The sequence below is a fragment of the Mesorhizobium sp. M0062 genome (assembly GCF_040323125.1).
Taxonomy (GTDB): Bacteria; Pseudomonadota; Alphaproteobacteria; order Rhizobiales; family Rhizobiaceae; genus Mesorhizobium.
Genome location: NZ_JAMYUO010000003.1, coordinates 1 through 112,996, shown reverse-complemented (window position 1 = coordinate 112,996; position 112,996 = coordinate 1). Strand labels below are relative to the sequence as shown.

The following is a 112,996-nucleotide window of genomic DNA, read 5'->3' as shown; positions in this document are numbered from 1 at the left end:
ACGGCGGTCTCGGCCGATGTCGGCCAGGTGGTCGGCGCCGGAACGCCTGTGATGACCGTTGCCGTCGACGGCGAAAAGGAAGTGCTGATCGCGGTTCCCGAAATGGACATCGCCGCCTTCAAGCCGGGAAAGGACGTCAAGGCCAGCTTCTGGTCCGATGACGCGCTGGCGCTCTCCGGCAAAGTGCGTGAAGTCGCCGGCAGCGCCGACCAGCAGTCGCGCACCTTTGCCGTCCGCGTCTCGCTGCCCGACGACCCGCGCGTGCTGCTTGGCATGACCGCCAACATCGAGGCCTCGGTGGCCAAGAAGCAGGAGATGGTGTCGATCCCGCTCAGCGCGCTTGCGGAAAAGGATGGTCGCAAGATTGTCTGGACCGTCGACCGCGCCGGCGAGACGGTGCACGAGCGCCTGGTCAAGGTTGCGGAGTTCACCGCCGACGGCGTCAGCGTCGCCGACGGGCTCAAGCCGGGGGATGTCGTCGTTGCCGCCGGCACCCAGTTCATGACCGAGAATCTCAAGGTCAAGCTGACCGGCGATGCGGTCCAGGCCGCCTCTGCGGAAGGCGATGCCGCAAAGGCCCTGCGCTGACCGCAGGCATGAAGCCGGCTTGATCGTCGCTTCGGCGAAAGGGCTGGGCAAGCGAATTCAGGGTTTCCGGGCGGCGAGCGCCCGATGGTCGAGACGCCAAGATCGAGTTCCCCCGCATCGATCCGCGCGTCCCACCGCGATGAGTGTCTCTCCGCTCGGAAAGCCTCGCCGCCCGGAAGCCAGCATCGGAATATCCTAGCTGCATGCAAAGCGTATGCGCGCACGATCAACGAATTGGACTGACGCCGATGACCGCCACCGACAGCACTGAAAAGCAGCCTTTCAATCTTTCGCGCTGGGCCATCGGCCATCCCTCGATCGCGCGCTTCCTGTTCGGTCTGATCATCATTGCCGGCGCGCTCGGCCTGATGCGCATGGGCCAGAAGGAAGACCCCGATTTCACTTTCCGCGTCATGGTCGTCCAGGCGATCTGGCCGGGCTCCTCGATCCAGGAGATGGAAGACCAGGTCGTCAACAAGATCGAGCGCAAGCTGCAGGAAACGCCGCACCTCGACTTCGTCCGTTCCTACACCCGCGCCGGCAGCGCCATCATCACCGTCCAGATCAAGGGCGACACCAATGCAGAGGAGGTGAAGGACGCCTTCTACCAGGTGCGCAAGAAGGTTGGCGACATCTCCGGCGACCTGCCGCAAGGCCTGCTCGGGCCCTATTTCAACGACGAGTTCGGCGACACCTTCATCACCCTGCACTCGATCGGCGGCGATGGCTACAGCTATCCGGAGCTGAAGAAATTCGCCACCCAGGCTCGCGACATGCTGCTGACGACGCCGGGCGTCGAGAAGGCCGTCATCATCGGCGACCAGCCGGAGAAGCTTTATATCGACGTCTCGTCCAAGGCCTTGGCCGAACGCGGCCTGACGCTGACCGACCTGCAGAACGCCATCAAGGGCCAGAACAATGTCGATCCGGCGGGCTCCGTCGACACCGGCCTGCGCTCGGTGCGCATCTCGGTCGAGGGCGATGTCACCAGGGCTGCCGACATCAGGGAATTGCGCCTGCGCGCCGGTGGTCAGGTGACACGTCTTGGCGATATTGCCACCGTGAGTTCCGGTCTCGAAGATCCCTATCAGCGCAAGTACCGCTTCAACGGCCACGAAAGCGTCCAGGTCGGCGTCGTCATGGCCAAGGGTTTCAACGTCAGGGACGTCGGCACGGATGTCGAGGCGACCTACAAGCGCTTCGAGGAAGCGCTGCCCTACGGCGTTGCGGTTGACCAGATCTCCAACCAGCCCGAGGTTGTCAAGGACGCCGTCAACGAGTTCATGGAGGCGCTCGGCGAGGCGCTGCTGATCGTGCTTGCTGTCTCGCTGCTGTCGATCGGCTGGCGTTCCGGCCTGGTCATCGCCATCGCCATTCCGCTGGTGCTGGCCGCCACCTTCGCCATCATGTACGAGCTCGGCATCGATCTGCAGCGCATTTCGCTCGGCGCCCTGATCATCGCGCTCGGGCTGTTGGTCGACGACGCCATGATCGTCGTCGAGATGATGGAGCGCAAGCTGGAGGAGGGGCTGGTCAAGATCGAGGCGGCGAGCTTCGCCTATTCCTCGACCGCCTTCCCGATGCTGAGCGGCACGCTGATCACCATCGCCGGCTTCATCCCGGTCGGCTTCGCCGCCTCGACCGCAGGCGAATATGTGCGCACGCTGTTCTATGTCGTCGGCATCGCGCTCGTCGTGTCGTGGTTCGTCGCCGTCTATTTCACGCCGTGGCTGGGCTACATGATCCTCAAGCAGCGCAAGCATGCCGGCAACCATCATGACGCCTTCGACACCGGCTTCTACCGGCGGCTGCGCGCCACGGTCGGCTGGGCGGTGCGCCACCGCATCATCGTTCTGGTGATGACGCTGGTCACCTTCGCCACCAGCCTGTGGGCGTTCCAGTTCATCCCACAAAACTTCTTCCCGCAATCCTCGCGGCCGGAAATCCTCGTCGATCTCTGGTTGCCTGAGGGAACCTCGATCAAGGAGGTCGAGACGCAGGCCAAGGCGCTGGAAGCCCGGATGATGGACGACAAGGACAAGCGCTTCATCGCCACCTATATCGGCGAAGGCGCGCCGCGCTTCTTCCTGCCGCTCGACCAGCAATTGCGCAATCCGAACTATGCGCAGCTTCTGGTGATGGCCAATGACGAGCCGGCACGTGAGCGGCTGATCCTCAAGCTGCGCTCAGTCCTGGCGCAGGATTTCCCCTCGATCCGTTCCAAGGTCGACCGTCTGTTCCTCGGCCCGCCGACCGGCTGGCCGGTGCAGATGCGCATCATGGGTCCGGACCGCCAGGAGGTGCGCCGCATCGCCGACCAGGTGAAGGCGAAATTCGCCGAAAATCCGCTGCTCGGCGCCGTCCATGACGACTGGCTGGAGCCGGTACCGGCGATGAAGCTGGTCATCGACCAGGACCGCGCCCGTGCGCTTGGCGTCACCTCGCAACGCATCCGCCAGATGCTGCAGGCAGCGATGTCCGGCGCGCCGCTCGATGACTTCCGTGATGGCGAGGAGACGGTTTCCATCGTCGCCCGCGAACCGGACGCCAGCCGCAGCCTGCTGTCCTCGGTCGACTCGGTCTATATCCCGACCGATTTCGGCGGCTTCGTGCCGCTGTCGCAGGTGGCCAAGGTGGTGCCGGTGCTCGAGCAGGGCGTCGAATGGCGGCGCGACCGCCTGCCGACCATCTCGGTGCGCGCCACGCTGCCGGATGGCGTGCAGTCGAACGATGTCGTCACCAAGCTCTACAATGACATGCAGGGCATGCGCGCCGGCCTGGCGCCCGGCTACAAGATCGAGATCCAGGGCGGTGCGGAAGATTCCGCCGAAAGCCAGGCCTCGATTGCCGCCAAGGCGCCGATCATGCTGGCCGTCATCGTCGTGCTCCTGATGATCCAGCTGCAGCATTTCGGCAAGGCGATGCTCGTGCTGGCCACCGGTCCGCTCGGCATCATCGGTGCGGCGGCGGCTCTGTTGATCAGCGGCGCGCCGTTCGGCTTCGTCGCCATCCTTGGTGTCATCGCGCTGCTCGGAATCATCATGCGCAACTCGATCATCCTGGTCGACCAGATCGATCAGGACATCGCCAGGGGGATGGACCGATCGGAGGCCATCATCGGCTCGGCCGTGCGCCGTTTCCGGCCGATCGTGCTGACGGCGATGACGGCGGTGCTGGCGCTGATCCCGATCTCGCGTGCGGTGTTCTGGGGACCGCTCGCCTACGCCATGATGGGCGGCATCCTCGTCGCCACCGTACTCACCATCCTGGTGCTGCCGGCAGGCTACGCGCTGTTCTTCGGCCGCGAGCCGAAGAAAGGCAGGAAGCCGGCTGATGAGGCCGTGCAGGACAATGACAGGCCGCCACTGGCGCTGGCCGCCGAGTAGGCGCTGCTGGGGCACAGGATCTTCCTTGGAAAATGCTGGAACGCCGTACGCTTGACGTGCGGCGTTCTGGCTTTCTCCTTGCCGGTGGCACCGAGCACCCAGGCAAGTATCTCAACACCAGGCGGGTTCATCAAAATAGGTTGAACGGCCACCTGTATGAAAATGCTTCGCGGCGCCGGTTTTGCAAAACAGAATTCCTTCCCAGGACGGCAAAGCCGTCCGATCCTGCTTACATATCGGAGCGGCAACCCTCGTTCGCATCAGGTGATCATCCCATGGTAGACAATAAGCAATTGCGGCTCGGCGCCTTCATGCGTCCGGTCAGTCTTCACACCGGGGCCTGGCGCTATCCCGGCTCATATCCCGATGCCAACTTCAACTTCGCCCATCTGAAGCGCTTTGCGCAGACGCTTGAGGCGGCGAAGTTCGACGCCTTCTTCATGGCCGACCATCTGGCCGTTCTCAACATGCCGATCGAGGCGCTACGGCGCAGCCACACGGTGACCTCGTTCGAGCCGTTCACGCTGCTGTCGGCGCTCGCCGCCGTCACTGATCATATCGGCCTTGTCGCCACCGCATCGACGACCTTCGACGCGCCCTATCACATTGCCCGTCGCTTCGCCTCGCTCGACCATATCAGCGGCGGCCGCGCCGGCTGGAACATCGTCACCACATCCAATCCCGACGCCGCGCTGAACTTCGGCCTCGACGAGCATGTCGAGCACGACGAGCGCTATCACAATGCGCGGGAATTCTACGATGTGGTGACCGGCCTCTGGGACAGCTTTGCCGACGACGCCTTCATCCGCGACGCCGAGAGCGGGCTCTATTTCGATCCCGCGAAGCTGCATGTGCTCGACCATAAGGGCGAGCATCTCTCGGTGCGCGGCCCGCTCAACATTGCGCGGCCGGTGCAGGGCTGGCCGGTCATCGTCCAGGCCGGCGCATCTGAGGCCGGGCGGCAGCTGGCAGCCGAAACGGCGGAGGTGATCTTCGCCGCCCATTCCGATCTGGCGTCCGGGCAGCGCTTCTTTGCCGATGTCAAAAGCCGGGCCGAGAAGCTCGGCCGTTCGCGCGACGACATCAAGATCCTGCCCGGCGCCTTCGTCATCGTCGGCGACAGCGTCGAGGAAGCACAGGCCAAACGCGCCAAGCTCGACAGCCTGGTCTATTACGAGAGCGGCATTGCCTCGCTGTCGATCGCGCTGGGGCACGACGCATCCGGCTTCGATCCCGACGCGCCCTTGCCCGAAATCCCCGAGACCAATGCCTCCAAGAGCGGCCGTGAGCGCGTCATCGAGCTGGCGCGCCGAGAGACTTTGACCGTCCGCCAGCTGGCGCAGCGGCTCGGCGGCTATTCCGGCCTTGCTTTCGTCGGCACGCCGAAAACCATCGCCGATTCGATGGAGGAATGGCTGTTTGCCGAAGGGTCAGACGGCTTCAACGTCATGTTCCCATATCTGCCAGCCGGGCTCGACGACTTCGCCGAGAAGGTGGTGCCCGAGCTGCAGCGGCGAAAGCTCTTCCGGCGCGAGTATGAGGGCACCACCTTGCGCGAGAATCTCGGCCTGAAGCGGCCGCCGAACCGGTTCTTCGAAGGCTCCGAAGGGGCCATTCGCAAGGCCGGCTGACGTCCTGCCATAAAAAGAAACAGGCGCGCCGAAGCGCGCCCATTCTTTTCAAGCCATCACTTTCAGATGACGAAGTACCAGTTGGCGAGCAGCATCACCACCACGCCGGCGACCAGCGTCAGGTAGGGCAGCATGCCTGCCTTTTTGACCGAGAGGTCTGCGCCCGCCATGCCGAGGTCGGCCAGCATGTGGTCGGGGAACTTGCCCTTGTCTTGGACGTAGTGCCGGTAGCAGAACACCGGGATGATCAAGGCGGCTGTGATCAGGCCGGCCCAGAGCGCCATCGGGTTCCACACCTTGGCGCCGGCGCCCATGAAGATGGCGTTTACATAGGCGAAGATGGCGCCGAGGCCGAGCAGCCAGCTCGGCGCCTTCCAAGGCCGGTTGATGTGGCCGTTGTCGATGCGGTGGATCCAGCCGGCATTGAGGTTGAGGAAGTTGAAGATGATGTAGCCGCAGTTCGACACGGCGAGGATGAAGAAGAAGCTCGTCGCGTCGGCCGAGGCGATGGCCAGCACGATCAGGTTGAAGACGAGATCGGTCCACATGGCGCGCGTCGGCGCGCCATGCTCGTTGACGTGGCTGAGATAGCGCGGCAGCCAGCCATCGACCGAGCCCTGGTAGAGCGTGCGCGACGAGCCGGCCATTGCCGTCATGATGCACAGCACCAGCGCCAGGATCATCAGCATCACCAAGAGGCTGTGGATCAATGCGCCACCCCCGACCATGCCGGCCAGTGCATCGGCGACACCCGAGCCGTCGACGATCGGCGTCGCCAGCATGCCGTTGAGGCCCAGCACGCCCTGGAAGGTGAAGGGCACCAGGATGAACAGAAGCATGCAGAGCAGGCCGGAATAGAAAATCGCCTTGAACGTGTCGGTGCCCGGGTTCTTGAACTCCGATGTGTAGCAGACGGCGGTCTCAAAACCATAGGTCGACCATGCGGCGATGAACATGCCGCCCAGCACCAGCGTCCAGCCGGCAATGTTCCACGAGCCGGGCTCCGGCGCGTAAGCCGCCGCCAGCGGCACCAGCGGCGAAAAGTTCGCCCAGTTGATCTGGCCGGTGACGATCGGCACGACACCGACGATCAGCATCGGGATGATGACCAGGAGGCCGATATACTTCTGCACATTGGCGGTGCCGAGAATGCCGCGATGCTGGATCGAGAAGATGATCAGCATCAGCACCGCGCCGATGAAGAAAGTGGCATTGAGGGTGAAGGAGACAGGACCTAGCGTGTGGCTGAACAGCGTCCAGTTGCGGATCGCCGGCGTGGCCGCCGCGGTCACCGCGGCGATGGCGTCGGCAGGCACCGTTCCGGCATGCGCCGCGATATAGGCGACGACGTCCGGCGACGCCTCGGTGAACAGCGGCACCGGCGCCAGCGCGTTGAGAATATAGGCGGCGGCGATCGAGCAGCCCAGCGACAGCACCGGCGACCAGGCGAACCAGTTGCACCACACCGACAGCGGCGCGATGAACTTGGAATAACGCAGCCAGGCGGTGGCGCCGTAGATCGAGGCGCCGCCCGACTTGTTCGGGAACAGGCCGGCGATCTCGGCATAGGTGAAGGATTGCAGGAAGCCCATGATCATGGAAGCGATCCAGATCCCGAAGGCCAGCGTTCCCGTCGTTCCGGCAATGCCGCCGATCGAAAACAGGACAAGGGCAGGAACGCCGCTCGCCACCCAGAAGGCGCCGCGCCAGTCGATGTTGCGGAGCAGCTTGCCTTCAGCGGGCTGCTCCAGGGCAGTGGTAATCGTGCTCATCTGTCTGAATTCCCCATTTTGTGTTCCCGGCCGGTGATGCCTCGGCTTCGCGAAGCTTGTTCCCCGGTACATGACCGCACGACTCCAGTGTTTCCACTCAGTCGTATTTTTTTCTTAACAGTGAAGATTGATCCGGCGCGCTTTCACGTCAAGTGATTTGTGGCGTCGTGCACATCACGGTTGCGAAACGCTCGCTTTGTCCTTCTCCCCTTGTGGGGTGAGAAGCGGTCCGCGGTAGCGGACGGAAAGCCAATTGCTTTCGAGCTTCGAACGCCCTGAGCCTGCGAAGGGCCGGGGGTGCAACCCTCAGGATCGCGGCCTGGTCTTTTGCGGATCGTAGTGGGCGAAGGCCACGACGCGCGCCGGCAGCCGCTTGGCATGACCGTCGAGCTTGCCGATCTCCACCTCTGTGCCGATTGCCGCGTGGGTGACGTCAAGCCTCGCCAGAGCGATGTTTTTGTTCAGCACCGGCGAGCGCATGCCCGAGGTGACGACACCGATCTGGGCGCGGCCGATATGGACGCAATCCCCATGGCCGACGGCGACATTGCTGTCGATGTCAAGGCCAACGAGCTTGTGCTGCGGATGTTCCTTGCGCCTTATCAGAGCCTCGCGGCCGATGAAATCGTCGGTCTTGGCCTTCAACGGTACGGTGAAGCCAATGCCCGCCTCGAACGGGTCGGTCTGGTCGGAGAATTCGTAACCGGCGAAGATCAGCCCGGCTTCGATGCGCACCATGTCGAGTGCCTGCAGGCCCATCGGCTTCAGCCCGTGCGGCTGGCCGGCCTCCCAGATGGCATCGAACACTTTTTCGGCGTCGCGTGGGTGGCACCAGATTTCGTAGCCGAGCTCGCCGGTATAACCGGTGCGCGACACCACGACCGGAATGCCATTGCCGCCGCCGATGCGCGCGACAGCGAAGCGGAACCATTCGAGTTCGTCGATCGACGGTTGCAGCGGCGAGGTCCAGACCACCTCTCGCAAAATGTCACGGCTCTTCGGCCCTTGGACAGCGACATTGTGCATCTGATCGGTGGAGGAACGCACCAGCACGTTGAGGCCAAGCTTTTTCGCGGTGTCGCGCAGCCATTCGCCGGACAGGTCGTCGCCGCCGACCCAACGGAAATTGTCCTTGCCGAGCCGCAGCAGCGTGCCGTCGTCGATCATGCCGCCATGCTCGTAGCACATGGCGGAATAGACGACCTGGCCGACGCCGAGCTTCTTGACGTCGCGGGTCAGCGTGTATTGCAGCAGCGCCTCGGAATCCGGGCCGGTGACCTCGAACTTGCGCAACGGCGACAGGTCCATGATCACGGCATCCTGCCGGCAGGCCCAGTATTCGGCGATGGCGCCTTCCTTGGCGAAGGAATTGGCCAGCCAATAACCCCGGTATTCCACGAAGTTGCGGGTGTGCTTGGCGAAGCTTGAATGGAAGGCGGTCTCGCGGGTCATTTTCGGTTCCGAATCGGGCGTCATGCGTCTGGCGATCGCTCGCGAGAATTTGTGTTGGCCGGAATAGGTTCGCACATGGATGTCGGTCGGGTTCCAGCCATTGGCCGGTGTCGTGTCGTCGGGACAGGCGGAGGAGACGCAGACGATGTCGGTGAGCGCCCTGAGCAGGACATAGTCGCCGGCGCGCGACCACGGCTCATCCGACACCATGACGCCATGGGCGTCGATCGCCGTGTTGAAGAAGAAGTTGATCGCCATCCAGCCGGCACGTGGGGTGACACCCTTGTCGGCCAGCGCGCGGTTGAAATTCTCCGAGCAGTTGGTGTGGCCGGGATAGCCGATGTCGTCGTAATATTTGGCGGCACACGCCAGCGCGAACGCGTCATGCCGGCCGCATGTGTCCTGGATAACCTCGACCAACGGCTCCATGTCCTGGTCGTAATATTTCGAGTGAAGGCCGGGCATCGGGTAGCTCGACCCCATCAGCGTGCGCGTGGTCGTTACGTCGAGCGGATGGTCCAGCCCCTTGTCCAGCTTGCGCGCCGAGAAGCACTGGAAATCGGTGCACTGGCGGCCGTCGACATCGATGATCTGCAGGTAGTCGCCCGCCTTGACGAAATAGGGTTCGGCTGTCGCCGAATGGACGCGCAGATCGAGCACCGGATCGGCAAGCGGATCGGCCAGCTGCGACTTTGTCTTCAGGCGCACGGTGGCGCGGCGCACCATGACGGTGAGCGGCGTTGCCGTGTCGTGGCCGTCGACCAGCATCGGCCCGCTAGGCGCTGCAATCAGCAAGCCGCCATCGCGCGCGACGGTGAAGGCCTGCTCGGTGCCTGCCGGCGTGGCGCCGCCGAAGACGCGCACCGCCTTGGCCTGGTCAAGCTGCACCTGGCGGCGCTCGAGTCCGCGGCGCACGGAAGCGAGGCTATCGTCGCCCTCGGCCAATAGCGCCTTGATCCCGGCGGCATTGCTATTGGACTTTTCGCCGAAGATGGCGGGGTCGGTGGCGCCTGACTTGTCCCAGGCCAAAAGCTCGCAGGCCTGGCCGCCCTCGACATTGCGGATGGCAAATATATCGCCGGCCTCGATATCGATCAGCACCGCGCCGTTACCGGGGGCCGCATACCGCTCCATGCCCGGCGGCAGCGCGATCTGGCCGGGCCGCAGGATGAGGCTTGGCCGGGGCGGCCCGGCTGTCACTGAAGGGTAGGGCGACTGGCTCATCTCAGCCTTGCGGTTCGAGAAACAAGTTTGCCTGTGTGTAAAATTACTTTAGCTGCAAGAATAGCAGCGCAGTTGCGTTTGGCAAGGCTGGCTCCCCCTTCTCCCTCTGTGGGAGAAGGTGTCGCCGCAGGCGACGGATGAGGGGTGTTCCAGCGGTGAGACGTTGGCGTACCCTGGAACACCCCTCATCCGTCTCGGCACTAACGCGCCGATCTTCCTTCTCCCACAAGGGGAGAAGGAAGAAGCGCACAAGCGCTACGCCAAATCCTCGGAATGCCCGATCTCGACACCATACTCCGCCGCCGAATCCAGCATCGTGTGCCACAGACTTTCAGCAAATGTCGCAAACATCAGCACGTTGAATACCGCCTGCCCATCCGGCCGGTCATTCCCGCGCCAGAGCGTGACGCTGGCGTGATCCATCGAGGTCGCGGCAGCCGCCCCAACCAGAAATGCATCGGGATGCAGATCGATCGACGACAGCTTGCCCAGCATCGCCCGCGCCTTGGTACCGGAGATACTGATCAGCACTCGCGCATGCGACTGGTCCGATAGCGAAGCGGAAGACGCGAACGTCTGGGCGAGTGCTTCAGTCCCATGCTTGCCGCCCTTCAACAGCACGAAGAACTGGTCCGGTCCCGACCAGATCAGCGTCGCATCCGAAGTCTGCACCGCCTTGGGTGTCTCAGGAGCCGCAACACCGAAGCTTGCCTTCGCAGCGTTGGCCAAATCTCCCGCCTTGCCGCGCCGCGCCATCACCTGGATCAGGTCGAAATTGCGGATTTCGGTCAGCAACACGCCGACATTGCCGTTCGCGCCGTAAGGCCCGACAACAAGTGCCCGCTCGAGCGGGCTACGAACATCCCAGGAAAAATCAGCCACGCTGGCGCCCTCCATCGGGATCGTAGAAGACGGGATTGCAGAGCTCGACATCATAGTCTTCACCGCGCAGCGGATCATGCGCGTGGACGATCTCGCCGATGCGTTCGCGGCCGCGCTCGACAAGGCCGAGACCGATCCACTGGTCGAGCGTCGGCGAGAAGCAGACCGAGGTGACGTAGCCTTGGTCGTTATCAGGCCCGGGCGTCTGGCCCTTCGGGATGATGTGCGCGCCGGAGCGCAGGCGGCGCGCCTTGTCGATCGGCTTGATGCCGACCACGACCTGCCGGTCCGGCGCCACCAGCGCCTCGCGGCCGGCCATGACGCGACCGATGAAATCCTTCTTGGTCGACATCATCTTGCCGAGGCCGAGATCGGCGGCGGTCGTCATGCCGCTCAGTTCCGGTCCGGCGACATGGCCCTTTTCAACGCGCATGACGCCGAGGGCTTCTGTGCCATACGGCGTCACGCCGAACGGTTTTCCCGCCAGCATCAAATTGCGTGCCATCGCTTCACCGTAACGCGCCGGCACCGAAATCTCGAACGCCATCTCGCCGGAGAAGGAGATGCGGAACAGCCGCGCCTTGATGCCGCCGCGCAAAGCGACTTCGCGCACGCCCATGAAGGGAAAACCTTCGTTCGAAAGGTCCTCGGCAGGGTCGACGATTTCCTTCAACAGGTCTCGCGTCCTTGGCCCGGCAATCGAGAACTGCGCCCACTGGTCGGAGACCGAGGTCAGTTGCACGTCGAGTTCGGGGAATAGCACCTGCCGGCAGAATTCGAGATGCTGCATCACCAGCCCGGCCTTCGCCGTGGTCGTGGTGAGGAAATAATGGTCCTCGGCCAGCCGCGAGGTCGTGCCGTCATCATAGACGAGGCCGTCCTCGCGCAGCATCAGCCCGTAGCGGGCTTTTCCCACGGCAAGGTTTGAGAAGGTGTTGATGTAGACGCGGTCGAGGAAGGCGCCGGCATCGGGGCCGTGCACATCGATCTTGCCCAGCGTCGAGACATCGCAGAAGCCGACGCCCGAGCGCACCGCCTTGACCTCGCGGGTGACCGATTCCAGCCAGTCCTTCTCGCCCGCGCGCGGATACCATTGCGCGCGCTTCCACAGGCCGGTGTCGACAAAGATCGCGCCTTGTTCGGCCGCCCAGTGATGCGACGGCGTCAGCCGCGTCGCATGGAAATTTTCGTCGCGATGGTGGCCGGCAAAGGCGCCGATGGCGACCGGCACGTACGGCGGGCGATAGATGGTCGTGCCGGTCTCGGGAATGGATTTGCCCGACACCGCCGCCATGATGGCGAGGCCGGCGACATTGGACGTCTTGCCCTGGTCGGTCGCCATGCCGAGCGTGGTGTAGCGCTTCAGATGCTCGACCGATTCAAAACCCTCGCGCTGCGCCAGCTCGATGTCGGACGCGGTGACGTCATGCTGCTGGTCTACAAAGGCCTTGCCTTTGCCGGCGACGTGCCAGAGCGGGGTCAGTGAGAAGGACTCGTCGCCGGCAACAGCTGCAGAGCCCGGATTGCCATTGCGTCCCGCGTCCCGCGCCGCTGCGGCGCCGGCCTCGAAACCTGCGCGCAGGCAGGCGCCTAGCCCGAAGTCGCCGTTAGCCGCACCTGCGGCGACCATCCCGGGCGGCGCGCCGTCCGGCACGAAAGCTGAGATGTCGTCGCGCCATTTCGGCCGGCCGCGATGGTATGAGGTCAGCCCGACCGCCGGATTCCAGCCGCCGGAAACGGCAAGCCCGTCGGCCTCGACCTCGGCGCGCGCGCCGCCGGTCAGCGACACCGCTATTTTTCTTACGCCGTCCTTGCCGCCGTCGACGCCGCTGACCGAACCATGCAGCACGGTGAAGCCGTTCCTGGAAGCGAGAGAACGATGGGCAGGCGTGACGTCAGCCCGCGCGTCGACCACCGCCGCGATCTGCAGCCCGGCGCCGAGTGCCGTCTCGACCGTGCGCCAGCCATCCTCATTGTTGGTGAACAGCGCGATCCGCTTTGCCGGCGTCGCCGCATAACGTGTGACGTAGGTGCGGATGGCGGACGCCATCATCACGCCGGGCGTGTCATTGCCGGCAAAGACGATGGGACGCTCAATCGCGCCGGCGGCGACGACGCAGCGCTTGGCCACGATGCGCCACAGGCGCTGGCGCACCTGATGCTCGGGCGGCACCGGCAGATGATCGTTGACCCGCTCGATCGCGCCATAGGTACCGCCGTCATAGACGCCGAACAGGGTCGTGCGGGTCATGATGCGGACATCCGGCATCGAGCTGAGCTCGGCCAGTGTGCGCGACAGCCACTCCGCGGCCGGCAGACCGTCGATCGTGCCGCCATCCGACAACAGACGGCCGCCGGGCGCAAAATCTTCTTCGCACAGGATGACGCGCGCACCGCTGCGGCCTGCAGCGAGTGCGGCGGCGAGACCGGCCGGACCGGAGCCGGCGATCACCACATCGCAATGCGCCCAGGCCTTGTCGTAGTGATCCGGATCGGGGGTGACCGCCGCGCGACCCAGACCCGCGGCGCGTCGGATCGCCGGCTCGTAGACCATTTCCCAGAATTTTGCGGGCCACATGAAGGTTTTGTAGTAGAAGCCGGCGACGAAGATCGGTGCGAACAGCTGGTTCACCGACATCACATCGTGGCGCAGCGACGGCCAGCGGTTCTGGCTGGCCGCTTCGAGGCCTTCATAGAGTTCGGCCGTCGTGGCCTTGGTGTTGGCCTCGCGCCGTGCGCCGGTGCGCAGTTCGACCAGCGCGTTGGGTTCTTCCGAGCCCGCAGTCAGAATGCCGCGCGGACGATGGTATTTGAACGAGCGGCCGACCAGCTTGACGCCATTGGCGACCAGCGCCGACGCCAGCGTGTCGCCCTGGAAGCCGGAAAATGTCGTGCCGTCGAAGCGGAAGGTGAGGGGGGTGGAACGGTCGATGAGACCGCCGGATGAGAGACGATGAGAGGTCACGATGTCCAGCCTCTGATCCATATGGTGTCATGGCGAAGGATGGCGCCGCCCCTTACCCTCCCCGTTGTGGGGAGGGTCGCTGCGCAGCAGCGGGGTGGGGGTGCGGCACCGACCCCCCCCCCCGCGCCGCGGGCGCCCGCCCCCCCCACGCCGGGGGGGGGGGTGGGGCGGGTGGGGGTGGGGGGGGGGGGGGGCCGCGGCACCGACCCCCACCCGGACCTGCGGTCCGACCTCCCCACAAGGGGGAGGTAGGGGGCTGGCGCTTTTCGCGACGGCTGTGGTCTCGACAGAATAGCTCATGTCTCCACCTGGCTCGCACCAGCCCCCGCCGCCGGTTCCACCGCCGAAATCTCGTGCGTCAGCGTGTTGCGGGTGACCTTCAGCCAGGCCCGGCAGCCACCGCCGTGATACCAGTTCTCCGCCATCACGCCGGCGATGTTGTCGCGCAGATAGACATAGTCGTAGACGGCATCTTCGCCGGCATCCGCCGCCGGCCGTACAGGCTTGGCATCGCCGAGATAGCTGAACTCGCCGAGTTCGCGTTCGCCGCAGAAAGGACAGGTGATACGCATCTTGTTCCGGCCGCCTCAATGCAGGTTCGGTTGGGCGCCTTGGCCCTTTTCGTCGATCATGGCGCCGCGCTGGAAGCGGTCGAGCCGAAACAGCGCCGCCTCCTTGTGCGTTTCGTCACGCGCCAGAAGATGGGCAAAGACGAAGCCGGAACCGGGCGTCGCCTTGAAGCCGCCATAACACCAGCCGGCGTTGAGGTAGAGCCCGTCGACCGGTGTCTTGTCGATGATCGGCGAGCCATCCATCGACATGTCCATGATGCCGCCCCACTGGCGCAGAAGCCGCACGCGGCCGATCATCGGGATCAGCGCCATGCCGCCTTCGCAGACATCTTCCATGACAGGCAAATTGCCGCGCTGGGCGTAGGAATTGTAGCCATCGATGTCGCCGCCGAAGACCAGCCCGCCCTTGTCGGACTGGCTGACATAGAAATGCCCGGCGCCGAAGGTCATGACGCCGGGGATGAGCGGCTTGATCGCCTCCGAGACGAAAGCCTGCAGCACATGGCTTTCGATCGGCAGGCGCAGGCCCGCCATCGCGGCGACGCGCGAGGAGGACCCGGCGACCGCCATGCCGACCTTGCCGGCGCCAATTTTTCCACGCGACGTCTCGACGCCAGTCACCTTGCCGTTGCCGTCCCGGACAAAGCCGGTGACCTCGCAGTTCTGGATGATGTCGACGCCGAGTTCGCTCGCCGCATGGGCATAGCCCCAGACCACCGCGTCATGCCGCGCGGTGCCGCCGCGGCGCTGCAGGAGGCCGCCCTGCACGGGAAAGCGCGCATGGTCGAAATTCAGGAACGGCAGCATCTTCTTCAGCGCCGCCTGGTCGAGCAGTTCGGCATCGATGCCATTGATGCGCATGGTGTTGCCGCGCCGCGCATAAGCGTCGCGCTGCGCGTCGGAATGATAGAGGTTGAGGACGCCGCGCTGGCTGACCATGGCGTTATAGTTGAGGTCCTGCTCCATCCGCTCCCAAAGCTTCATCGAAAGCTCGTAGAAGCCGGTATTGCCGGGCAGGCCGTAATTGGAACGGATGATGGTGGTGTTGCGGCCGGCATTGCCGGAGCCGATCCAGCCCTTTTCCAGCACGGCGACGTTTCTGATGCCGAACTCGCTGGCGAGGAACCAGGCGGTGGCGAGCCCATGGCCGCCGCCGCCGATGATCACCACATCGTAGTGGTCCTTGGGCGCCGCATCGCGCCAGGTGCGCTGCCAATTCTTGTGGCCGGAAAGGGCAGCACGGGCGAGCGAGAAGATCGAATATTTCATCAGGTCATTCCGAGGTCGCTCGCACAGCTGGGACGATTATATGTCCAGCGTGTGGTCGCGCTCCCATTGCGTGAAGTGCGAAGCATAGGAATTCCATTCCTGGTGCTTCAGCTTTAGATAAGCCGACGAGAATTCCTCACCCAGCGCCGCCTTGAGCGATTTGTCCTTGTCGTATTCGCGAAGCGCGTCGAGCAGATTGAGCGGCAGCTTCGGCGCGCCTTTCACCGTGTGGCCGTTCTGGTACATGTCGATGTCGTAGCGCTTGCCGGGATCGGCCTTGGAGCGGATGCCGTCGAGACCAGCGGCAATGATGACGGCCTGCAGCAGATAAGGGTTTGCGGCGCCATCCGGCAGCCGCAGCTCGAAGCGGCCGGGGCCGGGCACGCGCACCATGTGGGTGCGGTTGTTTCCGGTCCAGGTCACCGTGTTCGGCGCCCAGGTGGCGCCCGAAATGGTGCGCGGCGCGTTGATGCGTTTGTAGGAGTTCACCGTCGGGTTGGTGATGGCGGCCAGCGCCGAGGCATGTTTCATGATGCCGCCGAGGAAATTCTTGCCCTTGGCCGACAGGCCGAGCTCCATCGCATTATCGGCAAAGACGTTGACCTTGCCGGCCTTGTCCCACACCGAAATATGGGCGTGGCAGCCATTGCCGGTCAGGCCCTGGAAGGGCTTTGGCATGAAGGTCGCGCGCAGGCCGTGTTTCTCGGCCACCGACTTGACCATGAACTTGAAGAAGGAGTGCTTGTCGGCGGTGGCGAGCACATCGTCGAAGGCCCAGTTCATCTCGAACTGGCCGTTGGCGTCCTCATGGTCGTTCTGGTAGGGGCTCCAGCCCAGCGCCAGCATGTGGTCGCAGATCTCGGCGATGACATCGTAGCGGCGCATCACTGCTTGCTGGTCGTAGCAGGGTTTTGAAGCCGTGTCGTATTTGTCGGAGATGACGCTGCCGTCCGGCGAGATCAGGAAGAACTCAGCCTCGACGCCGGTCTTGACATGCATGCCGTCAGTGGCGGCTTCCGCGATCAGCCGGCGCAGCGTGTTGCGTGGCGCCTGCTCGACTTCCTTGTCGTCCATGATGCAGTTGGCGGCGACCCAGGCGACATCGCGCTTCCACGGCAGCTGGATCACCGAATCCGGATCCGGCACCGCCAGCATATCAGGATGCGCCGGCGTCAGGTCGAGCCAAGTGGCGAAACCGGCGAAGCCGGCGCCGTCCTTCTGCATGTCGGCGATCGCCTGCGCCGGCACCAGCTTGGCGCGCTGGCCGCCGAACAGGTCGGTGTAGGAAATCATGAAATATTTGACGCCGTTCTCTTTGGCGAATGCGGCGAGATCGTTCCCCATTATAGCTCCTCGCTTATTTTGATGTGATTTTGTTAGAAGCCGTTTTTCCCCGGTATCCAGTTGGTGCCGGCCAGCGGCACGCCTGCCATGGCGGCGGCTTCGATGGTGAGGGCTACGAGATCCTCGGGCTCGAGATTGTGCAGGCTGTTCTTGCCGCAGGCACGCGCAATGGTCTGCGCCTCCAGCGTCATCACCTTGAGGTAGTTCGCCAGCCGCCGTCCCGCGGCGACCGGATCAACCCGCTTCATCAGTTCGGGGTCCTGCGTGGTGATGCCCGCGGGGTCGCGGCCCTCGTGCCAGTCGTCATAGGCGCCGGCGGTGGTGCCGAGTGCATTGTACTCCGCTTCCCAGCGCGGATCATTGTCGCCGAGTGCGACCAGCGCTGCCGTGCCGATCGACACCGCGTCCACGCCGAGCGCCAGCGCCTTGGCGACGTCGGCGCCGTTGCGAATGCCTCCGGAGACGATCAGCTGCACCTTACGGTGCATGCCGAGATCCTGCAGCGCCTGCACCGCCGGCCTGATGCAGGCAAGCGTCGGCTGGCCGACATTTTCGATGAATACTTCCTGGGTGGCCGCCGTGCCGCCCTGCATGCCGTCGACGACGACGACATCGGCGCCGGCCTTCACCGCAAGTGCTGTGTCGTAATAGGGGCGGGCGCCGCCGACCTTGACGTAGATCGGCTTTTCCCAGTCGGTGATCTCGCGCAGCTCGAGGATCTTGATCTCGAGATCGTCCGGCCCGGTCCAGTCGGGATGGCGTGAGGCCGAGCGCTGGTCGATGCCCTTCGGCAGCGTGCGCATTTCGGCGACGCGGTCGGAAATCTTTTGTCCCAACAGCATGCCGCCGCCGCCGGGCTTGGCGCCCTGGCCGACAACGACTTCGATGGCGTCGGCACGGCGCAAATCCCTGGGGTTCATGCCGTAGCGTGACGGCAGGTACTGGTAGACCAGTTGCTTGGAATGGCCGCGCTCTTCCTCGGTCATGCCGCCGTCGCCCGTGGTGGTCGACGTGCCTGAGAGCGTAGCGCCACGGCCGAGCGCTTCCTTGGCCGGGCCGGACAGCGACCCGAAGCTCATGCCGGCAACGGTGATCGGGATTTTCAGCTCGATCGGCTTCTTGGCATAGCGCGAGCCCAGCACGACCGACGTGTCGCACCGCTCGCGATAGCCTTCCAGCGGATAGCGCGAGATCGAGGCGCCGAGGAACAAAAGGTCGTCGAAATGCGGCAGCTTGCGCTTGGCCCCGGCGCCCCTGATGTCATAGATGCCGGTCGCCGCGGCGCGGCGGATTTCGGAAAGCGTGTAGTCGTCGAAGGTCGCGGATTTGCGCGGCGTCGTCGGCGGGTTCTTGTAGGTCATGCTGCCTCAATACGCGTCGGCGTTGTCGATATTGAAATTGTAGAGCGTGCGCGCCGAGCCGTAGCGCTTGAATTCCGACGGCTTGACGCCGGTGACGCCGGCGCGGTCGAGCAGTCCCTGCAGCAGTTCGATATGCTCGGGCCGCATCTCCTTGGCGATGCAGTCGGCGCCCAGGCTTTCGACCTTGCCGCGCACGAACAGCCGCGCTTCGTAGATGGAATCGCCAAGTGCGTCGCCGGCATCGCCCAGCACCACCAGATTGCCGGACTGCGCCATGAAGGCCGACATGTGGCCGATATTGCCGTGCACGACGATGTCGATGCCCTTCATCGAGATGCCGCAGCGCGACGAGGCGTTGCCCTCGATGACGAGCAGCCCGCCCTTGCCGGTGGCGCCGGCATACTGGCTGGCGTCGCCCTTGATGACGATCGAGCCCGACATCATGTTTTCGCCGACGCCAGGTCCGGCCGAGCCGTGCACGGTGATGGCAGCGCCGTCATTCATCCCGGCGCAGTAGTAGCCGACGCTGCCGCGCACATCGATGCTGACAGGCTGGTCGACGCCGACCGCAACCGAATGGCTGCCCTTCGGGTGCAGCACTTCCCACGCCGTTTCGTTGGAGCCGGGCGTCAGATTGTGAAGCGCCTGGTTGAGCTCGCGCAGCGACGACACATCAAGATCGAAGACCCGGGACGCCTGGTCTTGCGCCGCCTTCGAAAGTTTGGTTGCCGGCATGGGCTCAATGCTCCCAGAAATAGACGGTTGCGGGTTCCGGCTCCCAGACCCTCGCATTGTCTATGCCGGGCAGCTTGGTCAGCGCCCGATATTCCGAGCCAAAGGCGACATACTGGTCGGTCTCGGCCATGACGGCGGGCTTGCAGGCGATCGGATCGCGCACCACGCCGAAACCGTTCTTGGTGCCGACGACGAAGGTGAAGAAGCCGTCGAGGTCGGACAGCGTGCCTTCCAGCGCCTCGCCGAGGTTCTTGCCATGCGCCATCTGCGAGGAGAGATAGGCGGCGGCGACCTCGGTGTCGTTCTCGGTCTCGAATTTCATGCCCTCCCGCACCAGCTCACGCCGCACATTGTTGTGGTTGGACAGCGAGCCATTGTGCACCAGGCACTGGTCGGCGCCGGTCGAGAACGGATGCGCGCCCATAGTGGTGACGGCCGATTCCGTCGCCATGCGGGTATGGCCGATGCCATGCGTGCCGGTCATCGAGCGGACGTCGAAGCGGTCGACGACCGCTTCCGGCAGACCGACTTCCTTGTAGATTTCCACCGCTTCGCCGGCGCCCATGATGCGCACGTCGGGGCGGATTGACTGCAGCGCTTCGCGCGCGGCATCGACCTTGTCGGGCGCGGTTCTCAACACTGCATGGGTGGACTTCACCGCTATGCTCACCGGCGCGCCGATGGCCTTCGCGAGTTCGGCGTCGAGGCCGCGGAAATCGCGCTCGGGCTTCGCGGACTGGATGGTGATCTTGGCTTCATTCCTGGAAGGCGCGCCATAGATGGCAATGCCGGCGCTGTCGGGGCCGCGATCGCTGAGCGATATCAGCATCTGCGACAGCATCGAGCCGAGCTGCGGCTCAAGCGACTTGTCTTTCAGAAAAAGTCCGACGATTCCACACATGTCAGCCTCCCGACGTTACCACTAGACGATGATGTATCGAATGCGTCGTGCGAATTCAATCGTATGAAAAAAATATTCCTGTAGTTACGTATCCGGCTCGATGCGGCCTTGTGAACTATCGCCGCCGTCGCGGGCGCTGTGAATCCATGTGGCGGTGCGGATGCGGGCTATTCTGTAGGCATCGAGGATCGACAGCGCATAGATCAGGAAGCCGCCGGCGTGGCGGCCGACGAAGCTGGCATCGGCCGGCGCGATCTTGGCCGTCACCCAGGCGAGGATCACCATGAAGAACAGGAACTGCAGGCCGCGCACGGGCACGCCCAGAATGACGTGGCCGCTGGCCGGTAAGACGATGGCAGCGCCGAGCACCAGATACGGGTTTGTCGGTGCGGGTGCGCTCATGCGACCTGCCTTTCCTGTCGGTTGATGGCATCGCGCAGCACTGAGGCCGAGGTCAGCAGTCTCTCGACCAGCGTTGGATCCAGCCTTGCGCCGCCGAATGCGGCCTGCCGGAACACGCCGTAGCGCGCCCGCTCGGCCTCGGCCAGCAGCCAGACGATGCGCACGCCGTCCGGGGTGATCAAGAGTTCCTTGGCGCGGCCTTCGGCAAAGATGTCGAGATGGCTGGCGATCAGGTTCTGCGGAAAGCGCGCCGCCCTGAGGTCGGTTCGCAGCACGGCTTCAGCCGGAAATCCCGGAGCCTTCGGCAGCGTATGCTGAAGATGATCGAAATTGGAGAAGGTCGTCGGCGAGCCCGGCCGCATCATCATGTCGAAGGTCGCCGGCACCGCAACCGGCTCTGTGATCGTGACACTCAACCATCGCGCCGGCAGCTTTCGCGTTGCCAGCGTGTCGACGATGGTGCGCAGCTGCACGCGCTGTCCGTTCCATGTGCCGGCCCAGGTGACAACGCCGGCTGTGCCATCGGAGACATCAACGGCATCTGTGATGACGGTCCGGATGCTGGCTGCCTCGGCTGCAAGATCAGCCTTGGCCTTTTTGCGGCTGGCGCGCGTATGCCAGGCGAGGTGCAGGACGAGAGCCACGGCGACCGCCCCGGCCAGCAATGCTGTCGTCACGTCAGACACCTCGTCACGCCATGCCCGCCCAGACCGGCAGGCCCTCTCCTGTCAATAGCCCTGCGGCTTCGGCCACGGCATGGTGAACTGGTCGCCGCGGCGCACATAGCGGTAACGGTAGAAGTGGAACCACAGCGAGATCAGGAAGTAGAAGGCGACCATGGCGATCAGCTGCGTGCCGTAGCCGAGGAAGATCGCAAAGAAGGTCACCACGCAGAGGCAAAACAGCACGATCGCCGGGATCGGGTGGAACGGGTGCGTATAGCCGCGGCGGATCGTGCCCAGCGGCCACTTTTTGCGGAACATCATGATGTTTATGCTCATGAAGGTGTATTGCAGCACGCCCGACAGGATTGAGAAGGTGATCGCCTGGTTGAGGTCGGCGATGAAGGCGAAGGCGAGCGCGATCGGCAACAGGAACAGGATCGAGCGATAGGGCGTGCGGTATTTCGGGTGCACGGCCGAGAACCATGTCGGCAGATAGCGGTCGCGTCCAAGCGAGAACCACGCGCGGGCCGCATCGTTGATACAGCCATTGGCCGACGCCAGTGCCGCGAGCAGCGTGGCGACGAACAACAGGTTTTCCAGCAGCGGGCTGCCGGTCAGCTTGCCGGCGTCCCACAAGGGATAATAGGTGATACCGAGGTACTCCCAGGGCATCAGCGAGGCGCAGACATACCAGGTCATGGCGGCGGCGATCAAAAGCGTGATCATGCCGGCCATGGTGCCGTAAGGCAGCGAACGCGCCGGCGAGCGCACTTCCTCGGCGGCCTGCGTGGTGCCTTCGATGCCGAGATAGTACCAGATGCCGAACTGGAAGGCCGCGATGACGCCGATCCAGCCATAGGGCAGCGCATTGCCGGGGGTGACCAGTTCGTTGAGCTTCAGCACAGCACCCTGCGTCCAGGGGCTGACCGAGAAGAACAGGATAACGATCGAGACATAGGCTATCGCCGTGATGACGAAGTTGACGTTGAGCGTCATCAGCACGCCGCGATAGTTCAGCCATGCCAGCACGACGATGGTGGCGGCAATGAAGGAGTTGTGGGTGAGCCCTTCGACGCCGGCCTTGGCGACGATGGTGTCGCCGAGCAGGATGGCGTCCGAAACCTCCAGCATGGTGTAGGCAAAGACCAGGAACAGCGCGACGTTGAAGGCCATCAGCGGCCCGACAATGTGCTTGGCCTGCGCGTATTGGCCGCCGGCGGCGGCAACCGTCGATGTCACCTCGGAGTCGATCATGGCGACCGAAGTATACAAGAGCCCGACCACCCAGCAGACGATCAGCGCCGCCAGTGCGCCGCCCTTGTCGGCCGAGAAATTCCAGCCGGTGAATTCGCCGACCAGCACGATGCCGACGCCAAGCGCCCAGACATGGGCCGGGCCGAGCACGCGTAGCAGTGAAACCCTGTCGCCGTGTATTGCCGGTTCAAGCGTGATCGTCATTGTTCAATCCCCACTCAGATCCGGTGTTTTTCGGAAGCGGCTTCAAGCTCGCCTTCGCGCGAGGAAGTCAGCACCTCCTCGGAATAGGTCGTGTCGATCTTGAACCAGTCGTAGAGCATCCACAGCGCAAGCACGACCGAGATGCCCCACGATGCGTAAGAGAGTGCGACCCACATGAGCGTGCTTCCCCAAAATCTCTGGCGTTACTTGTCGTCGAACTTTTCGTTGATGACGTCGCGATATTCGCGGTCGGAGGCGCGGAACAGGAAGACGAAATAGCCGATCAGCACCGCCGCCATGATGATCAGCGTCGGCCAGTCGATGATGTAGTGGAAGCGGTTCTGGATGATGTCGTGCGCGGTCTCCGGCGTATAGCCGAGCTTTTCCCAGATCGAGGCCATGGTCGGGTTCTGTCCCAACGCTTCCCAGGTTTTGGCATCGAGCGCGTCGATGGATTTCGCCGCACCCGCCAGGCCGAGTTTCAATGGCAGCCACAGCGCCACGAAAATGGCGACCACGACGACCACGATATCGAAAATCTGCCCGGCCTTGCCTTGTTCCGGCGGCGTGTAGCGCGACATGACTTCTACCCCTCAGGACGTTCTGTTTTCAGGACTTGCGGTTGCGGGCCGCGTCGGCGTTCTTGATGTCGAGACCGTAGATGAAGTCCTTGTCTTCCTTGTAGTGATTGACCATCGCCAGGATGGCGGCCGTATTGAAGATCAGCACGGCGGCGGCAGCGATAGCGACGACGATCTTGATCCCGGTGTCCGGGATGTAGGGCCATGTCATGACAAGCACGAAGAGGATCGTCGCCCAAAGGCAGATGATCAGGAGCGCGGATCCGCGCAGGTCGGAACGGTACAGCGCTTCGATGCGCTGCTGCAGGTCTGACATCGGTTTCCCCTTTTCCAGCGCCCGACCCCGAATTGGCCGCCCGCTGCCCTCTTTCAACAGAGTGAAATTTTTTTCATAAATTCGGGCCGAATCCAGCAATTGTCAAGCCGATTTTACGTTGGGTTAACCGTTTGTCCCCAGTCGCGAATTTTGCCTGACAATGAAATTATTTGCTTCCGGGTATTGCGACATCAGGACGTTTGCGATCAATATTCGACCAAATGCTCCCGCCTCGCGCAGGGAGCCGGGAACACAATAGAATTTTCGAACGGAGGATTTGCGGATGACGGCATCCTGGAGATTTTCGACCCTGGCGGATCGCCATCGCGCGTTAGGCTCGAAGCTCGAAGACTGGAGCGGCATGGGCACCGCCTGGACCTACGACAAGGACGCCGACGAGGAATACACCGCCATCCGCACCAGGGCCGGGCTGATGGATGTGTCGGGCCTGAAGAAGGTTCACATCACCGGGCCGCACGCCTCACACCTCATCGACCTGGCAACGACGCGCGACGTGGAGAAGATCTATCCCGGCAAGTCGGCCTATGCCTGCATGCTGAACGAGGCCGGCAAATTCACCGACGACTGCATCCTCTACCGCACCGGGCCGAACGCCTGGATGGTGGTGCACGGCTCCGGCACCGGCCATGAGGAATTGCAGCGCGCTTCCGTCGGCCGCGACGTATCGCTGCGCTTCGACGACAATCTGCACGATCTGTCGCTGCAGGGGCCGACCGCGGTCGACTATCTCTCAAAGCATGTGCCTGGCATTCGCGACCTCAACTATTTCCATCATATGCAGACGCAGCTGTTCGGCTTTCCCGTCATGATCTCGCGCACCGGCTATACCGGCGAGCGCGGCTACGAGATATTCTGCCGCGGTCAGGACGCCGGCACGATCTGGGACAGGATTCTCGACGAGGGCAAGAGCGCCGGCATCATTCCCTGCCGCTTCACCACGCTCGATATGCTGCGCGTCGAGAGTTATTTGCTGTTCTATCCCTATGACAACTCGCAGAAATATCCGTTCGAGAACGAAGGCCCCGGCGACACGCTGTGGGAGCTCGGCCTCGACTTCACCGTCAGCCCCGGCAAGACCGGCTTTCGTGGCGCCGAAGAGCATTACCGCCTCAAGGGCAAGGAGCGCTTCAAGATCTACGGCGTTCTGCTCGACGGCAAGGAACCGGCCGACGAAGGCGCACCGGTCTATCACGACGGCAAACAGGTCGGCGTGGTGACCTGCGCTATGTATTCGCCGCTGGTCGAGAAATCGATGGGCATCGCCCGCCTCGACGTCGACTGCGCGGTCAAGGACACCAGGCTCGAGATCCGCAACAAGAGCGGTTCGATCAGGGCGACGGCGCAGCCTCTGCCCTTCGACGATCCCAAAAAGACCAAGCGCACGGCGAAAGGCTGAGGCACAATCGACAGCGAGGGGTTTCGAGGTACGAAGTAGAGAATGGCAGCCAAAACGATCATCAGCCGGCCCATTTACGGAACCCTGTCCCCGCAGCCCGGCAAGCATCATCTTTTCGTGGCGGATGCGGAAGGCGCGCTGGCGATCGTCGATATGGCAAGGACGGCGCCCCCCGGCTTCTTCGACGGCGCCGAAATCGTCTTCATTCCCGGGGCCGACGGCAAGCACGTTGCCGCTCTTGAGGCACTGAAGTCCGCGCAATTTCATGTCGCGCCAACCTTCGCCAGCCTGCTGCCCCGGCTGAAGCAGACGCTTGCCAACGCGCATATGGGCCTGCGCCTCTATCTCGCCGGCACCGAAGGGCTGATCGGCCAGGCCATGCAGGTGGCGCTCGAAGCCGGCATCGATCATACCTCCATGCAGACCGAGCATCGCGGCTCATTGGCGCGGCGCATGCAGTGCGTGCATTGCAAAGGCATCACCGAAAATGTGACGACGCAGCCGGCCACCTGCGCGCATTGCGGCCTGCTGCTTCTGGTGCGCGATCATTATTCGCGACGGCTGGCAGCATTCCAGGGCGTCTGCATAAATGCCGAGGATCGCTCGGAGATTCCTCCCATCGAGGAGGTCTTCCCATGAGCACCGGCACCACCAAGCTCGATGTCGTCGTCAGCGACGTCGTCCCGGTCAACGAACTGGTGACGCGCTTCCATTTCCGCCGCCGTGACGGTGAGCTTTTGCCGACCTTTTCCGGCGGCGCCCATGTCGTGGTCGAGATGCGCGATGGCGACCGCACAAGGCTCAATCCCTATTCGCTGATGGGATCGCCGCTCCACACCCGCGAATACACCATCTCGGTGCGCCGCGACGATGTCGGCCGCGGCGGCTCGTTGTTCATGCACCGGAGCGTCAAGCCCGGCCTGGAGATGGTGGTCAGCTACCCCGTCAATCTGTTCTCGCTCGACCTCAGGGCAAAGAAGCATCTGATGCTTGCCGGCGGCATCGGTATCACGCCGTTCATGGCGCAGACCGCGCAGCTCGCCGGGTCCGGCGGCAATTTCGAGCTGCACTACACCTGCCGCACCGCCTCGCTCGGCACCTATGCCGATGTGCTGCAGGAGCGCTATGGCCGTCGCGTCCGGCTCTATCACGACGACCGCGACGAGCGCATCGAACTCGACCGTCTCTTGTCCTCGCAGCCGCTCGGCACCCATCTCTATGTCTGCGGCCCGGCCGGCATGATCAACTGGGTGCGCGAGCGCGCCACGGCTCTCGGCTGGCCGGCGGAGACCGTGCATTACGAGCATTTCGCGGCACCCCAGCCCGGCCTGCCGTTCGACGTCACACTTGCCGTCAGCGCCAAGTCCATCCGCGTCGGCGAGCAGCAGAGCCTGCTCGAAGCCATCGAGGCCGCCGGCGTCGATCCGCCCTATCTCTGCCGCGGCGGTGTCTGCGGCCAGTGCGAGACCAATGTCATCTCGCATGACGGCAAGTTCATCCACAACGACCACTGGCTCAGCGAGGAAGACCACCGTTCCGGCTGCAAGATCATGCCGTGCGTGTCGCGCTTCGAAGGCAAGTCGCTGGTCCTGGAAAGATAGGAGGCGAGCTTGGGCATCACCTTTCGCAAGGAAACGTTTCGCGACGATTTCACCTTCAGGAACAGCCCGGAGCACATCAGGCGGTTTCCGTTCCCGTTCCACGAAGACGCCTACATGTATGCCGTCAACATCGAGCCGCATGTCGTCGGTCCCAAGGGCAGCGTGCTGGAAAACCTGATAGACGTCGACGAGCACTATGTCGCCGAGATGCAGGACCGCGCTTTGGTGCTGGCCGAGGATCCGCTGCGCTGCCAGTCGTTGCCGCACATGACGCTGGCCGGCTGGGACCTGCTCGAACTTTTGATGGAGCAACAGGCACTTGGCTATCCCGAGCATTTCACCCTGACCCGCGACGGCGACCGCTGGCGCTGGATCAACCGGCCGCTCGGTATCGACGACACCTTCACCTTCGGCGACACCTCGACACTGCCTTACGGGCCGATGGAGTACATCACCCGCCAGAGCCAGGGCGATTTCTGCATCCTCGATCAGCGCGACGGCAATCTGTGGATGGACGCCGGCATGGTCACCACCCAGGCCGACTGGTCGCTCGATTTCGACATCGGCATGAATTTCTTCGAATGGCACGCGCCGGTGCCGCTGGCGCATGAGAAGGGGATTTTCGTCAGGGCGCTGAAGTTCCTCACCAACATCCAGCAGGGCAAGCCGGCGCGGCGTCTCAACTGGACGATGACCATCAACCCGCGCCTCGACACCAGCCCGGAGAATTACCACAAATGGGGCCTGGACCGCGCGACGGTGACGCCCGAAAATGTCGGCGACAAGGTGCATCTGCGCGTCGAACTGCAAAGCTTCTGGCGCCTGCCGCGCTCGAACGGCATCGTCTTCCCGATCCGCTGCTATCTCATCAAGATGGACGAACTGGTGACACAGCCGAAATGGGCAAGACGACTGCACCGGGTGATCCGGGATTTGCCGGAAGAGCTGGCCACCTACAAGGGCCTGACGCGGTATCGGCCGACATTGGTGGAATGGCTGTCGAAGCTGGATGATGGCAGTGCGACGTCACCGGGGTTCGGGCCGGACTAAAGATGCCCACAAAGCTGCTGATCTCCCCCCAAGAGGGGGAGATGCCCGGCAGGGCAGAGGGGGGCGCCGTAGAGTGCCGGCCCTTGCCCAATGTCCATCCCAGCGCTTCGGCGAAGCTCACGGCGCGCCGCTCAGCCCAGCCACAATCACGACATGCTGGCAGACATTGTCGATATCGCGAATGACATCGTCGTTCCAGAAGCGCAGGACCGTCCAGCCCAGAGCTTCAAACTTGGCGGTTCTTGCGGCGTCCGATTCCGACGTTTCGGCTTGGCCATGCTGGGAACCATCAAGCTCGATGATCAGCTTTTTGTCCGGGCACGCAAAATCGACGATATGGCCATCGATAGGCATCTGGCGCCGAAACTTCAGTCCCATCAGCCTGTGTGCCCTGATCTCGTTCCAAAGCTTGAGTTCGGCATCGGTCATCACCTTGCGCATCCTGCGGGCATTGCGGCGGTTGTTGGCGGAAACCAGATTATGCGTCATCGCGGTTCGCCCCCCTCTGTCCTGCCGGACATCTCCCCCTCAAGTGGGGAGATCGGATGTCACGTGGGCTTTCGCCGATCGCCGATGTTGCAAAGGGGGGGCCGTCGCGGAACTACTGATCTCCGCACGAGAGGATCAAGGGAAGATCGAACTCCTACCCCGCGCTCTGCGGATAGCAAATAATCGACAGATACCGCATCGGAAGTTTCGTCAGTTGCTCCGGCCCGTGCGGCGCATCGGCGTCGAAGAACAGGCTGTCGCCCGGCTTCATCGGATAGAGGTTGCTGCCGTGCCGGTACACCACCTCGCCCTCCAGCATATAGAGGAATTCCATGCCCTCATGCTGGAAGGTCGGGAACACATCCGAATCCTCGGTCAGCGTAATCAGATACGGCTCGACGACGACGCCGCTGGTGTTGGAGCCGATATGGCCGAGCAGATTGTATTGATGGCCGGCGCGGGTGCCGCGGCGTTCGACATCTAGCCCTTCGCCGGCCTTGACGAAGACGGCGCTGCGCTCTTCCTCGAATCGGCGGAAGAAGGCGGTGACGGGAACGCCGAGCGCCCTCGACAGCGCCTGCAGTGTGGTCAGCGACGGCGAGGTGATGCCGTTCTCGATCTTCGACAGCATGCCCAGCGAAATATCGGTGGCGACGGCGAGATCGGCGACGGTGATGCCGAGCTTCTTGCGGAAGGCGCGCACCTCGCGCCCGATCGCCACCTCCAGCACTTTTTCGCGGGTGTCGCGAATGGCATGCGGGTTCTGCGTCAGCGGCGCGCGGATGGTTTTTCCGTCCACGGAGGCCTTTGCCGGTGGCTTTGCCCTTGTCGAAGCAGTCTTGGAGTCGGAACTTGTCTTCGCCATCTCGCCTCCGAATCCCCCTGATTATTTCACTCCAGGTGAACATATTCGGTGCCGATACAGAAACGCAACCGCGCAGCAAGCCCCTTAAGTCGAATGGTGTCCGAACAGGATTTACGCCGTCATCCGTTTTTCCGGAAATCCGCTGGGGCGAAACGCGGTTTCTCCACAAGGCCTGTTGACAGCATCCAAGAGGCAATTACTGTCCTGTGAGTGAAATTTGTTTCGTAAGAGCAATTCCAAAAATCGAATGACACCGGGAGGCCTGCCATGAAAACGCGCGTTGCCGTCATTGGAGCGGGGCCATCCGGTCTGGCCCAGCTCAGGGCCTTCAAGTCGGCTGCCGACAAGGGCGCCGAGATCCCCGAAATCGTCTGCTTCGAAAAGCAGTCGGACTGGGGCGGCCTGTGGAACTACACCTGGCGCACCGGCCTCGACGAGCATGGCGACCCCGTCCACGGCTCGATGTACCGCTACCTCTGGTCGAACGGACCGAAGGAATGCCTGGAATTCGCCGACTATACGTTCGAGGAGCATTTCGGCCGCCCGATCGGATCCTACCCGCCGCGCGCCGTTTTGTGGGATTACATCAAGGGTCGCGTCGAGAAATCAGGCCTGCGCAAATGGGTGCGCTTCAACAGCCCGGTGCGCATGGTCACCTTCTCGGACGAGAGCAGGAAATTCACTGTCACCGCGCATGACCGCACCAACGACGTCACCTACTCCGAAGAGTTCGACAATGTCGTCGTCGCTTCCGGGCATTTCTCGGTTCCCAACGTTCCCTATTTCGAAGGCTTTTCGACCTTCAACGGCCGTATCCTGCACAGCCATGATTTTCGCGACGCCATGGAGTTCAAGGGCAAGGACATACTGATCATCGGCCGCTCCTATTCTGCCGAGGACATCGGCTCGCAATGCTACAAATACGGCGCCAGATCGATCACCTCCAGCTACCGCTCCAAGCCGATGGGGTTCAAATGGCCGGAGAACTGGAAGGAAGTGCCGCTGCTGCAGAAGGTCGTCGGCAAGACGGCGCACTTCAAGGACGGCACCACAAAAGATGTCGACGCCATCATCCTGTGCACCGGCTATCTGCATTCCTTCCCGTTCCTCACGGAAGAGCTGAAGCTGAAGACCGCCAACCGCATGTGGCCGGACGGGCTCTATGAGGGCGTCGTGTGGGAGAAGAACCCGAAACTGTCCTATATCGGCATGCAGGACCAGTTCTACACTTTCAACATGTTCGACGCCCAGGCCTGGTTCGCCCGTGACGTCATCATGGGCCGCATCAAGCTGCCGTCGGGACAGGCGATGGCCGAGCACGGCGCCAAGTGGCGGGCACGCGAAGAGACGCTGGAAGACGCCGAGCAGATGATCTGGTTCCAGGGCGACTACACCAAGGAACTGATGGACCAGACCGACTATCCCGGCTTCGACGTCGAGGCGGTCAACCAAACCTTCATGGAATGGGAGCACCACAAGGCGGAAGACATTATGAGCTTTCGCGACCACGCCTACCGCTCGCTGATGACCGGCACCATGGCGCCATTGCACCATACGCCCTGGCTGCAGGCGCTGGACGACTCGATGGAAAGCTATCTCCAGGTGAAGGGCGTGGCGGCGGAATAGGTCGGCGTGATGCAAAACAATGCGCCGGCACCGGCCCAGTTTCAATTCAGAGGGTAGTCGGGAGCCGCATCGGTCTCCGTCACCTTGACCCACACCAATTCGCTATAATAGGCACCCTCCGGGCCGGTGCCGTACATAGACAGCCTGTCAGCCATCAGCAGATGTGTCATGTCGTTGAGTGCCCGGCCGGTCGGCTCCTCGGGCCAGGCGAAGACGCCGTCGGTTTTGGCGCCGAACCTCACATCGGTGCATCCGAAATCGATCTCGACCTTCCACGACAGCAACGGCCTGATATCGCTGAGCGGCGGGCGCGGCGGATCGGGCTGCTCGAAGTGATGGTCGACCGAGACTCTCGTCGGCACTGCCGGCGTGATGCCTTTGGCTTTGAAGGAGGCGATGGCGTCGTCGCCAAATCGTGCGAGCAGGCCAGCGTGCCATAACCGGTAGGTCGCGCGGAAAAAGCCGCTGACCCGGATAGATTTGCCATCGTTGTTGAAGACGTTCACAGCGGCGTAGAAACGGCGCAGTCGTGGCGCCAGCGCCCGCCAGTCGCATTCGGCCGGTGTCCCCGGCGTCGCGATGAAATCGTCAAGCAGATCGCTGCCGCGCACATTGGCGTTCAGCACCGTGCAATCCTCACCATGGATATGCCAGTGCCGCCGGAGCTCGGCTGCTGCGATGCCAGGCTTGCGCAGCTCTTCCACCGAGGCGCGAACCCGAGCAATCGCGTAGGACGTAGCCGCATCCAACGTCTCAAACCCCGAAACCACATGCTCGCCGGTTTTGGCCATGTCGAAGACGACGACAGTAAAAGGCGGTTTGCGCTGATCGGGCATTCGGCAGCAAGCTCAGGCTGGTCGAGGATGAAGCAGCTTTCCGCGCGAAAATGCGTCAAAGTCAAGAGCTGGAGCGCGGCCTGCCATTTCCAGAAGAGGCGAACTCCAGAAGAGGCGAAACCGTCTATCCGAGCCGTGCTTGAGCTTTCGCGGCTCAGGGGTCGAAGACCGACCGCGATGATGTCGATGGCAGGTTGTTGCCAGCCCGCGACAATGCCGCGACTTTGGACAGTGCGACCAACACTTCCTGGCCGAGATCGCGTGTGCCGGCCACGGGGCAGGTGATGATCATCACTTCAATCCAGCGGATAGTCGGGAGGCGCCTCCGTCTCGGTCACCTTGGCGGTTAGTATCTCGCAGTCGTTGGCCCAGTCGGGGCCATCGCCGCGCATGGCCATCATGTCGGCCATCAGCAGGAACTGCATGGTTCTGAGCGCCCAGTCGGTGGGCTCTTGCGGCCAGGCGAAGATTCCGGCGGCGTCGCCGCCGAACTTCACGTCATGGCAGACAAAACCGACCTCGACCTTCCAGGATCGCAGCGTCACGCCTGGCGGCGGGTAGGGCGGGTCGGGAAGCTCGAAGTAATTGGCGACCATGAGCTTCGTCGGCTCCGCCGGCTCGATCCCCTTGGCCTTGAAGGCGGCAATGGCGTCGTCGCCAAAGCGCTCGAGGAGGCCGTCTCGCGTCAGCCTGTAGGTCGAGCGAAAGAAGCCGCCCGCCCAGACGGATTCGTTGTTGCCGTTGGAGATCAGCAGCGAGGCGCGGAAGCGGCGCAGCCTTGGCGCGAGAACTTGCCAGTTGCATTCGGCCGGCATCGACGGCGTCGCAATGAAATCGTCGAGTAGATCGCTGCCGCGCACTCCGGCGTTCAGCACCGAACAGTCTTCGCCATAGAGGTGCCAGAGCTGGCGAAGCTCAGCAGTGGCGATGCCGGGCTTGCGCAACTCCTCCACCGAGGCGCGAACCCGCGCAATGGCGTAGGACGTCGCCGCCTCCAGCGTCTCAAACCCCGAAACTACGTGCTCCCCGTCCGGCTCGCCGGTCTTGGCCATGTCGAAGACGAGTACGGCAAAAGGCGGTTCGCCGGGATTGGACATTCAACAATTATCCTAGTCTTGCCCGCGCCTTCGCCGTCCAGGCATTGAACAGCCGGTCTGCGACGATGCCGATGAAAGCGATGGCGAGACCCGCGACAATGCCGCGTCCGGAATCGGCCTTGGACAGCGCGATGAAGACTTCCTGGCCGAGGTCGCGTGTGCCGACCATGGCGCAGATGATGATCATCGCCAGCGCCATCAGGATCGTCTGGTTGACGCCCAGCATGATTTCGGGAAGCGCCAGCGGCAATTGCACGCGAAAGAAGGTCTGGCGCGGCGTGCAGCCGGAAACCTTCGCCGCCTCGATCAGCGCCGGCGGCACTTGCCGGATGCCGTGATTGGTGTAGCGGATCGCTGGCACCACGGCGAACGCGACCGTTGCGATCATGGCGGTGACGTCGCCGACCCGGAACAGCATCACCACGGGAATGATGAAGCAGAAGGACGGCAGCACCTGCAGCGTGTCGATGATGGGCGTGACGATCTTTTCGAAGCGGTCGCTGCGCGCGGCCATCAGGCCAATCGGGATGCCGATCAGGCAAGCGATGAAGGCCGAGATGCCGCAGAGATAAACCGTCGCCATGGTCTTTTCCCACAGGCCGGTGACGGCGCAGAATGCGGTCAGCGCCGCGACGAAGGCGGCGAGACGCAGGCCACCGAGCTGGTAGCCGGCGAGGCCGAGCAGGGCCACCGCGCCGAGCCACGGAAAGCCTTCGCAGAAGGCGCGCAGCGGGTTCAGTACATTGAGGATGAGCGCCACGCGAAACGCTTCGATCACGTCGAAGAAGTTGATCGTCACCCAGCTCACCGCCGCCTTCCACAATGGCGCGGTGGTGAAGGTGATCGCCTTCGGCACCGCCGCGAAGGCCGGTACGAACAGGCCGAGCAGCGTCGTCACGACCAGGATGGCGATGGCCAGCGACAGATTGGGATAGCGCCGCCAAACGCTCTGGTTCGCCTGCCGTTGAACGTGGCCTTTTGCCTGCTTATGCGCGATCGCCTGGCTCAGCCGGTCGAGCGCGATTGCGAGCGCCACAATGGCGAGCCCGGCTTCCATCGCTTCGCCGACCTTCAGCGCACGCAGCGCCAGCAGCACGTCGTAGCCGAGGCCGCCGGCGCCGATCATCGAGGCGATGATCACCATGTTCAGCGCCAGCATGATCACCTGGTTGACGCCGATCATCAGTGTCGGCCGCGCCGACGGCAGCAGCACGCGCCACAATTTCTGCCGCGCCGTGCAGCCGGCCATCTCTGAGAAATCGTCGATCTCTGACGGCACCCGCGACAGGCCGAGCATCGTCGCCCGCACCATGGGCGGCGTGGCGAAGATGGCGGTGGCGATCATCGCCGAGACCGGGCTGTTGCCGAACAGGAGCAGCATCGGGATGAGATAGGCGAAGGTCGGGATGGTCTGCATCAAATCGAGGGCAGGTGAGATGATCAGCCGCTCGGCCCATGGCTTGCGCCACGCCCAGATGCCGGCGAACAGGCCGGTGACGATGCAGAACGGCACCGCGATGGAAATCAGTGCCAGTGTCAGCATGGCGCTGGTCCATTGGCCGAACAGCGCGGTGTAGAGGAAGCAGCCGCCGACCAGCATGCCGAGTTTTCTACCGCCCACGGCATGCCCGGCGATGAAGGCGGCGGCGCAGACGCCGATCCAGGACAGGCGCGGCAGGACATAGGCATCGGCACCGTGACCAATCTTGAAATTCTTGGCCAGCAGGTCGAGCGCGAAATCGAGGGGAACGCCGAGCACCGCGGTGATCGAGCGGGTCAGCCAGGACAAGTTCGACTTGATCCAGCGCATCAGCGCACTGACCCAGTCGGCGACCGGGATAACCGCCTCGGCCGGATAGTCGACCGCCCATGGCAGCCTCTCCTGCAGCAGGAATACCACCAGCACGGCGGCCAGCGCCAGCGCCCAGACCAGCAGCCAGCGCTGAACCGGCGGCCTCGATTGGCTGGCGCTTGCCGTGACCGTCATGCGCCAGCTCTTTGCTTGTCGATGCCGGCCAGCAGTCCGATCACGGCTTGCGGCGTCACCTCGCCGATCGGCTTGCCGCTGCCGTTGACCACCGCGAACGGTTTTCCCGAAGCGACGATGCTGGCCGAGAAGCTGGCGATCCTGGCGTCGGGCGAAACCGTACCGCCATGTTCGGCGCCATCGCAGGCACGCATCAGGCTGCGCGCCGAAATCACCTTGGCGCGGTCGACATCGCGGGTGAATTCGGCGACATAGTCGGTCGCCGGGTTGACAACCAGCTGTTCCGGCGTGCCGGTCTGGATGACCTCGCCATCCTTCATGATGGCGATGCGGTCGGCAAGCCTTATCGCCTCGTCGAAATCATGGGTGATGAAGACGATGGTCTTGTGCAGCATGGTCTGCAGCCGCATCAGTTCGTCCTGCATCTCGCGGCGGATCAGCGGGTCGAGCGCCGAGAACGGCTCGTCGAGGAACCAGATCTCCGGCTTGGTCGCGAGGCTGCGGGCAATGCCGACGCGCTGCTGCTGGCCGCCGGAGAGTTCGCGCGGATAGAAATGCTCGCGGCCGCGTAAGCCCACGAGATCGATCACCTCCCGCGCTCTCGCTTCGCGCGTCGGCCGGTCTTGGCCCTGGATACTCAGCGGGAAGGCAATGTTCTCCAGCACGTTCAGATGCGGCAGCAGCGCGAAATTCTGGAACACCATGCCCATGCGATGGCGCCGCAGTTCGATCAGCGCCGAATCGGAAATCTTGAGCAGATCGTTGCCTTCGAATTCGACCTTGCCGTGGGTCGGCTCGACCAGCCGCGACATGCAGCGCACCAGCGTCGACTTGCCGGAGCCGGACAGCCCCATAATGATGAAAATCTCGCCCTGGCGGATTTCGAGATCGACGGCGCGCACCGCGCCGACCAGTCCGGCCGCGGCGATGTCGGCCATGCTGGCCTTGCCGTCACGCTCGCGGATGAAGCTGGCCGCGTTCGATCCGAACAGTTTCCAGACATTACGGCAGGCAAGCTTTATCGGCCGCACATCCTCCGGCGTGCCAGTTGCCTGCGGTTCAGTCGCTTCCGTCATCCAATGGTCCTTCTGGAAAATGGAGATAAGACCCGGCCGCTAGGGCCGGGTCTGGCTTCCAGTCAGGCGATCACTGCGCCCAGGCTTTCCAGTCTGCTTCGTGGGCGGCGATCCAGGCGGCGGCGACATCTTCGGGCGTCTTGCCGCCGAGGTCGATCTCGCCGCTCATCTTGTTGAGCTCATCGGTGTCGATCGTGTACGCCTTGGCCACCTTGTAGGCGACCGGCCATTTGTCCTTCATGCCGGACCAGGAGTATTTCCAGATTTCGCCATGCGGTTTGCCGCAATCATATTTGGCATCCGGGTTGGTGCCCCATTTCGGGTCGGTGTAGCACTCGGGCGTATACTCCGGGAATTCGACCCACTCGCCCTTGTACTTGGCCGGCGCCCAATGCGGCGAATAGATCCACAGCATGATCGGCGCCTTGCGCTGATAGGCCGAGTCCAACTCGGCGAACATCGCCGCGTCGGTGCCGGCATGGATGACGGTGAAGGGCAGCTTCAGCGCCTCGACGCGCTCGTCGTCAAAGCCTTCCCAGGTTACCGGGCCGCCGAGATAGCGGCCCTTCGGCGCCGTCTCCGCTGTCGAGAACGCCTCGGCGCATTTCGGGTCCTTCAGCGCTTCCCAATTGGGCAGGCCGGGGCATTTCTCCTTCATATATTCGGGAAACCACCATTCCTCCTTGGCCTTCGGCCCGAGCTTGCCGAGCCGCTCGGTCTGGCCGGTGGCGTCTGAAGCCTTCATCGCTTCGCCGGCCGTCGTGTCCCAGAACTCCAGGCCGACATCGAGGTCGCCATTGGTGAGGCCGGTGGTCAGGCTGGAGAGGTAGTCGGCTGTCGGATATTCGACGGTATAGCCGAGCTTTTCGAGGATACCGCCAAGGATCTTGGCGTTGAGGTTGACGCTGGTCCAGTCGAACAGCGCGATCTTGATCGGGTCGTTGGATTCAGGTGCTGCTGCGTGGACCGGTGATGTAAGCGCACTTGCGGCGGCAAGCGCCAAGGCTCCCATTGATAGGTTCGAAATCACACTGCGAAATGACATGCTTGTTCTCCTGTCAAACCATGTGGAAATTTCTTGATCGTTCCCTTCTTGCGTCTTTTCTTGATTGTGTTGGAAAGGCGGGTCGTTACGCAAGCTCGTTCGCACCAAGCCAGTGCCGCGGCCGCAACTTGCGCAGGCGAAATGGTTGCTCGACTTGGTGTTTATGTGATGCCGGGCGGGCCCGCGTCATGGCATCGGATGGATTGCTGCGTGAGCAATCGTCAACGGATCGATCGCCGCTCCAGCGGCGCTCTCAGACGTGCGAGCCATCAAGGTCCCATGGTCTCGGCCGGCAAGCCCCATCCCCGCCAGGCCGTTTCATGGGATGAAATTATATATACCAACGTTCATGCGGCGCAACGGCTGATGCCCTGTGCACTGCGGAATTTCAGACTGGCGATTGCCAACCGCCAGAGCTGACGTTCACGACATGATCAGGCCGCCATCGACATTGATGGTTTGGCCGGTGATGTAGGTGGCGTCGTCGCTGGCGAGAAAGCTGACCAGGCCGGACACGTCCTCGCCGCTGCCGGCGCGTCCCATCGGGATGTTCTTCACCCATTCGGCCATCAGCTCGCCGGGCTTGTAGTCACCGATCAGCTTGCCCCACGCTGCGTCATTATAGGCCCACATGTCGGTGTCGATGATGCCGGGGCAGATGGCGTTGACGGTGATCTTTTCCTTGGCCACTTCCTTGGCCAGGCTCTGGGTAATGCCGACGACGCCGAACTTCGACGCCGCATAGTGCGGCGTGTAGATGAAACCCTGCCGCGCCTGGCCCGATGCCGTGTTGATCAGCCGGCCGCCGTCGCCATGCTTGCGAATGCGCGCGATCGCTTCCTGGCAGCACAGGAACACGCCCTTGGTGTTGACGGCCATCACCTTGTCCCACTCGGCCTCGGTCATCGCCTCGATCCGGGCGATGGTGATGACGCCGGCATTCTGCACCGAAATGTCGACACGGCCGAATTCCTTCTCGGCGAGGTCGTAAAGCGCGGTGACCTCATACTTCCTGGTAACGTCCATGCGCATCGACGCGACCTTGGCGCCTGCCGCTTTCAGGCCGGCGGCGACGTCCTCGACGCGGGTATCGATGGCGCTGACCACGACCGCGGCACCTTCCTCGGCGAAGCGCTTCGCCATCGCCGCGCCGATGCCACCGCTCGCGCCGGTGATGACCGCAGTCTTGCCTTCAAAACGCTTCTGCATCTTTTCTCCTTACCAGCAGACAAAACCGCCATCGACGATCAGGTCGATGCCGGTGACGTAACTCGCGGCGCGGCTGGCCAGGAACACGGTCGGGCCGACCATCTCTTCCGGCGTCGCCATGCGCCCCATGGGCGTGTCGCGTTCGAAGATCTTGATCTGTTCGGCGACCTCCGGCCGCTTGTTCATCGGCGTCAGCGTGTAGCCTGGGCTCACCACATTGACGCGCAGGCCGCGATCGGCCCATTCCATGGCGAGGCTTTTCGACATGTGGATGACCGCCGCCTTCGACGAATTGTAATGCGCCTGGGTCAGGCCGCGATTGACGATCGAACCCGACATGGAGGCGATGTTGATGATCGAGCCCTTGCGCCGCGTCAGCATGGCGCGCGCTTCGGCCTGGCAGGACAGGAACACGCCGCTGACATTCACGTCGTAGATTTTCTGCCATTTCTCCAGCGACAGCGTCTCGGCGGCCTCGGCTCCTGCAATGCCGGCATTGTTGACGGCGATGGTCAGCGCGCCGAGCTCCTTTTCCGTGCGCTCGACTGCGGTCGCCAGGTCGGCCTCCGACGTCACCGTCCCGGTCAGCACCACCGCCTTGCGGCCAAGCACGGCGATCCTGTGCGCGGTCTCATCCAGCCCGCCTTTCGAGGCATGGCCGAAACAGGCTATGTCGGCGCCGGCTTCGGCGAGCCCGATGGCAATGGCCTGGCCAATGCCGCTGCCGGCGCCTGTTACCAGCGCTACGTCGCCGCTGAGATCGAATAGTTTCATGTTGTTCCCCCTCCTGAAATGAAGGGGCGCTAGTCTTTGCTGGCGCCCCGCGCGGTCCGGTCCTTGGGAGGATACCACCTGCTGCGCTTTGTTCCGACTCCTGTCCTCAGCTCGTGGCGAGTTCCATCACCGCGACATTGCTGGCCTCGCTGCGGCCGAGAATGCCGCGCTGGCGGCCGCGGCTCAGCACCAGCACGCGGTGCGACAGCCCCAGCACCTCCTCGAGGTCGGAGCTCACCACCACCACCGCCATGCCGGAACGGGCGAGGTCGGCGATGACGTCGTAGATCGCAGCGCGCGCACCGACATCGATACCGCGCGTCGGCTCATCGAGGATGAACACCTTCGGCGGGCGTGACACCCATTTGGCGATGATCACCTTCTGCTGGTTGCCGCCGGAAAGCTTGCTGACCGCCTGGCCAGGTTTGCCCTTGACCCCGAGCCTTGCGATGCCGGCTTCGGCGAATTTCTGCACCGCTTTCGGAAACACCCAGCCCTTCGGCGCGACATGGTCGAAATTGCCGAACGCCAAATTCTCGCCGATGGTCTGGTCGAGCACGACGCCTTGCGCCTTGCGGTCTTCCGGCACCAGCACGACGCCGGCCTTGATCGCTGCCGCCGGCCCGCTGAGATGCACCGATTTGCCGGCAACGCGCACCGAGCCCGACGAGATCGGATCGGCGCCGGCGATCGCCCGCACCAGTTCGGTGCGGCCGGCGCCGATCAACCCGGCAATGCCGAGGATCTCGCCTGCTTTGACCGAGAAGGAAACGTTGTTGAAGCTCTTCTCCGGCGAGGACAGGTTGTCGACCTCGAGCAGCGTCTCCTCGCGCGGCGGCGTCAAGTGTGGGAACATCCGCTCGACCGAGCGGCCGACCATCTGCTCCACTACTGTGCGCACGGGAATATCGGCGCGTTCGTGGCGGGCGACGATGCGTCCGTCGCGCATCACAACCACGCGGTCGGCAATCTGCGCGATCTCGTCGAGACGATGGCTGATGTAGATGAAGGACATGCCCTCCGCCTTGAGCTTGCGGATCTGCTGGAACAAAAGCTCCGTTTCCTCGCCGCCAAGCGCTGCGGTCGGTTCGTCGAAGATCAGCAATTCGGCATTGAGCGTCAACGCCTTGGCGATCTCGACCTGTTGCTGGGCGGCGATGCGCAGCGTGCCCACCTTGCGCTCGGGCGAGACGTCGAGGCCAAGCCGCTTCAACTGCGCCGAGGCCTTGGCGTTCATCGCTGCGCGGTCGATGCGGCCGCCGCGCATCGGCAGGCGCCCGACATAGACGTTCTCCGCCACCGACAGATCCGGCAGCAGCTTCAGTTCCTGATGGATCATGCCCACACCGGCATCGATGGCGGCGGCGGGCGAGGCGGGGGAATAGGGCTTCCCCCGCCAGATGATGGTGCCCGCGTCGGGCCGGGTCGAGCCGGCGATGATATTGGACACCGTCGACTTGCCGGCGCCGTTTTCGCCGAGCAGCGCCACAACCTCGCCCGGCCGCACCTCGAAGCTCGCATCGGCCAGGACCTGGACCGGTCCGTAGCTCTTGCAGAGGCCGTTGACGAAAAGCCCGTTGTGCGGGCTTTCGCTGTGGCGAGGATCAGGAGACATCGTGGCGCTCTCTCTAAGCGGTGCCGCAGGTTACGGGTGCTTGGCGATGAACTGCTCGACATTGTCCTTGGTGGTCAGCGTCGCATCCTGCAGCTGCTCGGCCGGAACGCTTTCGCCGGCCACCAGCTTGATCGCCGCATCAACGGCGAGCCGGCCCATGCCTTGCGTCTGCTGCGTCGCGGTGACGTCGAACACGCCGTCCTTCAGCGCCTTGAGTGCGGCCACGTCGCCATCGAAGCCGGCAACCCAGACCTTGTGGCCGGGATTGGCGACCTTGACCGCCTGTGCCGCGCCCAGCGCCAGCGCATCGGCCTGGCCGATGACGATGGAGACATCGGGATGCGACTGCAGCAGGTCCTGCGTCAGCTTGAAGCCTTCGTCCTGGTGCCAGCCTTCGCTCCACAATTCGCCGACCACCTTGATATCGGGATAGGCCTTGAGCGCTTCGCCGCAGCCCTTCGAGCGATCGACTTCCGGCGTGGTGCCCTTCTGGCCGTGGATGATGATCAGTTCGCCTTTGCCGCCGGCCTGCTTGGCGATGTAGTCGCACACCGCCTGCGCCGAGGCGACACTGTTGGTGGCGATGAAGGTGTCGCCGGGCGCGCCGTCGGCGTTGCGGTCGACATTGACGACCGGGATGCCGGCAGCCTTGGCGGTCTTGGTCGGCACGGTGGCGGCTGTGGCGCCGGCCGGAATGTAGATCAGCGCGTCGATGTTCTGCGTGATCAGATCCTGGACCTGGCTGACCTGGGTCGCTGAATCGCCCTTGGCGTCGACGGTGACGATCTCGATGCCCTTCTCCTTGCCGTAGGCTTCGACCGACTGCTTGATCTGGTTGAAGAAGTCGGCCTGCAAATTGGCCACGGCGAGGCCGAGTTTCTTGGCCTCCTTGGCCGAGGCCATGTCGGTCAGCCCGAGCATAGGAATGATGGCGGCAGCGGCGAGCAGCAGTGAACGTTTGGTCAGCATGTTTTTCCTCCGTTGATAGTCAAACTGTCCCGCCAGCGCATCGCGCCCCTTGGAACATCCCAGTTTCGGATCGACCGATCCGTCTATCGCCCGGACGCTCCGGGCGAATTCTCAATTGTGCCCCGTTCTCTATCGCGCCCTGCGCCGCCAGGTATCGCTGGCGACCGCCAGCGCGATCACCACGCCGATCACCACCTGCTGGATGAAGGGCGAGACGCCGAGCAGATTGAGCCCGTTGCGCAGCACGCCGATGATGAGCACGCCGACCGCGGTGCCGCCGATCGAGCCGACGCCGCCCGACAGGCTGGCGCCGCCGATCACCACCGCCGCGATGGTGTCGAGCTCATAGCCGAGGCCGGAACTCGGCTGCACCGAATCCAGCCGCGCGGCAAGCACAATGCCGGCAAGACCCGCAAGCACGCCGCAGATGGCGTAGACCCAGTTGGTCAGCGACTTCACCGGAATGCCGGAGAGCCGCGCCACCTCGGCGCTGCCGCCGATGGCGTAAAGGCTGCGGCCGGTGGCGCGGTAGTTGAGGAAGATGGCGAAGACGATCGCCAGCACCATCATCACCCCGACTGTGACCGACAGGAAGCCGAAATGGCGGATGATCGACAGGCTGGTGAACCAGTCGGGAAAGCCGACGATCTGCGAACCGTCGGTGATCATGTTGGCAAGGCCGCGCGCCACCGACATCATCGCCAGCGTCGCGATGAACGGCGGCAGCCGGGTGACGGTCACCAGCAGGCCGGACACCAGTCCGCAAAGGCCGGCGACGACCAGTGCTGCAACGACGCCGGCGGCAAGGCCGAGATTGAGATAGTCGGGGTGGGCGACGAAGCCCATCACCATGGCGGCCAGCGCCAGCACCGAGCCGACCGAGAGATCGATGCCGCCGATCAGGATCACCAGCGTCATGCCGATTGCCATGATGCCGAGCACGGTGATCTGGTCGAGTACGTTGAGGATGTTGCGCATGGTGAGGAACGTGTCGGTGGTCAACGTCAACGCCAGGCAAAGCAGCAGCAGCCCGATCAGCGGCCCCATGGTTCCGGCAAACAGCGCCGAAAGCTTCGCGGCCGTCGCACCTTGAGTGCCGGGCGCGGCTTTCAACTCGCCAGCCTTCGACTCGCTTGCATCATTACTCACGGCCACTTCGTCTCCTCCGTCAGCGAAACGGCGATGGCCTGCCGTCCGCTCTTGTTCACCAGGCACCTCCCTGTGAACAATTTATCTTTGATATGCAATTTTGTTCAGCTAAACTGTTCATTAGAAAATTGTCAAGAGCCGTTGCGCCATTCGGCGGTGGTTTGCGCCACCGGGCGGTTTGTCCTAGGGAAGGCCAGGGGGTGGCGCTTGCGGAAAGATTTCCGAAATTTGCCGCGGGAGGGCAAAAGATGGCGACCGTCGAAAACGAGAAGGCCTCGCGCTTCCCCGATGCCGAGCTCAAGGCCCGGGCCGCCTGGCATTACTATGTCGAAGGTCTGACGCAAGAGCGCATTTCCGAGATCCTCGGCGTCGGCCGCATCAAGGTGCACCGCATTCTCTCCGCTGCGCGAGAGGAGGGCATCGTGCAGTTCCGCATTCGCGACAGTGTCGTCGAATGCGTGCAGCTCGAGGAGAGCCTGAAGCAGCGTTTCGGGCTCAGCCAGGCGGTCGTGGTGCCATCAGCCGCTGATCGCAGCAACGCGCCGCTGATGATCGGCCACGCGGCTGCCGCCTATCTCGCCGACAATGTGAATGCCGGCGACGTCATTGCGCTGGGCTGGGGCCGCACGCTGAAATTCGCCATCAACGAATTGCCGAGGCGGCCGATCGCCAGGACGACGGTCGTCTCGATGCTCGGCGGCCTCACCCACGCGCAGCCGCTCAACCCGACCGAAAGCGCCTGGGAGTTCGCCGAAAAGATCGGCGCTGAATGTTTCCTGCTGCCGGTGCCGGTCTATGCCGACAAGCCGGAACAGCGCGATGCCTTCATGAGCCAGCGCAGCGTCCAGGATGTCGTCTTCCGCGCGCGCCGCGCCAACATCGCCGTGCTCAGCGTCGGCTCGTTTTCCAAGGACAGCCCGATCGCCAATTACGGCTTCATCAAGCCGAGCGAACTTGAGGAACTGCAGGCCGCCGGCGCGGTCGGAGACCTCTTGTGCCATTTCATCGACGCCGAGGGCCACCCGGTCGACCATGAGGTCAACCGCCGCGTCTGCGCCTATCCGCTGCAGGATTTGTCCGATATTCCGAGCATCATACTGGTTTCAGGTGGTCAGGAGAAGGTCGCTGTGATGCGCGCGGCGCTGGCCAACACCAGGATTTCGGTGCTGATCACCGATGAGGATGCGGCCAAAGGCCTGCTCAATCGTTGAGCGCTGTCCGGCGTCGGTCAGAATTCGCAGGGCTCCGGACGACTGTCGTCCGACCAGTCGGCCAGTGCGATCGGCACGAATTTTCCCGCGACCGGTTTGCCGTCGTCCAGGTCCTTTGAGGCAACGCCTCTGCCGGTGAGAAAATTGATGTCGCAACCGCCCAGCGTCGTCTCGACCGAGCCGTCGGCTTTCTGAACATTCCAGTCCCAGTCGCGACTGTAGCCGGCGACAAGGAATTTACCGCCGCGCCAGACGATGGTCAGCGTTGTATCCCATGATTTGTTGGCGCCGCAGCCGAAGCACGAGGTGACGACAAGCGATCCCTTGCCCTTGCTTTCGAGCCCGAGAATACGGTCCTGCGTCAGCGCCTTTTTGACAAAGTCAGGCTTGCGCGAAGGATCGAGCTTTCCTTCGCCGGCAGCCAGATAGATCGAGAGATCCGCCAGCCCGGTGTCGGAATCCGCCGCGATCGCGGCCCGATCCATCCTGCCGTCATTGTCCATGTCGAGCGTGACCTCGAAGGGCGGCTCGTCCTGCGCACGCGCCGTCATCGGAGCTGCCGCAAGCGCGACAATCCAGGGCAGGGCGGCAAGGTGAAATACTGCTTTCATGAGCCCGATGAGTCTAGCATTGGCCGGGCAGGACGCAAAATCGGCAAGCTGGGCAGGTTGGGCATGGGAGCCTCACGCAGGCAAGCTGCGCTTGAACTCAGATCGCACCGAGCCGCGCGTGGATGTCGCGTGTCGCGTGATAGAGGTCGCGGTAGATCGCCTTGCGCGCCCGGTAAGCCGGCACCAGCGTCATATCCGGATCGACACGCCTGGCCGGCGCCGCCGCCATTGCCTTGGCGGCGTCTTCCGCCGAGGCGAACCAGCCGATCGCCGAAGCAGCCAGCATGGCCGCGCCAAGGGCCGCCGCCTCGTTGACCGGCGACACGAACAGCGGCCGCTCCAGCACGCTGGCCATGATCTTCATCAGCAGCGCCGAATTGGTGCCGCCGCCGGCGGAAATCATCTCTCCCGACTTGCCGCCGCTTTCGGCCTCCATCGCCTCGCTGGCGATGGCCTGCTCCAAAGCGATGCCTTCCAGCGTGGCGCGGAAGAGATGCCTGGGCTCATGGTCGAGCGACAGGCCAACAACGGCGCCGCGCGCCGCGCCATCCCAATAGGGGCTCATGACGCCGGCCCAATAGGGCATGACCAAAAGACCGTCGCCGCCGGCCGCAACATCGACCGCACCCTTCTCCAGTTCTGCCGCGGAAGACGCGCCGGTGGTGCGCACGATCCAGTCGACCAGTTGCATGCCCGAGCGCAGCACGGTTTCCAGCATGAAGCCGGAGCCGGTCGGCGAGACCAGCGTGCGAAACGCATCCGAAGTGGTGACCGTGCCGGAATAGCAGCCGCTGACGACGCCGGAGCCGAGCGAGAGATAGCTCCTGCCGGCACCATAGACGCCCATGCCGAGACCCATGGCCTGGCCATCGCCGGCGCCGGCGACAATTGGCGTGCCCGCTTTGAGGCCAGTCAGCTGGGCAATGCTTTCGGCAAGGCCGCCGCAGATTTCGCCTGGGCCGATCAGCGCCGGCAACTGCCGTGGCTGCAACCCTGCAGCCGAGACAAGCTCAGGGTGCCATTCGCCTGTCGTGACATCGAGCAAGCCGAGCGGGTCGGCACTTGCCGTGCTGGTTACCAGCCGTGCGGTCAGCCGGTGAACGAAGAAGCCATGAACATCGACCAGGGCGGCGGCGTTGGCCAGCACCTGCGGCTGGTGTTCCGCCAGCCAGGCGATGGCATAGAGCGCCGGCGTCGGATCCGGCGGCTTGCCGCTCCAGTTGCGGATCGTCTCGCGGCCAAGCTCGGCCGACAGCCTGGCGACTTGAGGCCGGGCGCGCTCGTCAAGCCACAGGATCGCCGGGATGAGCGGCGTGCCGGCCTGATCGATCAGGGTGAAGGTCTCGCGCTGATGGGCTATGGCAATTGCCGCCACGCGCGCGGCGCCGACCTTGTCGGCAACCTGCTTCAGCGCACTGATGAGGGCTGCCCACCAATGTTCGGCATCCTGCTCGAAATGGCCGGGCTTCGGATTGGCCAGCGGATAGGCCTCGCGCGCCTGGAACAGCTCCGCGCCGTCGCCGGTGAAGGCGATCGCCTTCACCGCCGTCGTCGAGGCATCGATCCCGATAACGACATCGTCCATCACAGGGAGATCCCGAAGGTTCAGGCGGCGTTGGTCACAAACTGTCCATCCGACTGGTCTAGACGGCGGCGGATCTGCGTTATCACCATCGAATCGTCGGGTACACAATTTTCATAGGTAAGGAAGTCGCCGGTCTTGACCGGCTTGACCACCTTGGCGCGTTCGGCAATCCCGAGCGGCAGCGCGCCCTTGGCGCGGGCGTCCTCCCAGGTCATGGCGAAGCCGCGATAGTCGTTCTCGCCGATCATGCCGAGCGATAGGCCCGCGCCGAGATCGCTCTTGGCCACCGCCACCGCTTCGGCGACCGGATGGTCGAGGGGCTCCATGTCGGCGCGTTTGTAGACAACGGCGCGCGCCGCCGACAGTGGCACTTCAAGGCTTGTCAGGTGATAGGGACGGTAGATCGTGAAATAGGGGCCCTTGCCGACCTTGAGGTCGACCATGCGCTCCAGCACGCGCGGATGCCTCGTTTCGATGATGCAGAACACGCCGGGCGCCACGCCCTTGCCGATGGAATAGTCGACCACGCCCTTGCGGTGCAGCACGCCGCCATCCTCGCGCGGGCAAAGCACGCTGGCCAGTTCCTCCAGCGTCGCCGTCGGGCCGTGCATGCCCGGCACGTCGGGCACCAGCCCGGTGGCGTTGGCAATCGCCACCATCTCGATCGCCGTCTTGGAACCGTCGACGAACTCGACCAGCATGCGCGCATTCATGTTCCGCTCGGCCGCCTCCTTCTCGTAGTCGGCGGGCATGGCGTCGATCTTGAGCGGGTTGTTTTTGCCCTTGCCGGCGGCGATGATGTTGAAGCCGAGGCTCTTGGCGAAGCCGATGATCTCCAGCGTGCAGGCGGGTTCGTCGCCGGCCGCACCGGTGTAGACCACGCCAGCCTTGCGCGCTTCCTCCTTGAGGAAGCGGCCGATCGTAATGTCCGCCTCGACATTGAGCATAACGATGTGCTTGCCGTTCTTCATCACTTCGAGCGCAAACAGCGTGCCGATGTTGGGATTGCCTGTCGCGTCGATGATGACATCAATGCGGCCGGCCGCGGCCAGCGCATGCAGATCTTCGGTGACAGCGATCTTGCCGGCCTCGATGGCGCGGTCGATGGCAGAGGCGTTCGCAGCCTGGACGATGTCGGAGCGGTCATGGCCGGCGAGCAGTGCGGCATCGATCGCCGCTTGCGGCCGCACCTCGGAAATGGCACCGATCCGCATGCCCGGCATCAGCGCCACCTGGACGACGATGTCGGTGCCCATCTGCCCGGCGCCGGCGAGTCCGATGGTGATGGGCCCTTGGGCTTCAGCGCGCTGCAGAAGTTCCGCTGCAAATTGCGGATGGGCCATATCGCTTCCTCCAGTCATGACGCGCCGCAGCGTCAAATCATCATTTTGAACATTCCTATTTCCATTTGAAAAATATTTCAACCCGCAAATCGGAGAATGGCTGCAGGACCAAATCTCCCACGGAGGATTCGTGGGGTGACAGGTTCATGCTGCGCTTGATCTCAGCCGATCTCTAGGAAAGGCTTGCCGAGCAGGTCGGGCACGACATCGATGCCGAGGCCGGGCCCGTCGGGAATGCCCATGTGGCTGCCGGTGACCGGTGGGGCGTTGGAGGCCGTGCGCACCGTCACCCACTCATGGAAGGCGATGGCGTGCAGCCGGCGTTCTTCCGGCGTCGACAGCGACAGATGCGCCATCGCCGCCGTGTCGATCTCGGCGCCGCCCGTATCCTCGACGGTGATCATGAAACCGAGATCGACGGCGACGTCGCGGATTTGCCTTGTCCTGGTTACGCCGCCAAGCCGCGAGATCTTCAGCGTCAGCCCGTCGGCGGCGCCCAGGCGGTGGATTTCCACCATCGCCTCGAGCGAGATGACGCTCTCGTCCAGCACCATCGGCTTGTCGAGCATGCGGCGCACCGACATGTTCTCCTCGATCGTCGTGCAGGGCTGCTCGAACGTGTAGTCGATGCCGCGCGTTGCATCGGCGAACTGCCGCGCCTGGTAGGGTGTCCAGCCGGCATTGGCGTCGCAGAAAATCACCGTGCCTTTCGGCACGGCCGAAGCGACTGCGCTCACCCGCTCGATGTCTTCATGCACATTGCCGCCGACCTTGACCTGCAGCCGGCGGCAGCCCTGGGCGATGATCCTTTTGGCCAGTGCCGCCATCTGGTCGAGCGTGCCGTGGGTGACGACGCGGTAGGTCTCCGCCATGTCGCTCTCGCGGCCGCCAAGCATGGTCACCAGCGGCACGTCGGCGGCCCGGGCCGCCAGATCCCAGCAGGCCATGTCGAGCGCCGACTTGATGTAGGGATGGCCCTTGAACACCGTATCCATCAATCGGCCGATGCCGGCGAGGCCACGCGGGTCCTGGCCGATCAGGTGCGGCGCGATCTCGACCACGCCCGCGCGCGTTCCCGCCGGAAAGGCGGCCGAATAGAAATTGCCGAGCGGCGCCATCTCGCCCCAGCCGGTCACGCCGCTGTCGGAGGTGATGGCGACGATCACCGCATCGAAGCAGTCTGCAACCCGCCCCTTTGACATGCGGTAGGGCCCGTCCACGAAGGGCTGCACGACGCGATAGGCCTTGATGGTTTTGATCTGCACTTGTCTGTCCGTTGTCTCTAGGCGTTGAGGAGGGTCAGCCCTTCGATGTTCCGCTGATCGAGGCCACGCGCATAGGCAAGCAGCTCTTCGAAATCGAGGTCGATATGCTCGCGCGCATGGCGCTGGGCAGCGCGCATGTCGGCGCCCTTCAAGAGCCGCACATAGGTTTCGTGGAGATCTTCGGCCGGCACCGGCTCGTTGCGGGCCCGCTGGTGCAGGGCAAAGTACATCTGCAGCCGGCTGGTCAGCCGCTGCCAGGTTTCCAGCAGCACCGAATTGTCAGCCCATTCATAGATCAGCCCGTGCAATTGCAGTGCGGTCTCGATCTGGCGGGTGGTGTCGCGCGCGCGCGTTGCCTGCTTCACCGCTTCGTGGCGGCGGTCGAGTTCATCGAAGAAGCGCTGGTCGCGCAGCTTCCATGTCCGCTCGATGGCGAATTCATCGAGCACCTTGTTCAGCGAGTAGGCGTCGTCAATGTCCTTGGCGGTGACATCGATGACGAAGGTGCCGGCATAGGGAATGCTGGTCAGGATGCCTTCCTGCACCAGCTCGCGCATAGCTTCGCGCAAAGGCGCGCGGCTGACCCGCATCTGCTCGGCGATCCTCAGCTCGCTCAGCTTTTGGCCGGGTTCCAGCTGGCCGATCAGGATCGCCCGCCGCAACAGCGCGACGATCTCGGCCCGGCGTGTCGTATCCGCGATCGGACTGAAGTCCAGCTTGGCCATTCCGTCACTCCAGTGAGAGCCGGAAACCAGACAAGCAGATTGTCGACAATCCTACAAGATGATTGTTCCGGATTCTTGTGCCTTGCGGTTAAAAACGGCGTGCGGCGCTCCATAAAAAAAACGGCGCCCTCGGCGTGGAAGCCGAAGGCGCCGCAGGACCGGGGCTGATGGGGGTTATCAGCTGGCCGGTTTCTCGTGGGGCAACGGCGAGATCGGCATTCCTGGTCCGATTTTCTGCAGATTGCCCGTTATCACCTGGTCGCCTTCGGCAACGCCGCTGAGGACCGCCACAAGGTCGCCGCTGGTCGCGCCAAGCGAGACGATGCGCTGGTCGACCGTGTTGCCCTTGCCGACGACATAGACATATTTGCCGAGCTGGCTCGAACCCAGCGCCACCTGCGGCACCATCAGCGCGTCGGGCAGCTGCTTGATGTGCAGCCGCACGCGGACATACTGGCCCGGCAGCAGCGAGAACTTCGCATTGCCGATGGTGGCGCGCGCCGTAATCGTGCCGGTCGAGTGGTCGACCGTGTTGTCGATGAAGGTGAGTTCGCCCTTCTGGCTGGCTTCGGTCTCGCCGGGCAGCAGCACCTCGACCTCGATCGGGCCGGCGGCGCGGGCCTGTTCGATTTCTGCCAGGTCCGTCTCGCTCGGATTGAAGGTGACGTAGATCGGGTCGAGCTGCACCAACGTGTTCAGCACCGTGCCGGCGACGCTGACCAGCGTGCCGACCGAAGCCTGGTTACGGCCGACGCGGCCGGCAAACGGAGCGTGGATTTCGGCGTAGCTCAAATTGAGCTCGGCCGTCCGCACCGCCGCCTGGTTAACGGCAAGCGACGCTTCGGCCTGGCGCAAGGTGCTCGTGCGCTGGTCGAACCCGTCCTTGGCGAGATAACCGCTCTTGGCGAGTTCGGAGCCGCGGCCGAGATTGGAGCGTGCATAGTCGAGGCTCGCCTGGTCGCGCTGCACTTCGGCCTTGGCCTGGTCGAGAGCCGCCTTGAAGTCGTCGGGCGAGATCTTGTAGAGCAGATCACCCTGGCGCACATCGGCGCCGTCCTCAGCCGTCTGCTCCTGCAGATAGCCGGGCACGCGGGCCTGCAAGGTGACGCTGCGGATCGCCTCGATGCGGGCGGCGTAGTCGAGATAGATCGGGATCGTCTTCTTGACCACGCTCGTCACCGGCACCGGCATAACGAATGCCGCAGGTGCTGCCGTCGCTGCCGCCGTGCCGGCATTGAGGCTGAGATTGCCCATGTCGAGGAAGTGGACGCTTGCCACCGAGATCGCTCCCAGGGCGACGGCCGTTCCCAAAGCTATTTTCCATTTACGCATTTTGGTCTCCAATTCTATTCGGCTGCTTCGGCCAGGCGCATCGGCGCTGGTTCGGCTGTCGGTTCATTATTGTCCTGGTCATGAGCAGCGTTGGGTTCGCTGCGCACGCGGCGTTCGCGCAGCTGTTCGATGACCGCGTAGAAGACTGGCACGAACACCAGCGACAGGATGGTCGCCGCGACCATGCCGCCAAACACGGTGGTGCCGATCGACTGCCGGCTTGCCGCACCCGCACCCGTCGCAAACATCAGCGGCAGCACGCCGAGGATGAAGGCGAAGGCCGTCATCAGGATCGGCCGCAGCCTCAGCCGCGCGGCTTCCATTGCCGCGTCGACAATGCTCAGTCCCTCCTCGCGCCGCCGCCTTGCAAACTCGACGATCAGGATCGCGTTCTTGGCGGCGAGGCCGATCAGCATGACGAAGCCGATCTGCGAGTAGACGTCGATCTGCATGCCGCGCAAGAACAGGGCTGCGAAGGCGCCGAACAGGGCCAGTGGCACCGCCAGCAGCACCATGAACGGCATCGCCCAGCTCTCATACTGCATCGCCAGGATCAGCAAGACGAAGACCATGGCGAGGCCGAAGACGACCGACGCTATCGATCCTGCCTTGAGCTCCTGGAAGGTGATGCCGGTCCATTCGAAACCGAAATCCCTGGGCAAAGCGGTGGCGGCGGCCCGTTCCATCGCGGCAACCGCCTGGCCCGACGAGAAGCCGGGGGCTGCGCCGCCATTGATCGTGGCCGAGGCGTTGTTGTTGTAGTGCGGCACGGTTTCCGGGCCGACGAACGGCACCAGTTTGCCCAGTGTGCTCAGCGGCACCATGCCGCCGGAGGCGTTGCGCACATAGAGCCGCGAAAGGTCGCCTGCGTCGGCACGTGCATCCTTGTCGGCCTGGATGGTCACCCGGAAGGTGCGGCCGAACAGGTTGAAGTCGTTGACGTAGAGCGAGCCGAGATAGATCTGCAGCGTGTTGAAGACGTCGGGCAGGTTGAGGCCGAGCAGTTTGGCCTTGCTGCGGTCGAGGTCGTAGTTGAACTGCGGCGTCGAGGTCGAGAACGGCGAGAACAGCTGCTGCGGATTGATTTCCGGCTGCTTGCGCGCCTCGGCGATCACGGCTTGCGTCGCGTCGTTGAGGGCTGAACTGCCGCGCCCGGTGAGATCCTCGACGACGAATTCGAAGCCGCCCGTGGTGCCGATACCCGGGATCGAAGGCGGATCGAAGGACAGCGCGAAGGCTTCCGGAATCTGCATCAGCTTGCCGCGCACGTCGGCGACGAGCTTCGACGCGCTCTGGTCGGGGCCGCGCTCTTCCCACGGCTTCAGGATGGCGAACTCGACAGCCGAGTTCGACTGCGCGGCACTGGTCAGGAAGTTCAGGCCGCTGATCGAGCCGACAATCTCGACGCCGGGCGTAGCTTGGAGGATGTCGCGCGCCTTCTGGGCCACCGCGTCAGTGCGTTCCAGCGAGGCGCCGTCGGGCAACTGGATGACGACGAAGAAGTAACCCTGGTCCTCGACCGGAAGGAAGGTCGAGGGCAACTTCTGCCAGACGAAGTATGTGGCGACCAGGCCGGCCGCGAACAGACCGAGCATGATCCAGCGCAGCCGGATGAGGATTCGTACGCCATGGGCATAGGCATGCGACAGCCTGTCGAAACCCGTGTTGAACCAGCGGAACGGGGCGAACTGCGTCTCCCCGCGATGGCGCAGGAAGGCGGCGCTCAGCGCGGGGCTGAGCGTCAGCGAGTTGAAGGCGGATATGCCGACCGAAATCGCCACCGTCAGCGCGAACTGATTGTAGAGCTTGCCGGAGACGCCGGGAATGAAGGCGACGGGCACGAAGACGGCCATCAGCACTGCGGTGGTGGCGATGATCGGTCCGGTGACCTCGGCCATCGCGGCCTTGGTCGCCGCCAGCGGTTTGAGGCCCGCCTCCAATTGTCGCTCGACATTTTCGACCACCACGATGGCGTCGTCGACGACGAGGCCGATGGCCAGCACCATGCCGAGCAGGGAGAGCATGTTGAGCGAGAAGCCCATCATTTCCATGACGACCATCGTCGCCACCAGCGACACCGGAATGGCGATGGTCGGGATGATCGTCGTGCGCCAGCTCTGCAGGAAGATGAACACCACGGCCACGACCAGCACCAGCGCTTCGCCAAGCGTGATCAGCACGTCATGCATCGATGCCGACACGAAGCGCGTGGTGTCGTAGTGCATGGCGTAGCTGACGCCCTTGGGGAAACGGGCCGACAGTTCCTGCATCTTGTCCTTGACGTGCTGCTGCAGATCGAGCGCGTTGGAACCGGGCATCTGGTAGACGGCCAGCACCACCGTCGGGTCCTTGCCAAAGAAGGCCGACGACGAATATTGCAGCGCGCCGAGCTCGATGCGGGCGACGTCGCGCAGCCGCACCAGCGAGCCGGTGCCGGTGTTGGCGCGCACGACGATGTCGCCGAACTCCTTGGGGTCGCTCAGGCGGCCGACGGCGTTGACCTGCATCTCGAAGGCGGTGCCGGCGGGCGCCGGCGACTGGCCGATCTTGCCGGCCGCCACCTGGACGTTCTGTTCCGAGATGGCATTCTGGACGTCGACCGCGGTGATGCCAAGATTGGCGAGCTTGTCCGGGTCGAGCCAGACGCGCATCGAGTAGCGGCGCTCGCCGAATATCTGGACGTCGCCGACGCCAGGCAGCCGCTTCAGCGGATCGACGACCTGCAGATAGGCGAGGTTGCTCAGCGCCACCGGATCGACCGAACTGTCGGGCGAGGTCAGGTTGACGATGAGGACGAAATTCGGGTTCTGCTTCTTGATCGTCACGCCGCCCTGGTTGACGATCGCCGGCAGCGAGGAGGCCGCTTGCGAGACGCGGTTCTGAACGTCGACGGCAGCGGTGCTCAAGGAATAGCCGACATCGAAGGTGATGGTGATGGTCGAGGAGCCGTCATTGGAGCTCGACGACGACATGTAGGTCATGCCTTCGACGCCGTTGATCTGCTGCTCCAGCGGCGTCGTCACCGTATCGGCGACCACTTGCGCGCTGGCGCCCGGATAATGCGCGCTGACCACGACCTGCGGCGGCGTGATGTCGGGAAACTGCGAAACCGGCAAAAGGAAATAACAAATCGTCCCGGCGAGCACCATGATGATGGCGATCGCCGAGGCGAAGATCGGACGATGAATGAAAAAATTTACCACGACACGCAAACCTCTTTAGAAGAACCGGCCTCTTTAAAAGAACGGACAGACCGGGACAGCCGCCTGCCGCGCACCGAACCCGGGTCCTGCAAAAAATACGAAGACGGCGCCGCGCCGCTGAGGCCCTGCTCATCGGCCACGGTCCTCAGCATCGCTTCGAAGGCGCGCGGGTTGACGCGGTCCGCTTTCATCACCAGCCGGATCATCGGATCCCGGATGGCTTCATCGATGGTCAAATCCTTGCGCTGCGACATTGGAGCGTCTCCATTCCAGCGGCCCGCATCGGATGATCGCGAACCGGTTTTCATCTCTTCACCGGCCGGAGCCGCATGACCTGCAATTTTCACCCTTTGTGATCTGGCAGGACCAGTTCACGGCCTTGTTATTGACGGAAGGCTACATAGGTGTTACCAGTAAGTAACATTCGGATAGTTACAGACCGGTAACACCCTAGTCAAGAGGTGAACCGAATTTTTAGGGAGACAAGGAGACTGCGATGGCAGACGGCATTACGGATCGCGTGCGTCCCCGGGATCGAATCCTGGAGACGGCGCAGGACATGTTTCACAAACATGGCATCAAGGGCGTCGGCGTAGACGCCATCACGGAAGCCGCCGGCACCAACAAGATGACGCTCTACCGTCATTTTGAGTCGAAGGACGAACTGATCGTCCAGTGCCTGCGCGCGTCGGCGGCTAAAGGCGCCGCGATGTGGGACCAATTCGAGGCTGAGCATCCCGGCGACAAGCTCGCCCAGTTGCATGCCTGGATTCGCATGGCCGCTGCTTGCCTGGTGGCTGACGGTCGCGGCTGCGACATGGCCAATGCCGCCGCCGAATTGACCGAGCCGGACCATCCCGCCAGGAGCGTGATCAAGGAGCTCAAGAGCGCTCAGCGCGATCGCCTCGTTGCGCTGTGCCGGGATGCGGGCATCGGTCAGGCCGAGCTTCTGGCCGATACGCTGTCGCTGCTGTTCGAAGGGGCGCGCGTCAGCGTGCAGACCATGGGCTGCCAGGGCCCCAGCACGCAGTTCGTGCGCATGGCTGAAGGCCTGATCAGCTCTTTCAGGGCGCGCTGAATTCCAGCTTTCGGAGTTGAGGAGTCCCCATCATCCGGCGGGGCTTTTGGCTATTCTCCGAACTTGCCCGTCAACTCTAATTTAGATTCATTTGAGAATGAAAAAAGCCCGCTGCCGGGAGGAGGTGGCAGCGGGCTCGATTTCGAACGAGATGCGGGAGGAGGTGCACCGCGCTCAGCGTCGGCATCGCATCTGGGAGGAGTAGATGGCCGACACCCAGATGAGTACGGGTTGCCCAATGATTCGGCAACAATGAAAGTTGCATGGCTGCTGTGCAGATTTGCGGCATCTACCCCGACTTGTCGTACAAATCGGAGAAACCGCCACGGCGCGACTTCACTGCACCGGCACGTTTTCCTTGAAGATCAGCCGTGGCTCGATGAACTTCTTCGTCAGGTATGGCGCGGCGGATGCGATCGAGCCAAGCAGGCGGATCACAGATTGCTCCGCGATCAGCCGCGCATTCTGGTCGATGACGACATCGGCGAGGTCGTCGACGAGATAGCCGCGCGTTTCCTTGGTCAGGTCGTGGCAGATGAAGACCGGCTTCTTCTTTGGCTTGGCCTCGAGCAGCGCTCTCGCCACACCTGAGCGCCCGGCGCCGACGCAATAGATGCCGAGCAGTTCCGGCTCGTTGTGCAGCGCCTGCATCGTTGCGGTGTAGCTGCCCTCCGGTTCGTCATTGATCTCGACCGCACTCGAGACCGTGAGATTGGGGAATTCCTCTGTCAGCACCGACCGAAAGCCCATTTCTCGCTCCTCGTGCCCGCGATAGGAACGCGAGCCGACGACCATCGCCAGATGACCCTGGCGGCCATTGAGGAAGCGCCCCATCAACAGCGCCGCCGTGCGTCCGGCAACCCGGTTGTCGATGCCGACATAGGCCGAACGCGGGGCGGCTGGAACGTCGGAGACCAGCGTGACAAGGCGGATGCCTGCCTCGACCACATCGCGCAATATGTTGCGCGTTCGCGGATGATCGACGGCAATGACGCCGACGCCATTGGCCTTCAGCGACAGATTTTCAACCGCCGCCTGCAGCGCTGCCGGCGAGATGCCGCCGAGATTGTGGATCCGGCACGAGGCGACCAGCGGCAGGCGCCCCGCATAGTCCTCGATGTGCCCGGCGAGGTCGATCATGAAACCGTTGGCGCCGATCGGCAGGAAGAATTCAAGATGCGCCGGCCGCGACGGCAGCGTCACCTGATCGACCACCGGCAAATAGCCGAGCTGCTTGGCCGCCTCCATCACCCGTTGGCGGTTGGCGGCGCTCGCGCCGGCCCGGTTGTTCAGAACCCGGTCGACCGTCGCGGTCGACAGGCCGCAGCTCCTGGCTATGTCGGCAACGGTGGCTTTCATGGCTGTAGTCATAGAGCATGATCCCGAAAAGTGGGAACCGGTTTTCTCGGACAAACGGGAACCGTTTTGTCAAAAGGTCATGCTCTACAACGAGTTAGAGCGGATGCGTTTCCGTGCCAGACGGCGCGAAGACGGTTCAGCCGTGCGATGGCCCGCCTTCGATGATGGCGTCGCGGATCTCCTTGTCGGACATCCCGGTGATGATGCGTTCGACCTCGGCCACGCTGGTCTTCTTCGGGTCGATGTCGTCGGCCACCACCTTGCCCCGGCGCATGACGACGATGCGGTCAACCACCTGGAAGACATGGTGGATGTTGTGGGCGATGAAGATGCAGGAATGCCCGGAATCGCGCGCGTTGCGCACGAAGCTCAGCACGCCTTGCGTCTCGGCGACGCCGAGATTGTTGGTCGGCTCGTCGAGGATGATCAGGTCGCTGTCGAAGTGCATGGCGCGCGCGATGGCGACGGCCTGCCGCTCGCCGCCGGACAGGGAGCCGATCGGCGTCGTCGGCGGGATGTTCTTGGAGATGCCGACCTGTTTCAACAGGTCGCGGGCGACATTGTTCATCGCCTCCTGGTCCATGCGGTTCAAAAAGCGCGGCGGTTTGATCGGCTCGCGGCCGAGGAACAGGTTGCGCGCGATCGACAGCTGCGTCACCAGTGCCGAATCCTGGTAGATCGTCTCGATGCCGTGCGCGATGGCGTCGCTGGTGCTGCGCAGATTGACCTTCTTGCCGCGGATGAAAATGTCGCCGCTGGTCAGCGGCACCGCCCCCGACAACACCTTGATCAGCGTCGATTTGCCGGCGCCATTGTCGCCGAGCAGGCCGACGATCTCCCTTTCGTTGACATGAAAATTGGCGTCTTCGAGCGCCTGCACGCGCCCGTAGGACTTTTTGATGTTGGACATGCGGATGAGCGGTTCAGCCATGGTTCTAGGTCCCTGCCTGATGCCGGCGTTCCAGCCATGAGTGCAGCGCCATCATGCCGAGGATGATGGCGCCGATGAAGATGTTGTAGGCCAGCCCGGGCACGCCGATCAGCACGATGCCGTTGCGCATGACGCGCAGGATGAGGATGCCGAGCACCGTGCCGATGATGGTGCCGCGCCCACCGGTCAGCGCCGTGCCGCCGATCACCACCATGGCGATGACTTCGAGCTCGTAGCCGGTGCCGCTGTTGGGGTTGGCGGCCGACGTGCGCAGCGACGAGATGACGCCGGCAAGCGAAGCCATCACCGACGACAGCACGAACAGGCCGATCTTGACGCCGCTGACGTTGACGCCGCGCGCCCTTGCGGCGCCTGGATTGCCGCCGGCTGCCTGGATCCAGTTGCCGGTCCGGCTTTGCGTCAGCACGTAGCCCAGTGCGATGGCCGCCGCGATGAACCAGAAGAGCGACATGTAGATGCGGAACGGGCCGATGAAGAAATCACCGACCAGCGCTTCGGCCAGCCAGCTGCCCTCGGCGCTCCACGTCCGCTGCGGAAAGCCGTCGGTGACGAACAGCGCGGTGCCGCGCACCACCAGCAGCATGCCGAGCGTCACCAGGAAGGATGGGATTTTCAGCTGCGTGACGAACCAGCCATTGACCAGGCCGATGAAGGCCGCGATCAGCAGCGCGGCGAGGAAGCCGACCTCCAGCGAGGTCAGGCCGCTGTTGAACAGCGTCCACATCAGCACCGGCGAAAAGCCGAACAGCGAGCCGACCGACAGATCGAATTCACCCGACGTCATCAACAGCGTCATCGCCAGCGCGATCAGCCCGAGCTCGACGGTGAAGGCCAGCGTGTTGGAGATGTTCTGCGGCGACAGGAAATCGTGGTTGATGCTCCAGAACACCGCGATTTCGACGATGAGCAGAACGAAGGGCCCGAATTCCGGCCTCGCGATCAGGCGTTGGATGAGCGAACGGTTTTCCACTGATAACCTGCGACAGGAAGGGGAAGGCTGAGCCCAGCGCGCAACGCGAAGGGCTCGGCGAAAAGACAGTCGCGACCGAGACTGCGGCCGCGACTGTTGAAGGTCTGGGTTATTTGCCGGACAGGATGTCGTCGTAGACCTGCGCGGTGTCCTTTTCATAGAGCGCGCCGGTGATGACGTTGAAGCCCGGAGGAATGCCTGACGCCGCCATGTTGGCCAGCGACAGCGCGACGTAGCTGGTCGCCTGCGGGTCCTGCCACTGGCCGGCATTGACGTAGCCGGTCAGCACTTCCTGGGTGGTGTCGAGCGAGTTGCCCCAGCCGACGACCGGGATTTCGCCCGGCTTGATGCCGGCCTGGTCGAACACCCGCTTGATCGAGCCGGTGACCAGATCGCCGAGGCCGATGATTGCCTTGACCTTGGCCTTGTTGGCGGTGAGATAGTCGACCATGCGGTTGATGGCTTCGGCCTGGTCGAGGGTCGCTTCGGTGATCTCATAGGTGATCCCCAGCGGTTCGAAGACGCTCTTGATGCCTTCCTCTTCCTGGACGCCGTAGGTGGCGCCGGGGATTTCGACCGGCATCCAGACGAAGTCGCCCTTCTTCACCAGGCCCTTGTCGACCAGATATTGCGCCCAGTGCTTGCCGAAGGTGACGTTGTCGCCGCCGACATAGGCGTCGAAGCTTGCCTTGGGATCGGGCGTGTTGAAGTTGATGATCGGGATCTTGGCCGTGTTGGCTTCCTTGGCGATTTCGATCAGGCTGCCCGGATCGGGGCTGGTGGTGACGATGCCGTCGGCCTTGGCCGAGATCGCGGCGCGCACGGCCTCCTGCTGCGAGGCAACGTCGCCATTGTGGAACGAGGTGTTGACGGTGTTGCCGGTGTCCTTCGCCCATTGCTTGGCGCCGGCCAGGAAGTAGGTCCAGACCGGGTCGGCCGGGCCGCCATGCGAAATCCAGTAGAACGTCTTGGCCTGTGCCGCCGCCGGAACGGCCAGCGCCACAATCAAGCCAAGCACGAGTAATCGTAGCCTCGTCAGCATTTGCTTTCCTCCCATGTTGAAAAACGACCTCCACGTCCGGCGATGATCCGGGCCATGCCCTTGATCCTCTCCTCCTGCCAGCGCCGACCCGGATGCGCAGAGCATCTTCTTTTGCGGCCGATGGCAAGCCTCTATCCGCCCAATGGATGGTGGCGCGATGCAACGCGCCATCATCGATCCCATCAGATCGCATCAGTTAGAGGGCAATTCCAGGAAAAGTGTGAAACGGTTTTCCGTCCGGAATTGCGTCAACCAAGAGATAGAGATATTTCCCGGCAAGCAGGCGGGGCTTAAACTCAGGCGCGCGGATTTTCCTGGAAGCGCTCGGCCTGGCGGATGCGCAGCACCTTGTCCAGCCGGTCGAGCGCGAGCGCCAGCACCATCACCGCGCCGATCACGAAGGGGCTCCATGCGGCGTCGATGCCGAACAGGGTCACGCCGCTCAAGATGACCTGGACGATCAGCATGCCGATCACCGCACCGAAGACGGTGCCGCGCCCGCCGGAAAGCGAGGTGCCGCCGATGATCGCCGCGGCAATCGCCATCAGCACGAAACCGCCGCCTTGGTCGACGTCGGTAACGGGAGAGCCAAGCCACAGCGCGCCCGCCAGCCCCGAGACGATGCCCATCAACACCAGCGTCTGCAGCCGCACAGCACCTGTCGGGATGCCGGCATAGAGCGCCGCCTGCGGATTGCTGCCGACGGCCTGGATCCGGTAGCCGAAGCGGCTGCGGTGAAGCACGAGGTGCATCACCACCGCCATTGCGACGAAGACAAAGACAGCCGTCGGCACAAGGCCGAACAGCTTGCCGTGAACGATCTCAAAGAAGTCGCCGCCTGGGCTGGCCGGAGCTGTCGCTTGCATCTTGACGGCCACCGCCGCCAGGCCCCGGAACATTGCAAAGGTGCCCAGCGTAACGACGATGGCCGGCAGTCGCAGCGCCACCACCAGCAGGCCGTTGACGAGGCCGAGCCCGGCGCCGAGCAGCACGCCGGCAAGGGCGGCAAGCCACGGGTCGATGCCGGTGGCCAGAAGGAATGCGGTGAGAAGGGCCGCGAGATGGAATATCCAGCCGACGGAAAGGTCGATCTCGCGGAGTGCGAGCACGAACACCATGCCGATCGCCAGCATGCCGGGATACGCAGCGGTTTCCAGCAACGACAGCACATTGGCCTCATCGAGGAAATCCGGCCGGGCAAAGCCTGTAATCGCCACCAGGACAACGAGCCCGATGAGCGGCCTGAGTTCGACGGGCAGGCGAAGGCTGCGCTTCGGGTGGGCAGCCGAACCGGCAAGCTGTAGCATGGGATCCAATCGTGTCATGCCATGGCTCCCACGAGTTTCTTTTTCGGCCGCTCCGCCTCCGGCATCTCGCCGGTGGTGGTCAGTTGCAGCACTGTCCTTCGCTTCATCTCGGCGCCGGACAGCTCGCCGGCGACCCGGCCGCGGTGGAAGACAAGGACGCGGTTGCTGAGGTTGGTCAGTTCGGACGGCTCGACCGAACGCAGCAAAACGATACAGCCATTGGCCGCCATCTGCCTGATCAGCGCATAGATCTTGCGCTTGGCAGCCGCCTCGATACCGCCAGCCGGATTGTCTAGGAGCAGCACTTGCGGCGCCGTCTCCAGCCATTTGGCGATTACGATCTTCTGCTGATCGCCGGCCAGCAGCGAATTCACCGGCGCGTCCGGCAGGCCCTTGATGCGCAGCGCATCGATCTGCCTTGCGGCGGCGGCGATCGCGGCCTTGGGCGAGTAGCGGCGCGACCCCCAGTTGCGGGCGCCGGTAGCGATGTTGCCTATGTTGAAGGCCAGCGACCGGTCGGGCATCAGGCCGTTGCACAGGCGGTTGGCCGGCACCAGGCCGATGCCGCGCCGCGCCGCTTCGGTCGGATTTCCAGGCAAGCCGTAGCCGTCGGGGAGCCGCACCCTGCCGCTTTGCGCCTCGCGCAGGCCAAACAGCATCTCGAACAGGTCTTCAACGCCCGACCCCTCAAGCCCGGCCAAGCCGAGGATCTCGCCGGAGCGGGCGGTGAAGCTGACGCCGGAAATCCGGCCGCCGCTCAGACCCTCCACCGTGATCCGCGGCCTTATCGTGCTGGCATTGGCCGGCAGTGCAGGCGGGAACAGGCTGTCGCGCTGCTGGCCGATCATGGCGTCGATCACATCGGCTTCGCTCAACGCCGAGCGCTCACTTGTCAGCACGTCACGGCCGTTGCGCATCACGGTGACCTGGTCTGCAATCGCAAACACGTCCTCCAGCCGGCGCGAGACATAGAGCACGCTCGTGCCCTTGGCCTTGAGGTCACTTAGTACGGTGAACAGGTGCTCGGTCTGGCGCCGGTCGAGCGCAGAATTCGGTTCATCGAGGATCAGCAGCCTCGGGCCTTCCAGAATTGCGCGGCCGAGTTCGACATATTGCCGTTCGCCCATGCCGAGTTGTCCCACAGGAGCGTGGACATCGACGTCGAGCTTGAGTTGCCGAAGCAAGGTGCGGCTGCGTGCCTCCATCTCGCGCCTGGAGACGAAGCCATTGCGCAACGGCTCGCGATTGACGAAAAGATTGGCCAGCACCGAGCGGTCGGCAAACAGGCCGAGCCCCTGGTGGACGACGCCGAAGCTGTGCTTGCGTGCAGCGATCGGGCTGTCGACGGTGACCATCTGGTCGCCGACGCGGATGGTGCCGCTGTCGGGCCGGAGCACGCCGGCAAGCACCTTCACCAGCGTCGACTTGCCGGCGCCGCTTTCACCGACGACAGCATGGATCGTCCCCTGTCCGACAGACAGGTTCATATCCCTGAGCGCGACAACGCCGCCATAACGCATGGCGAGATTGCGCACCGATATCATCGGCAAACCGAGCATGCGATTCGGCCCCCACAGACCGCGCCCCGATCTTGGAGCGAATTTCCGATACAGTCACCCGGATTCCGCTAACAAACGGCTTACAGGGACCGGATACGAACGTTTATCGGCTATCCGTTCGTCCCGGCTGCTCCGAAATCAGATCAGCTCGGCCTTGGCGAGGTCCCGCATGAGATGGCTGGCGCCGTAGGTCCAGTGCGGGCAATCGGGCGACAGAAGCACGCGGTTGACCAGCGCGCCGAATTTCTCCGACGAGATGGTGACGATGTCGCCGATCTTGTGGGTGAATCCCTTGCCCTTCTCGCCGCGATCCTTCGACGGCACGAACATGGTGCCGAGATAAAGCGCCAAGCCGTCGGGATACTGGTGGTGCGGCCCCATGGCGGCCGCGACCAGCTCTTCGGGCGAACGGCTGATCTCGGCCATCGAGCTCGCGCCCTCCAGCGAAAACCCGTCCTCGCCCTCGACCTTCAGCCGCACCGTGGCGCGCTTGACATCGTCGATGGAAAAGCTTGCGTCGAACAACCGGATGAAGGGCCCAAGCGAGGCCGAGGCATTGTTGTCCTTGGCCTTGCCGAGCAGCAGCGCCGAGCGTCCCTCGACGTCGCGAAGATTGACGTCGTTGCCGATGGTGGCGCCGACGATCCTGCCGGTGCTGGCGGCGATCATGGCGATCTCCGGCTCGGGGTTGTTCCAGGTGGAGACAGGATGCAGCCCGACATCGGCGCCGAAGCCGACGGACGCCATCGGCTGGCATTTGGTGAAGATCTCGGCATCGGGGCCGATGCCGACTTCCAGATATTGCGACCAGGCGCCGCGCTGGATGAGCTTGGCCTTGATCTCCACCGCTTCGGGTGAGCCGGGCTTCAGCTTCGACAGATCGTGGCCGATCAGCCGGGCAATGTCGGCGCGGATGGCGTCGGCCTTTTCCGCCGAGCCGCGCGCCTGCTCCTCGATGACGCGTTCGAGCAGGCTGACGACGAAGGTGACGCCCGAAGCCTTCACCGCCTGCAGGTCGATGGGCGAGACCAGATAGGGCTTTGCCGGGTCGCGGGTAGCCTGAAAACTGTTGGCGGCGATCGCATCGAGCGAGCCGATCGGTTTGCCCTTGGCAGAGCGCACGTGTCCGGCCGGATCGGCCATCTCGCAAATGTCGCGCACGGTGGGTGCGGTGGTCGAGGTGACGTCGAAAACGATGCCGTCGCGCACGGTGACCACCAGCGGATGCGAGGCATCGCTTGCCCTGGCTCGGCCGATGAAGAGCCCGTCGGCGGGAAGCTGCGTTGGGTTCGTCATGGCTTACGGTCCTTTGATGATCGAGATGGCAGCTGGGCCGCGGCACTTTCACCGGATTCACGCCAAAGGTCTATCCCGTGGCGCAGGCAATTGTCGGTTCTGATATGAGGCCCGCTCTTTCAAAAAAATGAAACTAGCACTAGAATTTTCATTTTCCGCATACTCCAGGTGAAGCCTTGCCCACACCGTTTTCCGTTCCGATCTGGCAGAAGCCGCAGACCGCATCCGCCTTCCAGTCGCTCGTCCCGGCGCCGGTCGACGTTGCCATCATCGGCGGCGGCTTCATGGGCCTGTCGACCGCCTTGCACGCAGCCCGGCTCGGTCTCGGTGTACAGGTGCTGGAGGCCGGCGAGATCGGCCAGGGCGCCTCGGGCCTCAATGGCGGCCAGGTCATTCCCGGCCTGAAATATGATCCCGAATGGCTGCTCGAGCATTTCGGCCCCGAGCGTGGCCAAGCGCTGGTCGATTTCGCCGCCTCGACGGCGGAGACGGTGTTCGATCTCATCCAAGACGAAAAGCTGGCGGTGCCGTTCATGCGCAATGGCTGGATCCAGGCCGCGCATACCGAAACCGCATTGAAAGCGGCGGCGAACAGGGATCTTCAATGGCGGGCGCGTGGCGCCGATGTCCGGCTTCTGAATGAAAGCGAGATCGCCGCTATGACCGGCGCGCAAGGCTATCTCGGCGGCTGGCTCGACCGCCGCGCCGGCGTCATCGATCCGCTCGCCTATACAGTGGAACTGGCGCGCATCGCTGCCGCCGCCGGCGCCAGCATTGCCGAGCGGCAGAAGGTGGTGAAACTCCGCAAGGAGGCCGGCCTTTGGCGTGTTTCAACCGAAAACGGCGCCGAGGTGCGGGCGAAAGCGGTTGTCCTGGCGACGAACGCCTATACCGATGGACTGCTTCCGGGCCTCGCCGAAACGATCGTGCCGCTGCATTCCTTCCAGGTCGCGACCGCGCCGCTGTCGTCCAACCTTGCGGCGACGATCCTGCCGGAAGGGCAGGCGGTGTCCGACTCCAGGCGCATTCTCGTCTACTACCGCAAAGCAGCCGACGGCCATCTGGTGCTTGGCGGCCGCGGCCGCATGGCGCGGCCGAGGAGCGAGGCCGACTGGGCGCATCTGCAGCGCGCGCTGGTGCGGCTCTATCCGGCGCTCTCCGATGTCGTCATCGAGAAGCGCTGGTTCGGCCGCGTGGCGATGACACCGGATCACCTGCCGCACATCCATGAGCCGGAAAAGGGCCTGCTCGCCGTGGTTGGTTGCCAGGGCAGGGGCGTCGGCCTGATGACCGCGCTGGGAAAACGCATGGCGGGCTATTTGGCAAACGGTGAGGCAGCGCAATTGCCGTTCCCGCTGTCGCCGATCCGGCCGATTCCGTTCCACGCCTTCCGCCAGGTCGGCGTCGCCGCGACCATCGCCTGGTACCGGATGCTCGACGCCTTCGAGCGCTGATTGGGCGCCGGTCGCCTAGGCCTCGTGGATTCAGCTTGACAGTTTCACAAATATGAAAAAAGCTAAGCCGATTTCATATTTCCGTTGAGCAGTCCGATGTCGAGCATCGTTGCAACAGAAGCGCCGGCAGGGTCGTCCCGAGGCTTCCGCTTCGCCATGTTGCTGCCGGGCGGGCTGGTCACCTTGTTCCTGATCCTGTTTGCCCTTGGCCTTGTGCTCTTCCTCTCACTTCGCGGCAATGACGGTTCGCTGCTCGGCGCCGGCTTCACCGCAGGCAACTTCATCACCGTGGTCTCCGATCCGCTCTACTGGACGGTGACGCTGCGCTCGCTGGTGATCGCTGGCCTGGTGACGCTGGCAACCGTCGTCACCGCCTATCCCGTCGCCTACTATCTCGCCTTCTATGCCGCCCGCCGCCGCAGCCTGCTTTTGTTTCTGGTGACCCTGCCGTTCTGGACCAGCTATCTCCTGCGCGTCTTCGCCTGGAAGATCGTGCTCGCCTACAACGGCGTCTTGAACTCGGCGCTGATCGAAAGCGGCATCTGGTCGGAGCCGACGCTGGCCTTCCTCAACACGCCGGCGGCGGTGGTCGTCACGCTGGCGCATGCCTATGCGCCCTTCGCCATCCTGCCGATCTATGTGGCGCTGGACACCATCCCGAAATCACTGCTCGAAGCCGCCTCCGATCTCGGCGCCAGACCGTTCACGGCGTTTCGCCGCGTCGTCTTGCCCAATTCGATGCCGGGCGTTCTGGCGGCCGCCCTCGTCGTCTTTGTGCCGACGGTCGGCGACTATGTCACCCCGGCCATGGTCGGCGGTCCCGCCAGCACAATGATCGGCACATTGATCCAGTCGCAGTTCGGCAAGGCCAATGACTGGCCGTTCGGCGCGGCACTTTCAGTCTGCGTGATGCTGGTCATCCTCTGCGTGGTGCTGGTCGCACGCGGCGCCGACCGCAAATTCGGCAGCCGCACATGAGCGCGGCGCGGAGAGATGATGGCCGCGGCTGGCTCGGCGTCTATGTGCTTGCCTATCTCGTCTTCCTCTATCTGCCGGTGCTGTTGATCCCGCTGTTTTCCTTCAACAACTCCATCCAGGCCGCGTTTCCGCTGCAGGGCTTCACGCTCGAATGGTATGCCACGCTCTATGGCAATCCGGCGCTGTCCGGCGCGCTTTTGAACAGTCTCGTCATTGGCGTCGTGGCCGCCGCCGGCGCCACGCTCTGCGGCATCACCGTCTCCTATATGGACCTCTACGGTCGTTCGCCGCTCGCCGCCACCATCAGCGCCATCTCCAGGCTGCCGATCCTGATCCCCGGCGTCATCGTCGGCATATCGTTGCTGATCCTCGTCAATCTCATCGGCCTCGGCCCGTCGCGCATCGCCATCGTTCTCGGCCACATACTGGTGGCGCTGCCGACCACCGTGGTGATCATGCGCAGCCGGTTTGCCGCAATTCCGAAAACCATTCGCGAGGCCGCACTCGATCTCGGCGCTTCCGACTGGACGACCTTCCGGCGGGTGATGTTGCCGCTCTCGCTGCCGGCCATCGTCTCGGCCTTCATGCTGGCCTTTCTGATTTCCTTCGACGAGTTCATCGTCGTCTTCTTCCTCGCCGGCACCGAGCCGACGCTGCCGCTCTACATCTGGAGCCAACTGCGTTTTCCTCGCTCGCTGCCGACCGTGATGGCGCTGGGGACAGCTATCCTTGCTGTGTCCGTCATCATCGCCGGCATCGCCGAAATCCTGCGCCATCGCGGGCTGAGCACAGCCCGTCGGACGGCGCCCACCAGTCCAGCCTGAACCATAACAAAAGAGGAGAACCGAAATGGCATTCGACCCGAAATCAATTACTGGGCTGAAATCGATCACTGGCCCGAAATCGATCACTGCAAAGACAGCCCGCACCGGGCTTGCCGCGCTTGCAATCGTCCTGTCGTCGACTGTCGCCTTCGCCGCCGACAAGCTGCAATATTTCACTTGGTCCGGCTATGAACTGCCAGACTTCAACAAGAGCTTCCTGACGGCCCATCCCGATGGCGTCGAGGCCTCGATCTTCGGCGACGACGACGATGCCTTCACCAAGGTCAAGGCCGGCTTCCGCCCCGATATCGCCCATCCCTGCTACGACAAGGTGGCGCGCTGGAACAAGGAAGGCCTGCTGCAGCCGATCGATACCAAGCGCATCAAGAACTGGGATTCGATCTTCCCGGTGTTCAAGAACCTGCCCGACATCCAGGCCGGCGACGGCAAGGTCTGGATGGTGCCGTGGGACTGGGGCAACACCTCGATCCTCTACCGCACCGATCTGGTGAAGAACCCGGAAGCGAGCTGGAACCTTCTGTGGGACAAGCAATATGCCGGCCGCATGGCGACCATCGATGCCGTGCATGACACGCCGATCGTTGCAGCACTTCTGGCCGGCGTAAACCCCTTCGATATGACGCCGGAGCAGATGGACAAGGTGGCGGAAAAATTGCGCGAGCAGCGTCCGCTGCTCTCCAACTACACCACCGACATGACCTCGGTCGAACAGGCGCTGGCCAGCGGCCAGCTGGTCGCCGCCATGACCTGGAACGCGTCGGCAACCTCGCTGAAGAAGCAGGGCGTGCCGGTCGAGTTCATGAAGCCGAAGGAGGGCATGCTGACCTGGGCCTGCGGCTTCGTCATGCTCAAGGACGCCAAAAACGTCGACCTCGCCTATGACTTCATCAACAGCCGGCTCGACGCCGACTCGGGTAAGTACCTGATCCAAGCCTACGGCTATGGCAGCTCGCTGAGCACCGCCTTCGCCGGCGTGGCGAAGGACGAACTGGACAAGCTGCAATTGCCGGCCGACCCGGAGGTGATGCTGAAGACCACCATCTTCACCGGCCCGATGAAGCAGAACGACGATGTGGCGAAGATGTTCGAGAAAGTGAAGGCGGGGGGGTGAGCAGCGCAGACCTCACCTTCTCCCCTTGTGGGAGAAGGTGGATCGGCGCGATAGCGCCGAGACGGATGAGGGGTGTTCCAGCGGAGTGAGACGTTGGCGTTCCCTGGAACACCCCTCATCCGTCGCCCTCGGCGACACCTTCTCCCACAAGGGGAGAAGGGGAGCTCTTCGACGCCGCGCCGCGCCAACAAAGAGACAAGGACCCACGCATGGACATGCTTGAAGCGAAACCAAAGGCCGACGCCGACATTCGCGTCGGCCGGCGCGTGCGGGCGCTGCGGCTGGAGCGCAATTTGTCGCTGGCCGAGCTGGCAGCAAAAGCCGGCGTCTCCATCGGTGCGCTGAGCCAGATCGAGCGCGGCCTGTCTTCGCTGCGCGTCAAGGTGATCTGGCCGCTTGCGGCCGCGCTCGACATCGAGCCTTCGGCGCTGATCACCGACGGCAACGAAGCCGCCAACGATCTCTATTGCGTGCGCGCCGACAAAAGGCGGCAGCTCCCGGTCAAGTCGGAAGGCATCGCCAAGGCGCTGCTGTCGCCGCCGGGCGCGGCGCTGACCGGCCTCTTGGTGACCGTGGAAGCCGATGGCGGCACGGCGGAAGCCTACGCGCATATCGGTCACGAGTTCGGCTATGTCCTGTCGGGCGAGGTCGAACTGGTGGTGGACTCGACAAAATACGTGCTGAAGAGCGGCGACTCCTTTGCCTTCAAGAGCACGCTTCTGCACGCCTTCCGCAATCCCGGCACCGAGCCTTGCCAGATCCTCTGGGTCAACACCACCAAGCCGTCCGAGGTTCGCGATGGCGCCTGATGCGCTGGTACGCCTGGACACGGTCTCGAAGGTTTTCCCCGGCGGCATTGTCGGGCTCGACGCCGTCGATCTCGACATTATCAGCGGCGAGTTCATCACCCTGCTCGGGCCCTCGGGCTGCGGCAAGACCACCAGCCTGCGCGTCATTGCCGGTTTCGAGAGCCCGTCGAGCGGCAAGGTGCTGCTCGATGGTCGCGACATCACCGCGCTCAGGCCGTTCGACCGTCCCGTCAACACCGTGTTCCAGGATTATGCGCTGTTCCCGCATATGAACGTCGCCGAGAATGTCGGCTTCGGCCTGTCGCTGCGCAAACTGTCCGGCGCCGAGCAGGCAAAGCGCGTCCGCGAAGCCCTCGACATGGTCGGCCTCGCCGACAAGCTCGGCGCCCGCGTTTCCGAACTGTCGGGTGGCCAGCGCCAGCGCGTCGCGCTCGCCCGAGCCATAGTCTGCGAGCCGCGCGTTCTGTTGCTCGATGAACCGCTGTCGGCGCTCGATGCGCATCTGCGCGAACAGATGCAGGTCGAACTGAAGCGGCTGCAGTCGCGGCTCGGCACCACCTTCGTCATGGTCACCCACGACCAGACCGAAGCGCTGTCGATCTCCGACCGCATCGTCGTCATGAACAAGGGCCGCATCGAACAGATCGCGCCGCCGGCTACGCTTTACGACCGGCCGGCGACGAAATTCGTCGCAAGCTTCATCGGCACCATGAACCTCTTGCAATCGCGCTTCATCGGCCGCGACGGCGACCGCCTGCGCTTCGCCGCTGGCGGGCTTTCGCTGGAAGCAACATCTGAAACCGGCGACACACCCGGCGAAGGCACTGAGCGCACCATCGGCGTTCGCCCCGAGGACTTGCTGGCCACCACCGATGCCGCCGCCGGCACCGCGCCGGCGCGCGTCAACTCCATCGTCTTCCACGGCCGCACGCTGCGGCTGCATGCTGAGCTGGGGCAGGGATTGCCGGTGGTGATCGATGCGCCGCGCCAGGCCGAGGGCTTTCAATTCAGCGTCGGCGACGTGGCGCATATCAGCCTGCGCCGTGGTGCCAACTGCCCTATGCTGCCAAGCTGATCCAACCCAATCCCTTCATCGACGGTTGGATTTAACCTGCTGTGAAGATCGCCAAGGTGGAATTAAGTGTGAATTGACTCGCAAAGGAACATATTCCTACTTTGCGGGATGCCCGAACTAAGCACCCGACCGCGCCGAAATGTGCAAACCCTCTGCTTGGCGCATGAAGTCGGGCAGCTAATTCGTGTTCGATGTCGGAACTGCAACATCACTCGACACTATCTGCCTGGCGATCTCGCAAAGCTGGTTGGTGATATCCCCTTTTGGGATGTGGAGCGGCACATGCGGTGCGAGCGCTGCAAAGGTCGTGAGCTCGATGCAGGCATCATTCTGCCAAGCGCTGCTGAACGCCTTAAAATTCGCGTCAGACGTCTTGTCGAAATCCGCATGGTTCGCCGGGTAATCTGGCGAGACGACGATTGAGGAGAGCCGATTTCGGGCTAAAACAGAGACCCTTGGGCCGGGGCCTGTGGTGGGAACTTGATCTGTGTGGCTGGCTTCTCAACGATCACCAACGCGTCGTTGGGCGCCGTCCGCTGCAAACGCCGTGCTTCCGACCATGGCGCCGTCAGCCAAGCCTCGGTTTCCTCCGGCGTGGTGAGGATCACGGGCATAGCCTTCTCATGTATCGGCGCAATGAGAGCATTAGGCTTGGTGGTCATGAAGGCGTATAGCTCGAAGTCGCCGGGACCGTCCTTGACCTTTCGCACGCCCTGCCAAGACGTCCAGAAACCAGCGAAGAAGAACAACGGCCGGCTCTCGCCACGGGCAAACCAGTAATTTCGCTGGATTCCTGTTTCCGGGTCTTTATCGTTCGCCGCAGGGCTGGGCTCGGCAAAGCTGGTCACCGGCACGACACATCTGTGCTCGACGCCCACATATTGCTGCCAGTGCGAATATTGCGGATTGCGAACGTTGGTGGTGCCGTAGTCGGCCTTACCTTTCATGCGCTCGGGCGGCGTTGGCAAACCCCAAAGCAGTTTCGCCAGTTCACGCTCCCCATCCGTCCTGTTGCGAACGACAAGCCCAGGTTGATTGGGATAGACATCAAGCGAAGGTTCGAGGTTGCCGCTGATATCGCGCAATGTGCGGGTCCATTGGCGGACCGCCTCTTGCGTCGTCGTGATGTTGTAGAGGTTGCACATGCACCCAGCATTGCGGAATTGGCTTTTGTCTGCAACCGAAGTCGCTGTCCGACGCCGCCGCAATCGTCGTCACACAGCCGCGCTATATCATCGTCCTGACACACCTTGTCAGCTGTCGTGCGGGTAAAGGTGGCGGGCCGGCAAGAGCTTCCCTACTTCAAACCAGTCTGAACAGGAGGAACACACATGACCATCGCGGATGTTGCCAAGGATTTCACTGAAATGCTCCAGCAGGGGGATCACCTGGGTGCTGGTGAAAAGTACAATGCCGATGATATCGTCAGCCTCGAAGCCATGGAGGGGCCGATGGCCATCGCCCGTGGCAAGGAGGCTCTCAGGCAAAAGGGCGAATGGTGGCAAGAGAACCACGAAGTCCATGGCGGCTCTGTCGAAGGCCCCTATGTCAACGGCGACCAGTTCGCGGTGCGCTTCAAGTTCGACATAACGCCCAAGGCCACCGGCGAACGGGTCACCATGGACGAGGTTGGCCTGTACACGGTCAAGAACGGCAAGATCACCGAAGAGCGCTTCTACTACTGAGCCCGGGTGCCGTAGGGTTCCGGCGCACTTCGCTGCACGACCCAAAAACCAGGCGGCCGGGACAAAGTCCTGGCCGCAGTGGGAAAAGCTCAAATGGTCTTCACATACTGCGCCAACTGATCGGCCACCGTGCCCCAGCCGTCGAAGAACCCCATCTCTTCATGATTGTTGCGGGTAGCCTCGTCGCGATGGATGGCCGTTGCCGTGTAGCGCGTGCCCTTGTCATCCGACTGAAGCGAAATGACTGCGGTGATGAAGGGCTCGCCGGAGGGCCGATAGCCCGGCAGCAGCGCATCGGTCCACACCAGCCGCTCTTTCGGCACGATCTCGAGATAGCAGCAATGGCGGTCGTTGACCTCCTTGCCGTCGGGCGATTGCATGCGCGTCCGGAACAGTCCGCCCGGACGAAGGTCGATCTCGCAATCGGTGATCAGCCAGGGCTTGGGCGTGAACCATTGCTTGACATGCTCCGGCACCGTCATCGCGCTCCACAAGAGTTCGCGCGGCGCGTCGAGCTTGCGCTCCAGCACAAGGTCCAGTCTGGGGTCGGGCTTGAAGGGATAGCTCACTTTTCTTGCTCCTTGAGGCTCATCACATAGGCGTCGAATTGATCGAGTCGGCGCTCCCACAGCGTGCGCTGTTCGGCCAGCCAGTTTTCGGCGAGCTGCAGCGGTTCGGGCGCCAGCTGATAGGTCCTGGTGCGGCCGATTTTTTCCGATCGCACCAGACCGCAGCCTTCCAGCACTTTCAGATGCTCGATGAAGGAAGGCAGCGCCATCTCGAAAGGCTGCGCCAACTCGGTGACCGAGGCCGGACTGCGGTTCAACCGCTCGACCACGCGCCGCCGCGTCGGGTCAGCCAGCGCGCGGAAGATGCCGTCGATCGGCGGGAGACTTGTAGTTGGGGCGTGGAGGCTTGGCATGGGCGATCCTGAGGTCCGTCGACGGGTATAGAAAGATACTTAGGAAAATTCCTTAGTATTGGCAAGCCCTAAAAATGGGCTGATGTGACCGGGGTGCTGGCAAAGCGGGAAGGACGGTTTTAGGCTGTCCGGCGGATTCGACCACCAGCCCAAGGGAAGTGCGTTTTGACGATCACCATGTACGGCATCACCACCTGCGACACGATCAGGAAGGCGCGCACCTGGCTGGAGGGCCACGATGTGCCTTACCGTTTTCACGACTACCGGGCCGAGGGGATAGAGGTGGGCAGACTGGATGGATGGATCGGCAAGGTTGGCTGGGAAAAGCTGCTCAACAAGGGCAGCACGACCTTCCGCGAACTGCCCGACAAGCACAAGCAAGGGCTCGACGAGAAGAAGGCCAGGAAGCTGATGCTGGCCAACCCGACGATGATCAAGCGCCCGGTGCTCGAGGTCGGGGATGAGATTTTGGTGGGGTTCAAGCCGGAGGCTTATGAAGGGGTGGTGAAGTAGCGTAGCCCTGCCTCGTCAGCCTATGGCGTAGCAAGGAGCGAAGCGACGCAGCGCAGACACGAGGATGACGAACGCGTGGAGGGCGATCGCTAATTGTGAAGGCTTTCGCTTGCGGCGTATGCAGCGGTTCGCTGTCTCTCAACCCGTCCCGCGCAAATACCCCGCCAACGCCACCGCATTGTTATGCGCCTCGTCATGCGCGCCATAAAGCAGCGTCACCTTGGCCTTGCCGAGCAAGCCACGCAGTTTCGCCACCGCTTCTCTATTCCCATCCAGCTCGACCGAATACCGCACCTGAAACTCCGCCCATCGCGCCGGCTCATGTCCGAACCACCTCCGCAATTCATCGCTCGGCGCGATCTCCTTCAGCCACAGCGTCAGCGCGGCATCCTCCTTGCTGATGCCGCGCGGCCAGATGCGATCGACCAGCACCCGCTGCCCGTCATCGGGCGCGGGTGCTTCGTAAATTCGCTTGACCGTCAGGTCGAAGGCCATCCGCCCTCCGCGAGCTTACGCCCACTCACCCTTGCGCATCACCGGCACCTTGCGGCCATCCTTGTGCACGCCGTCTATGTCGATCTTGTCCGAGCCGATCATCCAGTCGATGTGGATAAAACTCTTGTTGCCGCCGCGCTGGGCGATTTCGTCCTGGGTGAGCGAGGCGCCGTCGACGAAGCATTTTGAATAGCACTGCCCGAGCGCGATGTGGCAGGCGGCGTTCTCGTCGAACAGCGTGTTGAAGAACAGCAGGCCGCTGGCCGAGATCGGCGAGGAATGCGGCACCAGCGCCACCTCGCCGAGCCGGCGCGAACCCTCGTCGGTGTCGAGCACTTTCTTCAGCACGTCCTCGCCCTTCGAAGCCTTGGCCTCGACGATCCTACCCTCTTCGAAACGCACCGAGATATCATCGATCAGCGTGCCCTGGTAGGACAGCGGCTTGGTCGAGGAGACATGGCCGGAGACGCGCCGTGCATGCGGCGTGGTGAAGACCTCCTCGGTCGGGATGTTCGGATTGCAGGTGACGCCGTTCTTGGCGGTCGAGGCGCCGCCCATCCATTCATGGCCATCGGCCAGCCCGACGGTGAGGTCGGTGCCCGGGCCGCTGAAATGCAGATCATGGAAATTGTGCTCGTTCAGCCACTTTGTGCGGCCGCGCAGCGCTGCATTGTGCGCCGTCCAGTTTGCGATCGGGTCTTCCACATCGACCCGTGATGCCGAAAAGATCGCATCGGCGAGCTTCACCACGGCGACATCGTCGGCATCGCCGGGGAAGACCTGTTTTGCCCAGGCGAGATCCGGGTAGGCGACGATGTTCCAGTTGATGTCGAAGCCGGTGATCTTTTCCAGCGCCGGCTGGTAGGCCATCGAGTTCGCCTTGTTGGCGCGCGCCACTTTCGCCGGGTCCTGCGCCGACAACAGCGACGGGTCCTCGCCGCGCACGGCAAGCCGCGCCGCATTGTTGGAAAAGGCCTTCGCCATGCCTTCATACATCCAGCCGGCGGCGCGGTCGAAGCCGGCATCCGCCCCGTAGCGGAAGCGCGCCAGCGTGATCTCGTCATCGTTGAAGATCGGCGTTACCAGCCCGGCGCCGGCCTTGTAGGCGTGCTCGACGATGCGCCTGGTCAGCGGCAGGGCTGCGATCGACGAGGTCAGCACCAGATCCTGCCCCGGCTGCAATTGCAGCCCGACCTTGATGGCGACTTCCGCCAGCCTGTCGAGCTTCACCGGGTCGATCGTTGCGGAAACGCCGCGCGAATGTGTGGTCATGATCCTGCCTGTCTTGGTCTTGGGGGTGAAGCTTCCAACATAGGTCGGCGCAGCTGTGCTTTCCAGCACTGTCGCGACGGACAGCCCTAGGCAGCGCTTTCCAGCGCGCTGAACTGCGCCACGGTCGCCGCGATTTCCTCGCGGATCCAGATCTTGAAATCGCGCACCTTGCGGCTTTCGGTCTTGGTCGCCGAGGTCACCAGCCAGTAGCCGAGGCCGCTCTGCGCCCGCACGCCGAAAGGCGCGACGAGGCGGCCGTCGGCCAGCGCATCGGCGGCCAGCAATTGCCAGCCGAGCATGACGCCATGGCCGGCGATCGCCGATTCCAGGCACAGCATCGGGTCGGTGAAACGCGCACCCTTGCGGAAGGTGACTGGTTCGACGTCAGCGGCTTTGAACCAGCTCTCCCAATTGATCATCGCCCGCTCGTCGGTGATGGCGCAGGTCTGTGCGAGGTCTTCGATCGACGTCAGCTTTTTGGCGATCACCGGCGCACAGACCGGAAAGACCTCCTGCGCCAACAAAAGTTCCGCCCGGCCGCCCGGCCATTTGCCGTCGCCGAGCCGGATGGCGATGTCGATGTCGGAACGCTCGAGATCGGCGAGCCGCACCGAGGCGTCGATGCGCAGCAGCACGTTGGGATGGCGGTCGAAATGCCGCGACAATCGCGGCAGCAGCCATTTCGAGGCGAAGGCCGGCGCCACCGAAACCACCAGCGTGCACTGGCTTGCCTCGTCGGCCAGCGCCACCGCCTGCGCCAGCTCGCGAAAACCGGCGCCCAGCCGGGCGGAAAAAACCGTGCCGAACTCGGTCAGCACCAGCCCGCTCGCCGTTCGTTCGAACAGCGCCTGTCCAAGCTGCTTTTCGGTGCGGTTGATCTGCTGGCTGACGGCGCTGACGGAGACGTTGAGCTCGCCGGCAGCGGCCGCCAGCGAGCCGAGGCGGGCGACGGTTTCGACGGCGCGCAGGCCGTTGAGATGGACGCGGTTCAGCATAGCCATTCCAGTTTTTCTAAACCGGCGCGGCCGAAATCTCAATTGAAAGACGGCGGAATAGAGCAAATTTTAGCGGGACAGTCAGACCGGCGAGTGGGCCGAGGAGGCAAGGATGGTGACGATCTTATCATTGCTCAAGATCTTTGCGGCTGTTGGCGCGCGGCAAGGCCCGCGCCATGCCGGCGACGCCGTCAATTGGGTGATCGATCCCCTGTCGCATCCGGTGTTCGACACCATGTCTGAGCGCGAGCTTGGCGACATGCCGTTCCGGCTGACGGCGCGCCGCACCGCCTACGAGACCGGCGCAATCGGCTGTGGTTGAGATTCTTAGACATTAGTCGCGAGCCTACTGGCCCAACACAAAGCGGATTGTTTCGGCGGCCGCCAAATCTATTGTGCGCTGCAATGAACGCTGCGCCATCACCCTTGCGTCTAGCCGTAGCCGGCATGATCGCCATGGCCGTTGCCATGGGCATTGGCCGCTTCGTCTACACCCCGATCCTGCCCGGCATGATGGAAGAACTGCATCTGTCGCCGGCCGATGCCGGCTGGATCGCGTCGGCCAATTATCTCGGCTACCTCGTCGGCGCGCTTGCGGCGGCAGGCGGCTGGGCGCATGGGCGCGAGCGCCTGCTGATGTTTGGCGGCCTTGCCGCCAGTGCTGCGCTCGCCGCCCTGATGGGGCTGAGCGAGACGATGACCGCCTTTGTCGTCCTCCGCTTCCTTGCCGGTCTCGCCAGCGCCTTCGTCATGGTGTTCATGGCCTCGATCGTCTTCGGTCACCTGGCAGCCGCCAACAGAAGCGACCTGCAGGCGCTGCATTTCGGCGGCGTCGGCCTCGGCATCGCGGCATCCTCAGCGCTGATGGCGGTTCTGGTCACCGAACATGCCGGCTGGGCTTCGGGCTGGCTGTGGTCGGCAGCGATTTCCGCCGGCGGCCTTGCGATGGTCGCCTTGCTCGCCGGCGGCACCGCACCTGGCCGCGGCGTGGCCGACCGCGAACCGGCACTGCCGAGGGACCGGTCGTTGGCAAAAGTCATCGTTGCCTACGGCCTGTTCGGCTTCGGCTATGTGGTGACGGCGACCTTCCTGGTCGCCATCGTGCGCCAGGGCGGCGGCGGCCGCGTCTTCGAGGCAAGCGTCTGGATGGTCACCGGCCTTGCCGGCTTTCCCTCGGTCTGGCTGTGGCAGAAGGTAGCGGCACGGATCGGGCTTTATACCGCCTATGCCGTGGGCTGCCTGGTCGAGGTGGTCGGCGTCACCGCCAGCGTCGCCATCGGCGGCACCGCCGGGCCGCTGCTGGCGGGCGTCCTGCTCGGCGGCACCTTCATCGCCATCACCGCGCTCGGCCTGCAGACGGCAAGGCAGCTCGTGCCGGAGGCGCCGCGCCGGATTTTTGCGCTGATGACCGCTTCCTTCGGCATCGGCCAGATCGTCGGCCCGATCGTCGCCGGACTGCTGGCGCAAGCCTCGGGCAACTTCTTCCTGGCCTCGATCGTCGCTGCTGGCGTATTGCTGGTATCTGCTGGGATCACCTGGTCGGCCGCGCCAAAATCGCCATGATTGTGGTCTTGCTCGATGCCGGGCATCGGGTACGGGCATTTGCTTTCCACCTAATGTGTGACTTTATGCCCGCCGAACCCCGCTGATTTGCGCACCGACCGAGGATTTCACCACAGTGTTCGTATCCTTCTTCCCGCAGCCGAAGCTGTTTTTCATCTCGGCCGTCGTCTGGACTGCGGTTCTCGTGGCAGCCTGGTTCCTCGGTGCTGACCAGCTTGGCGCGTTTCTCGGCTTGCCTCCGGCTCTTGCCGACGCGCCGCCCATCATAGGCGTCTCGGTGTTCTGGTCGCCTCCGTTCCTCTGGTTCTACATCTACTATGCGCTTGGCGTTTTGATATTCTATGGCTTCTGGCACTGGTATTCTCCGCACCCGTGGGACCAATGGTCTATCCTCGGCAGTTCGCTGCTCCTGTTCACGACCTACTTTCAGGTGCAGGTAAGCGTGGCGATCAACGCATGGTATGGACCATTCTGGGACCTCATTCAGGGCATCGTTAGCAAAACGGTCAAGGCAACCGAGGCTGATCTTTACGCTCAAATAATCACTTTCCTCGGTATCGCTCTTGTCGCGGTTACCGTGTTCGTTTTGACAAACTTCTTCGTCAGCCACTGGGTGTTTCGCTGGCGCACTGCGATGAACAATTACTACATGTCCTATTGGCCGAAGCTGCGCCATATTGAGGGCGCTGCACAGCGTGTGCAGGAAGACACGATGCGGTTTTCCAAGATAATGGAAGACCTTGGCACTAGCTTCGTCGATTCCATCATGACGCTTATCGCTTTCATGCCGATCCTGCTCAGTTATTCTAAGCATGTCACAGAGTTGCCATTGATCGGTCATGTTCCTCAGCCGCTGGTTTTGGCTGCGATCTTCTGGGCAGTCTTCGGTACAGTCATCATTGCGACCGCAGGCATCAAGCTTCCTGGCTTGCAGTTTCGTAACCAGCGCGTCGAGGCAGCATATCGCAAGGAACTCGTCTACGGTGAGGACGATCCGGCCCGGGCGCAGCCGCCGACCGTCGCGGAGCTGTTTGCGAGTGTGCGGCAAAACTACTTTCGCCTGTATTTCCACTATGTGTATTTCAACGTGGTCCGCTATCTTTATCTTCAGACCAACAACGTCTTCTCCTACTTCCTGATGGTGCCTTCCATGATCGCTGGAACGCTGACGCTGGGTCTCATCAACCAGGTCAGTTCAGCCTTCAGTCAGGTAACCAACTCATTCCAGTATCTCGTCAATTCTTGGTCGACGATTGTCGAGCTTCTGTCAGTTCACAAACGCCTTCGCGCCTTCGAGGCGACGATTCGCGGCGAGCCGCTGCCCGACATTGACCGCCACTTCATGGAGCGTCAGGAACAGGCAAAGGAACCCGACCCAGCTTGATCCTATCTGCATAGACGGTTGGCGGCTCAGCCGCCCACCGCCGCCTGCCTCTCGCTACCACGTTGCCGCTGCACATAATCGCGAAAACTGATGCATTCGACGTCGGCTTTCACGCAAGTCTCGTCGGCAAAGCGCTCCAGCGCGTTCCAGTAGGCGCCGTTGTTCATCGGCGTGAAGTGGAAGCTCAGCACCAGTGGGATGCGCTTGCCCTGATATTGCTTGTCGAAGGCGGCGCGGAAGGCCTGGTAGGTCCGATCGCTGAACTCGGCTGCCTGGCTCGGCCGCTCGAAGCCGCCGGAATGCCTGACATAGAGATTGTAGTCCATGGCGATCACCAGCCTACCATCAGGGCCTTCCGGGATCTGCGGCAGCGAAAAGCGGGTCAAGCCGCCGCCGGTCGGCGGCTCGACCGGGCCTTTCGAAACGCCGCTGGCATCATAGTGGTAGCCGGCTTCAGGCAGGGCCTCATAGAGCCCTTTGCTGGTCGAGAGGTACGGCGCGCGAAAGCCGACAACGGCATGGGCAATATCGCGCCATCCCTTGGGCTCGGGTTCAATACCGTTGATCGCATAGGCGTTTTCCAGAATGCGCTCGAACGAGGCGAATTCCTTCAGCCAGTCGGCCTTGCTCCAGTCCTTGCCGTCGAAATGGCCGCAGCCATGGCTGGCGATGTCGTGGCCTTCCGAAGCGGCGAGCCCGATCTGATCGAGCCGATCGGCGACGTCCTGCTTCGAAGCGGCAAAGCCGATGTTGGATTTGCCCGCGGACTTGGCCGGAGCTGTGTAGTCGGCCCGCGTCTGCGGCGACAGCAGGAAGACGCAGGACAAAAAGTAGGTGAAATGCGCGCCGGTGCGCTTGGCCAGCGCCCGGCTGCGCTGCCATTGCGAGATCTCCCGGGCGCTATCGAACGAGATGATGACGATCTGCTTCGGCTTTGCCGGGGCAGGCGGCGCCGGCGGGTCGGCGAAAGCCGCACCAGCCATGGCAAGCACGGCTGAGGAAAACGCAACAACGCGGGACAAACGTGGCATCGGCAATCTGGGCTTGATCTGGAGGCAGTCCAAGCCGGCTATCGGCAAAATGTGGCGTGGGTGCGATCAACGTCGGCAGCTATGCGCCCGGCGATTAGCCGATTTTCCTGCCGAGCCCCTTCCATGCCCGCGAAATTTCGCTAAAACGCGGGCTCAAGAAGCGCCCCTGTTAGGGCAGCAATGGTTTTGATTGATGTCCGACGACAGTTTTATCCGCGAAGTCAACGACGAGATCCGTCGCGAGCAGGCGCAGGCGCTATGGGACCGCTTTGGTCCGGCGATCCTTGGCCTCGCCATCCTGGTGGTGCTTGGCACCGCCGCCTTCGTCGGCTACCGCTATTGGGACGAGACCCGCGCCAACCGCTCCGGCGATGCCTTCTCGCAGGCGCTGAAGCTTGCCAATGACGGCAAGAGCGACGAGGCGCTGACCGCCCTCGAACAGCTGGAAAAGGATGGCTACGGCGCCTATCCGCTGCTCGCCCGCATGCGCGCGGCAACCGTCAAGGCCGACAAGGGCGACTTTGCCGCCGCCGTCGCCGATTTCGATGGCGTCGCCGCCGACAACGCCATTCCCCAGGGCATTCGCGACATGGCGCGCCTGCGGGCCGCCCTGCTGCTCGTCGATCACGGCTCCTTCGCCGACGTCTCCAGCCGCGTCGAGGCGCTGACCGCCGACAACAACACGCTGCGCCACACAGCGCGCGAAGCGCTCGGCCTTGCCGCCTGGAAGGAAGGCAAGACCCAGGATGCGCTGAAACTGTTCGACCAGATCGCCGCCGATGACGGCGCCCCGCGCAACGCGCGCCAGCGGGCGACGCTGATGTCGGAATTGATCCGCGGCTCGGGCGCGTCATGATACGCATCGCCCAAAGCCTGCCCTCGGGCCTGACCCAAGGGCGCGCTGCGGTTTGGGCGATGATATGGATAGCCGGATGAGCTTCAAAGTCGCCATTATCGGCCGGCCCAATGTCGGCAAATCGACGCTTTTCAACCGATTGGTGGGACGGAAGCTGGCGCTTGTCGACGACACGCCGGGCGTCACCCGCGACCGTCGCGTCCACGCGGCCAAACTCTACGATCTGCATTTCGATGTCATCGACACCGCCGGTTTCGAAGACGCCGCCGCCTCGACGCTGCCCGGCCGCATGCGCGCGCAGACCGAGATCGCGATCCGCGAAGCCGACCTGATCTTCTTCACCATCGACGCCAAGTCCGGGCTTTTGCCCGACGACCGCACCTTTGCCGAGATCGTGCGCAAGTCCGGCAAGCCGGTCGTGCTGGTCGCCAACAAGGCCGAGGCCAAGGGCGCCCAGGGCGGCATGCTGGAAGCCTGGGAACTGGGCTTGGGCGAGCCGATCCCGGTCTCGGCCGAGCACGGCCAGGGCATGCCCGATCTGCGCGACGCGGTGATCGAGGCGCTGGGCAAAGACCGCGCCTTCGGCGAGGAAGAAGACGAGGCCGAGGACGTCGCCGCCAGCGAGGTGCTGATCGGCGAGGACATCACCGATCCCGACGCCGAACCCGCCTATGACGACACCAAGCCGATGCGCATCGCCGTCGTCGGCCGGCCCAATGCCGGCAAGTCGACGCTGATCAACGCGTTGATCGGCGAGGAGCGGCTGCTGACCGGCCCGGAAGCCGGCATCACCCGCGATTCCATCTCCGTCGACTGGGACTGGCATGGCCGCCGGCTAAAACTGTTCGACACTGCCGGCATGCGCCGCAAGGCCAGGATCCACGAGAAGCTGGAAGTGATGTCGGTGCAGGACGGCTTGCGCGCCATCCGCTTTGCCGAGATCGTCATCATCGTGCTCGACGCCACCATCCCTTTCGAGAAGCAGGATTTGCAGATCGCCGACCTGATCATCCGGGAGGGCAGGGCGCCGGTCATCGCCTTCAACAAATGGGACCTGATCGACAATCCGCAGGAACTGCTGGCCGAGTTGCGCGAAAAGACCACACGGCTTTTGCCGCAGGTGCGCGGCATCCAGGCGGTGACCGTTTCGGCCGAGACCGGGCGCGGCCTCGACAAGCTGATGGATGCCGTCATCAAGACGCACAAGGTGTGGAACAGCCGCGTTTCCACCGGCAAGCTCAACCGCTGGCTGGAAAGCATTCTGGCGCATCACCCGCCGCCCGCTGTCGCCGGCCGCCGGCTCAAGGTCAAATATGTCACCCAGGCCAAGACCCGGCCGCCGGGTTTCGTCGTCCAGTGCTCGCGGCCCGACGCGATGCCGCAATCCTATGTCCGCTACCTCTCCAACAGCCTGCGCGAAGCCTTCGACATGCCCGGCGTGCCGATCAGGATAGCGCTGCGGACTTCGGACAACCCGTTCGCGGGGAGAGCGAACAAGCGCAAGTGAGCGGTGACGGTTGCGAAATTCTCCGCAAGATTGGCGGGACAGCACCCCCCTCTGCCTGCCGGGCATCTCCCCCGCAAGGGGGGAGATCAGTCGTTTCGTCCTTGGAGCCTCTCTTGCAACGTTGAAAATTGGCGAAAGCATTCGCGAGATCCAATCTCCCCCCTTGCGGGGGAGATGTCCGGCAGGACAGAGGGGGGTGTGACGGAACGCTACGCTGGACAGCCGCTTCCGTCTAAGCGACCTCTCTCAACCGCTCGTCCTGCGGCAGCGCCGCCACCGCCGCGTGCCACAATATATCCGCCAGCCGCGCCGCCACCGGGTCCAGTTCGGCGTCTTTCTGGTGCAGCACCAGCGCCATGGTCGGCAGCGCGGGTAAGCCCAGCGTTTGCGGCGCCATCGCCCTGACATTGGCCGGCAGGCCGATATCCGTGCGGATGGTCAGGCCGAGGCCGGCGGCGACCGCCGCCCAGATGCCGCCAAGGCTGGGGCTGGAGAAGGCCATCCGCCATGGCAGGCCGGCGCGGTCGAGTGTTTCCGTCGTCACCGTGCGCAGCAGGCACGGCGCTTCCAGCGCCACCAGCGGCAGCGCCTCGCCCTCGCGCAGCCTGGTCTCGATCAGCTTGGCCGGCCCGATCCAGCGCAATTGCGCGTCGCCGACATGCCGGCTGTAAGGCAGCGCCTGGCCGCTGTCCCAGGCCAGCGCAATGTCGAGATTGCCTGATGTGATCCGCTCGGCAAGTTCATAGCTGCGCCCGATCCGCGCCTCGATCTTGACCTTGGGGTGCGCGCGGGCGAAGCGTCCGAGCACCTCCGGCAGCACCGCCTCGCCGAAATCCTCCTGCAGGCCGAGCCTGACCCAGCCTTCCAGTTCCACGTCGTGGATGGCCGAGGCCGCCTCGTCGTTCAACTCGAGCAGCCGCCTGGCATAGCCGAGCATGGTTTCGCCGGCTTCGGTCAACGCCAGTCCGCGGCCCGACTTGCGGAAGATCGGCGTCGCCGCCTGGTCCTCCAGCTTCTTCAATTGCGCGCTCACCGCCGAAGTCGAGCGTCCAAGCCGGTCGGCGGCCTTGGCGAAGCTGCCGAGTTCCATCCCGGTGACGAAGCTTCGGAGGACATCAAGGTCGAAGGTTACGCGGCGCATCAAAACGGTCCTGTTGTTCGGGAACAATTGTCAAAAAATTCCCGATATTCGGGATGAAGTTATGGCGGTAAAGGCGAGGCGTCAAGGTCCCGAAAGGGCATCAACAGGAGTCCCGCCATGTCGATTGCCGACGCAAATCGTGAGCCAGGCCGGGTTGGCCGAGCCGCCGCCGTCACGTCGAAGGCTGAACGATTTCCCGCCAATCATCGCTGGAAGGTGCTTGGCATCGGCGTTGCCGCCAATGCCGGTTTCTCCGCCACCTTCGCCGGCATACCGGCGGCGGCGGTGTTTCTGCGGTCGGGCTATCACTTGAGCAATGGCAATCTCGGCCTGGTCCTCGGCCTTCTCGGACTGGGCGTTGCCTTGAGCGAACTGCCCTGGGGCCTGCTCACCGACCGGTGGGGAGATCGCGGCGTGCTGTTGACCGGCCTTGGTGCGACCGCGGCGTGGCTCGCCCTGATGGCGTTGTTCATCGTGCCCTCAGTGACCTATGTGCCTGGCGTCGCAATGCTGGCCGCATGCCTTCTGGTCGCCGGCCTGCTCGGCGGCAGCGTCAACGGTTCCAGCGGCCGCGCCATCATGGCCTGGTTCCACGAAGGCGAACGTGGCTTTGCCATGAGCATCAGGCAGACCGCGGTGCCGCTCGGCGGCGGGCTCGGCGCGCTGGTCCTGCCGTCGCTGGCATCGGTGCACGGTTTCGCGGCGGTCTTCGGGCTGCTGGCCGCCATGAACGCCGTCTCTGCGCTGTTTGCCTGGCGATGGCTGCACCAGCCGCCGGAACTGGACAATGCCGGCAGCATGGCCATGGCAAAGTCGGGCGGTCCCGCGCCGCTGCGCAATGTCGAGGTCTGGCGCATCGCCACCGCCATCGGCCTGCTCTGCTTTCCGCAAGTGGCGGTGCTCACCTTCGCCTCCGTTTTCCTGCACGATTTCGCCGGCATGGCCACGCTCACGATCAGCGCCAGCCTTGCCGCGGTGCAGACCGGCGCGATGGTGATGCGCGTCTGGAGCGGCCGCTACACCGACCGCCACGGCAACCGCCGCTCATTCCTGCGGCTCTGCAGCGTGACAAGCGCGTTTGGCTTCGCGGCCGTCGGCCTGCTGGTCCTGGCGGCAGGAGCCACGCCAGACGCCCATGCCGCGTTGATCCCGGCGATCGCCGTGCTGCTGGTCCTCGCCGGCATTTCGGTCTCCGCCTGGCATGGCGTCGCCTACACCGAACTCGCCACGCTTGCCGGTGCCAGCCGCGCCGGAACCGCGCTCGGTCTTGCCAACAGCTTCGTCTTCATCGCCTTCTCCGTGGTGCCGACCGCCATTCCGGCTTTGCTGCTTGTCTGGTCGTGGCCTGGCGTCTGGCTGGTGGGCGCGCTCTGCGCCATGATTGCATGGCCAATTTTCCTGAGGCCGAACTGACGGGTTGCCGGCCGGCAAGCGGCGTCCCATTTCGGGCCGCTTCGGAAAAACACGATCGACCGCGTTAACCCCGCATCAAGGTTAATGCTTCACTTTGGCTCTCCAGTGGCTCAGTGGCGTTTCTGGAGAGTTCCCCGTGCATCGACGTGTCCTGAAGCGGCTGGCCGCCGCCGCCGGTGAGAAAAAACGTTCCTTCGTATCGCCATTGGTCATCGGGCTCGGCATCTGGATCGGCTTTCCAACTGTCGTCGCCTACCAGGACATGGGCAGCTTGATTTCCGGCCTCGAAGCCTCGGGCACCCGCTGGAACTCTTATGTCGAGCGCTCCGTCGCCGGCTCGGTTCATGCCGCCGAAATGCCTTTCATCGATTCCGTCACCACCGGTTCGCTCTCGGGTTCGGGCGTGCGCCTGCCCGGCGTCGGCAAGGTCTCGTTTCGCGGCAAGGGCAATGTCGCCGGCATCACGCCCGACGAGGACCGCATCATGCGCGCCGACAAGAAGGGCCGCATCATCCAGGTCTCGCCGGTGGCGCCGCCGAAGAACTTCAATGCCGGCTCGATCTTTCAGCGCACGTCCTCGCTGCTGCGGCCGAGCATGGACAGCGGCCTGAAGCTCGCCTTCGCCAAGCCCGGCATCAAGGGCAAGGAAATCCAGATCGCCCAGGCCTTCCACACCAACGTGGACAAGAAGCCCGATCCCGGCGTGCCGGCCATGCTTGCCGCGTTGGTCAACAATGACAGACCGGACGTGCTGGCCACCGCCTATGCCCAGGCCGAACCCGATTACGCCAAGGCCTCACCCTTCGAAGCGCTGCTGCAGGACGAGGAGCCGAGCAGCGGGCGCTTCATTCCGCCGATGGCCAAGGGTGACCACTCGTGGATCCAGAACCCGCTGCCGGCCAGCGTCTTCTCCACGAAGGAGCAGGCCTGCCTCGCCAACGGCATCTATTTCGAGGCGCGCGGCGAATCCGTGCGCGGCCAGGCCGCCGTCGCGCAGGTCATTCTCAACCGCGTCCGCAATCCGGCCTATCCGAACTCGATTTGCGGCGTCGTCTACCAGAACGACAACTGGCTGAACCGCTGCCAGTTCTCCTTCGCCTGCGACGGCCGCAAGAAGCGCATCGAGAGCCCCGCCCATTACAAGACCGCGCAGGACGTCGCGATGGCGGTCACCGCCGGCAAGATATTCATTCCCGAAGTCGGCTCATCGACCCACTACTACGCCAACTACGTCCATCCGGGCTGGGCGCGCACGATGCAGAAGATGACCAAGATCGGCCTGCATATCTTCTACCGCACCTATGGCGGCGGCTGGAGCTGAGCCCTTCGGCTTGCCTGTCGCAAACGAACCGCAAAGGCCCTGGAAGCCGAAATCGGACAGCGGTCGCCGGACGGATTCGGGGCATGTGCCGACCCGATAGTGCCGGGCACGATGTCGCACCTCGCCAAGTAATTGATTCCAATAGAAAAAATACATGGCTTTGAAGTCCCGCCCGTGGCTTGACGGGCGCAAACCCTCTAACTATGTTGCCGGCGACTTTAGAAGCGGACGGACGGTGACGGTCTGACCGGGCAGGGGGGTTACGATGGCCGACAAGAACGGGCCAGACGGAACCGGAGAAACCGGCCGCGGCAGCAAGCACGAGGCCGACATCCGCGACGAAGATCTCGAACGCCGCCGGCGTGAGCTTGGAGCATCGCTTGCGACAAGACGGCCGGATCAGCTCGAGGGGAATGACGGCGCGAAAGCGACGGCCGGATATGGCCAGGCGCTCAAGCTGTCCAGCGAGTTCATCGCCGGGATAGTGGTGGGTGTGGGCCTTGGCTGGTTTCTGGATCGTGTGGCGGGAACCTCGCCATGGGGTCTGGTCGTCGGCTTGTTGCTGGGCTTTGGCGCCGGCGTGCTCAATGTCCTGCGTTCGTCAGGTGTTGTGGCGGAATTCGGAAAAAGCGAGAAGTCGCACGATCCGAAAGAATGAAATGGCGCCGCCAACGGCGCACAAGGACACTTAAGGCCGTTCGCGGCTTTGACGGGGATGTAAATGGCTGCTGACAAGGTCGATCCGATCCACCAGTTCCATATCGTCAAGCTGATTCCGATCAACATCGGAGGCTATGACCTGTCCTTCACCAATTCGTCCCTGTTCATGGTCGCGACCGTCCTCGTCGCATCGGCGTTTCTGTACCTCTCGACCTCGAGCCGCAGCCTTGTTCCCGGGCGCCTGCAGTCGGTTTCGGAAATGGGCTACGAGTTCGTCTCCAACATGCTGCGCGACGCCGCCGGAACGCAGGGCATGAAGTTCTTCCCCTTCGTGTTCTCGTTGTTCATGTTCGTACTGGTCGCCAACCTGCTTGGCCTTTTCCCGTACTTCTTCACCGTCACCAGCCACATCATCGTCACCTTCGGCCTCGCAGCCCTGGTGATCGGAACCGTCGTTGTCTACGGCTTCACGAAGCACGGTCTGGGTTTCCTCAAGCTCTTCGTGCCGCATGGCGTTCCGGTGTTCCTGCTGCCACTGGTGGTGCTGATCGAAGTGATCTCCTTCGTGTCGCGCCCGGTCAGCCTCTCGGTTCGTCTGTTCGCCAACATGCTGGCCGGCCACATCACACTGAAGGTGTTTTCGGGCTTCGTCGTCAGCCTGAGCGCGCTCGGCGCCGTCGGCGTTGCCGGTTCGGTGTTGCCGCTGGCCATGGCAGTCGCGCTGACCGCGCTGGAATTGCTGGTCGCTTTCCTGCAGGCCTACGTCTTTGCGGTGCTGACCTGCATGTATCTGAACGACGCCCTGCATCCCGGGCACTGACCTAGAATTTCCGGCATCTTTCGCCGGATGGAATTGCAACGAATTACAGATCCAAAGGAGTTTAAAATGGACGCAGAAGCAGCAAAGTACATCGGCGCCGGTATCGCTTGCCTGGGCATGGGCGGCGCGGGCATTGGCCTCGGCAACATCTTCGGCAGCTACCTGGCGGGCGCCCTGCGCAATCCGTCGGCCGCCGATGGCCAGTTCGGCCGCCTGATTTTCGGCTTCGCCGTGACCGAAGCTCTGGGCATTTTCTCGCTTCTCATCGCGCTTCTCGCCCTGTTCGGCTGAGCCCCTGTTCGGCCAATTATTGGTCGGACGAGCATTGGGAAGAATTGGCTGGCCGCATTCCTGCGGCCATGCCTGATATCAGGGGATAGTCCATGTTCGTGACATCTGCGTTTGCGCAAGAGTCCGCACCCGCCGCTGAAGGCGCCCATACCGGTACGGAAGGCGACACGCATTCCGGCACCGGCGTGCCTGCCGAGGCGCACGGCACGTTCCCGCCATTCGATCCGGCGACGTTTCCGTCCCAGCTTCTGTGGCTGGCGATCACGTTCGGGCTGTTCTATTTGTTCCTGAAGAAGGTGGTGATGCCGCGCCTTGGCGGCATCATCGACGTCCGCAGCGATCGCATCACGCAGGACCTCGACCAGGCCGCCAAGCTGAAGGGCGAGGCGGACGCCGCCGTTGCCGCTTACGAGCAGGAACTGGCGGAAGCCAAGGCCAAGGCCAACGCGATCGGCCAGCAGGCCAACGACGCTGCCAAGGCTGAAGCCGAGGCTGCCCGCAAGAAGGTCGAGGCCGCCCTCGACAAGAAGCTCGGCGAGGCGGAGGCCAGCATTGCTTCCATCAAGGCCAACGCCATGAAGGAAGTCGGCACGATTGCCGAGGACACCGCTTCAGCCATCGTCGATGCGCTTGTCGGCGGCAAGACCAGCAAGGCCGAGATCTCGGCTGCGGTCAAATCCGTGGCCCGGTGAGGAGCACATTATGGACGCCACATCTCTCGCAACGCTCTGGGCAACGGTTGCCCTCGTCATTTTCCTCGGCGTTGCCGTTTACATCAAGGTGCCGGGCCTGATCGCCAAGTCGCTCGACGCCCGCGCGACCAAGATCAGCGACGAGCTTGCGGAAGCCCGCCGGTTGCGCGAAGAGGCCCAGCAACTGCTCGGCCAATACCAGAAGAAGCGCAAGGAAGCCGAGCAGGAGGCCGCAGCCATCGTCGCTGCCGCCAAGCGCGAAGCCGACATGCTTGCCGCCGAGGCGCACAAGAAGACCGAAGACTATGTCACCCGCCGCACCGCGCTTGCCGAGCAGAAGATCGGCCAGGCCGAGCGCGAAGCCGTCGCCGAAGTGCGCGCCAGCGCCGTCGACATCGCTGTCGAGGCGGCCCGCACGCTGCTTGCCGGCAAGATCGACGCCAAGGCCGGCGCCGACCTGTTCAAGTCCGCGCTGCAGGACGTGAAGGCCAGGCTGAACTGAGCGGGATTAGCTCGCTGACATCGAGCCGCTTGGGTGACCTGGCGGCTTTTTTGTTTGGCGAGGCGTCGAAGCCGCCAATCTCCCCCTTGTGGGGGAGATGCCCGGCAGGGCAGAGGGGGGCGCTGTCCCGCCGGCGTTTCCAGATTTTCTATTTCGTGTTACGGATTCCTTGCATCGGCAGGTTTACTGAAAGGTCGCGTTCCTTCGCGCCCCCCTCTGGCCTGCCGGCCATCTCCCCCTCAAGGGGGGAGATTAGCTGTCCAACCCGACAAACCCTTCTTCTTCCACCACCTCAACCCCACCCAGCCTGAACGGCGCGAATGATGCCCGGTGCAGCCTTGCCACCGGCCCATGCGCTTCGATCGCGGTGCGGTGCCGCACGGTGGCGTAGCCCATATGGACCTCGAACCCGTAGCGCTCGTGATGGCTGCCGCAGCCGCACATCATGCGGTCGCGCATCACCTTGGCGACGATCGAGGCGGCGGCGATCGATTGCGAGCGCTGGTCGCCCTTGATCAGCGCGCGGCCTTCGCAGAGGAGGCCCGGCGGCACATCGCGGCCATCGGCCAGCGCCAGCTTCGCCTGGATCGGCAGGCCGGCAAGGGCGCGGCGCATGGCTTCCAGGCTGGCCTTGAGGATGTTGCTGCCGTCAATGCCTTCGGCGCTGACCGAGGCCATCGACACGCCGAGCGCTGACCCCAGGATTTTCAGGAACAGCGCCTCGCGCTGCAAATGGTTGAGCCGTTTGGAATCGTCGAGCCCGTCGGGAATGTTGGCGGGATCGAGGATCACGGCCGCCGCCACCACCGGCCCCGCCAGCGGACCGCGGCCGGCCTCGTCCATGCCTGCCACCGGCCACAGGCCTTCGGCCATCGCCTTCGTCTCGAAGGAGAAATCGGGCTTTTCGACGATTTCGAAAAGAAGCGGAGAATCGGAACGTGCGCGAGCCATGTTGCGGCGAGGTTCGCATCGGCTCCGATTCTCCGCAAGTCCCTCCAGGGTCGAGTGGGGCAAGACCGGGAGGGCACCGTCTGCAGGCCGGGGGACAGGCCGGACGGGATTCTTGGGTCGCCTGACAGCCACGAGGGCAGGGCAAGCGCTACTCTCAGAGCAGCATCAGCTGCTCGGTCGCCTTGGCGGCGGCGACAAACTGGTCGGTTCGGAGCGTGCGCCGCTCGGCGTTGAGGCCGAGCCGCTTGGCCGTGATCTCGAAGCGCCGGCCGATCTGCCAGGCATAGGGGCCGGCGCCTTTCATCCGCTTGCCCCATTCCGAATCATAGTCCTTGCCGTCGCGCATCGAACGGATCAGCGACATCACGTGCCGGTAGCGGTCGGGATAATGGCGCAGCAGCCAGTCCTTGAAGATCGGCGCCACCTCGAGCGGCAGGCGCAGGATGACATAGCCGGCCTCGCGGGCGCCTGCGGCGCGTGCCGAATCGAGGATGCGCTCCATCTCCTGGTCGGTCAGGCCGGGAATGATCGGCGCCACCATGACAGAGGCCGGGATGCCGGCATCGGAAAGCTGCCGGATCGCCTCAAGCCGCTTGGTCGGCGTCGACGCGCGTGGCTCCATGGTGCGCGCCAGCATGCGGTCCATCGTCGTCACCGACAGCGCCACCTTGGCCAAGCCCCGTTCGGCCATGCGCGACAAGATGTCGATGTCGCGCGTCACCAGATGGGATTTGGTGACGATGCCGACCGGATGGCCGCGCGCCTCCAGCACTTCGAGGATCTCGCGCATGATCCGGTATTGTTTCTCGATCGGCTGGTAGGGATCGGTGTTGGTGCCGATCGCGATGGTGCGCGGCTGATAGCCATCCTTCGACAGTTCCTTGTCGAGCAGCCGCGCCGCATCCGGCTTGGCAAACAGCTTCGCTTCGAAATCCAGCCCCGGCGACAGGCCCATGAAGGAATGCGTCGGCCGGGCGAAACAATAGACGCAGCCATGCTCGCAGCCGCGATAGGGGTTGATCGAGCGGTCGAAGGAAATGTCGGGCGATTCGTTGCGGGTGATGATGGTGCGCGGCTTCTCGACCTGCACTTCGGTCTTGAACGGCGGCAATTCCTCCAGCGAATTCCAGCCGTCGTCGAACACATGCCGGCTGACCGGCTCGAACCGGCCGGACGGGTTGATGCCCGCGGAACGGCCGCGGTTGCGATCCGGACGGACGCGCATGCCGCTCTGTTCGATCATCGCATTGGCCATCTCGGCTCGCCCTGCTCCGAAAGCAGCAATGTCCGCACGCACGATATGTTCCATTTTGGCCCTTTCCCAAGGACTGTCGGCTGGCTGTCGAATCGCTCTGTTCATGAAAATAATCCTATTTCGCTGATGAGAACAAAGCAAGAACTTTTTAGTTGGACCATGCAAAACTGGCGCTGCGCCGGGCTTTCCGCTATTCGGCTAAAAAATGCTCAGCGTTCTCATCGAAACCCGGGATGACGAAGAAGGCCTTGCCCGCACGCTCGCCTCATTGATCGGCGGCGCGGTCGAGGGCGTGGTACGCGATGTCATCGTCTGCGACACCGGCTCGACCGACCAGACGCATCGGGTTGCCGATCATGCCGGCTGCCATTTCGTCGCCGGCGGCATCGGCGCGGGAATCAGGCAGGCGAAGGGTGACTGGCTGCTGTTTCTCGAGCCGGGCGCAAGGCTGGCCGACGGCTGGATCGACGACGTCGTCGCTCACACGGCGCGGCAAACCATGCCGGCGCGCTTTTCCCGTGCGCGCGGCAGCCGCACGCCGTTCCTGTCACGGGTGTTTTCGGGCAACCGGGCGCTGGCCGAAGGGCTGGTCATCAGCAAGCGCCAGGCCGCTGCCCTGTCGAAGAACGCGCACAGCGCCGAAGCCCTTGCGCGCGGTCTCGCCACCAGGCGGCTCGACGCCGAAATCTGGCTGGCGCCGAAGAAGTGATGTTTCTCCCTTCTCCCCGTTCCCAGGGAGAAGGGTGCCCGAAGGGCGGATGAGGGGCAGCGTCGGCGTCCCCCCGGAATTGACACTGTCCGCTGCGCCGTCCGGCTTTTTCGCCGCAAAAACCTATTGTGCATTGCACAAAAGCTGACGCGGGATTAGCATTCCGTTGATGCGGGATATCGGGTTTGGGTAGTGCCGGAGCGGTAAGCAAGCGCCGCGTCGTCGTTGCTGCCGTTCATATCTGAGGACCCCGATGAACCTTTCGTCCCCTGACAAATCCGGCGCCCCCAGTCTAGAGGCCATTGCCCGCAACGGCAGCCTGCTCCGCCGCATCGCGGTGCGTATCCCGACCTATCTGTCCGACCTGCGCGAAAATCCCGCATGGCTGCCGATGTTCGTGCTTGCCCGCACCATGCCGGCGCGCAAACTGCACTGGCTTGGCGCCAAAGCCGCGCGCCCCGCGCAGAGTGCCGGAGCGACGATGTTCAGGGGCGTCGACCTCAAGTCGATCGTCGCGGCGCTGCGCGCCGATGGCCTGTTCTCCGGACTGGTCCTTCCGCAGGCAATCCACGAAGAGATCGCCAGCTTTGCTCAGAGCACGCCGTGCTTCGGCAATTTCGACCGCCGGCTCGAATTCATGCCCGGAGAACACGCAGAAGCCGAGAAGCGGTTCGGCCGCTCTTTGCTCAGCGGACACTATTTCGAGCGCATCCTCGGCTGCAAGGCGGCACTCGCCATCCAGAACGACCCGCTGCTGCTCGACATCGCCCAGCACTATCTGGGCGGGCAGGCAAAGCTGATCACCACGCGTGTCTGGTGGAGCTTTCCGACCGGCGAGGCTTCCGACGCCGACAAGAACCTTGCCTCGCTCGGCAAATATCATTTCGATCTCGACGACTGGCGGATGCTGAAATTCTTCTTCTATCTCAAGCCCTGCGATGCCGGCACCGGCCCGCATGTCTATGTCAAAGGCAGCCACAACAGGCGCAGCCTCAAGCACCAGTTGACGCTGCTGGTCGGCCATCCGGCGCAAGACGTGCTCAAGGTCTATGGCGACGACAGCCCGGTCACGCTGACCGGCGAGGCCGGCCTCGGCTTCGTCGAGGACCCGTTCGGCTTCCACATGGGCACCGTGCCGTCCACCACGCCACGGCTGATGATGGAGGTCGGCTTCGGCGTCTCGCCGCCCTCGCGCCGCCGCTTCCACGGCGAACCGGTCATCCGCTGAGGCCGGAGCGGATCTCGACCGGCATCCAGCGCGCTTGCCGCCGGGCAATGCGACCCTCTTTGTTCTCGGCATCATAGTCCATTGGGACCGGCTCGCGGTTGAACCGCGGCCGGTCATCCAGCGCATTGACGATGACGATCGCTCTCGGTTCGCCGTCGGTGGTCACAGCAGCGACATAGACGCCGCAGTCCCGGCAGATGAGATAATCGGCGGTGCGCAATCCGAACCGGTATCGGTGCAGCCGGGCCTCGTCCTCGACCGCGACGATCAATCGCCCCTGCGGATCGGCGGCGGCGCGCGAACCATGCCGGACACAGAACGCGCACTGGCAGGCGCGGATCTCCATCTCGGACGGCTCAATTCCGGTTTCGAAGGTCAGGTGGATGTTGCCGCAATGGCAGCCGCCGCGGTGCGCGCTCATTGGATCTCTTCCGTCTTGACTTGGCGACAGACTATCCGCCCGACGACCCGGAGGAAATGACCTCTCGAAGGCGCAGCCGCCATTCTGCCTGACAAAGGCAGCACTTGGCCGGCTTTGCCTTGGTTTACGAGGCGGCCTTGCCGCGCCGCAACTGCTCGTCCAGGCGCGGCATGATCTCGACGAAGTTGCAGGGCATGTGGCGGTAGTCGAGCTGCGGTTTCAGGATGCCGTCCCAGGCGTCCTTGCAGGCGCCGGGCGAGCCCGGCAGCACAAAGACGAAGGTGGCGTTGACGACGCCGCCCGTCGCCCGGCTCTGCACTGTCGAGGTGCCGATCTTGTCGTAGGAAATGCGGTGGAACACTTCGGAAAAGCCATCCATGCGCTTCTCGAAGATCGGCTCCAGCGCCTCCGGCGTCACGTCGCGGCCGGTAAAACCGGTGCCGCCGGTGGTGATGACGACATCGATGTCTTCGTCGCGCGACCAGCCCAGCACCTTGTCGCGGATTTTCTCCCGGTCGTCGGTGACGATGTCGCGCGCGGCCAGGACATGGCCGGCCTCGGCGATGCGATCAGCCAGCGTCTGGCCGGATTTGTCGTCGGCAAGGCTGCGCGTATCGGACACCGTCAGCACCGCGATGCGCACCGGGATGAACAGGCGGCTTTCGTCAATTTTGGTCATCGGCCCCCTCTGAAGCGATGCTTCGTGTCGCGGCGACAAACCACTCCGGTTCGCGGCTGCGGATCTCGGCGGCGGCGCGCTTGGCGACATTGCCGGTCTCGAACAGCCCGAAGCATGTCGCGCCGGAGCCCGACATGCGCGAGAATCCAGATCCGGCCCTGTTCAGCAGGGAAAGCGCTCTGCCGATGGGCGGCTGTATTGCTTGCGCCGGTTCCTCAAGATCGTTGCGGGTGATCTCCAGCCAATTGCGGACGCCGTGGAAATCGAAACCGCGCGGCAGCGGCGGCAGTCCTTCATTGTCGCGTTTTTCAAGTGCATTGAACACATCGGGCGTCGAGACGGCGACGCCGGGATTGACCAGCACCAAAGCGAGCGCCGGAAAATCCGGCACCAGCGACAGCTCGTCGCCGACGCCACGCGCAACCAGCGGTTTTGCCGCAAGACACATCGGCACGTCGGCGCCGAGCGTGAGACCGATCCGGCTCAGTTCGGCCTCGCCGATGTCGAGCCCCCAGGTCCGGACAAGACCCTGCAATACCGCCGCCGCGTCGCTCGAGCCGCCGCCGACCCCGGATGCGACCGGCAGGTTCTTTTCCAGCCGGATGGCAACCGGCGGCGTGCTCTGCTGGCCGGCCTGCCTGCGCAGCGCCTCGCGCGCCTTCACCACCAGATTGCTGTCGTCGATCGGCACGGAAGTCGCGTAACGGCCCGATACGGAGAACCGGTCGGCGTCGGCAGGCTCGATCTCGACCCTGTCGCCGAAGCGGGTGAAAACGACCAGGCTCTCGAGCAGATGATACCCGTCGGCGCGCCTGCCGCTGACGTGCAGCGCCAGATTTATCTTGGCGGGCGCAAGCCACGTCCGGGCTGCGGCATCCAAACTGTCGGCTGCTGACGGGATGATGCTCAGTCCTTGGCCAGGCGGTATTCGCCGGTCTTGGGATCCTGGACCAGCGTGCCGTTGGTGCCGTTGGCTGCCTGCTTTTCGGTGCGCCGCACCTTGGCGGTCACACGTTCGGCCTCGCGGACGAAGGTGCGGTAGCCGAAATAAGCGGCTGCGCCGACAACTGCGAAGAAAATGATCTGTGGCATTTCAAAGCTCCTCCCTCGCAAGGCGGCAAGGCAGACTGTCAAGCCCTCATGCTAGACGCTTTCCCTGCTTTTTCAAAGCCCGAAGCGAGCCCACAATGCGCGCTCTTCCGCCGCATCGATCACGCCGCTTGCGGCGGCGGCGGCAATATCGGGCGCTGAAAAGTTCGAGCCGAACAGGCCGATGCGGCCAAACAGGCCACGCGGCGCGGTGACCAGCCTGAGCTGGGTTTTCGCGCCGAAGCGGGTTTTCAGTACCGTGCGCATGTCGCTCAACGCATCGACGAGGCCAAGCTCCAGCCCTTTCTTGCCGGTCCAGAACAGGCCGGTGAACAGGTCCGGATCGTCCTTCAGCTTGGTGCCACGGCGTTCCCTGACCAGGTCGATGAAGGTCTCGTGCACTTCCAGCTGCAGCGCCTTCAGGCGCTCGACGTCTTCCCTCTTCTCCGGCTTGAACGGGTCGAGCACCGCCTTGTTCTGGCCGGCGGTGTGGACACGGCGCTCGACACCGATCTTCTTCATCAACTCGGGAAAGCCGAACGAGGCCGAGACGACACCAATCGAACCGACGATGGAGGACGGATCGGCAAAGATCTCGTCGCCGGCGACCGCGATCATGTAGCCGCCCGAGGCCGCCACATCCTCGACGAAGACCAGCACCTTCTTGTTCTTCTCGACCGCGAGGTCACGGATGCGCTTGAAGATCAGCCGCGACTGCACCGGCGAGCCGCCAGGCGAATTGATCGAAATGGCGACGGCGGGCGCATCGAACAGGAACGCCTTTTCGATGAGGGCGGCGGTGGACGCCAAGGACAGGCTCGGCCGGAACGGGCCGCCGCCGGCCATGATGGTGCCATGCAGCCTGATGACGGGAATGGTGACGACGCTGGATCGCCAGGATTTCGGCAGCAGGCGGTTGAAAAGGCGTTTCACGAGGTGGCTGTCTCCAAATGGCTTCAACGCATGTAGGGATTTGCGGGTCAACGGCAATGCTGCAATCCATCTCAGCCAACTGTGTGCCGGTTTTGCGGCAACGACACTGACGGGCCCAAAATCAATCGCCAAACAGCGACGCCAGTCCGTTGTTGATCATCTCGGTTCGTTCCGACGGGCCGTCGCCCGTTTGCCCATGCAGCATCAAAGGCGGGCGGATCGACAGCTTGCCGCGCGCGCCGAGCGCTGCCCTGACGACAATGCGGATTGCGGCTGCTTCCGGGCGTGGATGCACAGCCAGCATCTCGGCGTCGCCGAAGCGGCCCGACAGCGCATGGAGGAGGTCGCCAAGCTGTTCCGGCCGCGCAATGACGGCCAGGCCCCCGCGCGGTTTGGCGACGGCAGCCGCACTCCGGATCCAGCTTTCGAACAGCCCCTGTTCCATCACATGCGCTTGCCGCCGCAGCGGATCGGGCGTGGCGCGGTCTTGCGCCGCGTTGAAGGGCGGGTTCATGATGACGAAATCGAAGGAATTGTCGGCAAGGCCGGCTTGCGTCCGCGCCCGGCCTGACAGCGTGACGTCGGCGGTCAGCACCGAGGCGCGATTGCCGAGATGCGCATTGCCGGGATGGGCGAGCGTGGTTGTGGCGAAGCCTGCCATCTCGGCCGACCGTTCGACGAGCACGACCTGCGCCTCTGGGCAGCGCGACAGCACGGCGAGACCCGCCGCACCGGCGCCGGCGCCGAAATCGGCGAGGCGTCCAGAAAAGCCGGATGAAACTGCTGCCGCCAGCATCATGGCATCCATCCCGGCGCGATGCCCTGTCCTGGGCTGGACCAGCCAGAAGCGGCCGCGATGAAAGGCATCGACCGTATGGGCCGGCGTATCGCTGGTAAGCGCGCTCGCTTCAGCCATTATGTCTGGCGGATTTCGTTCTCGATGCCGGCGTCTTTCAAGATGCGCCGCGCCTGATCGGCCTGGTCGGCATCGACCATCACGCGCTTCTGCAAAAGACCGATCGACCCTTCGAGAATGCTCATGTTCTGGTCGGCGACGAAGCAGGCGATCCCGGCATCGCGCATCAGCGATTCGACGAAGGAGATGATCACGGCATCGTTGGTGCGCACGAGTTCTATCATCGGACGAAGTTCGCAGGTTGCAGCGTTGATGTAAACGCCGGAGCATGGCGCCGAAAAGTGTGGAGCGGTTTTCGGGCAACGGCATGCGGTCGCTAAGGTTGACACGCCGTCACCGCAGCCGCGCCAATTCGCCTCTTGCCGTGCCCGTATGTGCCGCCCTAGAGTCCCAGGCGGGACCAGGGTGCCGTCGCACGCGTGATCAAAGACGGGAGTGTTTGTTGGTGGGTGTCGTTCTCAACATCGAAAACGGGAAGCGGGAACCCGCCTCCATCAAGGATCTCATCGACCTGACAGCCGCCGATATGGGGCGCGTCAACAAACTGATCCTGTCCAAGGCCGGCTCCGACGTCGAGATGATCCCGGAGGTCGCCAATCATCTGATCTCGTCGGGCGGCAAAAGGCTGCGTCCCATGCTGACGCTCGCGGCGGCCCAGATGTTCGGCTATTCCGGCGAGGGCCACGTCAAGCTCGCCACCGCGGTCGAGTTCATGCACACCGCCACGCTGCTCCATGACGATGTCGTCGACGAGAGCGGCATGCGGCGCGGCAAGAAGACCGCCCGCATGATCTGGGGCAACCAGGCGAGCGTGCTGGTCGGCGATTTCCTGCTCGGCCAGGCTTTTCGCATGATGGTCGATGTCGGTTCGCTGGAAGCGCTCGACATCCTGTCCAGCGCCGCCTCGATCATCGCCGAGGGCGAGGTGATGCAGCTGGCGGCAGCCAAGAACCTGGATACCACCGAGGACGAGCATTTCGCCGTCATCAAGGCCAAGACCGCGGCGCTGTTCTCGGCTGCCGCCGAGGTCGGCCCGGTCATCGCATCGGCGACGCGCAACGATCGCGCCGCCTTGCGCTCCTACGGCATGAATCTCGGCCTTGCCTTCCAGCTCATCGACGATGCGCTGGATTATGGCGGCTCCAGCCAGGAGCTGGGCAAGAATGTCGGCGACGATTTCCGCGAAGGCAAGGTTACACTGCCGGTCATCCTCGCCTACCGGCGCGGCACCAAGGCCGAGCGCACCTTCTGGAAGCGCGCCATCGAGGACAATGTCACCGACGATGCCGGCCTGGAAAAGGCGATCGGCCTGATGACCCGCCATGGCGCCATTGCCGACACCATCGGACGGGCCCGCCATTTCGGCGAGATCGCCCGCGATGCGCTGGCACCGCTGGAGGCGACGCCGCAGAAATCGGCGCTCATCGACGTCATCGACTTCTGCATCAGCCGGGTGAACTGACCCGCGCCTGGCGCCAAAGCAAGTTTGCACGCAAAATCGGGCAATCACCGCTCGACAATCGGCAGCAGTGCAAATTATCTATAAAACATGGCAAAGACCGCAGACGACACCATCGCCGTGCGCATCAGCAAGGTGCTGGCGGATCGCATCATATCGGGCGCGATCGAACCCGGCGCCCGGCTGCGGCAGGATCACATCGCCGAGGAATTCCAGACCAGCCATGTCCCGGTGCGCGAAGCCTTCCGGCGCCTGGAGGCGCAAGGGCTGGCGGTCAGTGAGCCCAGGCGGGGCGTGCGCGTCGCCGCTTTCGATCTCGGCGAGGTAAGGGAAGTCGCCGAAATGCGGGCAGCCCTCGAAGTGCTGGCGCTGCGCCATGCCGCGCCGCATCTGACGGCTTCCATTCTCAACCTTGCCGAAGAAGCCACAAAGGCCGGCGACAAATCCCGCGATGTCCGCTCTTGGGAGGAGGCCAACCGCACCTTCCACCGGCTGATCCTGGCGCCCTGCGGCATGCCGCGGCTCATCGCCACCATCGACGATTTGCACGCCGCAAGCGCCCGCTTCCTGTTCGCCGCCTGGCGCTCGGAATGGGAAATCCGCACCGACCAGGATCATCGCGCGATCCTGAGCGCGCTGCGGCAAGGCAACACCGAATCGGCCGCCGCCACGCTTGGCCGGCACGTTCAGTGGATCGGCCAGAAACCGGTCAAGACCGCGTCGGGCAAGATGCGCGAAGCGTTTGCCATCGTCGGGTAGGGACGAAGGGACAAGTCGTCGGATTCCGCGCGTAGCGATCCTTCACACCCCCTTTGTCCTGCCGGACATCTCCCCCGCAAGCGGGGAGATCAACAGCTTTGCCGTTGCGTTAGTCCTGCAACGTCGGCCATTGGCGAAAGCAAAGGCGACATCCGATCTCCCCACTTGCGGGGGAGATGGCCGGCAGGCCAGAGGGGGGTGCTGTCCCGCCAGCCTTTCCAAATGTCCTTTATTCGACACGCAAGCCCAAGCCTTTTTAGGGTGAGGGTTGCCATTCCCGCGCAAATATGGATTCGATAATAGATCGAACAACAAAATTATCTATAATTTCAAACCAGCTAGGAAGCAACCATGACCGACATCGCCTTTTCGCCGTCCAAGCCGTCCTTCAGCCCGTTGCGCCTGCAAACCCGCTCGCATAGTTGGCAGGCCGCGGCCGTCGTCCTCGGTACGCTGTTTCTGGCGCTGTTGTCCCAGATCGAGGTGCCGATGGTGCCGGTGCCGGTCACCATGCAGACCTTCGCCGTGACGCTGGTCGGCGCACTTTATGGCTGGCGGCTTGGCGCCATGACCATCATCGCCTGGCTCGCCGAGGGCGCCGTGGGCTTTCCTGTCCTGTCCGGAGGGGCAGCGGGCGCGTCGTATTTCGTCGGGGCAACGGGCGGTTATCTCTTCGCCTTCCCGCTCGTCGGCGCGCTTGTCGGCTGGCTGGCCGAGCGCGGCTGGAACGGCAACCGCGTGCTGCTCGCCTTCGCCGGCATGGTCCTCGGCAACCTCGCCTGCCTGGTTCTCGGCACGGCCTGGCTCGCCGTCATGATCGGCCTCGAACAGGCCATCGCTTTCGGTTTCCTGCCATTCCTCGTCGGCGGCCTGCTGAAATCGGCGCTCGGCGCCGCGACGCTCAAGCTGTTTTGGAGCAACAAGGCGGACCCGGCAGGAGCATGATCCCGAAAGTAGAGTCCGGTTTTCGGAAGAGATCATGCTCAAACAAAAAAATGGAGCCCCATCCCGATACCATCGGGATGGAACAGGCTCCGCTGGCGCGTCCTGACCGATGACCGTCCGGCTGCGCTCCCACCATCTGCTTTGCCTGCTGACCTATATCGGCGAAGGGTACAGCGCAGCCTTCGTCGCCAACTATGACGTGATCGCGAAACGTCTGGGCCGGGGCGAGGATATTCTGATCGTCTCCGGCCCCGACGACATCTGCCGGCCGCTGCTCGGCGAGGCCGAGCCCCACTGCTTGCGCGAAAGCGCCGTAGGCCGGGACGAGCTGGCAGCACGCGATGTCGGCAAGCTGCTGGCCCGGCCGATCGAGGCCGGCGTCCGTCTCAGCCTCGACGCGGCAACGCTTGCCGCCTCGCGCGCGGCCTTTTCAGCCGGCGTGACGCGTGAGGCCTGCCAGGGTTGCGAGTGGGCCGGCCTGTGCAGCACGATAGCGGCAGGCGGATATCGCGATGTCAGGCTGTAGCTCCCAACCCCGATCTGCTATTGTCGGAACCGACAGTGTCTGCGTCGCCATGGTTTGTTAATCGGGTGACCCGATTGTGAATTCGGCCCGGATTGCAGCCTGACCCCAAAAAGGCCATGCTTTGTCAGGAAACATCGAGTCTATGGCTTCTCCGCGCCGACGCGGGATGGCGCTTGGCTGAAAGGGATACGATGCGGCAAGGACGTGCGCGCTGGCTCGCGGGGCTGGCAATTGTGGCAGGGATGGCGATTTCTCCGCTGCCTGCCTACGCCAAGGAATCGACCGACCCGGTCAAGATCACCTCCTTCTCGGGCGCCTATCTCGCCGCCCGCATCGCCGAAGGCGACAACGACCTCGACAATGCCATCGCTTATTACAAGCAGGCGCTCGCCTTCAATCCCGGCGACACCTCACTGCAGCAAAGCCTGATGCTGTCGCTGATCGCGCAAGGCCGCTTCGAGGAATCGCTGGTCTATGCCGACAAGCTCAAGGGAGTTCCCGACGTCGAGCGCTTCTCGCGTCTGGCTCTGGCGGTCGATTCCTTCCACAAGAAGGATTTCACCAAGGCGCAGTACTGGCTCAAGCTGTCGCTCGAATCCGATCTCGACCGACTGATTTCCGGCGTCATGTCCGGCTGGGCACAAGAGGGCGCCGGCGACCCCACCGGGGCGATGGCCTCGATCGACAAACTGCAGGGGCCTGACTGGTTCGGCCTGTTCAAGTCCTTCCACCGCGCGCTGATCGCCGATGCCGCAGGCCTATCGGACAAGGCCGACGCGCTTTATGACGCGACCCTGACCGACGTCACGGCCGGCGGTGCCGCGCCCGAGACATGGATGCGCAACGCCCAGGCCTACGCGTCTTTCCTGGCGCGCAAGGGCAACAAGAACAAGGCGCTCTACGTGCTCGACAAGGCCGAGGCGTTCGCGCCCGGCAAGCTCGACATCCAGGCGCTTCGCGACAGGATCAGCAAGGGCGACAAGATCGAGCCCTTCGTCGCCAGTCCCTCCGAAGGCGCCGCTGAAATCCTGCTCGACCTCGCCATCGCGCTCAATCGCGGCGGCGGCGAGCCGTTCGTGCGCCTCTATCTGCAATATGCGCTCGCGCTCAAGCCAGACAGCGACGCCGCTTTGGTGCAGCTTGCCGCCGTTGCGGAGCAGCTGAAGGACGGCGAAGGCGCCATTGCGCTCTATAGCCGCATTCCAGCCTCCTCGCCGCTGAAGGAGCTTTCCGACCTGCAGCTCGGCCTCAACCTTGCCGATCTCAACCGTCACGACGAGGCGATCGCCCATCTCAAGGCATTCGTCGAAGCTCACCCCGATGACATGCGCGCCTATCTGGCGCTGGGCGGGGTCTATGCCTCGAAGGAGGATTTCCGCTCCGCCGCCACTCTCTACGACAAGGCGGTCGCGGTGCTGAAGACGCCGACCAATGCCAACTGGAACATCTACTATCAGCGCGGCATCGCCTATGAGCGGCTGAAGGAATGGCCCAAGGCCGAACCGAACTTCCTCAAGGCGCTGGAACTGTTCCCCGACCAGCCGCAGGTGCTGAACTATCTCGGCTATTCCTGGGTCGACATGAACATGAACCTCAAGGAAGGCCTGGCGATGATCCAGAAGGCCGTCGACCTCAGGCCGAGCGACGGCTACATCGTCGATTCGCTGGGCTGGGCCTATTTCCGCATGGGCCGGTTCGACGACGCCGTGCGCGAAATGGAGCGCGCCGTGTCGCTCAAGCCGGAAGATCCGGTGCTCAACGACCATCTCGGCGATGCCTATTGGCGCGTCGGCCGCAAGCTCGAAGCCACTTTCCAGTGGAATCAGGCGCGCGACCTGAAGCCGGATCCCGATGTGCTTGCCATTTTGCAGCAGAAGCTGATGAAGGGCCTGCCGCCGATCGAATCCAACACGGCGCAGGAAACCCCGAAGGTCAAGCCGGCCACCCCGCCAGCGCCGAAGGGGTGATCGGGCCATACTTCTGATGAAACGGGGCTCGCTGAGCCCCGTTTTTGTTTCGGCTTGGCGTCTTAGAGCAATTCCAGGAAAAGTGTGCGCGGTTTTCCGCTCGGAATTGCGACAGAAACAAAGAGATAGAGACGCCCTATCGCGATCGTCATTCTATGGCGGAGCAAGGAGCGAAGCGACGCGGCGCAGACCCAGCGTTGGCGCTCATTCTAGAACAGCTTTCGGTAGACGACGAAGCCCGAGAGATCGCCGATCTTGTCGTAGAGCTTCATCGCCGTGTGGTTGGTTTCGTGTGTCAGCCAGTAGACGCGGCTGGAGCCTGCGGTTTGCGCCCTGGTATAGACGTCTTCGATCAGTGCCCGGCCGACGCCCTTGCCGCGCGACGCCTCATTGGTGAAGAGGTCCTGCAGATAGCAGTTCGGCGAAATCGCCGTCGTGGTGCGGTGATAGAGATAGTGGACAAGACCGAGAAGCTTGCCTTCGCTCTCCGCGACCAGCGCATGCATAGGCTCATAGGCATCGAAGAAGCGCGACCATGTCATTGCAGTGATGTCACCGGGCAGGGCGGTCTCGCCCGAGCGGCCGTAAAACGCATTGTAGCCGTCCCACAGCGGCAGCCATTGCTCGTAATCCTCTCGGGTGACGGGGCGTACGGTGAGCTGGCCTTGCATGGCTGAACCTCTGTCGTTGAAGCTGGGCGAGCAAACGGCCACCGGCACCGTCCGGCAATGGGCCAGTCCGAAGCAAAGCGTTCAACCTCTCATCAAGGCGGCGATAGGCGCTGCCTTGACGCTAGCCGGCCCGGCAACTAGGGAATGGCATCATTTCAGCGCTTTCCGAGGCCGCCGTGACGTCAGACAGTCCAGCCCATATACATCCCAGCCGCTCGTTCCAGGGGCTGATCCTGACCCTGCACAATTACTGGGCCGCCTATGGCTGCGTCATCCTGCAGCCTTACGACATGGAAGTCGGCGCCGGCACCTTCCATCCGGCCACCACGCTGCGCGCGCTCGGGCCCAAGGGCTGGAACGCCGCCTACGTCCAGCCCTCGCGCCGGCCCAAGGACGGCCGCTACGGCGAAAACCCCAACCGGCTGCAGCATTATTACCAGTACCAGGTGATCCTGAAGCCCAACCCGCCGAACCTGCAGGAACTCTATCTCGGCTCGCTCAAGGCGATCGGCGTCGATCCGTTGCTGCACGACATTCGCTTCGTCGAGGACGACTGGGCAAGCCCGACGCTTGGCGCCTGGGGGCTCGGCTGGGAGTGCTGGTGCGACGGCATGGAAGTGTCGCAGTTCACCTATTTCCAGCAGGTCTGCGGCATCGAATGCGCGCCGGTGGCGGGAGAACTGACCTACGGCCTGGAGCGGCTGGCCATGTATGTGCAGGGCGTCGACAATGTCTACGACCTCAACTTCAATGGCCGAGAAGGCGCCGAAAAAGTCACCTATGGCGATGTCTTCCTGCAGGCCGAGCAGGAATATTCCAGGCACAATTTCGAATATGCCAACACCGCCATGCTGCTCAGGCATTTCGAGGACGCCGAAGCCGAATGCAAGGCGCTGCTCGCGGCCGGCGCCCCGGCTTCGAACGACAATCTGCCGATGCACCGCATGGTCTTCCCGGCCTATGACCAGTGCATCAAGGCCAGCCACGTCTTCAACCTGCTCGACGCGCGCGGCGTGATTTCGGTGACCGAGCGGCAGAGCTACATCCTGCGGGTGCGCAATCTGGCGAAGGCCTGCGGCGAGGCATTTTTGCAGACCCAGGCCGGCGGGCTCGCCGCCTGAGGCTCACTTCATCATTTCGGGGGAAATGTTGATTGGCGCCGAGAACTGGCCAGACGATCCCGCCATGGTCCGCATAGCCTGCCGTACGCCCGGCATTGAGAAGGCGCCATGCACTTGCGCGGCGAAACAGGCGCTGAGCGCGATGATCTGGAGGAGTCTCGATGCCGTTTTCATGGTCGTTCAGCCAATAGGTCCCTGCCTGAGCGTTGGTCGCTTCAGCGCTGCGTTTGGTTCATGGAAATCTTTGATCCAAGGACGGGCGGGCTGGTTGCGGCCCGACAGGGGGGGTCAAAATTCCTGGAAACAGCGGTCAGCCGAGTTGCCATGCCCTCTTACCTCCCCCTAGATGGGGGAGGTCGCCGCGAAGCGGCGGGTGGGGGTGACAGCGCGACGTTCCATGCCAAAACTCGATCGATTCAAGCTGCAGTCTGCGCAAAGGCTTCGCGCGGCGATGACCGACGAGGAACGCATCCTGTGGCGGCATCAGTGGCGCATTCCAGTAGAAGGCACTCATTTTCGCAGGCAGGCGTCGGTAGGCGTTTACTTCCCTGATTTCATCTCCCACCGGCTGAAGCTGATCATTGAGGTGGACGGTGCCCATCACAGCTTCGATGACCAGCTGCGCCATGACGAGCGTCGAACGAAATGGTTCGAGAGCCAAGGCTACCGCGTCATTCGCTTCTGGAACCATGAAATCAAAAACGAACTGGATTCCGTGCTCGATACGATCTATGCGGCGGTGGAAGAACGAAAATCACACCTGCGTTTGCGCGATGGTGCCGAAGGTATCGGCGGCTGAGAGGTCGCCACCCCACCCCGGCGCTACGCGCCGACCCTCCCCATCAAGGGGAGAGTGGGAGCTTAACCATGCCAGACCTGCTCTTAGAACTTCGCTCCGAGGAAATCCCCGCCCAGCCGCGCGTCCGCAGCGCCGGAGGCGCGAGGACGCGCAATCAGGAAGAAGGCATGCGGGTGGAGAAACTCTGATGCCTGATCTTTTGCTAGAACTTCGCTCCGAGGAAATCCCCGCCCGGCCGCGCAACCGCAGCGCCGGAGGCGCGAGGACGCGCAATCAGGGAGAAGGCATGCGGGTGGAGAAACTCTGATGCCGGATTTGTTGCTGGAACTTCGCTCCGAGGAAATCCCCGCCCGTATGCAGCGCAAGGCGGCGGGCGATCTCAGGAAGATGCTGACCGACGGTCTGGTCGAGGCGGGTCTGACCTATGACGCCGCGCGCGAATACTGGACGCCGCGGCGCCTGGCGCTCGATGTCAGGGGCCTGACCGCGCGCTCGAAGGATATCCACGAGGAGATCAAGGGGCCGTCGACGACGGCGCCGGAACAGGCGGTGCAGGGTTTTCTGCGCAAGGCAGGCCTTGCCTCGGTTGCCGAGGCGCATGTTCATTCCGATCCGAAGAAGGGCGATTTCTACGTCGCCCATATTTCGAAGCCGGGCAGGGCGGCGGAAGAAATCATCGCCGAACTGGTGCCGGCCATCATTCGCGGCTTCCCCTGGCCGACATCGATGCGCTGGGGGCCGGCTTCAGCCAAGCCCGGTTCGCTGCGCTGGGTGCGGCCGCTGCAGACGATTCTGTGCACCTTCGGCCCGGAGACCGAGGAGCCGGTGGTGGTCGATTTCGAGATCGATGGCATCCGCTCGGGCAATATCACCTACGGCCATCGTTTCATGGCGCCGGGGGAAATTACCGTGCGCCGCTTCGACGATTACGTGACCAAGCTGGAAGCGGCCAAGGTCGTGCTCGATGGCGACCGCCGCAAGGAGATCATCCTTGCCGACGCCCGCAACCTCGCCTTCGCCAACGGGCTCGATCTGGTCGAGGACGAAGGGTTGTTGGAAGAAGTGTCGGGCCTGGTCGAATGGCCGGTGGTGCTGATGGGCGAATACGAGCAGGCCTTTCTCGCCATTCCGCCCGAGGTGGTCCGGCTGACCATCCGTGCCAACCAGAAATGCTTTGTCACCCGTCCGCAAGGCGACGGCGAAAACCTTTCCAACCGCTTCATCCTCACCGCCAACATCGAGGCGAAAGACGGCGGCAAGGAGATCGCGCACGGCAACGGCAAGGTGGTGCGCGCCCGCCTGTCGGATGCGCTGTATTTCTGGAAGACCGACCAGGGCGATCTGCCCGATCTGGGAGAGCTCGAAGCATCGGCGAAAAAGTTCGGCCTCGATCTGAAAAAGCCGCTCGACCAGCGCATGGCCCGCCTCGACCATCTCAATGTCACCTTTCACACCAAGCTCGGTACGCAAGGCGATCGGGTGGAGCGGATCAAGCGGCTGGCGCAAGAGATCGCGCCGACAGTGGCGCAGTCGATCTCCCCCCTTGAGGGGGAGATGGCCGGCAGGCCAGAGGGGGTCGCTTCGGCTGCCGCGACGCCGCCCGGTCTCTCGAAGAAAGAGGGAGTTGGCGCTCCACGCGAGACGACCCCCTCTGTCGCCTTCGGCGACATCTCCCCCTCAAGGGGGGAGATTACCGCGCTCGCCGGGCGTGCGTCGGTGCTCGCCAAGGCCGATCTTACGACCGAAGCAGTGGGCGAGTTTCCGGAACTGCAAGGCGCCATGGGGCGCAAATACGCGCTGCTGCAGGGCGAGCATCCGTCCGTGGCCGCGGCGATCGAGGAACATTACAAGCCGCAAGGTCCGTCTGATCGCGTGCCGACCGATCCGGTGTCGATTGCCGTCGCGCTGGCCGACAAAATCGATACGCTGGTCGGCTTCTGGGCCATTGATGAAAAGCCGACGGGGTCGAAGGACCCTTACGCGCTGAGAAGGGCCGCACTGGGCGTGGTGAGGATCCTGATCGAGAATGGGATCTCACTGACGCTGACATCGCTCTTCGATAGTGCCTATCAAACGGCGAGTTATCTCGCGTCTAAGGCTGGACGGGCCTTTGGCCCCGACCTCCTCGCCTTCTTCCACGACCGCCTGAAAGTCTATCTCCGCGACCAGGGTGCTAGGCATGATCTCATTGACGCCGTGCTGGCAGGTGGTGGAAGCGCGCCAATCTCCCCCCTTGTGGGGGCGGCGAAGCCGACAGAGGGGGGCGCTGTCCCGCCGACCTCTCATTCTGGCGCGCCCCCCTCTGCCCTGCCGGGCATCTCCCCCACAAGGGGGGAAATCGGCCAATCGCACTCGGATGACCTCCTGCAGATCGTGCGCCGCGTCGAAGCGCTCGGCTACTTCCTCGACACCGAGGACGGCAAGAACCTGCTCGCCGGCACCAAGCGCGCGGCCAACATTCTGGCTGCCGAGGAGAAGAAGAAAACGCGTGTCGCCGCGACTGTTGAGCCGGCGCTGTTTCGCGAGGAGGCCGAGAAATCGCTGTTTGCGGCGGTGAATCAGGCGGAGAGAGAAGCCGGCGAAGCGATTCAAAACGAAGACTTTTCCGCCGCCATGCTGGCGCTTAGCGTGTTGCGTGAACCGGTTGATTCATTCTTTGAACGCGTTCTCGTGAATGATGAGGACCAGGCCGTGCGCGCCAACCGCCTGGCGCTGCTGGCTCGCATCCGCACGGCCACCGATCAGGTCGCGGATTTTTCCAGAATAGCTGGCTAAGGGACGGACAAGCCCGAACACGGGCGGCGTTCACACGCCGCCCGTTTTGTTTTCAGTCCTCCCGAGGCTGACTCCGTCAGTCCTCCAAAATGCTGACATGCACGCTGTCTGAATAGACGTCGACCTGGATCAGCGGCTCGCCATTGACGATGGCGTTCCGTGTCGAGGAGCTCATCGCGCCACCGCGCTTCAGCATGCGTTCCAGATACGCGCGATCATCGTTGCTGCGGAACCAGTCATCGCCCTGGTCGTCGGCATCGCGCCGGTGGAACTTGTGCCAGTTGGCACGGTCCTGCCGCACCATCTGTGCTGCGCTGCTCAGCTCATAGCCGTCGCTGGCATGGTGGTCGCGATCGGAAATGCGCGCGACGTAGGACCCTAGCTCGTCACCGGCCTGCGCGCCGCCGACACCTATAGGTGACGCCAGCAACAGGCCGGCAATAGTCAAAGATTTCGTCATGTTCATGATAACCCCTCGCTCTCCTAGAACCCGGCGCGCTCATGCCAAACCCGATTGGCGAAATTGGGGCCGCCGCCGCCAAGCCGATCCTGCGCCGGGGCGTCGATCGGCGTCAAGCGGCATGGATCGGCCGACTGTCTTGGCCGACTGTTTTGGCTGAATGGCCTACTCGGCTTTGCCGACGCCCTCGATCGGCTGCTGCGGTGTTGCTGCCGGCTGCGGCGCTGCCGGTTGCGACTCGGGCTTGCCGTTCGATGCCGTTGCAGTTCCGGCTGGTGCGGTCTCTGCCGTCGGCTCAGTCGCCGGCGCCGCGGCGCTCGCCCTGGCCGGAGCCGGCGCGGCGAAGGCGCCGCCGACGATGCCGCCGCGAATGATCATCGGGTCCTGGCCGTGCCTAGGCTTTTCGGGGATCGCCGCGACCTTTTCATAAGTCACATCGGGCTGGGCATCGCCGAGTGCGACGATCGATGGCGACGAGGCGATCCTGACCGGTTCGGATCCGCCAACCTTGATGACCGATGGCGTCGAGGTCGAGACGCCGAGAGAGACGATCGACGAGGCGTGCGCCCCACCGGTCATCGCCGCCAGGGTGAAACCAAGCGCTCCAAGCACACGCATCGACATCGAAACCGTCCCCTTGCCCGACAAGCCGCCAGCCCTAACCGCAAATAGCCTTAACCCCAGTGGATTGATGCCGGCTTGCAGGGAAACGTAGCATTTTAGGCATTGATAATTCGCCAACGCCGGCTTGCCCGAAAACCACTGCCGTATTAGAGCAATTCCAGGAAAAGTGAGTAGCGGTTTTCCGTCCGGAATTGCGCAAAAACAAATACTTAGAGCGTTTCAGCGAACCGCTGAACCGCTCTAATGCATGTCGCTCAAAAGTGGCCCCGGTTTTGAGAGAACGACATGCATCAAAACAAAGACCTAAAGCGCGTCGCATGAATCCGGTTCAGCGCGACGCGCTTTAGGTCCGGTGCCTGTGAGGTGAAGCGAGTGGCTGAGATACTATCCGTCGGCGAAGCGATGGAGCAGGCGTTGGCGCTGCTTGAGGGCGGCGACGTCGTCGCCATCCCGACGGAGACCGTCTATGGACTGGCCAGCGACGCGACCAATGGCGTCGGCGTCGCCCGCATTTTCGAAGCCAAGGGCCGGCCGCGCTTCAACCCGCTGATTGCCCATGTCGCCGATCTGGCGATGGCCGAGCGCATTGCGGCCTTCGATCCGCTGTCGAAACGGCTGGCCGAGGCGTTCTGGCCGGGGCCGCTGACGCTGGTGCTGCCGCTCCAACCCGGCAACGGCATCCATCCGCTGGTCACCGCCGGGCTGGACACGATCGCGCTGCGCATGCCGAGGGGCTTCGGCGGCGAGCTGATCGCCAGACTCGGCCGGCCGTTGGCCGCGCCCAGCGCGAACTCTTCGGGCAAGATCAGCGCCACGACGGCGCAAGCCGTCGCGGCCGATCTCGGCGCCAAAATCCAGCTGGTGGTCGATGGCGGCGCCACCCCGGTCGGGCTGGAATCGACCATCGTCAAGGTCGAAGGCAACAGCGTGCGGCTGCTGAGGCCAGGCGGCATCGCTGCCGCCGATATCGAGGCCGTCACCGGCATTAAGCTGCAGCGCGGCGCGACAGCCGGCATTGAGGCGCCCGGGATGCTGGCGTCGCATTATGCGCCGCGCGCATCGGTGCGGCTCGATGCACAGAGTGTGGCTGAAGGCGAGGCCTTGCTGGCCTTTGGTGGCGACCGCGCCGAAGGCTGGCAAGCGGCGGCCGCCTTGCGCAACCTGTCCGCGTCAGGCGATTTGCGCGAAGCCGCAAGCAATCTGTTCGCGTATTTGCAGGAACTCGACCGCAGCGGTGCGGCGACGATCGCCGTCGAGCCGATCCCGTTCGATGGGCTCGGCGAGGCGATCAACGATCGGCTGTTTCGTGCCGCTGCCCCCCGTGACAAGCTCGATTGAGCGCCATAGTTTGCGCCCATGAACGACGCACCCTTCGACCTCGATCCCGCTCTCATCGCCCGCTTCGCGGCAATCGTCGGCGACAAATATGCGCTGCGCGACCAGGCCGATATTGCGCCGTATCTGACCGAGCGGCGCGGCCTATGGCACGGCAGGACCGCCTTGGTGCTGCGTCCCGGCAGCGTCGACGAGATCAGCCGGATCATGCGCCTGGCGAGCGAGACGGGAACGCCGGTCGTGCCGCAAAGCGGCAACACCGGGCTGGTCGGCGCCCAGGTGCCGGATGCCTCCGGCCGCGAGATCGTGCTTTCTTTGTCGCGGCTGAACCGCATTCGCGAGATCGACGTCTTCTCGAACACGGTGACCGTCGAAGCCGGCGTCATCCTGCAGACGCTGCAGGAAGCCGCCGACGCCGCCGACCGGCTGTTTCCGCTGTCGCTTGCCGCGCAGGGCTCCTGCCAGATCGGCGGCAACCTCTCGTCCAATGCCGGCGGCACCGGCGTGCTCGCCTATGGCAATGCGCGCGAACTCTGCCTCGGCGTCGAAGTGGTGCTGCCGACCGGCGAAGTCTTCGACGATCTGCGCAAACTGAAGAAGGACAACACCGGTTACGATCTGAAGAACCTGTTCGTCGGCGCCGAAGGCACGCTCGGCATCATCACCGCGGCGGTGCTGAAACTGTTTCCCAAGCCCAAGGGGCGCGAAGTGGCCTTTGCCGGCCTGTCGTCGCCGGAAGCAGCGCTTTCGCTGTTCAGCCTGGCGATGGACCGGGCAGGGGCGGCACTCACCGCCTTCGAGCTGATCGGCCAGCGTCCTTATGATTTCACGCTGCGCCATGCGCAGGGCGTCACGCGGCCGCTGGCGCAGGATTGGCCATGGTATGTGTTGATGCAGGTGTCGTCGGGCCGTTCGGCCGAGGACGCCAGGGGGCTGATCGAAGAAGTGCTGTCGGCAGGCCTCCAGCAAGGCATCGTCGGCGACGCGGTGATCGCGGCCAGCCTGGCGCAGGGCGACGCGTTCTGGAACTTCCGCGAGGTGCTGCCGGATTCGCAAAAGCCCGAAGGCGCTTCGATCAAGCATGATATTTCGGTACCGGTGGCATCCATCCCGGCGTTTATCGAAAAGGCGGCCGGTGCAGTGGCTTCGGTCAGTCCGCAGGCGCGCGTGGTCTGCTTCGGCCATATGGGCGACGGCAATCTCCACTACAACATCTCCCGGCCGGAGGGCGGTGACGACGAAGCGTTTCTCGGCCTCTACCACGCCATGAACCATGCCGTGCACGATGTTGTGCGCTCCTTCCACGGCTCGATCTCGGCCGAGCACGGCATCGGCCAGTTGAAGCGCGACGAGCTGATCGCGACCGCGCCGCCAATGGCGATCGAACTGATGCGCCGGGTGAAGGCCGTCTTCGATCCGGCCGGCATCATGAATCCCGGTAAGGTTATCTGATCCTTTCAACATTTTGTGGCTGGTTTCATTCCGATAACCATCGCCTGAGATCAGCAAAATTTAACTGACTTTCTTAAGCCGCGCGGCAGAAGCTCGCGCTAATGTTTCACACAACGAGGCCGGGAAAACTGGCCCGGTGGGATCCGTGAAAGCGGCTCTCAGGAGAAACACAGGAAGGCAGCAGATGAACAGTGTATTGAAGCCCGTCTGGGCCGGGCGCAACATGCGCCTCGACCCATTCCGCCTGCCGCAAGTGGTGAGCTATGCCACGCGCGACGACTATGGCGACGTTACCTTCACCATCGACCAGCGCGGCGCCGTCATCCGCCGCACGCTCGAGATGAGCGGCGTGCCGGCGATCATCGCGCTGCCCGCCAACGCGTTTCGCGGCGTCGCCGCCCGCGCGATGGAGGATGCGCAAGGCAATGTCACGGTAACCCTGGAACTCCTGCACAACGACCCGATGCTGTCGGTGCCGCTGCTGGTGGCCGACGATCTCGAAGACGTCGCCGCCGACTGGCGCGCCTGGGCCGATGCCTATCGGCTGCAGATGCTTTTGATCGAATCCGACGGAATTGCCCGCACGCTTGAGGAATCGCTGGGCGCCGCCATCAAGGCGCTGCCGGCCAAGGATCGCCGCAAAGGCCGGGTCTCGACCACGCGCCGCCCACGCTTCCTCGCCCGCCGCAGGGCCGGCAATCTCGGGCTGAGGCTGGTGATCGACGGCCAGGAGATTATTTCGAGAGAGTAGCTTGACCGGCGATTGGCGAAACCGCCGACGACAGCCTTCTTCTCCCCGTCACTATACGGGGGTTGAGGAGCGGTCCGCGTAGCGGACGAAAAGCCAATTGCTTGGCTTTCGAGTGACCAACGCCCGGCAGGGCGATGAGGGGCGGCGCTGACCGAGGCATTTCTCGCAATATCGCCGCTGTGCATCTCACCTCAACTGCAAAGATTGGCGCTGCCCCTCATCCGGCTGCCGGCACCTTCTCCCCGTGTAGTGACGGGGAGAAGGAGATTATGTCCGAACCGGATAGATAGGTAACAGAATGGACCGATAGCATGGGTGACAGTTTTCTTGTCCGCCGGAGGACCGGCGATGGTTTGGCGAGAGACTGGCATCATGGACGAGCGGCTACGGTTTGTTGTGGAGTGTCTTTCTGGGGATGAGACGATGGTTGCGCTTTGTGCGGCCTACGGGATCTCACGCAAGAACGGCTACAAATGGCTAGGACGCTATCGGACGTTTGGGCCTGAGGGTTTGCACGACCTGCCGCGAGCCCCGCTCAATCATGGCCGTGCGACAGCTCAGGATCTGGTTGAGCGGATTGTGGCGGCCAAGGAGCTGCATCCGCTCTGGGGTCCAAAGAAGATCGTGGCACGGCTCAGGCGCACGGCTCCCGAGTTCATGTGGCCTTCAGCCTCGACGGTCGGCGCGAT

General features: G+C 63.6%; 108 protein-coding genes (1 of these 108 cut by a window edge). 44 read left to right on the top strand and 64 right to left on the bottom strand.

Going from position 1 to position 112,996, the window contains the following annotated elements; genetic code table 11:
• The 3 genes from NKJ64_RS04810 to NKJ64_RS04800 all read left to right on the top strand — a co-directional run.
• Positions 1–588 carry the 3' portion of an efflux RND transporter periplasmic adaptor subunit gene (locus tag NKJ64_RS04810; protein WP_023692166.1) on the top strand. Its footprint begins 552 nt before the window's first position, so only the last 588 of its 1,140 coding nucleotides appear in the window; its start codon lies off the left edge, out of view; it ends in the stop codon at positions 586–588.
• A gap of 248 nt (positions 589–836) precedes the next feature.
• A complete protein-coding gene (locus NKJ64_RS04805) occupies positions 837–3,974 on the top strand; it encodes an efflux RND transporter permease subunit (protein ID WP_023754045.1) in 3,138 nt (1,045 codons plus the stop codon).
• Between the two features lie 275 nt (positions 3,975–4,249).
• Complete coding sequence (locus tag NKJ64_RS04800) at positions 4,250–5,605, top strand: LLM class flavin-dependent oxidoreductase (protein ID WP_023704836.1); 1,356 nt, start codon at positions 4,250–4,252, stop codon at positions 5,603–5,605.
• Between the two features lie 62 nt (positions 5,606–5,667).
• Here the strand turns inward: NKJ64_RS04800 and NKJ64_RS04795 are convergent, their stop codons facing one another.
• The 16 genes from NKJ64_RS04795 to NKJ64_RS04720 form a co-directional block, all read right to left on the bottom strand.
• Positions 5,668–7,377: a trimethylamine N-oxide permease gene (locus NKJ64_RS04795; protein ID WP_023684441.1), complete on the bottom strand. Its 1,710-nt coding sequence runs from the start codon at positions 7,375–7,377 to the stop codon at positions 5,668–5,670.
• Between the two features lie 306 nt (positions 7,378–7,683).
• Positions 7,684–10,053: a trimethylamine N-oxide demethylase gene (locus NKJ64_RS04790; RefSeq protein ID WP_352462067.1), complete on the bottom strand. Its 2,370-nt coding sequence runs from the start codon at positions 10,051–10,053 to the stop codon at positions 7,684–7,686.
• A 255-nt stretch (positions 10,054–10,308) separates the two neighbouring features.
• Positions 10,309–10,935 (bottom strand): sarcosine oxidase subunit gamma, encoded by a 627-nt coding sequence (locus NKJ64_RS04785; protein WP_023752571.1) that lies wholly within the window; start codon positions 10,933–10,935, stop codon positions 10,309–10,311.
• Positions 10,928–13,921 carry a sarcosine oxidase subunit alpha gene (locus NKJ64_RS04780; protein WP_031244176.1) on the bottom strand — a complete coding sequence of 998 codons (2,994 nt, stop codon included), beginning with the start codon at positions 13,919–13,921 and terminating at the stop codon, positions 10,928–10,930. The genes NKJ64_RS04785 and NKJ64_RS04780 overlap by 8 nt, the downstream gene beginning before the upstream one ends.
• A gap of 275 nt (positions 13,922–14,196) precedes the next feature.
• Positions 14,197–14,472, bottom strand: coding sequence for a sarcosine oxidase subunit delta (locus tag NKJ64_RS04775; protein ID WP_023684437.1), 276 nt, complete (start codon positions 14,470–14,472; stop codon positions 14,197–14,199).
• A 15-nt stretch (positions 14,473–14,487) separates the two neighbouring features.
• A complete protein-coding gene (locus NKJ64_RS04770; protein WP_023752573.1) occupies positions 14,488–15,741 on the bottom strand; it encodes a sarcosine oxidase subunit beta family protein in 1,254 nt (417 codons plus the stop codon).
• Positions 15,742–15,777: 36 nt separating this feature from the next.
• Positions 15,778–17,085 carry a type III glutamate--ammonia ligase gene (gene glnT / locus NKJ64_RS04765; RefSeq protein ID WP_023696631.1) on the bottom strand — a complete coding sequence of 436 codons (1,308 nt, stop codon included), beginning with the start codon at positions 17,083–17,085 and terminating at the stop codon, positions 15,778–15,780.
• Between the two features lie 32 nt (positions 17,086–17,117).
• On the bottom strand, positions 17,118–18,446 hold the full coding sequence (locus NKJ64_RS04760) for an FMN-binding glutamate synthase family protein (RefSeq protein WP_023668552.1): 1,329 nt from the start codon (positions 18,444–18,446) through the stop codon (positions 17,118–17,120).
• A gap of 6 nt (positions 18,447–18,452) precedes the next feature.
• Positions 18,453–19,181: a GltB/FmdC/FwdC-like GXGXG domain-containing protein gene (locus NKJ64_RS04755; RefSeq protein WP_023668551.1), complete on the bottom strand. Its 729-nt coding sequence runs from the start codon at positions 19,179–19,181 to the stop codon at positions 18,453–18,455.
• Positions 19,182–19,185: 4 nt separating this feature from the next.
• Complete coding sequence (locus tag NKJ64_RS04750; protein ID WP_023668550.1) at positions 19,186–20,082, bottom strand: class II glutamine amidotransferase; 897 nt, start codon at positions 20,080–20,082, stop codon at positions 19,186–19,188.
• A gap of 84 nt (positions 20,083–20,166) precedes the next feature.
• Positions 20,167–20,484: a hypothetical protein gene (locus tag NKJ64_RS04745; protein WP_023668549.1), complete on the bottom strand. Its 318-nt coding sequence runs from the start codon at positions 20,482–20,484 to the stop codon at positions 20,167–20,169.
• A complete protein-coding gene (locus NKJ64_RS04740) occupies positions 20,481–21,170 on the bottom strand; it encodes a hypothetical protein (RefSeq protein WP_023754051.1) in 690 nt (229 codons plus the stop codon). Before NKJ64_RS04740 ends, NKJ64_RS04745 begins: the two co-directional genes overlap by 4 nt.
• Positions 21,171–21,212: 42 nt before the next feature.
• Positions 21,213–22,607 carry an APC family permease gene (locus NKJ64_RS04735; protein WP_023668547.1) on the bottom strand — a complete coding sequence of 465 codons (1,395 nt, stop codon included), beginning with the start codon at positions 22,605–22,607 and terminating at the stop codon, positions 21,213–21,215.
• A 14-nt stretch (positions 22,608–22,621) separates the two neighbouring features.
• The gene (locus NKJ64_RS04730; RefSeq protein WP_023668546.1) at positions 22,622–22,783 is read right to left on the bottom strand and encodes a hypothetical protein; all 162 of its coding nucleotides are present in this window, start codon (positions 22,781–22,783) and stop codon (positions 22,622–22,624) included.
• A 27-nt stretch (positions 22,784–22,810) separates the two neighbouring features.
• Complete coding sequence (locus NKJ64_RS04725) at positions 22,811–23,188, bottom strand: hypothetical protein (protein WP_023668545.1); 378 nt, start codon at positions 23,186–23,188, stop codon at positions 22,811–22,813.
• A gap of 28 nt (positions 23,189–23,216) precedes the next feature.
• Positions 23,217–23,504, bottom strand: a complete 288-nt coding sequence (locus tag NKJ64_RS04720) for a hypothetical protein (protein WP_023668544.1) — start codon at positions 23,502–23,504, stop codon at positions 23,217–23,219.
• A 283-nt stretch (positions 23,505–23,787) separates the two neighbouring features.
• Here NKJ64_RS04720 and NKJ64_RS04715 point away from each other — a divergent pair, with 283 nt between their 5' ends.
• From NKJ64_RS04715 to NKJ64_RS04700, 4 genes are read left to right on the top strand one after another with little or no spacing between them, the layout of a single operon-like run.
• The gene (locus tag NKJ64_RS04715) at positions 23,788–24,921 is read left to right on the top strand and encodes an aminomethyl transferase family protein (protein WP_023825990.1); all 1,134 of its coding nucleotides are present in this window, start codon (positions 23,788–23,790) and stop codon (positions 24,919–24,921) included.
• A 42-nt stretch (positions 24,922–24,963) separates the two neighbouring features.
• The gene (locus NKJ64_RS04710) at positions 24,964–25,560 is read left to right on the top strand and encodes a dimethylamine monooxygenase subunit DmmA family protein (RefSeq protein ID WP_023668542.1); all 597 of its coding nucleotides are present in this window, start codon (positions 24,964–24,966) and stop codon (positions 25,558–25,560) included.
• A complete protein-coding gene (locus NKJ64_RS04705) occupies positions 25,557–26,522 on the top strand; it encodes a PDR/VanB family oxidoreductase (protein WP_352462066.1) in 966 nt (321 codons plus the stop codon). The genes NKJ64_RS04710 and NKJ64_RS04705 overlap by 4 nt, the downstream gene beginning before the upstream one ends.
• Before the next feature lie 9 nt (positions 26,523–26,531).
• On the top strand, positions 26,532–27,572 hold the full coding sequence (locus NKJ64_RS04700) for a heme-dependent oxidative N-demethylase family protein (RefSeq protein WP_352462065.1): 1,041 nt from the start codon (positions 26,532–26,534) through the stop codon (positions 27,570–27,572).
• Positions 27,573–27,689: 117 nt separating this feature from the next.
• On the opposite strand, the gene NKJ64_RS04695 is transcribed toward NKJ64_RS04700, so the two are convergent.
• Positions 27,690–28,061: an endonuclease domain-containing protein gene (locus tag NKJ64_RS04695; RefSeq protein ID WP_023701508.1), complete on the bottom strand. Its 372-nt coding sequence runs from the start codon at positions 28,059–28,061 to the stop codon at positions 27,690–27,692.
• A gap of 154 nt (positions 28,062–28,215) precedes the next feature.
• Positions 28,216–28,926, bottom strand: coding sequence for a helix-turn-helix domain-containing protein (locus NKJ64_RS04690; protein WP_023687066.1), 711 nt, complete (start codon positions 28,924–28,926; stop codon positions 28,216–28,218).
• Between the two features lie 267 nt (positions 28,927–29,193).
• On the opposite strand from NKJ64_RS04690, the gene NKJ64_RS04685 reads away from it, so the two are divergent.
• Positions 29,194–30,552 carry a trimethylamine monooxygenase gene (locus NKJ64_RS04685; protein WP_023709929.1) on the top strand — a complete coding sequence of 453 codons (1,359 nt, stop codon included), beginning with the start codon at positions 29,194–29,196 and terminating at the stop codon, positions 30,550–30,552.
• 41 nt (positions 30,553–30,593) lie between these two features.
• Here the strand turns inward: NKJ64_RS04685 and NKJ64_RS04680 are convergent, their stop codons facing one another.
• The 11 genes from NKJ64_RS04680 to NKJ64_RS04630 all read right to left on the bottom strand — a co-directional run bounded on the left by NKJ64_RS04680 (position 30,594) and on the right by NKJ64_RS04630 (position 42,273).
• A complete protein-coding gene (locus NKJ64_RS04680; protein WP_023754056.1) occupies positions 30,594–31,388 on the bottom strand; it encodes a hypothetical protein in 795 nt (264 codons plus the stop codon).
• 154 nt (positions 31,389–31,542) lie between these two features.
• A complete protein-coding gene (locus NKJ64_RS04675; protein ID WP_023726364.1) occupies positions 31,543–31,680 on the bottom strand; it encodes a hypothetical protein in 138 nt (45 codons plus the stop codon).
• A gap of 4 nt (positions 31,681–31,684) precedes the next feature.
• The gene (locus tag NKJ64_RS04670; RefSeq protein WP_023726365.1) at positions 31,685–32,485 is read right to left on the bottom strand and encodes a hypothetical protein; all 801 of its coding nucleotides are present in this window, start codon (positions 32,483–32,485) and stop codon (positions 31,685–31,687) included.
• 7 nt (positions 32,486–32,492) lie between these two features.
• Positions 32,493–34,472: an ABC transporter permease gene (locus NKJ64_RS04665; protein ID WP_352462064.1), complete on the bottom strand. Its 1,980-nt coding sequence runs from the start codon at positions 34,470–34,472 to the stop codon at positions 32,493–32,495.
• A complete protein-coding gene (locus tag NKJ64_RS04660) occupies positions 34,469–35,548 on the bottom strand; it encodes a quaternary amine ABC transporter ATP-binding protein (protein ID WP_352462063.1) in 1,080 nt (359 codons plus the stop codon). Before NKJ64_RS04660 ends, NKJ64_RS04665 begins: the two co-directional genes overlap by 4 nt.
• A 70-nt stretch (positions 35,549–35,618) precedes the next feature.
• Complete coding sequence (locus tag NKJ64_RS04655; protein WP_023709181.1) at positions 35,619–36,593, bottom strand: ABC transporter substrate-binding protein; 975 nt, start codon at positions 36,591–36,593, stop codon at positions 35,619–35,621.
• Between the two features lie 423 nt (positions 36,594–37,016).
• A complete protein-coding gene (locus NKJ64_RS04650; RefSeq protein WP_352462062.1) occupies positions 37,017–37,802 on the bottom strand; it encodes an SDR family oxidoreductase in 786 nt (261 codons plus the stop codon).
• A gap of 9 nt (positions 37,803–37,811) precedes the next feature.
• The gene (locus NKJ64_RS04645; RefSeq protein WP_023701501.1) at positions 37,812–38,576 is read right to left on the bottom strand and encodes an SDR family oxidoreductase; all 765 of its coding nucleotides are present in this window, start codon (positions 38,574–38,576) and stop codon (positions 37,812–37,814) included.
• A gap of 106 nt (positions 38,577–38,682) precedes the next feature.
• Positions 38,683–40,191 carry a sugar ABC transporter ATP-binding protein gene (locus NKJ64_RS04640; RefSeq protein WP_023668530.1) on the bottom strand — a complete coding sequence of 503 codons (1,509 nt, stop codon included), beginning with the start codon at positions 40,189–40,191 and terminating at the stop codon, positions 38,683–38,685.
• A gap of 30 nt (positions 40,192–40,221) precedes the next feature.
• Complete coding sequence (locus NKJ64_RS04635) at positions 40,222–41,160, bottom strand: sugar ABC transporter substrate-binding protein (protein WP_023668529.1); 939 nt, start codon at positions 41,158–41,160, stop codon at positions 40,222–40,224.
• A 129-nt stretch (positions 41,161–41,289) separates the two neighbouring features.
• Positions 41,290–42,273, bottom strand: coding sequence for an ABC transporter permease (locus tag NKJ64_RS04630; protein WP_050587056.1), 984 nt, complete (start codon positions 42,271–42,273; stop codon positions 41,290–41,292).
• Positions 42,274–42,557: 284 nt separating this feature from the next.
• Here NKJ64_RS04630 and NKJ64_RS04625 point away from each other — a divergent pair, with 284 nt between their 5' ends.
• Positions 42,558–43,520 carry a sugar-binding transcriptional regulator gene (locus NKJ64_RS04625; protein WP_023668527.1) on the top strand — a complete coding sequence of 321 codons (963 nt, stop codon included), beginning with the start codon at positions 42,558–42,560 and terminating at the stop codon, positions 43,518–43,520.
• A 17-nt stretch (positions 43,521–43,537) separates the two neighbouring features.
• Here NKJ64_RS04625 and NKJ64_RS04620 read toward each other — a convergent pair whose 3' ends face one another.
• From NKJ64_RS04620 to NKJ64_RS04585, 8 genes are all read right to left on the bottom strand, one after another.
• Positions 43,538–44,131 carry a hypothetical protein gene (locus NKJ64_RS04620; RefSeq protein WP_023668526.1) on the bottom strand — a complete coding sequence of 198 codons (594 nt, stop codon included), beginning with the start codon at positions 44,129–44,131 and terminating at the stop codon, positions 43,538–43,540.
• 97 nt (positions 44,132–44,228) lie between these two features.
• Entirely contained in the window at positions 44,229–45,716 is a 1,488-nt protein-coding gene (locus NKJ64_RS04615) for a xylulokinase (RefSeq protein ID WP_352462060.1), read from the bottom strand.
• Between the two features lie 20 nt (positions 45,717–45,736).
• Positions 45,737–47,059, bottom strand: a complete 1,323-nt coding sequence (locus NKJ64_RS04610) for an NAD(P)H-dependent oxidoreductase (RefSeq protein WP_023732150.1) — start codon at positions 47,057–47,059, stop codon at positions 45,737–45,739.
• A 161-nt stretch (positions 47,060–47,220) separates the two neighbouring features.
• Entirely contained in the window at positions 47,221–48,324 is a 1,104-nt protein-coding gene (locus NKJ64_RS04605) for a mandelate racemase/muconate lactonizing enzyme family protein (protein ID WP_352462059.1), read from the bottom strand.
• Positions 48,325–48,341: 17 nt separating this feature from the next.
• Positions 48,342–49,049, bottom strand: coding sequence for a GntR family transcriptional regulator (locus NKJ64_RS04600; protein ID WP_352462058.1), 708 nt, complete (start codon positions 49,047–49,049; stop codon positions 48,342–48,344).
• A gap of 177 nt (positions 49,050–49,226) precedes the next feature.
• Positions 49,227–50,381, bottom strand: coding sequence for an efflux RND transporter periplasmic adaptor subunit (locus NKJ64_RS04595; RefSeq protein WP_352462056.1), 1,155 nt, complete (start codon positions 50,379–50,381; stop codon positions 49,227–49,229).
• Between the two features lie 14 nt (positions 50,382–50,395).
• Positions 50,396–53,584, bottom strand: coding sequence for an efflux RND transporter permease subunit (locus tag NKJ64_RS04590; RefSeq protein WP_352462055.1), 3,189 nt, complete (start codon positions 53,582–53,584; stop codon positions 50,396–50,398).
• Positions 53,578–53,838, bottom strand: coding sequence for a hypothetical protein (locus tag NKJ64_RS04585; protein WP_023687081.1), 261 nt, complete (start codon positions 53,836–53,838; stop codon positions 53,578–53,580). Before NKJ64_RS04585 ends, NKJ64_RS04590 begins: the two co-directional genes overlap by 7 nt.
• Positions 53,839–54,080: 242 nt before the next feature.
• Between NKJ64_RS04585 and NKJ64_RS04580 the strand changes: the two genes are divergently transcribed.
• Positions 54,081–54,662 (top strand): TetR/AcrR family transcriptional regulator, encoded by a 582-nt coding sequence (locus tag NKJ64_RS04580; RefSeq protein WP_352462054.1) that lies wholly within the window; start codon positions 54,081–54,083, stop codon positions 54,660–54,662.
• A gap of 336 nt (positions 54,663–54,998) precedes the next feature.
• On the opposite strand, the gene NKJ64_RS04575 is transcribed toward NKJ64_RS04580, so the two are convergent.
• The 7 genes from NKJ64_RS04575 to NKJ64_RS04545 form a co-directional block, all read right to left on the bottom strand.
• On the bottom strand, positions 54,999–56,021 hold the full coding sequence (locus tag NKJ64_RS04575) for a LacI family DNA-binding transcriptional regulator (protein ID WP_023668516.1): 1,023 nt from the start codon (positions 56,019–56,021) through the stop codon (positions 54,999–55,001).
• A 136-nt stretch (positions 56,022–56,157) separates the two neighbouring features.
• Positions 56,158–56,952, bottom strand: a complete 795-nt coding sequence (locus NKJ64_RS04570; protein WP_023668515.1) for an ATP-binding cassette domain-containing protein — start codon at positions 56,950–56,952, stop codon at positions 56,158–56,160.
• Positions 56,953–56,956: 4 nt separating this feature from the next.
• Positions 56,957–57,943, bottom strand: a complete 987-nt coding sequence (locus NKJ64_RS04565; protein ID WP_023668514.1) for an ABC transporter permease — start codon at positions 57,941–57,943, stop codon at positions 56,957–56,959.
• A 109-nt stretch (positions 57,944–58,052) separates the two neighbouring features.
• Positions 58,053–58,985 carry a substrate-binding domain-containing protein gene (locus NKJ64_RS04560; protein WP_023687083.1) on the bottom strand — a complete coding sequence of 311 codons (933 nt, stop codon included), beginning with the start codon at positions 58,983–58,985 and terminating at the stop codon, positions 58,053–58,055.
• 296 nt (positions 58,986–59,281) lie between these two features.
• Entirely contained in the window at positions 59,282–60,310 is a 1,029-nt protein-coding gene (locus NKJ64_RS04555; protein WP_352444418.1) for an ABC transporter permease, read from the bottom strand.
• Positions 60,307–61,851, bottom strand: coding sequence for a sugar ABC transporter ATP-binding protein (locus NKJ64_RS04550; RefSeq protein ID WP_352444417.1), 1,545 nt, complete (start codon positions 61,849–61,851; stop codon positions 60,307–60,309). Before NKJ64_RS04550 ends, NKJ64_RS04555 begins: the two co-directional genes overlap by 4 nt.
• A 138-nt stretch (positions 61,852–61,989) precedes the next feature.
• Positions 61,990–63,147: a fumarylacetoacetate hydrolase family protein gene (locus NKJ64_RS04545; RefSeq protein ID WP_352462053.1), complete on the bottom strand. Its 1,158-nt coding sequence runs from the start codon at positions 63,145–63,147 to the stop codon at positions 61,990–61,992.
• Between the two features lie 176 nt (positions 63,148–63,323).
• On the opposite strand from NKJ64_RS04545, the gene NKJ64_RS04540 reads away from it, so the two are divergent.
• From NKJ64_RS04540 to NKJ64_RS04515, 6 genes are all read left to right on the top strand, one after another.
• A complete protein-coding gene (locus NKJ64_RS04540; protein WP_352462052.1) occupies positions 63,324–64,601 on the top strand; it encodes an NAD(P)/FAD-dependent oxidoreductase in 1,278 nt (425 codons plus the stop codon).
• A gap of 96 nt (positions 64,602–64,697) precedes the next feature.
• Positions 64,698–65,579 (top strand): ABC transporter permease, encoded by an 882-nt coding sequence (locus tag NKJ64_RS04535; RefSeq protein WP_352462051.1) that lies wholly within the window; start codon positions 64,698–64,700, stop codon positions 65,577–65,579.
• A complete protein-coding gene (locus tag NKJ64_RS04530; RefSeq protein ID WP_023709184.1) occupies positions 65,576–66,403 on the top strand; it encodes an ABC transporter permease in 828 nt (275 codons plus the stop codon). Before NKJ64_RS04535 ends, NKJ64_RS04530 begins: the two co-directional genes overlap by 4 nt.
• A 25-nt stretch (positions 66,404–66,428) precedes the next feature.
• Positions 66,429–67,535 (top strand): ABC transporter substrate-binding protein, encoded by a 1,107-nt coding sequence (locus NKJ64_RS04525; protein WP_023668506.1) that lies wholly within the window; start codon positions 66,429–66,431, stop codon positions 67,533–67,535.
• A 209-nt stretch (positions 67,536–67,744) separates the two neighbouring features.
• Entirely contained in the window at positions 67,745–68,344 is a 600-nt protein-coding gene (locus NKJ64_RS04520) for a helix-turn-helix domain-containing protein (protein ID WP_023684396.1), read from the top strand.
• Positions 68,334–69,419, top strand: coding sequence for an ABC transporter ATP-binding protein (locus tag NKJ64_RS04515; RefSeq protein ID WP_023687090.1), 1,086 nt, complete (start codon positions 68,334–68,336; stop codon positions 69,417–69,419). Before NKJ64_RS04520 ends, NKJ64_RS04515 begins: the two co-directional genes overlap by 11 nt.
• A gap of 440 nt (positions 69,420–69,859) precedes the next feature.
• Here the strand turns inward: NKJ64_RS04515 and NKJ64_RS04510 are convergent, their stop codons facing one another.
• Entirely contained in the window at positions 69,860–70,564 is a 705-nt protein-coding gene (locus NKJ64_RS04510) for an SOS response-associated peptidase (RefSeq protein ID WP_023684394.1), read from the bottom strand.
• A 186-nt stretch (positions 70,565–70,750) separates the two neighbouring features.
• Here NKJ64_RS04510 and NKJ64_RS04505 point away from each other — a divergent pair, with 186 nt between their 5' ends.
• A complete protein-coding gene (locus tag NKJ64_RS04505; protein ID WP_023684393.1) occupies positions 70,751–71,104 on the top strand; it encodes a nuclear transport factor 2 family protein in 354 nt (117 codons plus the stop codon).
• Between the two features lie 89 nt (positions 71,105–71,193).
• Here NKJ64_RS04505 and NKJ64_RS04500 read toward each other — a convergent pair whose 3' ends face one another.
• Complete coding sequence (locus NKJ64_RS04500; RefSeq protein ID WP_023828026.1) at positions 71,194–71,673, bottom strand: SRPBCC family protein; 480 nt, start codon at positions 71,671–71,673, stop codon at positions 71,194–71,196.
• The gene (locus NKJ64_RS04495) at positions 71,670–72,026 is read right to left on the bottom strand and encodes an ArsR/SmtB family transcription factor (RefSeq protein WP_023828027.1); all 357 of its coding nucleotides are present in this window, start codon (positions 72,024–72,026) and stop codon (positions 71,670–71,672) included. The genes NKJ64_RS04500 and NKJ64_RS04495 overlap by 4 nt, the downstream gene beginning before the upstream one ends.
• A 165-nt stretch (positions 72,027–72,191) precedes the next feature.
• Between NKJ64_RS04495 and NKJ64_RS04490 the strand changes: the two genes are divergently transcribed.
• A complete protein-coding gene (locus tag NKJ64_RS04490; RefSeq protein ID WP_023687095.1) occupies positions 72,192–72,539 on the top strand; it encodes an ArsC family reductase in 348 nt (115 codons plus the stop codon).
• Between the two features lie 138 nt (positions 72,540–72,677).
• Here the strand turns inward: NKJ64_RS04490 and NKJ64_RS04485 are convergent, their stop codons facing one another.
• From NKJ64_RS04485 to NKJ64_RS04475, 3 genes are all read right to left on the bottom strand, one after another.
• On the bottom strand, positions 72,678–73,034 hold the full coding sequence (locus tag NKJ64_RS04485) for a DUF488 domain-containing protein (RefSeq protein WP_023823467.1): 357 nt from the start codon (positions 73,032–73,034) through the stop codon (positions 72,678–72,680).
• A 15-nt stretch (positions 73,035–73,049) separates the two neighbouring features.
• On the bottom strand, positions 73,050–74,306 hold the full coding sequence (locus tag NKJ64_RS04480) for an aminopeptidase (RefSeq protein ID WP_023823466.1): 1,257 nt from the start codon (positions 74,304–74,306) through the stop codon (positions 73,050–73,052).
• A gap of 86 nt (positions 74,307–74,392) precedes the next feature.
• Complete coding sequence (locus NKJ64_RS04475; RefSeq protein ID WP_023828028.1) at positions 74,393–75,307, bottom strand: LysR substrate-binding domain-containing protein; 915 nt, start codon at positions 75,305–75,307, stop codon at positions 74,393–74,395.
• 106 nt (positions 75,308–75,413) lie between these two features.
• Here NKJ64_RS04475 and NKJ64_RS04470 point away from each other — a divergent pair, with 106 nt between their 5' ends.
• The 3 genes from NKJ64_RS04470 to sbmA all read left to right on the top strand — a co-directional run bounded on the left by NKJ64_RS04470 (position 75,414) and on the right by sbmA (position 78,248).
• Positions 75,414–75,623, top strand: a complete 210-nt coding sequence (locus NKJ64_RS04470; protein WP_023732136.1) for a hypothetical protein — start codon at positions 75,414–75,416, stop codon at positions 75,621–75,623.
• Between the two features lie 83 nt (positions 75,624–75,706).
• Positions 75,707–76,864, top strand: coding sequence for a YbfB/YjiJ family MFS transporter (locus NKJ64_RS04465; RefSeq protein WP_023828029.1), 1,158 nt, complete (start codon positions 75,707–75,709; stop codon positions 76,862–76,864).
• Positions 76,865–76,979: 115 nt separating this feature from the next.
• Positions 76,980–78,248: a peptide antibiotic transporter SbmA gene (gene sbmA, locus NKJ64_RS04460; RefSeq protein WP_023704870.1), complete on the top strand. Its 1,269-nt coding sequence runs from the start codon at positions 76,980–76,982 to the stop codon at positions 78,246–78,248.
• A 26-nt stretch (positions 78,249–78,274) separates the two neighbouring features.
• Here the strand turns inward: sbmA and NKJ64_RS04455 are convergent, their stop codons facing one another.
• Entirely contained in the window at positions 78,275–79,279 is a 1,005-nt protein-coding gene (locus NKJ64_RS04455; protein ID WP_023729303.1) for a polysaccharide deacetylase family protein, read from the bottom strand.
• Positions 79,280–79,472: 193 nt separating this feature from the next.
• On the opposite strand from NKJ64_RS04455, the gene NKJ64_RS04450 reads away from it, so the two are divergent.
• Positions 79,473–80,135, top strand: coding sequence for a tetratricopeptide repeat protein (locus tag NKJ64_RS04450; protein ID WP_023729304.1), 663 nt, complete (start codon positions 79,473–79,475; stop codon positions 80,133–80,135).
• Between the two features lie 76 nt (positions 80,136–80,211).
• The gene (gene der, locus NKJ64_RS04445) at positions 80,212–81,642 is read left to right on the top strand and encodes a ribosome biogenesis GTPase Der (RefSeq protein ID WP_023729305.1); all 1,431 of its coding nucleotides are present in this window, start codon (positions 80,212–80,214) and stop codon (positions 81,640–81,642) included.
• Between the two features lie 232 nt (positions 81,643–81,874).
• Here the strand turns inward: der and NKJ64_RS04440 are convergent, their stop codons facing one another.
• Positions 81,875–82,783: a LysR substrate-binding domain-containing protein gene (locus NKJ64_RS04440; protein ID WP_023668489.1), complete on the bottom strand. Its 909-nt coding sequence runs from the start codon at positions 82,781–82,783 to the stop codon at positions 81,875–81,877.
• Positions 82,784–82,900: 117 nt separating this feature from the next.
• On the opposite strand from NKJ64_RS04440, the gene NKJ64_RS04435 reads away from it, so the two are divergent.
• The 7 genes from NKJ64_RS04435 (at position 82,901) to NKJ64_RS04405 (ending at position 88,482) form a co-directional block, all read left to right on the top strand.
• Positions 82,901–84,196, top strand: a complete 1,296-nt coding sequence (locus tag NKJ64_RS04435; RefSeq protein ID WP_023729306.1) for an MFS transporter — start codon at positions 82,901–82,903, stop codon at positions 84,194–84,196.
• 136 nt (positions 84,197–84,332) lie between these two features.
• Positions 84,333–85,517, top strand: a complete 1,185-nt coding sequence (locus NKJ64_RS04430; protein WP_023668487.1) for a cell wall hydrolase — start codon at positions 84,333–84,335, stop codon at positions 85,515–85,517.
• Positions 85,518–85,782: 265 nt separating this feature from the next.
• A complete protein-coding gene (locus NKJ64_RS04425) occupies positions 85,783–86,175 on the top strand; it encodes an AtpZ/AtpI family protein (protein ID WP_023668486.1) in 393 nt (130 codons plus the stop codon).
• A 63-nt stretch (positions 86,176–86,238) separates the two neighbouring features.
• A complete protein-coding gene (locus NKJ64_RS04420) occupies positions 86,239–86,997 on the top strand; it encodes a F0F1 ATP synthase subunit A (protein WP_023668485.1) in 759 nt (252 codons plus the stop codon).
• A gap of 66 nt (positions 86,998–87,063) precedes the next feature.
• Positions 87,064–87,288, top strand: a complete 225-nt coding sequence (locus tag NKJ64_RS04415; protein ID WP_006206606.1) for a F0F1 ATP synthase subunit C — start codon at positions 87,064–87,066, stop codon at positions 87,286–87,288.
• A 92-nt stretch (positions 87,289–87,380) separates the two neighbouring features.
• Positions 87,381–87,980 (top strand): F0F1 ATP synthase subunit B, encoded by a 600-nt coding sequence (locus NKJ64_RS04410; protein ID WP_023684380.1) that lies wholly within the window; start codon positions 87,381–87,383, stop codon positions 87,978–87,980.
• Positions 87,981–87,990: 10 nt separating this feature from the next.
• Entirely contained in the window at positions 87,991–88,482 is a 492-nt protein-coding gene (locus NKJ64_RS04405) for a F0F1 ATP synthase subunit B (RefSeq protein ID WP_023668483.1), read from the top strand.
• A gap of 252 nt (positions 88,483–88,734) precedes the next feature.
• Here the strand turns inward: NKJ64_RS04405 and rnhB are convergent, their stop codons facing one another.
• Together rnhB and NKJ64_RS04395 are read right to left on the bottom strand one after the other, a co-directional pair.
• Entirely contained in the window at positions 88,735–89,433 is a 699-nt protein-coding gene (gene rnhB, locus NKJ64_RS04400; RefSeq protein WP_023726390.1) for a ribonuclease HII, read from the bottom strand.
• 154 nt (positions 89,434–89,587) lie between these two features.
• On the bottom strand, positions 89,588–90,742 hold the full coding sequence (locus NKJ64_RS04395; protein ID WP_023684378.1) for a PA0069 family radical SAM protein: 1,155 nt from the start codon (positions 90,740–90,742) through the stop codon (positions 89,588–89,590).
• 151 nt (positions 90,743–90,893) lie between these two features.
• Here NKJ64_RS04395 and NKJ64_RS04390 point away from each other — a divergent pair, with 151 nt between their 5' ends.
• Both NKJ64_RS04390 and NKJ64_RS04385 read left to right on the top strand, forming a co-directional pair.
• The gene (locus NKJ64_RS04390; protein WP_023830306.1) at positions 90,894–91,397 is read left to right on the top strand and encodes a glycosyltransferase; all 504 of its coding nucleotides are present in this window, start codon (positions 90,894–90,896) and stop codon (positions 91,395–91,397) included.
• Between the two features lie 253 nt (positions 91,398–91,650).
• On the top strand, positions 91,651–92,625 hold the full coding sequence (locus NKJ64_RS04385; RefSeq protein WP_023726392.1) for a hypothetical protein: 975 nt from the start codon (positions 91,651–91,653) through the stop codon (positions 92,623–92,625).
• Here the strand turns inward: NKJ64_RS04385 and NKJ64_RS04380 are convergent.
• The 7 genes from NKJ64_RS04380 to NKJ64_RS04350 form a co-directional block, all read right to left on the bottom strand.
• On the bottom strand, positions 92,615–93,046 hold the full coding sequence (locus tag NKJ64_RS04380; protein WP_023726393.1) for a GFA family protein: 432 nt from the start codon (positions 93,044–93,046) through the stop codon (positions 92,615–92,617). The two genes, NKJ64_RS04385 and NKJ64_RS04380, sit on opposite strands and share 11 nt — an antisense overlap.
• A 124-nt stretch (positions 93,047–93,170) precedes the next feature.
• Positions 93,171–93,725 (bottom strand): molybdenum cofactor biosynthesis protein B, encoded by a 555-nt coding sequence (gene moaB / locus NKJ64_RS04375; protein WP_352462048.1) that lies wholly within the window; start codon positions 93,723–93,725, stop codon positions 93,171–93,173.
• Positions 93,712–94,605: a 4-(cytidine 5'-diphospho)-2-C-methyl-D-erythritol kinase gene (locus tag NKJ64_RS04370; RefSeq protein ID WP_023709896.1), complete on the bottom strand. Its 894-nt coding sequence runs from the start codon at positions 94,603–94,605 to the stop codon at positions 93,712–93,714. The genes moaB and NKJ64_RS04370 overlap by 14 nt, the downstream gene beginning before the upstream one ends.
• 26 nt (positions 94,606–94,631) lie before the next feature.
• Positions 94,632–94,817: a membrane protein gene (locus NKJ64_RS04365; RefSeq protein ID WP_023668475.1), complete on the bottom strand. Its 186-nt coding sequence runs from the start codon at positions 94,815–94,817 to the stop codon at positions 94,632–94,634.
• 72 nt (positions 94,818–94,889) lie between these two features.
• Complete coding sequence (locus tag NKJ64_RS04360; protein WP_023668474.1) at positions 94,890–95,747, bottom strand: S49 family peptidase; 858 nt, start codon at positions 95,745–95,747, stop codon at positions 94,890–94,892.
• Positions 95,748–95,868: 121 nt separating this feature from the next.
• Positions 95,869–96,663 carry a tRNA1(Val) (adenine(37)-N6)-methyltransferase gene (locus tag NKJ64_RS04355; RefSeq protein WP_352462047.1) on the bottom strand — a complete coding sequence of 265 codons (795 nt, stop codon included), beginning with the start codon at positions 96,661–96,663 and terminating at the stop codon, positions 95,869–95,871.
• Positions 96,663–96,887 (bottom strand): putative signal transducing protein, encoded by a 225-nt coding sequence (locus NKJ64_RS04350; protein WP_023692106.1) that lies wholly within the window; start codon positions 96,885–96,887, stop codon positions 96,663–96,665. The genes NKJ64_RS04355 and NKJ64_RS04350 overlap by 1 nt, the downstream gene beginning before the upstream one ends.
• A 221-nt stretch (positions 96,888–97,108) precedes the next feature.
• On the opposite strand from NKJ64_RS04350, the gene NKJ64_RS04345 reads away from it, so the two are divergent.
• The 5 genes from NKJ64_RS04345 (at position 97,109) to NKJ64_RS04325 (ending at position 102,319) form a co-directional block, all read left to right on the top strand.
• Positions 97,109–98,125, top strand: coding sequence for a polyprenyl synthetase family protein (locus NKJ64_RS04345; protein WP_023668471.1), 1,017 nt, complete (start codon positions 97,109–97,111; stop codon positions 98,123–98,125).
• An 87-nt stretch (positions 98,126–98,212) separates the two neighbouring features.
• The gene (locus NKJ64_RS04340; protein WP_023687112.1) at positions 98,213–98,881 is read left to right on the top strand and encodes a GntR family transcriptional regulator; all 669 of its coding nucleotides are present in this window, start codon (positions 98,213–98,215) and stop codon (positions 98,879–98,881) included.
• Positions 98,882–99,232: 351 nt separating this feature from the next.
• Positions 99,233–99,826, top strand: a complete 594-nt coding sequence (locus NKJ64_RS04335; RefSeq protein ID WP_023826012.1) for a biotin transporter BioY — start codon at positions 99,233–99,235, stop codon at positions 99,824–99,826.
• A 109-nt stretch (positions 99,827–99,935) separates the two neighbouring features.
• On the top strand, positions 99,936–100,352 hold the full coding sequence (locus tag NKJ64_RS04330; RefSeq protein ID WP_352462046.1) for a DUF1284 domain-containing protein: 417 nt from the start codon (positions 99,936–99,938) through the stop codon (positions 100,350–100,352).
• A 191-nt stretch (positions 100,353–100,543) separates the two neighbouring features.
• Positions 100,544–102,319 carry a tetratricopeptide repeat protein gene (locus NKJ64_RS04325; protein WP_023828033.1) on the top strand — a complete coding sequence of 592 codons (1,776 nt, stop codon included), beginning with the start codon at positions 100,544–100,546 and terminating at the stop codon, positions 102,317–102,319.
• Between the two features lie 209 nt (positions 102,320–102,528).
• Here the strand turns inward: NKJ64_RS04325 and NKJ64_RS04320 are convergent, their stop codons facing one another.
• Positions 102,529–102,990, bottom strand: a complete 462-nt coding sequence (locus tag NKJ64_RS04320) for a GNAT family N-acetyltransferase (RefSeq protein ID WP_023684366.1) — start codon at positions 102,988–102,990, stop codon at positions 102,529–102,531.
• 176 nt (positions 102,991–103,166) lie between these two features.
• Here NKJ64_RS04320 and NKJ64_RS04315 point away from each other — a divergent pair, with 176 nt between their 5' ends.
• The 3 genes from NKJ64_RS04315 to glyS all read left to right on the top strand — a co-directional run bounded on the left by NKJ64_RS04315 (position 103,167) and on the right by glyS (position 107,685).
• Positions 103,167–104,111, top strand: a complete 945-nt coding sequence (locus NKJ64_RS04315; RefSeq protein ID WP_023684365.1) for a glycine--tRNA ligase subunit alpha — start codon at positions 103,167–103,169, stop codon at positions 104,109–104,111.
• A gap of 397 nt (positions 104,112–104,508) precedes the next feature.
• Positions 104,509–104,910, top strand: coding sequence for an endonuclease domain-containing protein (locus NKJ64_RS04310; protein WP_352462044.1), 402 nt, complete (start codon positions 104,509–104,511; stop codon positions 104,908–104,910).
• A 306-nt stretch (positions 104,911–105,216) separates the two neighbouring features.
• A complete protein-coding gene (glyS, locus tag NKJ64_RS04305; protein WP_352462043.1) occupies positions 105,217–107,685 on the top strand; it encodes a glycine--tRNA ligase subunit beta in 2,469 nt (822 codons plus the stop codon).
• A gap of 76 nt (positions 107,686–107,761) precedes the next feature.
• Here glyS and NKJ64_RS04300 read toward each other — a convergent pair whose 3' ends face one another.
• Positions 107,762–108,145, bottom strand: a complete 384-nt coding sequence (locus NKJ64_RS04300) for a hypothetical protein (protein ID WP_081732299.1) — start codon at positions 108,143–108,145, stop codon at positions 107,762–107,764.
• A 165-nt stretch (positions 108,146–108,310) separates the two neighbouring features.
• A complete protein-coding gene (locus NKJ64_RS04295) occupies positions 108,311–108,769 on the bottom strand; it encodes a hypothetical protein (RefSeq protein ID WP_023834484.1) in 459 nt (152 codons plus the stop codon).
• A gap of 372 nt (positions 108,770–109,141) precedes the next feature.
• Here NKJ64_RS04295 and NKJ64_RS04290 point away from each other — a divergent pair, with 372 nt between their 5' ends.
• The 4 genes from NKJ64_RS04290 to NKJ64_RS04275 form a co-directional block, all read left to right on the top strand.
• Complete coding sequence (locus tag NKJ64_RS04290) at positions 109,142–110,107, top strand: L-threonylcarbamoyladenylate synthase (RefSeq protein WP_352462042.1); 966 nt, start codon at positions 109,142–109,144, stop codon at positions 110,105–110,107.
• Positions 110,108–110,125: 18 nt separating this feature from the next.
• A complete protein-coding gene (locus NKJ64_RS04285) occupies positions 110,126–111,556 on the top strand; it encodes an FAD-binding oxidoreductase (RefSeq protein ID WP_023668458.1) in 1,431 nt (476 codons plus the stop codon).
• A 184-nt stretch (positions 111,557–111,740) separates the two neighbouring features.
• Entirely contained in the window at positions 111,741–112,307 is a 567-nt protein-coding gene (locus tag NKJ64_RS04280) for a DUF6101 family protein (RefSeq protein ID WP_352462041.1), read from the top strand.
• 348 nt (positions 112,308–112,655) lie between these two features.
• A partial coding sequence (locus NKJ64_RS04275) for a helix-turn-helix domain-containing protein (protein WP_352462040.1) occupies positions 112,656–112,996 on the top strand: 341 nt, incomplete at its 3' end.

Bases quoted from the DNA above. Each gene is read 5' to 3' on its own strand.
- NKJ64_RS04805 (WP_023754045.1), top strand. From the start codon at position 837: ATGACCGCCACCGACAGCACTGAAAAGCAGCCTTTCAATCTTTCGCGC.
- NKJ64_RS04800 (WP_023704836.1), top strand. From the start codon at position 4,250: ATGGTAGACAATAAGCAATTGCGGCTCGGCGCCTTCATGCGTCCGGTC.
- NKJ64_RS04795 (WP_023684441.1), bottom strand. From the start codon at position 7,377: ATGAGCACGATTACCACTGCCCTGGAGCAGCCCGCTGAAGGCAAGCTG.
- NKJ64_RS04790 (WP_352462067.1), bottom strand. From the start codon at position 10,053: ATGAGCCAGTCGCCCTACCCTTCAGTGACAGCCGGGCCGCCCCGGCCA.
- NKJ64_RS04780 (WP_031244176.1), bottom strand. From the start codon at position 13,921: ATGGATCAGAGGCTGGACATCGTGACCTCTCATCGTCTCTCATCCGGC.
- NKJ64_RS04775 (WP_023684437.1), bottom strand. From the start codon at position 14,472: ATGCGTATCACCTGTCCTTTCTGCGGCGAACGCGAACTCGGCGAGTTC.
- NKJ64_RS04770 (WP_023752573.1), bottom strand. From the start codon at position 15,741: ATGAAATATTCGATCTTCTCGCTCGCCCGTGCTGCCCTTTCCGGCCAC.
- glnT (WP_023696631.1), bottom strand. From the start codon at position 17,085: ATGGGGAACGATCTCGCCGCATTCGCCAAAGAGAACGGCGTCAAATAT.
- NKJ64_RS04760 (WP_023668552.1), bottom strand. From the start codon at position 18,446: ATGACCTACAAGAACCCGCCGACGACGCCGCGCAAATCCGCGACCTTC.
- NKJ64_RS04755 (WP_023668551.1), bottom strand. From the start codon at position 19,181: ATGCCGGCAACCAAACTTTCGAAGGCGGCGCAAGACCAGGCGTCCCGG.
- NKJ64_RS04750 (WP_023668550.1), bottom strand. From the start codon at position 20,082: ATGTGTGGAATCGTCGGACTTTTTCTGAAAGACAAGTCGCTTGAGCCG.
- NKJ64_RS04745 (WP_023668549.1), bottom strand. From the start codon at position 20,484: ATGAGCGCACCCGCACCGACAAACCCGTATCTGGTGCTCGGCGCTGCC.
- NKJ64_RS04735 (WP_023668547.1), bottom strand. From the start codon at position 22,607: ATGACGATCACGCTTGAACCGGCAATACACGGCGACAGGGTTTCACTG.
- NKJ64_RS04730 (WP_023668546.1), bottom strand. From the start codon at position 22,783: ATGTGGGTCGCACTCTCTTACGCATCGTGGGGCATCTCGGTCGTGCTT.
- NKJ64_RS04725 (WP_023668545.1), bottom strand. From the start codon at position 23,188: ATGTCGCGCTACACGCCGCCGGAACAAGGCAAGGCCGGGCAGATTTTC.
- NKJ64_RS04720 (WP_023668544.1), bottom strand. From the start codon at position 23,504: ATGTCAGACCTGCAGCAGCGCATCGAAGCGCTGTACCGTTCCGACCTG.
- NKJ64_RS04715 (WP_023825990.1), top strand. From the start codon at position 23,788: ATGACGGCATCCTGGAGATTTTCGACCCTGGCGGATCGCCATCGCGCG.
- NKJ64_RS04710 (WP_023668542.1), top strand. From the start codon at position 24,964: ATGGCAGCCAAAACGATCATCAGCCGGCCCATTTACGGAACCCTGTCC.
- NKJ64_RS04705 (WP_352462066.1), top strand. From the start codon at position 25,557: ATGAGCACCGGCACCACCAAGCTCGATGTCGTCGTCAGCGACGTCGTC.
- NKJ64_RS04695 (WP_023701508.1), bottom strand. From the start codon at position 28,061: ATGACGCATAATCTGGTTTCCGCCAACAACCGCCGCAATGCCCGCAGG.
- NKJ64_RS04690 (WP_023687066.1), bottom strand. From the start codon at position 28,926: ATGGCGAAGACAAGTTCCGACTCCAAGACTGCTTCGACAAGGGCAAAG.
- NKJ64_RS04685 (WP_023709929.1), top strand. From the start codon at position 29,194: ATGAAAACGCGCGTTGCCGTCATTGGAGCGGGGCCATCCGGTCTGGCC.
- NKJ64_RS04680 (WP_023754056.1), bottom strand. From the start codon at position 31,388: ATGCCCGATCAGCGCAAACCGCCTTTTACTGTCGTCGTCTTCGACATG.
- NKJ64_RS04675 (WP_023726364.1), bottom strand. From the start codon at position 31,680: ATGATCATCACCTGCCCCGTGGCCGGCACACGCGATCTCGGCCAGGAA.
- NKJ64_RS04670 (WP_023726365.1), bottom strand. From the start codon at position 32,485: ATGTCCAATCCCGGCGAACCGCCTTTTGCCGTACTCGTCTTCGACATG.
- NKJ64_RS04665 (WP_352462064.1), bottom strand. From the start codon at position 34,472: ATGACGGTCACGGCAAGCGCCAGCCAATCGAGGCCGCCGGTTCAGCGC.
- NKJ64_RS04660 (WP_352462063.1), bottom strand. From the start codon at position 35,548: ATGACGGAAGCGACTGAACCGCAGGCAACTGGCACGCCGGAGGATGTG.
- NKJ64_RS04655 (WP_023709181.1), bottom strand. From the start codon at position 36,593: ATGTCATTTCGCAGTGTGATTTCGAACCTATCAATGGGAGCCTTGGCG.
- NKJ64_RS04650 (WP_352462062.1), bottom strand. From the start codon at position 37,802: ATGCAGAAGCGTTTTGAAGGCAAGACTGCGGTCATCACCGGCGCGAGC.
- NKJ64_RS04645 (WP_023701501.1), bottom strand. From the start codon at position 38,576: ATGAAACTATTCGATCTCAGCGGCGACGTAGCGCTGGTAACAGGCGCC.
- NKJ64_RS04640 (WP_023668530.1), bottom strand. From the start codon at position 40,191: ATGTCTCCTGATCCTCGCCACAGCGAAAGCCCGCACAACGGGCTTTTC.
- NKJ64_RS04635 (WP_023668529.1), bottom strand. From the start codon at position 41,160: ATGCTGACCAAACGTTCACTGCTGCTCGCCGCTGCCGCCATCATTCCT.
- NKJ64_RS04625 (WP_023668527.1), top strand. From the start codon at position 42,558: ATGGCGACCGTCGAAAACGAGAAGGCCTCGCGCTTCCCCGATGCCGAG.
- NKJ64_RS04620 (WP_023668526.1), bottom strand. From the start codon at position 44,131: ATGAAAGCAGTATTTCACCTTGCCGCCCTGCCCTGGATTGTCGCGCTT.
- NKJ64_RS04615 (WP_352462060.1), bottom strand. From the start codon at position 45,716: ATGGACGATGTCGTTATCGGGATCGATGCCTCGACGACGGCGGTGAAG.
- NKJ64_RS04610 (WP_023732150.1), bottom strand. From the start codon at position 47,059: ATGGCCCATCCGCAATTTGCAGCGGAACTTCTGCAGCGCGCTGAAGCC.
- NKJ64_RS04600 (WP_352462058.1), bottom strand. From the start codon at position 49,049: ATGGCCAAGCTGGACTTCAGTCCGATCGCGGATACGACACGCCGGGCC.
- NKJ64_RS04595 (WP_352462056.1), bottom strand. From the start codon at position 50,381: ATGCGTAAATGGAAAATAGCTTTGGGAACGGCCGTCGCCCTGGGAGCG.
- NKJ64_RS04585 (WP_023687081.1), bottom strand. From the start codon at position 53,838: ATGTCGCAGCGCAAGGATTTGACCATCGATGAAGCCATCCGGGATCCG.
- NKJ64_RS04580 (WP_352462054.1), top strand. From the start codon at position 54,081: ATGGCAGACGGCATTACGGATCGCGTGCGTCCCCGGGATCGAATCCTG.
- NKJ64_RS04575 (WP_023668516.1), bottom strand. From the start codon at position 56,021: ATGAAAGCCACCGTTGCCGACATAGCCAGGAGCTGCGGCCTGTCGACC.
- NKJ64_RS04570 (WP_023668515.1), bottom strand. From the start codon at position 56,952: ATGGCTGAACCGCTCATCCGCATGTCCAACATCAAAAAGTCCTACGGG.
- NKJ64_RS04560 (WP_023687083.1), bottom strand. From the start codon at position 58,985: ATGCTGACGAGGCTACGATTACTCGTGCTTGGCTTGATTGTGGCGCTG.
- NKJ64_RS04555 (WP_352444418.1), bottom strand. From the start codon at position 60,310: ATGACACGATTGGATCCCATGCTACAGCTTGCCGGTTCGGCTGCCCAC.
- NKJ64_RS04550 (WP_352444417.1), bottom strand. From the start codon at position 61,851: ATGCTCGGTTTGCCGATGATATCGGTGCGCAATCTCGCCATGCGTTAT.
- NKJ64_RS04545 (WP_352462053.1), bottom strand. From the start codon at position 63,147: ATGACGAACCCAACGCAGCTTCCCGCCGACGGGCTCTTCATCGGCCGA.
- NKJ64_RS04535 (WP_352462051.1), top strand. From the start codon at position 64,698: ATGTCGAGCATCGTTGCAACAGAAGCGCCGGCAGGGTCGTCCCGAGGC.
- NKJ64_RS04530 (WP_023709184.1), top strand. From the start codon at position 65,576: ATGAGCGCGGCGCGGAGAGATGATGGCCGCGGCTGGCTCGGCGTCTAT.
- NKJ64_RS04525 (WP_023668506.1), top strand. From the start codon at position 66,429: ATGGCATTCGACCCGAAATCAATTACTGGGCTGAAATCGATCACTGGC.
- NKJ64_RS04520 (WP_023684396.1), top strand. From the start codon at position 67,745: ATGGACATGCTTGAAGCGAAACCAAAGGCCGACGCCGACATTCGCGTC.
- NKJ64_RS04515 (WP_023687090.1), top strand. From the start codon at position 68,334: ATGGCGCCTGATGCGCTGGTACGCCTGGACACGGTCTCGAAGGTTTTC.
- NKJ64_RS04510 (WP_023684394.1), bottom strand. From the start codon at position 70,564: ATGTGCAACCTCTACAACATCACGACGACGCAAGAGGCGGTCCGCCAA.
- NKJ64_RS04505 (WP_023684393.1), top strand. From the start codon at position 70,751: ATGACCATCGCGGATGTTGCCAAGGATTTCACTGAAATGCTCCAGCAG.
- NKJ64_RS04495 (WP_023828027.1), bottom strand. From the start codon at position 72,026: ATGCCAAGCCTCCACGCCCCAACTACAAGTCTCCCGCCGATCGACGGC.
- NKJ64_RS04485 (WP_023823467.1), bottom strand. From the start codon at position 73,034: ATGGCCTTCGACCTGACGGTCAAGCGAATTTACGAAGCACCCGCGCCC.
- NKJ64_RS04480 (WP_023823466.1), bottom strand. From the start codon at position 74,306: ATGACCACACATTCGCGCGGCGTTTCCGCAACGATCGACCCGGTGAAG.
- NKJ64_RS04475 (WP_023828028.1), bottom strand. From the start codon at position 75,307: ATGGCTATGCTGAACCGCGTCCATCTCAACGGCCTGCGCGCCGTCGAA.
- NKJ64_RS04470 (WP_023732136.1), top strand. From the start codon at position 75,414: ATGGTGACGATCTTATCATTGCTCAAGATCTTTGCGGCTGTTGGCGCG.
- NKJ64_RS04465 (WP_023828029.1), top strand. From the start codon at position 75,707: ATGAACGCTGCGCCATCACCCTTGCGTCTAGCCGTAGCCGGCATGATC.
- NKJ64_RS04455 (WP_023729303.1), bottom strand. From the start codon at position 79,279: ATGCCACGTTTGTCCCGCGTTGTTGCGTTTTCCTCAGCCGTGCTTGCC.
- NKJ64_RS04450 (WP_023729304.1), top strand. From the start codon at position 79,473: ATGTCCGACGACAGTTTTATCCGCGAAGTCAACGACGAGATCCGTCGC.
- der (WP_023729305.1), top strand. From the start codon at position 80,212: ATGAGCTTCAAAGTCGCCATTATCGGCCGGCCCAATGTCGGCAAATCG.
- NKJ64_RS04440 (WP_023668489.1), bottom strand. From the start codon at position 82,783: ATGCGCCGCGTAACCTTCGACCTTGATGTCCTCCGAAGCTTCGTCACC.
- NKJ64_RS04435 (WP_023729306.1), top strand. From the start codon at position 82,901: ATGTCGATTGCCGACGCAAATCGTGAGCCAGGCCGGGTTGGCCGAGCC.
- NKJ64_RS04425 (WP_023668486.1), top strand. From the start codon at position 85,783: ATGGCCGACAAGAACGGGCCAGACGGAACCGGAGAAACCGGCCGCGGC.
- NKJ64_RS04420 (WP_023668485.1), top strand. From the start codon at position 86,239: ATGGCTGCTGACAAGGTCGATCCGATCCACCAGTTCCATATCGTCAAG.
- NKJ64_RS04415 (WP_006206606.1), top strand. From the start codon at position 87,064: ATGGACGCAGAAGCAGCAAAGTACATCGGCGCCGGTATCGCTTGCCTG.
- NKJ64_RS04410 (WP_023684380.1), top strand. From the start codon at position 87,381: ATGTTCGTGACATCTGCGTTTGCGCAAGAGTCCGCACCCGCCGCTGAA.
- NKJ64_RS04405 (WP_023668483.1), top strand. From the start codon at position 87,991: ATGGACGCCACATCTCTCGCAACGCTCTGGGCAACGGTTGCCCTCGTC.
- rnhB (WP_023726390.1), bottom strand. From the start codon at position 89,433: ATGGCTCGCGCACGTTCCGATTCTCCGCTTCTTTTCGAAATCGTCGAA.
- NKJ64_RS04395 (WP_023684378.1), bottom strand. From the start codon at position 90,742: ATGGAACATATCGTGCGTGCGGACATTGCTGCTTTCGGAGCAGGGCGA.
- NKJ64_RS04390 (WP_023830306.1), top strand. From the start codon at position 90,894: ATGCTCAGCGTTCTCATCGAAACCCGGGATGACGAAGAAGGCCTTGCC.
- NKJ64_RS04385 (WP_023726392.1), top strand. From the start codon at position 91,651: ATGAACCTTTCGTCCCCTGACAAATCCGGCGCCCCCAGTCTAGAGGCC.
- NKJ64_RS04380 (WP_023726393.1), bottom strand. From the start codon at position 93,046: ATGAGCGCGCACCGCGGCGGCTGCCATTGCGGCAACATCCACCTGACC.
- moaB (WP_352462048.1), bottom strand. From the start codon at position 93,725: ATGACCAAAATTGACGAAAGCCGCCTGTTCATCCCGGTGCGCATCGCG.
- NKJ64_RS04365 (WP_023668475.1), bottom strand. From the start codon at position 94,817: ATGCCACAGATCATTTTCTTCGCAGTTGTCGGCGCAGCCGCTTATTTC.
- NKJ64_RS04355 (WP_352462047.1), bottom strand. From the start codon at position 96,663: ATGGCTGAAGCGAGCGCGCTTACCAGCGATACGCCGGCCCATACGGTC.
- NKJ64_RS04350 (WP_023692106.1), bottom strand. From the start codon at position 96,887: ATGATAGAACTCGTGCGCACCAACGATGCCGTGATCATCTCCTTCGTC.
- NKJ64_RS04340 (WP_023687112.1), top strand. From the start codon at position 98,213: ATGGCAAAGACCGCAGACGACACCATCGCCGTGCGCATCAGCAAGGTG.
- NKJ64_RS04335 (WP_023826012.1), top strand. From the start codon at position 99,233: ATGACCGACATCGCCTTTTCGCCGTCCAAGCCGTCCTTCAGCCCGTTG.
- NKJ64_RS04330 (WP_352462046.1), top strand. From the start codon at position 99,936: ATGACCGTCCGGCTGCGCTCCCACCATCTGCTTTGCCTGCTGACCTAT.
- NKJ64_RS04325 (WP_023828033.1), top strand. From the start codon at position 100,544: ATGCGGCAAGGACGTGCGCGCTGGCTCGCGGGGCTGGCAATTGTGGCA.
- NKJ64_RS04320 (WP_023684366.1), bottom strand. From the start codon at position 102,990: ATGCAAGGCCAGCTCACCGTACGCCCCGTCACCCGAGAGGATTACGAG.
- NKJ64_RS04310 (WP_352462044.1), top strand. From the start codon at position 104,509: ATGCCAAAACTCGATCGATTCAAGCTGCAGTCTGCGCAAAGGCTTCGC.
- glyS (WP_352462043.1), top strand. From the start codon at position 105,217: ATGCCGGATTTGTTGCTGGAACTTCGCTCCGAGGAAATCCCCGCCCGT.
- NKJ64_RS04300 (WP_081732299.1), bottom strand. From the start codon at position 108,145: ATGACGAAATCTTTGACTATTGCCGGCCTGTTGCTGGCGTCACCTATA.
- NKJ64_RS04295 (WP_023834484.1), bottom strand. From the start codon at position 108,769: ATGTCGATGCGTGTGCTTGGAGCGCTTGGTTTCACCCTGGCGGCGATG.
- NKJ64_RS04285 (WP_023668458.1), top strand. From the start codon at position 110,126: ATGAACGACGCACCCTTCGACCTCGATCCCGCTCTCATCGCCCGCTTC.
- NKJ64_RS04280 (WP_352462041.1), top strand. From the start codon at position 111,741: ATGAACAGTGTATTGAAGCCCGTCTGGGCCGGGCGCAACATGCGCCTC.